The 102,859-nt window shown below is 50.7% G+C and carries 90 protein-coding genes, 1 tRNA gene and 2 pseudogenes; 38 read left to right on the forward strand and 55 right to left on the reverse strand.

Features of this window, described 5'->3' with window-relative positions:
* Nucleotides 1-276: 276 nt before the first annotated feature.
* Together agp and A9587_RS06230 are read right to left on the reverse strand one after the other, a co-directional pair.
* Nucleotides 277-1,518, reverse strand: a complete 1,242-nt coding sequence (gene agp / locus A9587_RS06225) for a bifunctional glucose-1-phosphatase/inositol phosphatase (protein WP_105263252.1) — start codon at nt 1,516-1,518, stop codon at nt 277-279.
* 149 nt (nt 1,519-1,667) lie between these two features.
* Entirely contained in the window at nt 1,668-3,101 is a 1,434-nt protein-coding gene (locus tag A9587_RS06230; RefSeq protein WP_001285182.1) for a hypothetical protein, read from the reverse strand.
* Nucleotides 3,102-3,374: 273 nt separating this feature from the next.
* Between A9587_RS06230 and A9587_RS06235 the strand changes: the two genes are divergently transcribed.
* From A9587_RS06235 to cbpM, 5 genes are all read left to right on the forward strand, one after another.
* Nucleotides 3,375-4,289 carry a LysR family transcriptional regulator gene (locus tag A9587_RS06235; RefSeq protein ID WP_000776564.1) on the forward strand — a complete coding sequence of 305 codons (915 nt, stop codon included), beginning with the start codon at nt 3,375-3,377 and terminating at the stop codon, nt 4,287-4,289.
* Between the two features lie 50 nt (nt 4,290-4,339).
* Nucleotides 4,340-5,593 (forward strand): D-amino acid dehydrogenase, encoded by a 1,254-nt coding sequence (locus A9587_RS06240; protein ID WP_001516153.1) that lies wholly within the window; start codon nt 4,340-4,342, stop codon nt 5,591-5,593.
* Complete coding sequence (locus A9587_RS06245) at nt 5,590-5,946, forward strand: RidA family protein (RefSeq protein WP_024191856.1); 357 nt, start codon at nt 5,590-5,592, stop codon at nt 5,944-5,946. Before A9587_RS06240 ends, A9587_RS06245 begins: the two co-directional genes overlap by 4 nt.
* Before the next feature lie 213 nt (nt 5,947-6,159).
* The gene (gene cbpA, locus A9587_RS06250) at nt 6,160-7,080 is read left to right on the forward strand and encodes a curved DNA-binding protein (protein ID WP_105263251.1); all 921 of its coding nucleotides are present in this window, start codon (nt 6,160-6,162) and stop codon (nt 7,078-7,080) included.
* Nucleotides 7,080-7,385, forward strand: a complete 306-nt coding sequence (cbpM, locus tag A9587_RS06255; RefSeq protein WP_000024563.1) for a chaperone modulator CbpM — start codon at nt 7,080-7,082, stop codon at nt 7,383-7,385. Before cbpA ends, cbpM begins: the two co-directional genes overlap by 1 nt.
* A gap of 352 nt (nt 7,386-7,737) precedes the next feature.
* Here the strand turns inward: cbpM and torD are convergent, their stop codons facing one another.
* Genes torD through torC form a run of 3 tightly spaced genes read right to left on the reverse strand, consistent with a single transcriptional unit; the run spans nt 7,738 to nt 12,037 of the window.
* Nucleotides 7,738-8,337 (reverse strand): molecular chaperone TorD, encoded by a 600-nt coding sequence (gene torD, locus A9587_RS06260; protein ID WP_016248573.1) that lies wholly within the window; start codon nt 8,335-8,337, stop codon nt 7,738-7,740.
* On the reverse strand, nt 8,334-10,868 hold the full coding sequence (gene torA / locus A9587_RS06265; RefSeq protein ID WP_105263250.1) for a trimethylamine-N-oxide reductase TorA: 2,535 nt from the start codon (nt 10,866-10,868) through the stop codon (nt 8,334-8,336). Before torA ends, torD begins: the two co-directional genes overlap by 4 nt.
* Nucleotides 10,868-12,037: a pentaheme c-type cytochrome TorC gene (gene torC / locus A9587_RS06270; RefSeq protein ID WP_105263249.1), complete on the reverse strand. Its 1,170-nt coding sequence runs from the start codon at nt 12,035-12,037 to the stop codon at nt 10,868-10,870. Before torC ends, torA begins: the two co-directional genes overlap by 1 nt.
* Nucleotides 12,038-12,167: 130 nt before the next feature.
* On the opposite strand from torC, the gene torR reads away from it, so the two are divergent.
* The 3 genes from torR to A9587_RS06285 all read left to right on the forward strand — a co-directional run bounded on the left by torR (nt 12,168) and on the right by A9587_RS06285 (nt 16,782).
* The gene (gene torR, locus A9587_RS06275; protein ID WP_038355268.1) at nt 12,168-12,860 is read left to right on the forward strand and encodes a two-component system response regulator TorR; all 693 of its coding nucleotides are present in this window, start codon (nt 12,168-12,170) and stop codon (nt 12,858-12,860) included.
* Nucleotides 12,861-12,892: 32 nt separating this feature from the next.
* Nucleotides 12,893-15,637, forward strand: coding sequence for a TMAO reductase system sensor histidine kinase/response regulator TorS (gene torS / locus A9587_RS06280; RefSeq protein WP_105263248.1), 2,745 nt, complete (start codon nt 12,893-12,895; stop codon nt 15,635-15,637).
* Nucleotides 15,638-15,708: 71 nt separating this feature from the next.
* Nucleotides 15,709-16,782 (forward strand): 4Fe-4S binding protein, encoded by a 1,074-nt coding sequence (locus A9587_RS06285; RefSeq protein ID WP_061091112.1) that lies wholly within the window; start codon nt 15,709-15,711, stop codon nt 16,780-16,782.
* Between the two features lie 49 nt (nt 16,783-16,831).
* Here the strand turns inward: A9587_RS06285 and A9587_RS06290 are convergent, their stop codons facing one another.
* From A9587_RS06290 to cspG, 4 genes and pseudogenes are all read right to left on the reverse strand, one after another.
* Nucleotides 16,832-17,005 carry a GnsA/GnsB family addiction module toxin gene (locus tag A9587_RS06290; RefSeq protein ID WP_001019201.1) on the reverse strand — a complete coding sequence of 58 codons (174 nt, stop codon included), beginning with the start codon at nt 17,003-17,005 and terminating at the stop codon, nt 16,832-16,834.
* Between the two features lie 18 nt (nt 17,006-17,023).
* Nucleotides 17,024-17,216: pseudogene (locus A9587_RS24835) on the reverse strand (protein YmcE).
* On the reverse strand, nt 17,191-17,379 hold the full coding sequence (gene ymcF / locus A9587_RS06295) for a cold shock small protein YmcF (RefSeq protein WP_071524879.1): 189 nt from the start codon (nt 17,377-17,379) through the stop codon (nt 17,191-17,193). The pseudogene A9587_RS24835 and the gene ymcF overlap by 26 nt, the downstream one beginning before the upstream one ends.
* 10 nt (nt 17,380-17,389) lie before the next feature.
* Nucleotides 17,390-17,602, reverse strand: a complete 213-nt coding sequence (gene cspG, locus A9587_RS06300; protein ID WP_000066492.1) for a cold shock protein CspG — start codon at nt 17,600-17,602, stop codon at nt 17,390-17,392.
* Nucleotides 17,603-17,886: 284 nt separating this feature from the next.
* On the opposite strand from cspG, the gene cspH reads away from it, so the two are divergent.
* Nucleotides 17,887-18,099 (forward strand): cold shock-like protein CspH, encoded by a 213-nt coding sequence (cspH, locus tag A9587_RS06305; protein ID WP_000087760.1) that lies wholly within the window; start codon nt 17,887-17,889, stop codon nt 18,097-18,099.
* Here the strand turns inward: cspH and A9587_RS06310 are convergent.
* The 10 genes from A9587_RS06310 to hyaA form a co-directional block, all read right to left on the reverse strand.
* Nucleotides 18,087-19,397 carry an AppA family phytase/histidine-type acid phosphatase gene (locus A9587_RS06310; protein ID WP_105263284.1) on the reverse strand — a complete coding sequence of 437 codons (1,311 nt, stop codon included), beginning with the start codon at nt 19,395-19,397 and terminating at the stop codon, nt 18,087-18,089. The genes cspH and A9587_RS06310 overlap by 13 nt on opposite strands.
* A gap of 87 nt (nt 19,398-19,484) precedes the next feature.
* Nucleotides 19,485-19,577 (reverse strand): cytochrome bd-II oxidase subunit CbdX, encoded by a 93-nt coding sequence (gene cbdX, locus A9587_RS06315; RefSeq protein WP_000270307.1) that lies wholly within the window; start codon nt 19,575-19,577, stop codon nt 19,485-19,487.
* A gap of 13 nt (nt 19,578-19,590) precedes the next feature.
* Nucleotides 19,591-20,727 (reverse strand): cytochrome d ubiquinol oxidase subunit II, encoded by a 1,137-nt coding sequence (appB, locus tag A9587_RS06320; protein ID WP_016261889.1) that lies wholly within the window; start codon nt 20,725-20,727, stop codon nt 19,591-19,593.
* 11 nt (nt 20,728-20,738) lie between these two features.
* Nucleotides 20,739-22,283 (reverse strand): cytochrome bd-II oxidase subunit 1, encoded by a 1,545-nt coding sequence (appC, locus tag A9587_RS06325; RefSeq protein WP_038355278.1) that lies wholly within the window; start codon nt 22,281-22,283, stop codon nt 20,739-20,741.
* A 134-nt stretch (nt 22,284-22,417) separates the two neighbouring features.
* Entirely contained in the window at nt 22,418-23,275 is an 858-nt protein-coding gene (locus tag A9587_RS06330) for a hydrogenase expression/formation protein (RefSeq protein ID WP_000004881.1), read from the reverse strand.
* Entirely contained in the window at nt 23,272-23,670 is a 399-nt protein-coding gene (hyaE, locus tag A9587_RS06335; protein WP_001516141.1) for a hydrogenase-1 operon protein HyaE, read from the reverse strand. Before hyaE ends, A9587_RS06330 begins: the two co-directional genes overlap by 4 nt.
* Nucleotides 23,667-24,254, reverse strand: coding sequence for a hydrogenase 1 maturation protease (gene hyaD, locus A9587_RS06340; protein ID WP_000003648.1), 588 nt, complete (start codon nt 24,252-24,254; stop codon nt 23,667-23,669). Before hyaD ends, hyaE begins: the two co-directional genes overlap by 4 nt.
* Nucleotides 24,251-24,961, reverse strand: coding sequence for a Ni/Fe-hydrogenase b-type cytochrome subunit (gene hyaC / locus A9587_RS06345; protein WP_001156752.1), 711 nt, complete (start codon nt 24,959-24,961; stop codon nt 24,251-24,253). The genes hyaD and hyaC overlap by 4 nt, the downstream gene beginning before the upstream one ends.
* Before the next feature lie 18 nt (nt 24,962-24,979).
* Nucleotides 24,980-26,773 (reverse strand): Ni/Fe-hydrogenase large subunit, encoded by a 1,794-nt coding sequence (hyaB, locus tag A9587_RS06350; protein WP_001516140.1) that lies wholly within the window; start codon nt 26,771-26,773, stop codon nt 24,980-24,982.
* Nucleotides 26,770-27,888, reverse strand: coding sequence for a hydrogenase 1 small subunit (gene hyaA, locus A9587_RS06355; RefSeq protein WP_001516139.1), 1,119 nt, complete (start codon nt 27,886-27,888; stop codon nt 26,770-26,772). The genes hyaB and hyaA overlap by 4 nt, the downstream gene beginning before the upstream one ends.
* Before the next feature lie 153 nt (nt 27,889-28,041).
* Between hyaA and A9587_RS24630 the strand changes: the two genes are divergently transcribed.
* The 4 genes from A9587_RS24630 (at nt 28,042) to tusE (ending at nt 29,668) form a co-directional block, all read left to right on the forward strand.
* Nucleotides 28,042-28,314: a hypothetical protein gene (locus A9587_RS24630; RefSeq protein WP_105263247.1), complete on the forward strand. Its 273-nt coding sequence runs from the start codon at nt 28,042-28,044 to the stop codon at nt 28,312-28,314.
* Nucleotides 28,293-28,380, forward strand: a tRNA-Ser gene (locus A9587_RS06365). Before A9587_RS24630 ends, A9587_RS06365 begins: the two co-directional genes overlap by 22 nt.
* A 207-nt stretch (nt 28,381-28,587) precedes the next feature.
* Nucleotides 28,588-29,247: an FtsH protease modulator YccA gene (gene yccA / locus A9587_RS06370; RefSeq protein ID WP_000375136.1), complete on the forward strand. Its 660-nt coding sequence runs from the start codon at nt 28,588-28,590 to the stop codon at nt 29,245-29,247.
* 91 nt (nt 29,248-29,338) lie between these two features.
* A complete protein-coding gene (tusE, locus tag A9587_RS06375; RefSeq protein WP_010376933.1) occupies nt 29,339-29,668 on the forward strand; it encodes a sulfurtransferase TusE in 330 nt (109 codons plus the stop codon).
* Here the strand turns inward: tusE and yccX are convergent.
* Entirely contained in the window at nt 29,665-29,943 is a 279-nt protein-coding gene (gene yccX / locus A9587_RS06380) for an acylphosphatase (RefSeq protein WP_016248563.1), read from the reverse strand. The genes tusE and yccX overlap by 4 nt on opposite strands.
* Nucleotides 29,944-30,037: 94 nt before the next feature.
* Between yccX and rlmI the strand changes: the two genes are divergently transcribed.
* Together rlmI and hspQ are read left to right on the forward strand one after the other, a co-directional pair.
* Complete coding sequence (rlmI, locus tag A9587_RS06385; protein ID WP_000116311.1) at nt 30,038-31,228, forward strand: 23S rRNA (cytosine(1962)-C(5))-methyltransferase RlmI; 1,191 nt, start codon at nt 30,038-30,040, stop codon at nt 31,226-31,228.
* A gap of 57 nt (nt 31,229-31,285) precedes the next feature.
* Nucleotides 31,286-31,603 (forward strand): heat shock protein HspQ, encoded by a 318-nt coding sequence (gene hspQ, locus A9587_RS06390; RefSeq protein WP_001295356.1) that lies wholly within the window; start codon nt 31,286-31,288, stop codon nt 31,601-31,603.
* 44 nt (nt 31,604-31,647) lie between these two features.
* Here hspQ and A9587_RS06395 read toward each other — a convergent pair whose 3' ends face one another.
* On the reverse strand, nt 31,648-32,061 hold the full coding sequence (locus tag A9587_RS06395) for a CoA-binding protein (protein WP_001516136.1): 414 nt from the start codon (nt 32,059-32,061) through the stop codon (nt 31,648-31,650).
* A 172-nt stretch (nt 32,062-32,233) separates the two neighbouring features.
* Here A9587_RS06395 and A9587_RS06400 point away from each other — a divergent pair, with 172 nt between their 5' ends.
* The gene (locus A9587_RS06400; RefSeq protein ID WP_000847778.1) at nt 32,234-32,896 is read left to right on the forward strand and encodes a DUF2057 family protein; all 663 of its coding nucleotides are present in this window, start codon (nt 32,234-32,236) and stop codon (nt 32,894-32,896) included.
* A 95-nt stretch (nt 32,897-32,991) separates the two neighbouring features.
* On the forward strand, nt 32,992-33,450 hold the full coding sequence (gene mgsA, locus A9587_RS06405) for a methylglyoxal synthase (RefSeq protein ID WP_105263246.1): 459 nt from the start codon (nt 32,992-32,994) through the stop codon (nt 33,448-33,450).
* A 31-nt stretch (nt 33,451-33,481) separates the two neighbouring features.
* Here the strand turns inward: mgsA and helD are convergent, their stop codons facing one another.
* Nucleotides 33,482-35,536 (reverse strand): DNA helicase IV, encoded by a 2,055-nt coding sequence (helD, locus tag A9587_RS06410; RefSeq protein WP_105263245.1) that lies wholly within the window; start codon nt 35,534-35,536, stop codon nt 33,482-33,484.
* Between the two features lie 122 nt (nt 35,537-35,658).
* Here helD and A9587_RS06415 point away from each other — a divergent pair, with 122 nt between their 5' ends.
* Both A9587_RS06415 and yccS read left to right on the forward strand, forming a co-directional pair.
* Entirely contained in the window at nt 35,659-36,105 is a 447-nt protein-coding gene (locus tag A9587_RS06415; RefSeq protein ID WP_001261229.1) for a YccF domain-containing protein, read from the forward strand.
* A 9-nt stretch (nt 36,106-36,114) separates the two neighbouring features.
* On the forward strand, nt 36,115-38,277 hold the full coding sequence (gene yccS / locus A9587_RS06420; protein WP_123057470.1) for a YccS family putative transporter: 2,163 nt from the start codon (nt 36,115-36,117) through the stop codon (nt 38,275-38,277).
* Here yccS and sxy read toward each other — a convergent pair.
* On the reverse strand, nt 38,240-38,869 hold the full coding sequence (gene sxy, locus A9587_RS06425) for a CRP-S regulon transcriptional coactivator Sxy (protein WP_105263244.1): 630 nt from the start codon (nt 38,867-38,869) through the stop codon (nt 38,240-38,242). The two genes, yccS and sxy, sit on opposite strands and share 38 nt — an antisense overlap.
* A 217-nt stretch (nt 38,870-39,086) precedes the next feature.
* Here sxy and sulA point away from each other — a divergent pair, with 217 nt between their 5' ends.
* Complete coding sequence (gene sulA, locus A9587_RS06430; RefSeq protein WP_000288698.1) at nt 39,087-39,596, forward strand: SOS-induced cell division inhibitor SulA; 510 nt, start codon at nt 39,087-39,089, stop codon at nt 39,594-39,596.
* A gap of 355 nt (nt 39,597-39,951) precedes the next feature.
* Nucleotides 39,952-41,004: a porin OmpA gene (ompA, locus tag A9587_RS06435; protein ID WP_001516132.1), complete on the forward strand. Its 1,053-nt coding sequence runs from the start codon at nt 39,952-39,954 to the stop codon at nt 41,002-41,004.
* 74 nt (nt 41,005-41,078) lie between these two features.
* Here ompA and matP read toward each other — a convergent pair whose 3' ends face one another.
* Nucleotides 41,079-41,531: a macrodomain Ter protein MatP gene (gene matP, locus A9587_RS06440; protein ID WP_001516131.1), complete on the reverse strand. Its 453-nt coding sequence runs from the start codon at nt 41,529-41,531 to the stop codon at nt 41,079-41,081.
* 187 nt (nt 41,532-41,718) lie between these two features.
* Here matP and A9587_RS06445 point away from each other — a divergent pair, with 187 nt between their 5' ends.
* Nucleotides 41,719-43,479, forward strand: a complete 1,761-nt coding sequence (locus A9587_RS06445) for an AAA family ATPase (protein ID WP_000156540.1) — start codon at nt 41,719-41,721, stop codon at nt 43,477-43,479.
* A 68-nt stretch (nt 43,480-43,547) separates the two neighbouring features.
* On the forward strand, nt 43,548-44,066 hold the full coding sequence (fabA, locus tag A9587_RS06450) for a bifunctional 3-hydroxydecanoyl-ACP dehydratase/trans-2-decenoyl-ACP isomerase (protein WP_000227927.1): 519 nt from the start codon (nt 43,548-43,550) through the stop codon (nt 44,064-44,066).
* 69 nt (nt 44,067-44,135) lie between these two features.
* Here the strand turns inward: fabA and rmf are convergent, their stop codons facing one another.
* The 6 genes from rmf to rlmKL all read right to left on the reverse strand — a co-directional run bounded on the left by rmf (nt 44,136) and on the right by rlmKL (nt 52,246).
* The gene (gene rmf / locus A9587_RS06455) at nt 44,136-44,303 is read right to left on the reverse strand and encodes a ribosome modulation factor (RefSeq protein ID WP_000828647.1); all 168 of its coding nucleotides are present in this window, start codon (nt 44,301-44,303) and stop codon (nt 44,136-44,138) included.
* 255 nt (nt 44,304-44,558) lie between these two features.
* On the reverse strand, nt 44,559-45,122 hold the full coding sequence (pqiC, locus tag A9587_RS06460) for a membrane integrity-associated transporter subunit PqiC (RefSeq protein WP_001516130.1): 564 nt from the start codon (nt 45,120-45,122) through the stop codon (nt 44,559-44,561).
* On the reverse strand, nt 45,119-46,759 hold the full coding sequence (pqiB, locus tag A9587_RS06465; protein WP_000445524.1) for an intermembrane transport protein PqiB: 1,641 nt from the start codon (nt 46,757-46,759) through the stop codon (nt 45,119-45,121). The genes pqiC and pqiB overlap by 4 nt, the downstream gene beginning before the upstream one ends.
* A gap of 4 nt (nt 46,760-46,763) precedes the next feature.
* Nucleotides 46,764-48,017 (reverse strand): membrane integrity-associated transporter subunit PqiA, encoded by a 1,254-nt coding sequence (pqiA, locus tag A9587_RS06470; RefSeq protein WP_000333137.1) that lies wholly within the window; start codon nt 48,015-48,017, stop codon nt 46,764-46,766.
* A gap of 201 nt (nt 48,018-48,218) precedes the next feature.
* Complete coding sequence (locus tag A9587_RS06475; RefSeq protein ID WP_000053064.1) at nt 48,219-50,126, reverse strand: ABC transporter ATP-binding protein; 1,908 nt, start codon at nt 50,124-50,126, stop codon at nt 48,219-48,221.
* Between the two features lie 11 nt (nt 50,127-50,137).
* Nucleotides 50,138-52,246 (reverse strand): bifunctional 23S rRNA (guanine(2069)-N(7))-methyltransferase RlmK/23S rRNA (guanine(2445)-N(2))-methyltransferase RlmL, encoded by a 2,109-nt coding sequence (rlmKL, locus tag A9587_RS06480; RefSeq protein WP_105263243.1) that lies wholly within the window; start codon nt 52,244-52,246, stop codon nt 50,138-50,140.
* A 244-nt stretch (nt 52,247-52,490) separates the two neighbouring features.
* Between rlmKL and ycbX the strand changes: the two genes are divergently transcribed.
* On the forward strand, nt 52,491-53,600 hold the full coding sequence (gene ycbX / locus A9587_RS06485) for a 6-N-hydroxylaminopurine resistance protein YcbX (protein WP_038355285.1): 1,110 nt from the start codon (nt 52,491-52,493) through the stop codon (nt 53,598-53,600).
* Here the strand turns inward: ycbX and zapC are convergent.
* Nucleotides 53,597-54,139, reverse strand: coding sequence for a cell division protein ZapC (gene zapC, locus A9587_RS06490; RefSeq protein ID WP_001220666.1), 543 nt, complete (start codon nt 54,137-54,139; stop codon nt 53,597-53,599). The genes ycbX and zapC overlap by 4 nt on opposite strands.
* 173 nt (nt 54,140-54,312) lie before the next feature.
* A complete protein-coding gene (gene pyrD / locus A9587_RS06495; RefSeq protein ID WP_001516127.1) occupies nt 54,313-55,323 on the reverse strand; it encodes a quinone-dependent dihydroorotate dehydrogenase in 1,011 nt (336 codons plus the stop codon).
* Nucleotides 55,324-55,559: 236 nt separating this feature from the next.
* On the opposite strand from pyrD, the gene ssuE reads away from it, so the two are divergent.
* Genes ssuE through ssuB form a run of 5 tightly spaced genes read left to right on the forward strand, consistent with a single transcriptional unit; the run spans nt 55,560 to nt 59,796 of the window.
* Nucleotides 55,560-56,135 (forward strand): NADPH-dependent FMN reductase, encoded by a 576-nt coding sequence (gene ssuE, locus A9587_RS06505; RefSeq protein ID WP_001516126.1) that lies wholly within the window; start codon nt 55,560-55,562, stop codon nt 56,133-56,135.
* A complete protein-coding gene (locus tag A9587_RS06510; RefSeq protein ID WP_105263241.1) occupies nt 56,128-57,087 on the forward strand; it encodes a sulfonate ABC transporter substrate-binding protein in 960 nt (319 codons plus the stop codon). The genes ssuE and A9587_RS06510 overlap by 8 nt, the downstream gene beginning before the upstream one ends.
* Nucleotides 57,084-58,229: an FMNH2-dependent alkanesulfonate monooxygenase gene (gene ssuD, locus A9587_RS06515; RefSeq protein WP_000055823.1), complete on the forward strand. Its 1,146-nt coding sequence runs from the start codon at nt 57,084-57,086 to the stop codon at nt 58,227-58,229. Before A9587_RS06510 ends, ssuD begins: the two co-directional genes overlap by 4 nt.
* An 11-nt stretch (nt 58,230-58,240) precedes the next feature.
* Nucleotides 58,241-59,032 carry an aliphatic sulfonate ABC transporter permease SsuC gene (ssuC, locus tag A9587_RS06520; RefSeq protein ID WP_000235185.1) on the forward strand — a complete coding sequence of 264 codons (792 nt, stop codon included), beginning with the start codon at nt 58,241-58,243 and terminating at the stop codon, nt 59,030-59,032.
* Entirely contained in the window at nt 59,029-59,796 is a 768-nt protein-coding gene (gene ssuB, locus A9587_RS06525) for an aliphatic sulfonates ABC transporter ATP-binding protein (RefSeq protein ID WP_001090478.1), read from the forward strand. Before ssuC ends, ssuB begins: the two co-directional genes overlap by 4 nt.
* Nucleotides 59,797-59,901: 105 nt before the next feature.
* Here ssuB and pepN read toward each other — a convergent pair whose 3' ends face one another.
* Nucleotides 59,902-62,514, reverse strand: coding sequence for an aminopeptidase N (pepN, locus tag A9587_RS06530; RefSeq protein WP_105224795.1), 2,613 nt, complete (start codon nt 62,512-62,514; stop codon nt 59,902-59,904).
* A gap of 265 nt (nt 62,515-62,779) precedes the next feature.
* On the opposite strand from pepN, the gene pncB reads away from it, so the two are divergent.
* The 4 genes from pncB (at nt 62,780) to aspC (ending at nt 68,603) form a co-directional block, all read left to right on the forward strand.
* Entirely contained in the window at nt 62,780-63,982 is a 1,203-nt protein-coding gene (pncB, locus tag A9587_RS06535; RefSeq protein ID WP_105263240.1) for a nicotinate phosphoribosyltransferase, read from the forward strand.
* Between the two features lie 169 nt (nt 63,983-64,151).
* A complete protein-coding gene (gene asnS / locus A9587_RS06540) occupies nt 64,152-65,552 on the forward strand; it encodes an asparagine--tRNA ligase (protein ID WP_000117892.1) in 1,401 nt (466 codons plus the stop codon).
* A gap of 602 nt (nt 65,553-66,154) precedes the next feature.
* A complete protein-coding gene (ompF, locus tag A9587_RS06545) occupies nt 66,155-67,228 on the forward strand; it encodes a porin OmpF (RefSeq protein WP_000977929.1) in 1,074 nt (357 codons plus the stop codon).
* A gap of 184 nt (nt 67,229-67,412) precedes the next feature.
* The gene (aspC, locus tag A9587_RS06555; RefSeq protein WP_000462674.1) at nt 67,413-68,603 is read left to right on the forward strand and encodes an aspartate transaminase; all 1,191 of its coding nucleotides are present in this window, start codon (nt 67,413-67,415) and stop codon (nt 68,601-68,603) included.
* Nucleotides 68,604-68,653: 50 nt separating this feature from the next.
* On the opposite strand, the gene gloC is transcribed toward aspC, so the two are convergent.
* The 7 genes from gloC to cmoM form a co-directional block, all read right to left on the reverse strand.
* Complete coding sequence (gloC, locus tag A9587_RS06560) at nt 68,654-69,301, reverse strand: hydroxyacylglutathione hydrolase GloC (RefSeq protein WP_001109447.1); 648 nt, start codon at nt 69,299-69,301, stop codon at nt 68,654-68,656.
* Nucleotides 69,302-69,327: 26 nt separating this feature from the next.
* The gene (locus A9587_RS06565) at nt 69,328-69,876 is read right to left on the reverse strand and encodes a YcbK family protein (protein WP_001516120.1); all 549 of its coding nucleotides are present in this window, start codon (nt 69,874-69,876) and stop codon (nt 69,328-69,330) included.
* Between the two features lie 181 nt (nt 69,877-70,057).
* Nucleotides 70,058-71,890 (reverse strand): L,D-transpeptidase, encoded by a 1,833-nt coding sequence (gene ldtD / locus A9587_RS06570; RefSeq protein ID WP_000925970.1) that lies wholly within the window; start codon nt 71,888-71,890, stop codon nt 70,058-70,060.
* A 256-nt stretch (nt 71,891-72,146) separates the two neighbouring features.
* Nucleotides 72,147-76,607: a chromosome partition protein MukB gene (gene mukB, locus A9587_RS06575; protein WP_000572625.1), complete on the reverse strand. Its 4,461-nt coding sequence runs from the start codon at nt 76,605-76,607 to the stop codon at nt 72,147-72,149.
* Nucleotides 76,607-77,311: a chromosome partition protein MukE gene (mukE, locus tag A9587_RS06580; RefSeq protein WP_010329756.1), complete on the reverse strand. Its 705-nt coding sequence runs from the start codon at nt 77,309-77,311 to the stop codon at nt 76,607-76,609. Before mukE ends, mukB begins: the two co-directional genes overlap by 1 nt.
* The gene (mukF, locus tag A9587_RS06585) at nt 77,292-78,614 is read right to left on the reverse strand and encodes a chromosome partition protein MukF (RefSeq protein WP_001288861.1); all 1,323 of its coding nucleotides are present in this window, start codon (nt 78,612-78,614) and stop codon (nt 77,292-77,294) included. The genes mukE and mukF overlap by 20 nt, the downstream gene beginning before the upstream one ends.
* Nucleotides 78,611-79,396 (reverse strand): tRNA uridine 5-oxyacetic acid(34) methyltransferase CmoM, encoded by a 786-nt coding sequence (cmoM, locus tag A9587_RS06590; RefSeq protein ID WP_001516118.1) that lies wholly within the window; start codon nt 79,394-79,396, stop codon nt 78,611-78,613. The genes mukF and cmoM overlap by 4 nt, the downstream gene beginning before the upstream one ends.
* A 135-nt stretch (nt 79,397-79,531) precedes the next feature.
* Between cmoM and elyC the strand changes: the two genes are divergently transcribed.
* Nucleotides 79,532-80,311, forward strand: coding sequence for an envelope biogenesis factor ElyC (elyC, locus tag A9587_RS06595; RefSeq protein WP_105224798.1), 780 nt, complete (start codon nt 79,532-79,534; stop codon nt 80,309-80,311).
* On the opposite strand, the gene A9587_RS06600 is transcribed toward elyC, so the two are convergent.
* The 14 genes from A9587_RS06600 to A9587_RS06665 all read right to left on the reverse strand — a co-directional run bounded on the left by A9587_RS06600 (nt 80,288) and on the right by A9587_RS06665 (nt 96,167).
* Nucleotides 80,288-81,181: a YcbJ family phosphotransferase gene (locus A9587_RS06600; RefSeq protein WP_000436936.1), complete on the reverse strand. Its 894-nt coding sequence runs from the start codon at nt 81,179-81,181 to the stop codon at nt 80,288-80,290. The genes elyC and A9587_RS06600 overlap by 24 nt on opposite strands.
* 152 nt (nt 81,182-81,333) lie before the next feature.
* Nucleotides 81,334-82,080: a 3-deoxy-manno-octulosonate cytidylyltransferase gene (gene kdsB / locus A9587_RS06605; RefSeq protein ID WP_000011587.1), complete on the reverse strand. Its 747-nt coding sequence runs from the start codon at nt 82,078-82,080 to the stop codon at nt 81,334-81,336.
* Nucleotides 82,077-82,259, reverse strand: a complete 183-nt coding sequence (gene ycaR, locus A9587_RS06610; RefSeq protein ID WP_000350069.1) for a protein YcaR — start codon at nt 82,257-82,259, stop codon at nt 82,077-82,079. Before ycaR ends, kdsB begins: the two co-directional genes overlap by 4 nt.
* A gap of 51 nt (nt 82,260-82,310) precedes the next feature.
* Nucleotides 82,311-83,543, reverse strand: a complete 1,233-nt coding sequence (ycaQ, locus tag A9587_RS06615) for a crosslink repair DNA glycosylase YcaQ (RefSeq protein ID WP_001516116.1) — start codon at nt 83,541-83,543, stop codon at nt 82,311-82,313.
* Between the two features lie 35 nt (nt 83,544-83,578).
* A complete protein-coding gene (gene lpxK / locus A9587_RS06620) occupies nt 83,579-84,565 on the reverse strand; it encodes a tetraacyldisaccharide 4'-kinase (protein WP_016261878.1) in 987 nt (328 codons plus the stop codon).
* The gene (gene msbA, locus A9587_RS06625) at nt 84,562-86,310 is read right to left on the reverse strand and encodes a lipid A ABC transporter ATP-binding protein/permease MsbA (RefSeq protein WP_000551252.1); all 1,749 of its coding nucleotides are present in this window, start codon (nt 86,308-86,310) and stop codon (nt 84,562-84,564) included. Before msbA ends, lpxK begins: the two co-directional genes overlap by 4 nt.
* 36 nt (nt 86,311-86,346) lie before the next feature.
* A complete protein-coding gene (locus A9587_RS06630) occupies nt 86,347-88,611 on the reverse strand; it encodes a ComEC family protein (protein WP_105263239.1) in 2,265 nt (754 codons plus the stop codon).
* A 205-nt stretch (nt 88,612-88,816) separates the two neighbouring features.
* Nucleotides 88,817-89,101, reverse strand: coding sequence for an integration host factor subunit beta (gene ihfB / locus A9587_RS06635; protein WP_000167336.1), 285 nt, complete (start codon nt 89,099-89,101; stop codon nt 88,817-88,819).
* Nucleotides 89,102-89,260: 159 nt separating this feature from the next.
* Nucleotides 89,261-90,934: a 30S ribosomal protein S1 gene (rpsA, locus tag A9587_RS06640; RefSeq protein WP_000140327.1), complete on the reverse strand. Its 1,674-nt coding sequence runs from the start codon at nt 90,932-90,934 to the stop codon at nt 89,261-89,263.
* A gap of 110 nt (nt 90,935-91,044) precedes the next feature.
* On the reverse strand, nt 91,045-91,728 hold the full coding sequence (gene cmk, locus A9587_RS06645) for a (d)CMP kinase (protein WP_001516113.1): 684 nt from the start codon (nt 91,726-91,728) through the stop codon (nt 91,045-91,047).
* Between the two features lie 172 nt (nt 91,729-91,900).
* A complete protein-coding gene (ycaL, locus tag A9587_RS06650) occupies nt 91,901-92,665 on the reverse strand; it encodes a metallopeptidase YcaL (protein ID WP_016248550.1) in 765 nt (254 codons plus the stop codon).
* Between the two features lie 168 nt (nt 92,666-92,833).
* Entirely contained in the window at nt 92,834-94,117 is a 1,284-nt protein-coding gene (gene aroA, locus A9587_RS06655) for a 3-phosphoshikimate 1-carboxyvinyltransferase (RefSeq protein ID WP_105263238.1), read from the reverse strand.
* 71 nt (nt 94,118-94,188) lie between these two features.
* The gene (gene serC / locus A9587_RS06660; protein ID WP_000057146.1) at nt 94,189-95,277 is read right to left on the reverse strand and encodes a 3-phosphoserine/phosphohydroxythreonine transaminase; all 1,089 of its coding nucleotides are present in this window, start codon (nt 95,275-95,277) and stop codon (nt 94,189-94,191) included.
* Between the two features lie 197 nt (nt 95,278-95,474).
* A complete protein-coding gene (locus A9587_RS06665) occupies nt 95,475-96,167 on the reverse strand; it encodes a DUF421 domain-containing protein (protein WP_000642842.1) in 693 nt (230 codons plus the stop codon).
* Nucleotides 96,168-96,296: 129 nt separating this feature from the next.
* On the opposite strand from A9587_RS06665, the gene ycaO reads away from it, so the two are divergent.
* From ycaO to pflA, 4 genes are all read left to right on the forward strand, one after another.
* Complete coding sequence (gene ycaO / locus A9587_RS06670; protein WP_001516111.1) at nt 96,297-98,057, forward strand: 30S ribosomal protein S12 methylthiotransferase accessory factor YcaO; 1,761 nt, start codon at nt 96,297-96,299, stop codon at nt 98,055-98,057.
* Nucleotides 98,058-98,463: 406 nt separating this feature from the next.
* Nucleotides 98,464-99,321 (forward strand): formate transporter FocA, encoded by an 858-nt coding sequence (focA, locus tag A9587_RS06675; protein ID WP_000642551.1) that lies wholly within the window; start codon nt 98,464-98,466, stop codon nt 99,319-99,321.
* A gap of 54 nt (nt 99,322-99,375) precedes the next feature.
* Nucleotides 99,376-101,658 carry a formate C-acetyltransferase gene (gene pflB, locus A9587_RS06680; RefSeq protein ID WP_001292821.1) on the forward strand — a complete coding sequence of 761 codons (2,283 nt, stop codon included), beginning with the start codon at nt 99,376-99,378 and terminating at the stop codon, nt 101,656-101,658.
* Between the two features lie 191 nt (nt 101,659-101,849).
* Entirely contained in the window at nt 101,850-102,590 is a 741-nt protein-coding gene (gene pflA, locus A9587_RS06685; RefSeq protein ID WP_000111043.1) for a pyruvate formate lyase 1-activating protein, read from the forward strand.
* Between the two features lie 142 nt (nt 102,591-102,732).
* On the opposite strand, the pseudogene A9587_RS25515 reads toward pflA, so the two are convergent.
* Nucleotides 102,733-102,859: pseudogene (locus A9587_RS25515) on the reverse strand (hypothetical protein); the annotation flags it as partial.

A 102,859-nucleotide genomic window follows, 5' to 3' on the forward strand; every position in this document is an offset into this window, starting at 1 on the left:
TCTCATACTCCCCCGCTTCTCGCGGGGGAATTTTCAAATTGTTGACAAAGTGCGCTTTGTTCATGTCGGATGCGGCGTGAACGCCTTATCCGACCTACATGATCGTGCAAATTCGATATAGTGCAATTCTCGGGTAGACCTGATAAACGTAGCGCATCAGGCAATCTAACAGATATAGTGCAATTCTCAGGTAGGCCTGATAAGCGTAGCGCATCAGGCAATCTAACATTTGTCATCTGTCCCATACTCCCCCGCTTCTCGCGGGGGAGTTTTCTGTTATTTCACTGCCTCATTCAACACGCTATCAAACTTATCCATCGGGCAAAATCCGTTGGCATCTATCGGGCAGCCGGTAAGTTCCAGCGTCACGCGCTGAGCAGGTGCTTGCAGGGTTAAGGCGTCGGCATTACGCAACTGCTGCGAACTCTGGTACACATACTCGATTTTCATCAAATCACGATTGGCTTTGCTGTCATGCCAACGCTGGAAGACAATCTTGCCACCAATGGGCGTACGTTCATTCTGGTCATGCAGTTGATACGGTTTGAAATCCAGCGCAGTGAGTAGCGAGGCAATGTTAGAGTCGTGTCCTACCAACACCGTAATCTTCGGCGCACTGGCGCGATCGGTGACCAGGGCTTTGTCGATGTAGCTCACCAGCGGTTTCGCGACATTGCGCGCCACTTCCGGTGAAGTAAACAGGCTATCCTGGTAACCGTTTTTCAGTTTCGACAACACCTTCCACTGTTGATCTGATTTGATCTCTCCCCAGGCCACCTGATCCATCGGGAAACCTTCGTAGTATTGCAAAGTAAACGCATCCACCAGCGAGTTGCCCACCTTCAACGGCCCGGAAACGCCCGGCTCTTGTTGATATTTCGCGCTAAAAGTATTTTTGCCATCCACCAGTGAACACTGCTGTTTTTCTTTACAGGCCGGAGAATCTTTATAGTTAACGATTTTTTCCAGTAGCTGGTAGCTGTCGGTAAGCTGGAGTTTACTCAACTCTTTTTCCATTGCTGCCACTGCCTGCTCGCTGAATGCAGCGGAATCATCGGTGATTACCGGGTTAAAGGTTGGGTCCATCATGCCCATTTTTTCCTGATGATGAACAGGAATATCACACCCCGGGAATGCGCCAGTAATAAAGAACTGCGCAGTGGCGACGGTACGTTGCAGGCTGTTCGCGTAGGCGTAAACGGTGTCCGGTGGCGGACATTCGCCCGATTTCACCATCCCCTGCTCTGCCAGCCATTCACGCATGTAATGGCCCATATACACTTCCAGCACGCCGCCTTTGGTGGTGAGTTGCCCTCCGGGGACATCCCATTGCGGCCATTTATTCGGCGTGGACTGCTCAAGCACGCTGCCATTATTTGCCAGCGGCGCACGTAAGTTATGACGGCTCATGAGTAGCACTTGCTGTAGCTGATAGCCTTCCGGCACTGTCTGTGCCTGAGCATTCGAAGAGAGTAAAACCATTCCAGCCACGGCCGCAGCGATTAGCGTTTTTTTCATTCCCATCACCTCTTTAGTTATCAATCAATTAAGAGTGTGACAGAAATATGGCATTTTTCCGGGAACCGGTTCGCAATTTAGCAGATGACGAGGCGGGAAACCGTCAGGCGATAACGGACAGTAGCTGCACTATCGCCTGGTTTGTATCGTTAAACTAATATCTGAAACAGCACGGCAAAAAGAATGATATTGGCAATGACAATGGCCCAACCGTTATAAAGCATATATTTCAGGTGAGTAGATTGTGCCAGCCCCATTTGGCCAAACATATCCGATGAAGGGAAAGGCCCAAACCAGTCCACTTGCGATGAAGCTAACAATACCGCCGTTGTACCCTGTGGCGGTACACCTGCAGCCATCAACATCGGGCCAAATATTTTGTGCGTAAAAGTCATCTGAGCCACTGCGGCACCAGGCACATGACCGATAATGTTAAAGGCAAAAATACAGAAGCAAAGCCATGCCGGAGATATCCCGGTTAACAGGGGTTGGGTATATTCGAGCAACCCCTGATACGCCTGTAGGCTATCCATAAGTTCCAGAATCGGGTTATACAGCCAGTAGAGCAGAAACATCCACACCAGCCTGCCACACCCTTTATACAGCGCCTGCAAGATCCCGGTTGGACTTAACCCTCCCACCAGCCCGGTGACCAGAGCCACCAACAACATAACGATAATGGCAAAACTAAAACCTGCTTTTATCACTACGCCAATAACCGCCATAACAATAATGGTTGCTGCAAATGCCAGGGCGCTGAGCTTGCGACGGCGATCGCGTGCGGGATCTTCTTCTTCCTGCGTTTTCTCTGAAAGATCGACGTCGTAATGCAATTTTCCTTCCGTCATCTTCTGAATTCGCCCGGCCATGATCCAGCCTGCGAATAACGTCACGGCGCTCATTGGTAACCCGACGTACATCAGATATTGCGGATAAGTCAGGCCGCCGAGTTGTAAAATCGTCACTGTGCTGGGGGTAAAAGGCCCGGTAAACAATCCCACTGACCCCGCCGTCATCATCAGTGCCGCCACCGTGGGAGGTGTAAGCCGTACTGCTGCTGCCACAGGAATAATCACCGCAACAATAATGGCATTGCCACCCGCCATAGTGCCCAGCGCGCCACAGATGAGAATGGAAGAGATGACGATGCCAAATTTGACCCGTGTCTGGCTGGAAAGCCCGATCCGATGTACCACAAATTTGACCAGTTCAACGGCCGCTCCGGTACGTGTTGCCACTTCACCGACGCCTGCGCCAAGCATAATGATCAGTCCAACAGTGGCGATAAACGATCCTGTCGATTTTGCCAGCATGGTGCCCATTTCTGGTAAACCGGTGGAAGTCATTATCATCGCAATAATAATGGATGAAATAACCGCCAGAACAATATCGACGCCTATCAACGAGAGCACCGCTAACGCCACCAACGGTGTGAAACCCAGCAGTCCGAGTTCATTACCTGGACGCCCCTGACACCAGAACGCTGTCAATAAAAAAATAACCAACAGTAAGCCAATAATGACATTCTTTTTGGTGATATTTTGTCTGGTTAGCAAACCACCAGCGAGCATTGAGTCACTCATATAACTCCTTAACCCCATCGAATCGACCGTCAATATCAGCCGATGTATTTGGACAGCTCAGAAAATATCCCCCCTCGTTATTATTGTTGGCAAAATGCACTGAGGGTTTGTCCGGGTACTACAGGTATTATTCTGAGTTCGTAATTAACCCCTTTTAGGTGGGCAAATAACGCATTGTTACCAGAACAGGCGTTACAGATTAAATTTATGTTAACTTAGTGTTACCATGAAATGACTTTTTATCTATCGTCTATAACTCTGGGTTAACTCTTAATGAAACTGCGCCACCTGGAAATCTTCTATGCCGTGATGACATGCGGAACACTTTCACGTGCAGCGGAATCGCTGAATATTTCCCAACCGGCCGCCAGTAAAGCGTTAAAAAACGCTGAACAAAAACTCGGTTTTCAGCTCTTTCAGCGAGTTCGTGGCAAGCTTCTTCCAACCAGCGAAGCGATCACACTTTTTGAAAAAGCGCAGTCGATTTATCACGAACTCGATAACCTGCGACTGCTGGCCGATAACCTGACGCGAGATCCCCGAGCCAGAATAGCCCTGGGATGCCTGCCAAGCCTGGGATTAAGCCTGGTGCCCGAAATAGTCACTGCGTTTTACCAGCAGAATGCAAATCTGGTAATGACACTGACGACAGAGCACACTGAAACGTTGGTTAAAAAACTTGATCTGCGTGAGATTGATCTGGCCCTGACGCTACAGCCGATTCAACAGGGGGAGATTATGACGACACTGATAGCCGAAGTTCCGCTGGTTTATATCGACCGGGACTATCGCCAGGGCGCGGTAGAAATAGACAAGATTGACCAACAACGCTGGATTTCTCCTGGCCCACATTCCCTTTCCAATGCCATAGCCAAACGGCGTGATTTTTTGACAACGCGCCTGAATGTCCAGACCTATTACATGGCGACTGAATTTGTAAAACGAGGAATGGGATGCAGTATTACCGATATTTTCTCTGCCCGTCATAACCTCCCGGCAGAAACAATTCACCCCATCGAACCACCAATGAAAATTGATCTTTGTTTGCTACGTCGTGCCGACGTGTCACTTAGCCCCATTACACAAAAATTTGTTGATTTCCTCTGCCAGCAATTACGTCAGCAACTGCGAGCCATTAACCTTGAGTTATACCCTGAAAATAAAAAGTCAATTGCTCCTCAGGCCTAAATGTTTTGACATAACCCCAACGCATTTATTAGCGGTGGATATCTCAGGTGATGAAAAAACGCATTGTAGTTATTGGCGGCGGGGTCATTGGTCTGGCGACAGCATGGGTTCTGGTAAAACAGGGCCATCAGGTACAATTGTTAGAACGCAACAGCCAGGCAGGCGTCGCCACCAGTTTCGCTAACGGTGGGCAACTCAGTTATCGTTACGTTGCCCCTCTGGCGGATAAAGGCGTACCGATGCAGGGGCTTAAATGGATGGGGAAAAGTGACTCTCCACTGAATATGCGTTTGCGCATGTCATTAAGTCAGTGGCGCTGGTTGCTGGCGTTTTTACTGGCCTGCAATAACCGGACAAATAAACTCAATGGCGATCATATTTTACGCTTATCACTATTAAGTCGTCAGGTAATGGAAGCATGGTTGCTGGAGGATAATCTTGATGATTTCCACTGGCGCCGTTCTGGCAAACTGATTATTCATCGCCGCCAGCAAGATTTAGCCAAAGCGGCAAAAGGCATTAATCCGCATTTTCAACAGACTCTATTACGCGAAGAGTGCGTTCATCTTGAACCCGCACTAAAACATATTGGTAATTCCCTGTGCGGTGGTATTTATTCTCCCGGCGATGAAACGGCGGACTGCTATAAGTTCTGCCAGGCATTACTTGCCAAACTTAATGCCAGCGCGAATTTTTCGCTACAGACCGATTGTGAAGTTTTGCAGTTGAATAAAAAAGGTGAGCGCATAGTCTCCATTACCACCAGTACAGGAACGCTGATTGCTGATGATTATGTCGTTGCCGCCGGAAATGGCAGCACACATTTACTTACCGAAACCGGGATTCACGTACCGCTTTGCGGTCTGAAAGGTTACAGTCTGACACTCCCTTTCCCACAAAAAATGGGGATCGCACCGCAAATCAGTGTCACCGACTATGGTCATAAAATTGTCTATGCCCGACTCGGTGACCGGTTGCGTATCGCCGCCATGGTCGATATTGGCTATGACGGTAATGAACTGCGCCCTGAACGCATTGATGCCTTAAAACAGATCGTAGCCTCCAGTTTTCCGCAACTGCAAGGTATCGATGATGCCGAATTATGGACAGGTATGCGTCCATCCACTCCTGCGGGTCCGCCACTATTAGGACGGGCGAAGTATCAAAATCTCTGGATGAATCTTGGTCAGGGCAGTCTGGGCTTCACGCTGGCGGCAGGTAGTGCTGTGGTGTTAGGCGCTCTGCTGTCGGGCGAAGATCCTGCAATTTCACTTGATGGACTGACATGGAGCCAATCAGCTTGAATATCAAACGTAATAACCCACAGCCGCGTCTGGCCGCCAGCGTGGAATATAGCAACCTTGTTTTTCTCTCCGGCCAGACACCGAAAAGCAATACCCCAGACATCGCGCAACAAACGCGCGAAGTGCTGGAAAAAATCGACGAATTACTTGCAGCGGCTGGCAGTGATAAATTTCATATCTTATCCGCGCAGGTATGGATAAAAGATATCACCCGCGATTTTGCCGATTTCAACGACGTATGGGTTAGTTGGATACCAGAAGGATATAGCCCAGCCCGTGCTGCCGTACAAGCTGAGATGGCTCGCCCGGAGATTCTGGTTGAAGTGATGGTCACGGCAGTAAAAGCAAGATAAGTTCCCCGTTTTCAGCCCCCTGGCAACGTAGTCATGGGGCATCCATGAAGGGTAAACGCCCCCTCTTTTACCTGCCAACATTCAGGCTGAAAATATCATTTTTAGTTATGTTTCGTCACAGACCTACGATTTTTTCTGATTTCCCCTACACTTAACACTGATACCTTGTCAGGGGTTTCCCTTTGTCTGTATTGATTTACGCGAGATAACGCTATGGAATTAAAGGATTATTACGCCATCATGGGCGTGAAACCGACGGACGATCTCAAGACAATCAAGACCGCCTATCGTCGACTGGCCCGCAAATACCATCCTGATGTCAGCAAAGAACCCGATGCCGAAGCCCGCTTCAAAGAGGTCGCTGAAGCCTGGGAAGTATTGAGTGATGAACAACGTCGCGCTGAATATGATCAGATGTGGCAACATCGCAACGATCCGCAATTTAACCGTCAGTTCCAGCATGGTGACGGCCAGAGTTTCAACGCCGAAGATTTTGACGATATCTTCTCATCAATTTTCGGTCAGCATGCCCGTCAGAGCCGCCAGCGCCCGGCCACACGTGGCCACGACATTGAAATCGAAGTGGCGGTATTCCTTGAAGAAACGCTTACTGAGCATAAGCGTACCATCAGCTATAACCTGCCGGTTTATAACGCCTTTGGCATGATCGAACAGGAAATCCCGAAAACGCTGAATGTGAAGATCCCGGCGGGTGTCGGCAATGGTCAACGTATCCGCCTGAAAGGCCAGGGGACGCCGGGCGAAAACGGCGGTCCGAATGGCGATCTGTGGCTGGTGATTCATATTGCGCCACATCCGTTGTTTGATATTGTCGGTCAGGCTCTGGAAATTGTGGTGCCGGTTAGTCCGTGGGAAGCGGCACTGGGAGCTAAAGTCACCGTTCCAACACTGAAAGAAAGCATTTTGCTGACCATCCCACCAGGCAGTCAGGCCGGACAACGATTGCGCGTTAAAGGTAAAGGTCTGGTCGGTAAAAAACAGACCGGCGACCTGTATGCGGTGCTGAAAATCGTCATGCCGCCGAAACCTGATGAAAACACTGCTGCGCTGTGGCAACAACTGGCAGACGCCCAGTCGTCTTTTGATCCACGTAAAGATTGGGGGAAAGCATAATGGCTAACGTTACGGTGACTTTTACCATTACTGAATTTTGCCTGCATACCGGCATTTCTGAAGAGGAGTTGAATGAAATTGTCGGTTTAGGCGTAGTTGAACCGCGTGAGATTCAGGAAACGACCTGGGTGTTTGACGACCATGCCGCCATTGTGGTGCAACGCGCGGTACGTCTGCGTCAGGAACTGGCGCTTGACTGGCCGGGGATCGCGGTGGCGCTAACGTTAATGGATGATATCGCACATCTGAAACAGGAAAACCGCCTGCTGCGCCAACGGCTTTCCCGGTTTGTGGCTCATCCGTGAGTTTGTTGCCTGATGCGACGCTTAACGCGTCTTATCAGGCCTACAAAGATCACTGTTCCGTAGGCCGGATAAGGCGTTCACGCCGCATCCGGCGGCTGTGCCATAATGCCTGATGCGACGCTTAACGCGTCTTACCAGGCCTACAAAGATCACTGTTCCATAGGCCGGATAAGGCGTTCACGCCGCATCCGGCGGCTGTGCCATAATGCCTGATGCGACGCTTAACGCGTCTTATCAGGCCTACAAAGATCACTGTCCCGTAGGCCGGATAAGGCGTTCACGCCGCATCCGGCGGCTGTGCCATAATGCCTGATGCGACGCTTAACGCGTCTTATCAGGCCTACAAACGGCATTATCTGTTTTGGTTGTCGCACTCCACCAGCACCAGCAATAACTGGCTTAGTGTCGCGTAAAAACCAAAGCTGTCATACTGACGGCAACGCGTTACAAATTCCGGTAGCCATGATCGCAGCGCCGCCAGCGTTTTTTGCCGTAAGCTGTTGATTTTTTGTGTGGTAACTTTCCCTTCCCCCAGTGAAAAATGCAGATAGCTCAACAACTCAAGATAAATCGCCAGATGATCTGCCGGTTCGTTGAAGTTGCTACTGGTTTCCATGCCCGCCTCAACCAACAAGTGTTTAATCTCTTGCTCGTCCTGTTTGTAGGCCGATGCATACGGCAGCGCCGCTTGCTTGTCGGTCATCAAAAACAGGCCGCAAAAATCAGCGGCCAGTTCCAGACGGGCGTCGTTACGTACCACCAGGGCAGCAATGCTTTTCTCCAGCTCGTCCACCGCCGCAGCCAGCGGCGGTTCGCTTTTCAGCAAAGAAAACCATTCAGCCATCTCCGCACTGGCGATTTGCGTCAGTTGTTCATCGTCCAGTTCACGGGAAAACAACTGCGCCAGCCAGGCGTAGACGCAGGCAGTCTGTTGTGCCGTCAAGGAAGTCATGATTTCACCTGCGACGCCGGAACATATTCGCACTGCGCCACCATTTCGATGGGGCCGCTAAACGCCGTCACTTTCTCAACCTGACCGCTGAATTTTTCAATTTCCACTATGGTCGTGTGTGAGCTGGTAGCCTGCGCTAGCTGCGAGGTGCCAATGTCAGGCGTTAATACGTTGGGGTTACCGTATTTACACAGCGCATTAATCTCGCCGCCTTTGTCCGGATCATACCAGGCACCTTCATGGATCCGTATCACGCCTGGCGCATAGAAATCAGACACCACTGCTCCCGCCAGCACCTGGCCACGATCGTTAAAAACACGCACCACATCGCCGTTAGCAATTCCATACGCACTGGCATCCTGTGGGCTTATATATACCGGCTCTTTGCCCGCTACGCTGTAATGCTGACGTAAGGTTTCGGATTCGCACAGTTGCGAGTGGACGCGATAATCCGGGTGTACTGATTGCAGATGCAGCGGATACTTCTGCGAACCAGGCCCACCGTGAGAGCGTTCGATTTTCTCAAACCACATCGGATGCCCCTGACAATCGTCATAGTTCATGTCGGCAATGGTCTTCGAGTAGATCTCAATCAGACCGCTCGGCGTCCCCAGCGGTTCAAGATCAGGATCTTCGCGGAACGCCTGATGACGCACGAACATCTGCGGATGGTCATATACCACGTACTCTTTACTGTTCCACAACTCATCAAAGGTAGGTAAATGGATGCCGAGCCCTTTGGCCTGCTGGAGCGCGTCATACCAGATGCGCCGGAGCCAGCCCATCTCATCCAGTCCTTCGGTAAAGGCTTCCTCACGGTCAAAGCGTCGGCACAGCTCGCGGAAAATATCAAAGTCGTTGCGCGCCTCAAACTGTGGCGGCACCACCTGTTTAGTGGTGATCAGCCCGTGGCTGGCATAGTCACCAAACTGGTCGAGATCGTTGCGCTCAAACTGTGTGGTTGCGGGTAATACAATATCGGAAAAGCGGCAACTGGAGGTCCACTGGTTATCAATGGAAATCACCGTCTCCAGCTTGCGCCAGCCTTCGATAATGCGGTTAATCTGCTGATGGCGGTGGAACGGGTTGGTCCCGGCAAAAACACACATTTTCAGCGGCGGCAACTTGACTGTTTTTCCGTCCCAGTTGATCTCTTTCCCCGGTTCCAGAATGGCGTCGATATAACGGGCCGTTGGGATAGTGCTGCTGTAACCTTTGTAATCGTTGTTGTTATGAACTGGCGGAATTTTCGTGGCACCAAGAAAACCGCTCAGGATAATCCCTTTACGGCCTGGCACGCCTGAGCCGCTGCTGTGCCAACTAAAACCAAAACCGCCACCCGGCAGGCCAATCTGCCCGAGCATTGCCGCCAGCACCACAATCATCCATGACCATTGCTCGCCGTGCTGCATACGTTGGGCGCACCAGCCAGCCATAATTTGCGTTCTTGTGCCCGCCATTTTCCGCGCCAGCATGCGGATCGTTTCGGCGTCAATGCCACACAGCTTTTCTGCCCAGACGGCATCCTTCGGCTGGCCGTCTTTCTCACCCAGCAAATACGGCAGAAATTGCTCGAAACCGACGCAATAATCAGCAATGAATTGTTTGTCGTACAGATTTTCGCTGTACAGGGTATGGGCCATCGCCAGTTGTAGCGGCACATCGGTTTGCGGGTTAACAACAATATGTTTAACGTGCTCGCGCCCCAGATATTCATGCGTTGAACTGACCACCGGGTCGATGCTGATGACTTCGATTTCGCCCGCCGCCACCTTTTCTTTCAGTTGCTCGTAATATTCATAAACATCGTGAGACGGGCAGCGGAAATTGACCTGCTGATTCTTCACCAGATCGGTGCCCCACATAATGATGACTTTGCTGTTTTGCAACACCAGCGGCCAGGACGTTTGCTGTTCGTAAACTTCCATTGATCCCACCACCCGCGGCAGGATCACCTGTGCAGCCCCGGTGGAATAGTCACCGCCGGTACTCACTTTATTGCCATGTAGGGCGATGGCTTTCGACAACATTCCCCCGGCGCTATGAAACTTACCGGATGATTGCCCACCGCTGGCGGTCAGTAACGCACTGGGGCCATAGGTTTTTTGCACCCGTTCCAGTTCTTCATAGAACATGTCCAGGGCTTCATCCCAACTGACGCGGACAAAACGGTTATCGCCGCGCTGGGTTGTGTCGCTCAGATGGCGTTTGCGCAGCCAGTCAACGCGCACCATTGGGTAACGAATGCGCGCCGAATTGTGGACGTGATCCGGCAACCCGGCGATGATTTTCGTCGGATATTTATCCAGTTCAAAGGGCTTTACGGCGACAAAACGGCCATCTTTTACCGTGGCACGGATTGCCCCAAAGCGCGACCCGGTCAGAATCCCCTCTTTAACCGTAACAGCCTGTGCTGCGTTAGCACGGCGTGGAGTTAACAGCGATGGCCCCAGCATCCCGACCAGCGTTAAGCCGCCAAGCTGGGTAAGAAAACGCCGACGTGATGCCTGAAAAATGTCTTTATTTTTCATTATTTTCCTTCCTTATCGCTGTGAGACTTCCCTGCGGTATCCGACGCATGCATTTGCAGATATTTCAGCATGGTGCGTTCTTCTCGTTTATCGAGGCTGGTAAAACCAATCATGCCGTTGATCTGACCAATCCAACCGTTGGCGTCGTAATGGGTGGTTGCTGACGCGCCGTGGCACTGTTTACAGGCGTTGCTGTACAACGTATCGCCATAGGCCCAGATCGGTTTGATGTCGCCAACCATATCGCCCTTCTTCAGCCATGCGATAGCCTGCATCTTACTCCACTCGGTTTTGGTGTCAGCAACAGTCGTTTTCTCCAGCATTTTCGCCTGCTGCTGGATATCGCCACGAATGGAGGCGACAAAAATCCGTTTGCCTGGTAACTCGGTCAGAACTCGTTGACTTCCAGAGTTTTCCGTCCAGCCAGTGATAGCCACCTGCAACCAATCGCCGTCACGTTTAAGCACTTTCACTTCAGAGGCCGGCAACAGAGAACCTGCCGCGTCTTTATCGTCTTTTGCTGCGTAAAGAGGTTTTATATCAATCGAATAGAGGATTTCTTTATCATCTCTGGCGCTGGCGCGTAGTTCTTCGAACTGTTTACGCGAGCCGCTGCTCATATCCGGTAACTGGTGGGCAATACCCTTGTGGCAGTCGATGCAGGACTGATTTTCTTTCGCTGCGGCGGCCATTTGACGCGCGGCTTCCGGATGCTGCTTCGCATGATCCATCGCATCGTAGTTATGGCAGGAACGGCAGGTCGCTGAATTGTTCTCTTTCATCCGCGCCCATTCACGCTCGGCAAGTTCTGCGCGTTTGGCGTTGAATTTCTCAGGGGTATCAATGGAGTGACCAATAACAGTCTGATAAACCTCATTACTCGCTTCCAGTTTCCGCTTCAACATTCCCGGTAAATCTGACGGAACATGGCAGTCATGGCACTCGGCGCGTACGCCGGAGGCATTCTGGAAATGCGCCGACTGTTTATATTCTTCATACACCGGCGTCATACTGTGGCAACTGACACAAAACTCAGTATTGCTGGTGGCCTTGATCCCGAAATGAGGTAATACAATCAATACAATACCGATCATAATCCCCATCAGCACCAGCGTTAACACCGACCAACGCGCACTTGGTCGACGAAGCGCACTCCATAGTCGTCTCATAATAACTCCTGTAAAAATATAATTTGGCAACTGTGATCTTAATAAGCAAATATGAATAGCGGCACTCGTCAGGATGAATGGCTTATGACAGCATATGAATGGATATGAACAGGAAGCTCGAGAAGGCAGGATGTCACACCATATTGTCATTGTTGAAGATGAGCCTGTGACGCAGGCACGTTTACAAAGCTACTTCACCCAGGAAGGGTATCTCGTGTCGATCACAGCAAGCGGCGACGGGTTACGGGAAATTATGGAAAACCAGCCAGTTGATCTCATTCTGCTGGATATCAACCTGCCAGATGAAAACGGCTTGATGCTTACCCGGGCACTGCGCGAACGCTCAACGGTAGGGATTATTCTGGTGACCGGGCGCAGCGATCCCATTGATCGAATTGTCGGGCTGGAGATGGGTGCCGATGATTATGTCATCAAACCGCTGGAGCTGCGTGAACTCGTGGTACGGGTAAAAAATCTGCTCTGGCGTATCGATCTGGCCCGCCAGGCCAACGCTCTCACTCAGGATAACTGCTATCGTTTTGCGGGATATTGTCTGAATATCTCACGCCACACGTTGGACCAGGACAGTAGGCAGATCAAACTCACCCGTGCGGAATATGAAATGCTGGTGGCCTTTGTCACTAATCCTGGCGAGATCCTCAGCCGCGAACGACTGCTGCGTATGCTCTCCGCCCGGCGGGTGGAAAACCCCGATTTGCGCACCGTGGACGTGCTGATCCGCCGTTTGCGTCATAAACTCAGCGCCAACCTGTTAGTCACGCAGCATGGCGAAGGATATTTCTTAGCCGCTGAAGTCTATTAATCCACCGGTTCAGGTAATGTGGTGCACCAACGATGATTTTCACCCTGGCCAAAAGATTGTGGATGGCGTTTGCCCTGATGGCATTGCTGACTCTGGTGAGTATCTTTGTAGGTTGGTATAACCTGCGCGTTTTCACCCAAAGCGCCCAGACCAATACTCTGGCTCTGATCCCGACCATGAATATGGCTCGTCAGTTGAGTGAGGCCAGCGCGTGGGAGCTCTTTACCGCCCAAAATTTGAACAATACGGATAGCGCAGAGATGTGGCAATTCCAGGGGAGGATGTTATCGGCGCAGAAGCTGAAAATTGACAGCCTGTTACAGGGCCTGCGTGAGAAAGGGTTTGACACGATAGCCATTGAACGGCAAGCCAATGAGACTGACCGCTCACTACGCCAGCAGGGTGAACTGGTCGGCCAGCGGCTGAAACTACACGCTCAACAGCAACAACTCAGCCAGCAAATCGTCGCCGCTGCCGGAGAAATCGCCAATATCGCACAATCCCAGACCCATTACATAGCAATCGCCACCGCAACGCCCCAGTCTGGCCCGGAAAGTGTGTTTGGCCACAATCATGGCAGGCCGGCGGAGAGCGCCGTCGAGCAATGGATTTCTGGCGATCGTGAGTACGTCAGGCAGATGCACGAAATGCGCTTTAGCGCTCTGCAAATACAGCATTTCGTTATGAAACTGGAGCTGGAGAAGAGTGAAAAAAATAACAACAGACTACCTGTTCAACTGAAAAACGCCCTTAACAGGGTGCAACTTCAACAACGACGCATTAAAGCTCCCCCGATTCGCGCGCAGGCTGAAAAGGCGCTGGAGACAGTACAGCGATATGTCGAATTACTGGCGCTGTACCAACGGGAAAATACGCTTAATACTCACCTGCAGACGCTGACGCAAAATAATATTGTGCAGTTTACGCAGTTCAGCAACGAGGTTAATCAGTTAGTCGCAACCATTGAACAACGTAATCGGGTCGGACTGACACATCTGGAAAGCGCCAGTGAACATGTGCGGTTTAATCTGCTACTCCTGGGCGTTGTTTCCCTTTGCTCTTTGATTCTGATCCTCTGGCGCGTGGTTTATCGTTCAGTCACGCGCCCACTTGCCGAACAAACGCAGGCACTGCAACGCCTGCTGGACGGCGATATCGACTCCCCTTTCCCGGAAACCGCTGGCGTGCGGGAGCTGGATACCATCGGGCGGCTGATGGATGCTTTTCGCAGTAGTGTTCATGCGCTTAATCGCCACCGCGAACAACTGGCAGCGCAGGTCAAAGCGCGCACTGCCGAATTGCAGGAACTGGTAGTAGAACACCGGCTGGCACGGGCGGAAGCAGAAAAAGCCAGTCAGGCAAAATCGGCGTTTCTGGCGGCAATGAGCCATGAGATCCGCACTCCGCTGTACGGCATTCTCGGCACCGCTCAACTGCTGGCGGATAACCCGGCGCTTAACGCCCAGCGTGATGACTTGCGGGCAATTACCGATTCTGGCGAATCATTGCTGACCATCCTTAACGATATTCTCGATTATTCGGCTATCGAAGCAGGTGGCAAGAATGTCTCGGTCAGCGATGAACCGTATGAACCACGCCCGCTGCTGGAAAGTACCCTGCAATTAATGAGCGGGCGGGTGAAAGGTCGTCCGATTCGACTGGCAACGGAAATTGCCGACGATGTACCGACCGCGTTAATGGGTGATCCGCGACGTATTCGCCAGGTTATTACCAATTTGTTGAGTAATGCCCTGCGTTTCACTGACGAGGGGCAGATTGTCCTGCGTAGCCGCACTGACGGCGAACAATGGCTGGTCGAAGTGGAAGACAGCGGCTGTGGTATTGATCCCGCGAAACTGGCTGATATCTTCCAGCCATTTGTTCAGGTGAGTGGTAAACGCGGCGGCAGTGGACTGGGGTTGACGATCAGTACCAGCCTGGCCCAGGCGATGGGCGGCGAACTGATCGCCACAAGCACGCCGGGGGTTGGAAGCTGTTTTTGCTTACGGTTACCGTTACGCGTTGCCACCGCGCCAGCACCTAAAATAGTCAATCAGGCGGTGCATCTGGATGGTTTACGCTTGCTGTTAATTGAAGATAACCCGCTAACGCAGCGTATTACCATCGAGATACTGAACGCCAGTGGTGCTCAGGTCACTGCCGTTGGAAATGCCACGCAGGCTTTAGAGACGCTGCAAAATAGTGAATCGTTTGCTGCCGCGCTGGTGGATTTTGATCTGCCGGATATCGACGACATTACACTTGCCAGGCAACTTTCGCTGCAATATCCGTCGCTGGTTTTGATTGGCTTTAGCGCCCATGTCATCGACGAAACGTTGCGCCAGCGTACCAGTTCGCTATTTCGCGGAATTATCCCTAAACCGGTGCCGCGTGAAGTGCTCGGTCAGTTACTGGCGCACTATCTCCACCAGCAAAAAAATAACGATCAGCCGCTGGATGTATCGCAACTCAATGAAGATGCACAGTTAATGGGAGCGGATAAGATCCACGAATGGCTGACATTATTTAAACAACATACCCTGCCGCTTCTTGATGAAATAGACACTGCTCGCGCCAGACACGACAGCGAGAAAATCAAACGCGCTGCGCACCAGCTAAAAAGTAGTTGCGCCAGTCTGGGAATGCGCAGTGCCAGCCAGTTGTGCGGGCAACTTGAGCGGGAACCATTAGCCGCTCTCCTGCCGCGCGAAGAAATTACACGCAGTATCGCGGCTCTGGAAGAGTGGTTGAATAAGAAAGACCTGAACGCGATTTGAATCAATATCAGCCAGATAAGAAGACTTAGAATAGTAGCATTTAGCATGCAACTTAATGGACTGGCAAAATCATGGCTGAGAAAAAAAGAATCCGCTGGCAGCGGCGGCCAGGCACAACGGGCGGTAAATTACCGTGGAATGACTGGCGCAATGCCACGACCTGGCGTAAAGCGACGCAATTATTACTGCTGGCAATCAATATTTATATTGCCATCACCTTCTGGTATTGGGTGCGCTATTACGAAACGGCAGGTAGTACGCCTTTTATCGCAAGGCCAGGTGGTATTGAAGGCTGGCTCCCTATTGCCGGTCTGATGAATCTGAAATACAGCCTTGAAACAGGCCAGTTACCTTCCGTGCACGCCGCCGCGATGCTGTTGCTGGTCGCTTTTATCATTATCAGCTTGCTGCTGAAAAAAGCCTTTTGTTCGTGGCTATGCCCGGTTGGTACGCTATCTGAGTTAATTGGCGATCTGGGGAAAAAACTGTTTGGTCGGCAATTTACCCTTCCTCTCTGGCTGGATATTCCTCTGCGTGCGGCGAAATATCTGCTGTTGAGTTTTTTTCTCTATATCGCGTTATTCATGCCCGCTCAGGCGATTCACTATTTTATGCTATCGCCCTACAGCGTGGTGATGGATGTTAAAATGCTCGATTTCTTTCGTCATATGGGGACAGCGACGTTAATCAGCGTGATCGTTTTGCTGATTGCCAGCCTGTTTATTCGCCATGCCTGGTGTCGTTATCTCTGCCCGTATGGCGCGTTAATGGGACTGGTTTCGCTATTATCGCCGTTTAAGATTCGTCGCAATGCCGAAAGTTGTATCGACTGCGGCAAATGCGCAAATAATTGTCCGTCACGGATCCCTGTCGATAAATTAATCCAGGTTAGAACGGTGGAATGTACCGGCTGTATGACCTGCATCGAGTCATGCCCGGTCGCCTCAACATTAACTTTTTCGCTGCGAAACCCCGCGATAAATAAAAAAGCTTTTGCGTTATCTGGCTGGCTAATAACACTACTGATATTGGGAATTATGTTCGCGGTGATTGGTTACGCGATGTATGCAGGTGTATGGCAAAGCCCGGTGCCAGAGGAATTGTACCGACGCTTAATTCCACGGGCGGCAATGATTGGTCATTAACAGAGTGACAAGCGGAACATCACCTCGTGCTGGGGTGATGTCCACAAAATCACATTATTTGGATTTTGACGTCATAGCCTTCAAGCCCGGTCATTTTCTCCCGCGCGGTGAAGCGAATTTCAGAGACTTCTTTCCCTGTGCTCTTGTTTAACTCGGTGATTTTTTGCGCAATAAAGTCGGAGATTTCTGTTTCGGCTTGTTTTTTTAGCTCTTCAATATTCACTGTTAACCTCTTCTGGTCTTAAAAGGCAGCAACACGCCAGTAAGGTGTTGGTTCCCTGTTCAGGTAACAAAAGTTATAAGCTATCTGCCTGAAAGATTCAATAATCAGTAGGTTATCGCTCAATATGCATACAGGGATGAGTGCAAACAGAAGATATAAAAAAGGCTCCGCGAGGGAGCCTGATATTATTTTGTGAAATCCAGTGGCGCATGGTCTGTGCGTATTTGTAAAGCAACGTTATCAAAGGTGATCATCGTCGATTTACAGAAAATACACTTAGCTCCCAAAGGATTTCGCTCCGTCACATCGAATGCCGATGTGCGGTACTGTGAACCATGACAACATGGACAGCGGAAATGGAGATGTTGAGTAATAACGGCAACCTTAGAGCGCAACAACGTTCGCTGCCGAGGGACCACGTTGCCCCTGCTCAATAGAAAATTCAACTTTCTGATTTTCATTCAGAGTGCGGAATTCATTGCTCTGGATGGCGGTGAAATGAACGAAGACGTCCTTGCTGCCATCATCAGGAGTGATAAAGCCAAAACCTTTATCTGCGTTAAACCATTTTACTAAACCAGTCATTTTATTAGACATATTTTACTTCCTTCATTTTGGGCCTTTCGGCAAACAGGGCTTTAATACAGAAACTACTTAGTGTTCAGGAGAGAGACTCAAAAGAAGGGGATAATGCCTGATAATGAGAACTGCTTTAGTAAACTACTTTGTATGCTGTCTGTCTTTCAAACCGACGCAGCTATTAACGCATGATACACATAATTAAGCAAATTTATTTTAGCCGTCCGGCGGTCTTAAATATCGCTGGCTTTATTTTTTTAAAACCGTATAGTGCAGCGCAGTATTTTTAGTAAGGAATTTGTTTGTCCCGTAAAATGACAGGAATTGTCAAAACCTTTGATCGCAAAAGCGGCAAAGGATTCATCATCCCCTCCGACGGTCGTAAAGAAGTCCAGGTCCATATTTCCGCATTCAGCCCCCGCGACGCAGAAGTACTTATACCAGGGTTACGCGTAGAGTTTTGCCGCGTTAATGGCCTGCGTGGACCAACAGCGGCAAATGTTTATTTATCCTGATATAAACTGCAGGCCGGAATACGCGCGTCATTCACGATTTGCGTAAAATCCGCCAGTGAACACATGCCCTGCGCGTTTCTTTCTTCACACTCGGCCAACGTCAACTTCACTTCCCCTGGCGGCGTATCAAGCGACAGACGGGCTTTATCACGCATCTGCTGCAAGGTCTGGAATACCAGCGAAACCTGAATCCACTGACTGTTATCACTTAGCCGCCGCCAGCGTTCAAATACCAGTTCACCTCCCGGCGGGGTGTTATCCGGTTGGCCCGGCAGCGTCCAGTTAAGTCCCAGTGCCCCACCTAAATTCGCCAGGTTAGTATCATGCCCGGCAATAAACAGCAGCGAAGTCGGTAGCGTAACACCATAGCTCTGCCTTTGCGGATTATGTGGCGTCAGCGCCGTCAGGAGCAAATCCAACAGGGGCGTGGCACGGCTACGGGCCACTTCTGGGGTACGTTGCAGCAGATAAAACTGCGCATTATGCAGACTCAGCAAGGTGTTCCACTGGTGTGAATCAGTAATTCGTCCCCAACCAGGCTCCGGCATTCCCTGTGCCTGCTGCAGGAGAAATATCTCCGTCAGCATTGATGCCAGACTCACCGCACCGGTTAATGAAACGTTATCGGTACTTACTTTCAGTTCAGACGGCAATACTTGCGTCAATGAACAACTTTCGTCTTGTTTCTCTCGTTTGAGGCACAGACTTGATTGCGGGAAATTAAGCACCCGCTCCAGTTCGTGAAATGCCGTTTGCCGATGATCAGTAAAGTTAGTGATCGAGCCGCCTGCCCTGTTAAGAATAGCTTCTGTCACGTTCGCTTTATCCAGTTGGCAGACACCGGTTTTCAGCGGGTTAAATAGCGGATCGGGACTGGCGGTGTCTGACCGGGTATGTACGGTTATTGCACAATTGGGAGCCAGCCCGGCGGCAAAGGCTTCGCCTGTTTTACGGGTGCGTTCGTCGACATCAGCAATAATCGCCACCTGACCTGGTTTCGGACAGCCATTTTTTGCCAGCAAACCGTCAGTCACCAGACGCTGGCGTTGGTAATGTCCGAGATAAGAGATCAGCTCACCGCCTCGTGGTGTCAGCCAACCCAGTTTCACCGGCCAGCCTGGCCATGTGTCTGGAGTAATTTCCTGCATGAGTTGCGTAGATTTAGTGGGGGCACGCACGCCATGACGGCTGACAATCACCACACTCTCCAATTTCAGTTCCGGCTCACTCTGAGCGTATGCAGGTAGTGGTGTTAACGGAAGCAGAAGAGAAAAAAAGGGGAGCAATATCGCTTTCATCGCCAGGTTTCCGTTTTTCATGTTTCGCATTATTGCCGGATACGACGCTGACGCGTCTTCTCCGGCCTATGTTCGTTGTGCGTCAAATCAACCTTTTAGACGCGGTTCCAGCCACACCAACACCACGGTGGAGAGTGAACACATCAACAAAATGCCGACGAACCACAATAAATACCACATTGTTCATCCCTCCTTAGTACAGCTCATGATCGTGATGGCGGAGAGTTTCAGTTGTCATACGCCCCCACATTTTGTAGTAGCTCCACACAGTGTAGAGCAACACAATAGGCAAAAATATCAGCACAATTACTAACATAATGCTCAACGTCAGTTGACTGGAGGTGCTATCCCACAGCGTCAGGCTGGAGATCGGGCTGATGTTCGAAGGCATAACAAATGGAAACAGCGTGATGCCTGCCGTGAAAATCACGCCAAATTGCATCAATGACGCCAGCAGAAATCCCCAACCGGGGCGACCACGATAAATCGCCATCACCGTCAGCAACGGGCAGAAGAAACCCAGCAGCGGGAAGATCCACAATACCGGCGATTCAACAAAATTATTCATCCAGGCACCAGGCAATACCGCAACCAGTTTCATTAACGGATTGGATGGACCGTTAACATCCTGAGCGAGCAATACGAAGCCATCAATACCAACCCACAGCCAGTACCCCGCCAGCAAAAAGCAGAGCATCACCAGCAGAGCCGCGCGTTTGGTCGCCAGTTGCGAACGCAGGTGAATAGCACCGACTGTTTTTAGTTGCAGCCAGACGCCCCCCTGCAAAATCACCATTCCAAGACTGAGCAAACCGCACAGTAGAGGGAATGGCGTCAGTAATTGCCAGAAGCTACCGAGGTACTCCACGCGTAATTGCGGCGTGAAAGCAAACGGCACGCCGAGTAACAAATTGCCAAACGCGATACCGAAGACGACCGGCGGTATCAGACTACCGATGACCAGCCCGGCATCCCACATTTTACGCCAGCGTGCATCCGCGATTTTTCCGCGATAATCAAAGGCCAGCGGGCGGAAGAACAGCGAGCACAGCACCAGGATCATCGCCACATAAAATCCAGAAAACGCAGCGGCGTAAACTCTGGGCCAGGCGGCAAATAATGCCCCTCCCGCGAGGATTAACCAGACCTGGTTGCCTTCCCAGTGTGCGCCAACACTGTTAATCACTATCCGGCGTTCATCATCATCACGCGCCACCAGCGGCAGCAGGCAACCGATCCCCATGTCAAATCCGTCGGAGATCATAAAGACCACCAGAATCACGCCAATCAGTAGCCACCAGATGAAGCGCAATGTTTCATAATCAAACATGATTCTCTCCTTTACCCCTGCTGCTGCGTCGGTTGTTCACTCTGCATCGCGCTTGGCCCCAGACGGGCATATTTCTGCATCAGGTAGACTTCAGCGATTAAGAACAGGGTGTAAAGCCCTACTATCATGATCAGTGAAAAAGCCAGTTGTCCTGTGGTTAAGGCAGAGTGCGCGGAGTATGTTGGCAAAATGTCCTGAATCGCCCACGGCTGACGGCCAAACTCGGTCATAAACCACCCTGCTTCAATGGCAATCCACGGCAGCGGCAAACTCCAGAGCATCATTTTCAGCACCCAACGATGCTGGTCGATTTTGCCGCGCAGCGTCTGAACGAGCGCAATCAGCATTACCAGTAACAACAGCGAACCGCAGCCCACCATGATGCGGAAACTCCAGAACACCGGCGCAACTTGTGGAATAGCACCGCGCATAGCCGCCTGATACTGCGCAGGTGTGACATGATTCATATCCGGCGCATAGCGGGAGAGCAACATGCCATAACCGAGATCGTTTTCCAGCTCATGAAATGCTTGCAGTACATGCGGCTCGCGGTTGCCTTGCGAAATCTCCTGCATCAGCAGCCAGGCCATACGCCCGCGTTGCAATCGTGGATAAGTTTCAGCCATCAAATTTTTCAACCCTGGTACAGGCTTATCTAATGAGTGAGTGGCGAGGATCCCTAACAGCGCAGGGATTTTGATGGCAAAAGCGTTACGCTCTTGATCCTGTTCCGGCCAGGCAATGAGATGGAACGGCGCAGGTGCCGGTTCGGTTTGCCACTCCCCTTCCATTGCCGCCAGTTTTACCGGCTGAACGCGTGCGACTTCATAAGCAGAACTGTCTCCAAGTTGCAGCGCGCCGATTATCGCCAGTGTGCCAAAGACCGAACCGATAGCAAACGAACGTAAAGCGACATCACGCTCCCGTCCGCGCAGTAAGTACCAGGCGCTGATCGCCATAATGAACATCGCCCCGGTCACATAACCAGCCATCACCGTATGGACAAATTTCACCTGGCTGACGGGGTTAAAGACCAGATCGCTGAAACTGGTCATCTCCATACGCAAGGTGTCGATATCGAAATGCGCGCCGGTCGGAAACTGCATCCACCCATTGGCATTCAAAATCCACAATGCGGAGATATTGGAACCAAATGCCACCAGCCAGGTGACCAGCAGGTGCTGGTATTTATTCAGCCGTTGCCAGCCAAAGAAGAACAGACCGACAAAGGTGGATTCGAGGAAGAAGGCCATTAATGCTTCCATCGCCAACGGTGCGCCAAAAATGTCGCCCACATAGTTGGAATAGAATGACCAGTTAGTACCAAACTGAAACTCCATGGTGAGACCAGTAGCCACGCCGAGAGCGAAGTTGATACCGAAGAGCTTACCCCAGAAGCGCGTCATATCGCGGTAGACTGTTTTGCCGGTGACCACGTAAATGGTTTCCATGATAGCCAGCAAAAAAATCAGCCCCAGGGTAAGGGGCACGAACAAAAAGTGGTATAGCGCGGTCAGTGCAAACTGCCAGCGCGACAAATCAATAACATCCCACATGCGAACTCCTGTAGGCGAAGAGAGGGAAATAACCCTTTAATAGTAGATCTCCCTTTTTATCCTTACAGTTTGTAGGTGGTTGTATTCGCTGATTGCGATATTCATAGGACTGAAAGCGATATTTGCCGCCATTTTCACTGTTGCGCGCTTTCTATAAGCCACTGACACACCTCGCCCAACCGCTGCGCGGAGTCCGCCAAATCTTCCGGCGCTGCCAGCACAACTTCCGGTATCGGGCAGATTTCATAACTCTCAAGTAATGGGCCTTTTAACGTATCCATACAGCGTAAATGCCAGACATGTCGCAAACCGGTGGCGTTGATATAGCTCTCGCCATAGCCAATAGTGCGAATCTGGATATTACCCGGCCCGCACAGCCGCGAGAGAAATAACCTGTCAGCCTCGCTGACAGGCAACTGCGTCAGGTTAATACTATGTGGCTGCGCCTCAGGATTACGCACATGCGCCAGCAATTCATGAGCCAGCGGCAGTCCGTTCATCAGACCATCAATGGGCGGTGGTAGCAGCGAATCTGTCGGCAGCGTATTATGCGTTGCCGCCTGCCATAACGGCAGCGGCGCGCAGCCTGTCTCCAGCCTGTCTTCCAGCAACAGCTCACCGCTACGCCTGCGTACTCGCCACAATCCGCAGAAGATCGCCTCCTGAATTTCACTTTCACTGCCGTCAATATGTTGGATGCGCACTGACACTTCCCCTTCTCCGAGAAGCGTATTGATAAAGTGGCGATCATCAGCATTGAGATTTAACAGATCGACGGCCAGCACCTCGCCTAATGGCGGTACGCGTTGCGTTAGTTGATGCTGTAGATCGTTTAACAACGTAATCACCCGTGGACTATGAGCACACTGCTCCAGTGCCGCCATGCTCGGTTCATCATTCACCTGACAGGTAATTGGCAGCGGATTCATGCTGAAACTGTCATCATCAGGTTGCGTTCCTGGCCCCAGCAGATGGAAAAAAGTCTCACTCATGAATCACATTCCTGTTTTGATTCGACAAGGCCGCGCATCAGGTTTATCAGCTCTGCCCACGGGTGAATGCCATTCAATACGCCGCGATAATGACCATCAGTAAACACTAATGTGGCTGGAAAACGAAAAACACTAAATCTGTCTCCGATGGCTTCACTTTGCTCAAGATCGGCAATTGCCACCTGCCATGCATAATCTGGAAACTCACGCAGTAGCTCTGCGACCATCACCGGATTATCACTGACTTCAGGAGTACGTTTCGGATCGCTGCTTAACAGCACCACACTATCCGGCGCTTGCATAAGCCACTGATCGAGACGAGGCTCAGTGATCGGCGTCCAGCCACGCGCCAGCATACGTTGCCACAACGCACTAAAAGGTGAGTCGTTAATCATCCCTGCTCCTCCAGCGTCATCCGATACTGACGCAAGCGAACACCTTCGTAATTTTCCATCGACAGACAGTCATAATTGAGACAACGCGATTCCTCCGCCCGTTGCGGCACAACTCCCCACGCCGACAGTTGCACCAGCGCCGCCTGTTCCGCTGCAGGCAGTTGCTCCCGCGCAAGCTCGCTAAGGCTACCGCCGTAGTCGTCGAGCATTGCCGGTTGTAACCCGACGAGGGCAATATGTGTTGGCAGATGTCCGCGGATATCTGCCAGCGCTAATACTTCGGAGAAACTGTTCTGGTGCAGGCTCATTTTCTTCGCACTGAGATATGCCGGAATGCGCTCTCCGGCATATGTTCGTAGTGTTCCGGGTTCCAGCCCGTAATCAATAGCATCGAGAATCAACAGATGGCTGGCGTTTTCAACATACCCCAGCAGGTTCAGCCCCTGAGTACCACCATCGACAATCTCCACGTTTTCGGGCCAGTGATAATGGGCATACAGCCGTTCCGCCACCCGCACACCGAAACCTTCATCGGCCCACAGCAGGTTGCCCAACCCCATTACCACTACACGTTGCTCGCTCATGAACGCTCCTTGTCGCTGCTCATTTTTCCAAATTTGTGGCTACGGTAGCCGTTCACCATCGTGGAGATCACCGTGTCGTCGGACATGATGTCTTCACGCAGCGCCATATAAACATGACCAATCACAAATGCGCCAATCAACCACATGCCCAGCCGATGCCAGCTATGAATGTCCAGCGAGTTGCCGCCCGTCCAGTAGAAAAATTCCACTACATAACGAAACGGCGCAAAAATGGCGTACTGGCTGTGTTCGCTATACAGCGCAAAACCGGTGACGATCATAAAAACAGACATCAGGAAATAGCCGAACATCGCAGCCTGCGCGATGGGGTTATGGCCAATGTCAGCGCTCGGGCGTTTTGCCAGAAACAGATACCAGCGGATTTCGTACCACACGCCCAGCCACCAGCTTTTGCGCCATACCGGCACGATGAAAAGCTCGCGTGAGTAGCGATTGCCGACAAACGCCCAGTAGATCCGCATCAGCAAGACGACGGTAAAAATCATCCCGGCGCTGAAGTGTATTAGCCTGATGTAGCCCATATAGAACAGATACGTCGCCTCACCACTGACTGAAGGCAGCGGCTTGCCGATAAAGTAGCCGGTGACCATCAATACCGCCATGCACAGCACCGTCAGCCAGTGCCATATCCGCACGGGCGCTTCAAAGACATAGTGGCTGATAACGTTGTCGCTTTTCTCTTGCATGATGATTCTCCTTCGCTGTTAGCGCACCTGCACGGAGATCAGTTCGCTACCGTCGTCGCCCAGCACATGCGTTGAACAGGCGAGGCACGGGTCGAAGCTGTGCAGGGTACGCAGGATCTCCAGCGGTTGCTCGGGGATCGCCATTTTGGTGTTCATCAGTGCGGCTTCATAAGCACCAATTTGCCCTTTGGGATCGCGCGGGCTGGCGTTCCAGGTGGTCGGCACCACACACTGGTAGAGATCGATTTTGCCATCGCGAATAGCGGCCCAGTGACCTAAAGCCCCACGCGGTGCTTCAGTAAAGCCGACGCCACGGCACACTTTCGGCCAGGTCGCAGGCTCCCATTTTTCGGTGGAGGCGGTGGCAAGATTGCCGTTTTTCAGGTTGGTCATTAACTTGTTGAAAAAGTACTGTAGCTTACTTGCAGCCCACTGAGCTTCATGGGCGCGGCACAGAATGCGGCCTAACGTCGACTGGATGCCAGAAAGCGGCAGGTTCAGCGCCGACATCATCCGATCAACCGACTCAACGGTCGCAGCATCGCCTTTGTGGTAAGCGATTAACGTGCGAGCCAGCGGCCCTACTTCCATCGCGTGACCGCGCCAGCGTGGCGCTTTGATCCACGAGTAGCGCTCCTGTTCATTCAGTTGCTGAATGTTTGTATCGCTACCTTTAACGTCGCCGGGGTTGTACCACGGGTCGGTGATACCATCGAACGGATGACGCCCGACCTGATCGTCGGGATAACGATACCAGGCGTGATCGACAAATTCCTGCACCTGCTGCGGATCAACTAAATCCACTGGCAGTACGTTTTTGAAATCGCCATTGATCACCGCACCGCCAGGCATCAGCAGACTTTTCTCGCCAAAGTCGTTAGCGATATCCGGGAACGCACCGTAGCTGAGGACGCATTTATCAGAAAGGCCAGTGCCGATTTCACTCCACGGTTTGTTGAACTGGCCGATGGCTAAGGCGTCGGGGATCATCACGTTATTAATGAAGTCCGCCGTGCGGGTAATGATCGACTGCACCAGGTTCAGGCGCTCCATATTAACCGCCCCGACCGCACCGCTTTCGTCGATATTTATGGCACAAGGCATCCCGCCGACAATCCAGTTGGGATGCGGGTTTTTACCGCCAAAGACCGCGTGGATTTTGACAATCTCACGCTGGAAATCGAGAGCTTCGAGATAGTGAGCAAAGCCCATCAGGTTGGCTTCTGGTGGCAGTTTGTACTGCGGGTGCCCCCAGTAGCCGTTGCGGAAGATCCCTAACTGCCCGCCTTCGACAAATTTCTTCAGTCGATTTTGCACATCAAAGAAGTAACCTGGAGAAGACTTCGGCCACGAGGAGAGGCTTTGCGCCAGTTCGGAAGTTTTACGCGGGTCGGCTTGCAGCGCGTTAAGTACGTCGATCCAGTCCATTCCGGCGAGCTGATAAAAGTGCACCAGATGGTCGTGGCACCAGAGCGTCGCCAGCATAATGTTGCGAATGATATTGGCGTTATCCGGCACTTTGATGCCAATAGCATCTTCAATGGCGTAAACCGAAGCCAGGGCGTGTACGCCGGTGCAGACGCCGCAGATACGTTCAACGAACGCCCACGCATCACGCGGATCACGGCCTTGCAAAATGATCTCCAGCCCGCGAAACATCGTGCCGCAGGAGACAGCATTGGTGATCACATTCTGATCGTTAATATTCACTTCACAGCGCATATGACCTTCGATACGCGTGATCGGGTCGACCACCAGGCGACGTCCGGCATTATTGATGGTGTATCCCTGAGTTTCGTACTGAGTGCTCATGCCTGTTTATCCTCGTTGCCTGGCTGTTGTTCGGTCTCTGCTGGTTGCTGGTTATGACGTCTGCGCTGGTCAATCGCGCTGGCGACTGCATGTACGCCAACAGCCGCAGCCACGACGCCAAGCGCGGTTAAGCCCACGGTATCGGCGGTAGAGTGCGTTCCCATCTGCGGAATATCGACCACACGGCTGTAGAATGAGCCGCGATCCCAGAAACCATTTTCAGAACAGCCCAGGCAACCGTGACCGGACTGGATCGGGAAGGAGACGCCATCATTCCAACGGGTTGAGGAGCAGGCGTTATAGGTGGTTGGCCCTTTACAACCCATTTTGTACAGGCAGTAACCTTTGCGAGCGGCGTCATCGTCCCAACTCTGGACAAACTCACCAGCGTCAAAGTGGGCGCGGCGATAGCATTTATCGTGGATACGTTGACCGTAGAACATCAGTGGACGCCCCATTCTGTCGACATCTGGCAGGCGATCAAACGTCACCATATAAGTAATGATGGCGCTCATCACATCCGGGATCGGCGGGCAACCAGGGACTTTAATGATTGGTTTGTCGGTAATGACTTTATCGATAGGCGTTGCCTGCGTCGGATTGGGGCGAGCGGCTTGTACGCAGCCCCAGGACGCGCAGGTTCCCCAGGCAATAATTGCGCTGGCCCCCGCGGCGGCACGTTTGAGTTTCTCAATAAACGGCCGACCGCTGCTGATACAAAACATCCCCTGCTCGCCCAGCGGCGGGTTACCTTCTACTGCAAGGATATATTTGCCGTTGTATTGCGTGATGATATCTTCAAAGACTTCCTCCGCCTGAGTACCAGCGGCAGCCATTAAGGTATCGTCGTAGTCGAGAGAAATAAGGGAAAGAATGACATCCTTCGCCAGCGGATGAGCAGAACGGATAAAAGATTCGGTGCAGCAGGTACATTCCAGACCGTGGATCCACACTACCGGAATGCGCGGTTTATTCTCCAGCGCCCAGGCAATCTTCGGTGCCATCCCCGCGCCTAATCCCAGCGAGGTGGCAGCCAGACTGCAATATTTAAGAAAACTCCGCCGGGTAACCCCCTGACGTCGCATAGCCTGGTAAAAGGTTTCCTCATTATTCATATCGCACGTCTCTTCTCCTTGCGACACCGACTGAAGTGCCGGGCGCTTTTGGTCGGCAAGCGACGTCCCTGTAGCAAGGTAAACTATCGCTTCACGAGAGAGACAGAAAACGAAAGCTCATCCTTCTGCACTGGCGCACGTCGCCAGAAAGTATTGTTAATAAAGCGTAGTGAACGTTTTGCACAAAACAATACAAAGTATGTGGATTTATCTTTTAGCGATAAAAATGGATCTTATTTTCCTAAAAGCCTGGCGCAGGAAGATTACGAGTGGTTTTTATGGCGACGAAACACCCAAATTGCTGTTATTTCACGCAAACAACACCGTTTTGGCTGTTTTTCAGGCAAACAAACAAATTGGGGGTTTACACGACGCATCGGGATGTTTATAGTTCGCGTCATTCCGGAAGTGTGGCCGAGCGGTTGAAGGCACCGGTCTTGAAAACCGGCGACCCGAAAGGGTTCCAGAGTTCGAATCTCTGCGCTTCCGCCAAATAAGATAAGGGGTTAGCTAAATGCTAACCCCTTTTTCTTTTACCTGTCAAAATCACCATGCCGTTATACCATTCCCAATGGTTAAACTCGTCTTTGCTAAATCTGTTCCAGATCAAATGCGTAAAGATGGGTAAAACCTCTGGGTAGCTTTCGGCAATATCATTATGCTGCTTTATTAATTACACCTGTCATAGAGAGTGACTCCATGGATCGTATAGTTAGTTCTTCACATGACCGTACATCACTACTTAGCACCCATAAGGTGCTGCGTAATACCTATTTTCTGCTGAGCCTGACGCTGGCCTTTTCGGCTATTACCGCGACGGCCAGTACGGTTCTGATGCTGCCATCTCCGGGCCTGATTCTGACGTTGGTAGGGATGTATGGTCTGATGTTCCTGACCTATAAAACTGCCAACAAACCAACCGGGATTATCTCCGCGTTCGCCTTTACCGGTTTTCTCGGTTATATCCTCGGCCCGATTCTGAACACTTACCTGTCTGCCGGAATGGGCGACGTAATCGCTATGGCGCTGGGCGGCACAGCATTAGTGTTCTTCTGCTGCTCTGCGTATGTGCTTACCACCCGCAAAGACATGTCTTTCCTCGGCGGTATGCTGATGGCCGGTATTGTGGTGGTGTTGATTGGAATGGTAGCGAATATCTTCCTGCAACTGCCTGCCCTGCATCTGGCAATCAGTGCGGTATTTATTCTGATCTCCTCTGGCGCGATTCTGTTTGAAACCAGCAACATCATTCATGGCGGTGAAACGAACTACATTCGTGCCACGGTGAGTCTGTATGTGTCGCTGTACAACATCTTCGTGAGCCTGTTGAGCATTCTTGGCTTCGCCAGCCGCGATTAATCTCGCCCGATACCACTTACAGAGCCTCGCTTTATGCGGGGCTTTGTTTTTTGCTACACTGCAGCCAGTCTGACTAAGGTAGTAAATGAATATGTTGATCTTCGAAGGTAAAGAGATAGAGACCGATACCGAAGGCTATCTCAAAGAGAGTAGCCTGTGGAGCGAACCTCTGGCAGCCGTGATTGCCGAAAAGGAAGGGATTACGCTGTCGCCTGAACACTGGGAAGTAGTGCGCTTTGTGCGTGACTTCTACCTGGAATTTAATACGTCTCCGGCGATTCGTATGCTGGTAAAAGCGATGGCGAATAAGTTTGGCGAAGAAAAAGGTAACAGCCGCTATCTGTACCGACTGTTCCCGAAAGGCCCGGCAAAGCAAGCCACCAAAATTGCCGGCCTGCCGAAACCCGTGAAATGCATTTAACGGATGCGAAAATCCGTTAATTCGCCAGAAGGATGATGCGGTTCGCTAAGCACCCGTTCCACGCGGGCTGAACGCGGACCGCCGCTCTTTAACCACTGCATTAATTTTTCCACCTGCCCTTCATCACCACAGGCAACCACTTCCACGCTGCCATCATCAAGATTTTTTGCGTAGCCGGTTAACCCTAGCCTTTTCGCTTCGTACTGAGTGGTATAACGAAACCCTACCCCCTGAACTCGCCCGTAAACCCAGGCAATTATGCATACTTTCGACATCACCGCTCTCCTTATCCTTAATGGACGCGTTGCAAATCCATGGAAAACTCCGGACAATGACGCCCATTTCTTTGCATCGACAGAATAGTAAATTATGAGTGTACGTTTAGTGTTAGCCAAAGGGCGCGAAAAATCATTACTTCGTCGCCATCCGTGGGTCTTTTCCGGTGCCGTCGCACGTATGGAAGGTAAAGCCAGCCTCGGTGAAACCATCGATATTGTTGATCATCAGGGAAAATGGTTAGCACGCGGCGCTTATTCGCCAGCGTCGCAAATCCGCGCTCGTGTCTGGACGTTTGATCCGTCAGAATCCATCGACATTGCCTTTTTCACCCGCCGCTTACAACAGGCGCAAAAGTGGCGCGACTGGCTGGCGAAAAAAGATGGTCTCGATAGCTATCGTTTAATCGCCGGTGAGTCTGACGGCCTGCCGGGTATTACTATTGATCGTTTCGGCAATTTTCTGGTGCTGCAACTGCTGAGTGCAGGCGCGGAGTATCAGCGCGCAGCATTAATCAGCGCCCTACAAACGCTCTATCCGGAATGCGCGATTTACGATCGTAGCGACGTGGCAGTACGTAAAAAAGAGGGGATGGAGCTGACCCAGGGGCCAGTAACCGGCGAGCTGCCACCTGCCCTGCTGCCTATTGAAGAACATGGCATGAAGCTACTGGTGGACATTCAACACGGGCACAAAACGGGCTACTACCTGGACCAGCGTGACAGTCGCCTGGCAACACGCCGCTATGTAGAAAATAAACGCGTGCTGAACTGCTTCTCTTATACCGGTGGATTCGCAGTATCGGCATTGATGGGCGGTTGTAGCCAGGTGGTCAGTGTCGATACTTCACAGGAAGCACTGGATATCGCACGGAAAAACGTTGAGCTAAACAAACTCGATTTGAGCAAAGCTGAGTTTGTGCGCGATGACGTCTTTAAATTACTGCGCACCTACCGCGATCGCGGTGAAAAATTTGACGTTATCGTGATGGACCCGCCGAAGTTTGTTGAGAACAAAAGTCAGCTAATGGGCGCGTGCCGCGGCTATAAAGACATCAACATGCTGGCAATTCAGTTATTGAATGAGGGCGGTGTTCTTCTGACTTTCTCCTGTTCTGGCCTGATGACCAGCGATTTATTTCAGAAAATCATCGCTGATGCCGCAATTGATGCCGGTCGTGATATACAATTTATAGAGCAGTTCCGTCAGGCAGCCGATCATCCGGTGATCGCTACCTACCCGGAAGGGCTATATCTGAAAGGGTTTGCCTGTCGCGTCATGTAACTTGAAATGTGGAATTCTGTCCTTATATCAAAGGTGAAGATTTCCCGGGAGGTGACTATGATTGCCAGCAAATTCGGTATCGGCCAGCAGGTCCGCCATTCCCTGTTAGGTTATCTCGGAGTGGTCGTGGATATCGACCCGGTTTATTCGCTCTCTGAACCGTCGCCTGATGAGCTGGCGGTGAACGATGAGCTTCGCGCCGCTCCGTGGTATCACGTGGTGATGGAGGATGACAACGGCCTACCGGTTCATACCTACCTGGCTGAAGCCCAGCTAAGTAGCGAATTGCAGGATGAACATCCAGAGCAGCCGTCAATGGATGAGCTGGCGCAGACGATCCGCAAGCAACTCCAGGCACCGCGTCTGCGTAACTAATCCCCATAAAATCCCCGGAAGGTTTTTGCCTTCCGGGGATTTTTTTATTTAGCCAGCCCCAGACGAGGGATCTCAATGGCCGGGCAACGATCCATTACCACATTTAACCCAGCTTCCCGCGCCAGTACCGCAGCTTGCTCATTAATCACCCCTAGCTGCATCCATAAGGTTTTCGCACCGATGGCGATAGCTTCCTGCGCTACATCCCACGCAGCTTCTGAATTACGGAAGACATCTACCATATCTACTTTTTCCGGAACTTCCGCCAGCGTACCGTAACCCTGCTGGCCCAGCAGCGTTTTACCGGCGACTTTTGGTGAGACAGGAATGACGTGATAGCCCTGATCAAGCAGATATTTCATTACGCGATAACTTGGACGGTCAGGTTTATCACTTGCCCCTACCAGCGCAATGGTGTGAGTGGACGTTAAAATGGCTGCAATATCGGTTTCTTTCATCATTTCCTCCAGACTATTTACCAAAGTGTACGACAATACCGACATACCAACCATGCAGCTAATACGAATGTATGAGAGCAAAAGATGGAAATATGTCTATATGTTAGTAAGTATGATTAAAGAAAAATTTTGATACATTATTATTCGGGCGGTCATTAGACAGGAGCTATCTATGAAAACCGGCATTTTGACCACCTTGATTGTATTATGTTTGCCGGTGACCGTTTTTGCCACCACGCTGCGGCTGTCCAGCGACGTTGACCTTCTGGTGCTCGACGGCAAGAAAGTTTCCAGTTCTCTGCTGCGCGGCGCTGACAGCATTGAACTGGATAACGGCCCGCATCAATTAGTGTTTCGCGTCGAGAAAACCATCAACCTTTCTGGTAATGAAGAACGTCTGTATATCTCCCCACCTCTGGTCGTCAGTTTTAATACCCAACTTATCAGCCAGGTGAATTTTCGCCTGCCCCGTCTGGAGAATGAACGGGAAGCGACCCATTTTGATGCCACTCCGCGCCTTGAATTGTTAGATGGCGATGCGACGCCGATCCCGGTAAAGCTGGATATTCTGGCGATTACCTCAACCGCAAAAACGATTGATTATGAAGGAGAGGTTGAACGCTATAACAAATCTGCGAAGCGCGCCTCGCTTCCGCAATTTGCCACCATGATGGCAGATGACAGCACACTGCTTTCTGGCGTTTCCGAACTGGATGCGATTCCACCGCAATCTCAGGTGCTCACTGAACAACGGCTGAAGTATTGGTTTAAGCTGGCTGATCCACAAACGCGAAATACCTTCCTGCAATGGGCGGAAAAACAACCATCTTCCTGATATTTTTGTGCCTGCGCGCAGGCTTTTTCGGTCTTTATCTTGCAGCGGTAAGTGCTTACAGTAATCTGTAGGAAAGCTAACTACGGATATAAATTATGGAACTGACGACTCGCACTTTACCTGCGCGGAAACATATTGCGCTGGTGGCACACGATCACTGCAAACAAACGCTGATGAGCTGGGTGGAGCGGCATCAACCGCTTCTGGAGCAGCACGAGCTTTATGCAACGGGCACCACGGGTAACTTAATTTCCCGCGCAACAGGAATGAACGTTAATGCCATGCTAAGTGGCCCAATGGGCGGTGACCAGCAGGTCGGCGCATTAATTTCTGAAGGGAAAATTGATGTGCTGATTTTCTTCTGGGACCCGTTAAACGCCGTGCCGCACGATCCCGATGTGAAAGCATTGCTACGTCTGGCGACAGTGTGGAACATTCCGGTCGCTACCAACGTAGCAACGGCAGATTTCATCATCCAGTCGCCGCATTTCAACGACGCCGTGGATATTCTGATCCCGGATTATCAGCGTTATCTCGCGGAACGCCTGAAATAATATTGCACAGGTGGCAAATGCCACCTGTTTCTTACGGTTTTCTCGCCACCGGTACATCCAGTTTTTTCAGGACTTCGACAAAGGGAGAAGGATTCTCTTTGTTGAACAATGCCCATACCCGATACCTTGCACGAGTCAGCGCAACGTACATTAACCGCCGTTCTTCGGCGTCAGGGAAATCTTCCACTGGCGGCAATAGCGCCTCTTCCATAATCGACTCACGCGCCGCAGCCGGGAAGCCATCACTCCCCTCCTGCAAACCAACAATGATGACGTAATCCGCCTGTTGCCCTTTGCTGGCATGAATCGTCATAAAGTCAATTTGCAACTTCGGCCAGCGCGTCGCCGCTTTTTCCAGACTGACGGGTTTCAAATGATGGTAACGCGCCAGCACCAGAATGCGCTCTTCCGGTTTGGCATAACCAGACAGTTTATCCAGCAAAGCATCAAGCTGGCTCTCTTCCAGCAGAGTAACGGCTTTTTTGTCGCCATTGGTTAAACTGTTTAGCGGCTTTTTCAGTTGACTGGGGTTTTGCTGGATAAAGCGATTCGCCACCTCCCCGATACGGCTGTTGAAACGATAAGTAGTATCTAAATCACAGCGATCGCCTTCACCGAAGTTTTCATGGAAAGCCGTGGTGAGCGACATTTGCGCCCCGCTGAAGCGGTAAATGGCCTGCCAATCATCGCCAACGGCGAACAACGTCGTCTGACTGTTTTGCTTGCGTAATGCCGCTAACAAAGCGGCGCGCTGCGGTGAGATATCCTGAAACTCATCGACCAGAATATGTTTCCACGGGCTGATAAAGCGACCTTTCTCAAGGATTACAATGGCCTGATGAATCAAACCGGAAAAATCAACGGCATTTTCTGCCTTCAGTGCGCTTTTCCACGCTTTCAACAAGGGAGCCATCAACTTGATGCGTTTACTGAACAAGTCACGAATTTCCTCGGGCGCGCTGGCAATCATTTCAGCCTGTGCACCACCGTGCATCCGCATCAGGTTTACCCAGCGATCGAGGCGAGATGCGAGACGACGCTGCAATTTTTCATCATCCCAGAAGTCACCTTCTGGCACTGACCACTGCATTTCTTCCGTCAGCCATTGCCGCCAGCCCTTCGCCTGCGCTTTCTTCTCGCTGCATTGCTTGCGCCACTCAGCAATAAAGAGTTCATGACGGGCAGTAGTATCATTTTCCAGGTTGCTGACTGTCGGTACTTTTTTGCTACCTTGCTGAATAATATGCAGCGCCAGTGAATGAAACGTGCGTGCGGTAATGTCTTCAGTATGGAGCCGTTCGCGAATACGCTCATCCATCTCTTCAGCCGCTTTTCGGCCAAACGCCAGCAATAAGATTTGCTCAGGAGACGCTTCGCCGCGCGCCAGCAACCAGCCGGCTCGCGCTACCAGCACGGACGTTTTTCCGCTTCCTGCGCCAGCAAGTACTAATAACGAATGCTCGCCATTGACAACTGCACGAGCCTGCGCCGGATTAAGTGGTGAAGACTCAACCTGACGGAAAAAATCCGCATACTTATTGAGCATGATTTCGGTGTACGCCTGATTATGCTGCAACCGACTGCCTTCAATATCTTTCAGCCAGGCCTGACATTTGTGCCACGCTTCACGACAGTTATCGAATTCGTCTAGCCGGTTGACCGGCAACGGTAACGCCGACAAAGCCTGGCGAATTTGTTGCTGTACGCCAGAAGTTTGCTCCCGCGTCAGCCATTTATTGTCGCCGGTGCGCGTGGCAATCAAATCGAGTTGCTGCTGTAAGACGCCGGCCGCAATTTCGCTCATCTCCTCGCTCCACCGCCGCCAGTGAGCATCAAGATGATGGTGAAAACGCTGTGTCTCAGCCCATTCGGTGCCGTGCAGACGCACTACTTTTTCATCAGGCAACACAAATTCCAGCTCGCCCCACACCAGACCGCGCTTACAGTGAATCGCCAGTAATTGATTGAAAGGAATGAGATATTCGTGACGATCGCCGGAAACTTTTATCCCGGCATTGAGGATCACCGCCCGATCGTAAGGGTGCTGTGCCAGACGCTTGCCAAGAGTTGTCGCTTTCAGTTCCATGTCTCTGTAGATCCACACGATGTTATTTCTTATCAGTGTAACCGTCAGAGAAAACGTGCTCCAGCCCAAAAAAACGTTACAATTGCCGCCCATTACTGAAAACCACAGTAAAGCGAGGTTTTATGCGTACCGTTTTGAACATTCTGAACTTTGTCCTGGGCGGATTCGCCACTACCCTGGCCTGGTTGTTAGCGACCCTTGTCAGTATTGTGCTGATTTTTACCTTACCGCTGACTCGTTCCTGCTGGGAAATCACTAAACTTTCGTTGTTGCCCTACGGCAATGAAGCTATTCATGTCGATGAACTGAATCCGGCGGGTAAAAATGTGTTGCTCAACACGGGCGGCACCGTACTGAATATTTTCTGGCTGATTTTCTTCGGCTGGTGGTTATGCTTAATGCATATTGCTTCTGGTATTGCGCAATGCCTCACCATCATCGGTATTCCTGTCGGCATTGCGAACTTTAAAATTGCCGCTATTGCACTGTGGCCGGTAGGTCGCCGCGTAGTTTCTGTGGAAACAGCTCAAGCTGCGCGTGAAGCGAATGCGCGCCGCCGTTTCGAATAATCTAATTTTATGGCCTTTATGCTAAGCCCTTTGCTCAAACGCTATACCTGGAACAGCGCCTGGCTGTATTACGCCCGCATTTTTATCGCACTTTGCGGTACTACTGCGTTTCCGTGGTGGCTGGGTGATGTAAAACTGACGATTCCGCTGACACTCGGAATGGTTGCGGCGGCATTGACCGATCTCGATGACCGGCTGGCGGGACGTCTGCGTAACCTCATCATTACGCTGTTCTGCTTTTTTATCGCTTCGGTCTCGGTAGAACTGTTGTTCCCGTGGCCCTGGTTGTTTGCCATTGGCTTAACGCTCTCCACCAGCGGCTTCATTTTGCTCGGCGGACTGGGGCAACGCTACGCGACTATCGCTTTTGGCGCGTTGTTGATAGCCATTTACACCATGCTGGGAACATCTCTGTATGAGCACTGGTATCAACAGCCTATGTATCTGCTTGCAGGAGCCGTCTGGTACAACATCCTGACGCTTATCGGCCATCTGCTGTTCCCTGTCCGCCCATTGCAGGACAATCTGGCGCGTTGCTATGAACAACTGGCACGTTATCTGGAACTGAAATCACGCATGTTCGATCCCGATATAGAAGACGAAAGCCAGGCGCCGCTCTACGAACTGGCTCTCGCCAACGGGCAACTAATGGCGACGCTGAACCAGACGAAGCTCTCATTGCTGACTCGCTTACGCGGCGATCGTGGTCAACGGGGAACGCGTCGCACATTACATTACTACTTTGTGGCGCAAGATATCCACGAGCGTGCCAGCTCTTCTCATATTCAATATCAAACGTTGCGGGAACATTTTCGCCACAGCGACGTGCTGTTCCGTTTCCAGCGGCTGATGTCAATGCAGGGACAAGCTTGCCAGCAACTGTCACGCTGTATTTTGCTGCGTCAGCCTTACCAACACGACCCGCATTTTGAACGCGCCTTCACTCACATTGACGCAGCGCTTGAGCGGATGCGCGATAACGGTGCGCCGATTGATTTGCTAAAAACGTTGGGATTTCTGCTGACAAACTTACGCGCCATTGATGCTCAACTGGCGACGATTGAATCAGAGCAAGCTCAGGCGATGCCGCATAACGATACTGAAAGCCAACTTGCCGACGACAGCCCACACGGATTAAGTGATATCTGGCTGCGCCTTAGCCGTAACTTTACGCCGGAATCCGCCCTCTTCCGCCACGCGGTAAGGATGTCACTGGTGTTGTGCGTCGGCTACGCCATCATTCAGATAACCGGGATGCATCACGGTTACTGGATCTTGCTGACCAGCCTGTTTGTTTGCCAGCCAAACTATAACGCCACGCGCCACCGCCTGAAGTTAAGGATTATTGGTACGTTGGTGGGTATTGCGATTGGTATTCCAGTGCTGTGGTTTGTTCCATCACTGGAAGGGCAATTGGTGCTCCTGGTCATTACCGGCGTGCTCTTTTTCGCCTTCCGTAACGTGCAATACGCTCATGCAACGATGTTCATTACGCTGTTGGTGCTGCTGTGCTTCAATCTGCTGGGTGAGGGTTTTGAAGTGGCGCTGCCACGCGTAATCGATACGCTAATCGGGTGTGCCATAGCATGGGCAGCGGTAAGTTACATCTGGCCAGACTGGCGTTTCCGCAATCTGCCCAGGATGCTTGAACGCGCGACCGAGGCCAACTGCCGCTATCTCGATGCCATTCTCGAGCAATATCATCAGGGACGTGATAACCGTCTGGCGTATCGTATTGCCCGCCGCGATGCCCACAACCGCGATGCAGAGCTGGCTTCAGTAGTGTCGAATATGTCCAGCGAACCGAACGTTACACCGCAAATTCGCGAAGACGCGTTCCGGTTACTGTGTCTCAACCATACATTCACCAGCTACATCTCAGCCCTCGGCGCACACCGTGAGCAGTTAACTAATCCTGAAATTCTGGCGTTTCTTGATGATGCTGTTTGCTACGTTGATGACGCGCTACATCATCAACCTGCCGATGAAGAACGCGTCAATCAGGCATTAGCAGACCTGAAACAACGGATGCAGCAACTTGAGCCGCGAGCAGACAGCAAGGAACCTCTGGTTGTACAACAAATCGGGTTATTGATTGCATTACTGCCAGAAATTGGCCGCCTGCAGCACAGGATTACTCAAGTTCCGCAGGAAACTCCTGCTTTGGCGTAATAGAATCAGCCCATTCAGCAAGCTCCTGGCGGCGTGCCACCGGGAGCGCTGCTTCATGAATACCGATAATTGCGCCTTCAAGCATAAACAAGATCTTTTCTGTCACCAGACTATTTTGCTGCCGCAGCCGCAACCAACACATTTTCGCCCCAAGTATACGTAACGCCCGTACATCCTTAATCCCCACTTCCCCGAGAATCGCTTCCAGATGAAAAGACATATTGGGCAAATCTTTCAGTCTTTCCCGGGTATTACGTGTAGTTTTCTCTTTAAGCGCTGCGTCGAGAGAATATTTTGACAGACGTACCAGCTTCAGTTGATTTCGCCATAAACTTTCATCAACCCGATAGTAATTGAGGGTAACGAACCGTCCACACTTTTTATATGTCAGCCAGACTGGCGGATGTTTTACACAGTATTGTGCGCTTTGCTCACAAGCCCGAAGATACAACTCACCATCAGAAACTACCGCAAATACCGTGTCGTCAACGGTCAGACTGTAACTACCAAACAATGATCGGTATTCAATTGTGCCCAACGTTGCCAGGTATTTCTGTGACTTATAGATCCGCTTATAGGAGAGGCTTTTCATAAAATTCCTTTTAAAATCATAATATAAAAGAATGATTCACATTAACGGATCCGTTAAATACGAAAATAGGCAACTTATTCTCAAGGGGCAAGATTAATTTATGTTTTCCAGCCACCAACGACAAAATTTGCGAGGCACTTTCCGAAAATAGGGTTGATCTTTGTTGTCACCGGATGTACTGTATATCCATACAGTAACTCACAGGGCTGGATTGATTATGTACACTTCAGGCTATGCACATCGTTCTTCGTTGTTCTCATCCGCAACAAGCAAAATCGCGCGTGTCTCTACGGAAAACACTACAGCTGGGCTAATTAGTGAAGTTGTCTATCGCGAAGATCAGCCCATGATGACGCAACTCTTGCTTTTGCCATTATTACAACAACTCGGCCAACAATCGCGTTGGCAGTTATGGTTAACGCCACAACAAAAATTGAGTCGTGAATGGGTTCAGGCTGCTGGACTACCTTTAACGAAAGTGATGCAGATCAACCAGCTTTCCCCTTGCCACACAGTGGAATCAATGGTTCGCGCATTACGCACAGGAAATTACAGCGTGGTGATCGGTTGGTTAGCAGATGATCTGACAGAAGAAGAACATGCTGAACTTGTGGATGCCGCCAATGAAGGTAACGCAATGGGGTTCATTATGCGTCCAGTAAGCGCATCCTCTCACGCCACGAGACAACTTTCCGGGTTAAAAATTCACTCTAATTTGTATCATTAAGTAAATTTAGGATTAATCCTGGAACTTTTTTTACCGTCCGGCTGATGATTTCACTCATGGCTCATTTTCCCTGCGGAGGCTTGTCTGAAGCGGTTTCCGCGATTTTATGCTGTAAATTATCGTTAACAAAAAAGGTTAAACGTACCTTATACAAATCTTTTTTTTCATATGCCTGACGGAGTTCACACTTGTAAGTTTTCAACTACGTTGTAGACTTTACATCGCCAGGGGTGCTCGGCATAAGCCGAAGATATCGGTAGAGTTAATATTGAGCAGATCCCCGGTGAAGGATTTAACCGTGTTATCTCGTTGGAGATATTCATGGCGTATTTTGGATGATAACGAGGCGCAAAAAATGAAAAAGACAGCTATCGCGATTGCAGTGGCACTGGCTGGTTTCGCTACCGTAGCGCAGGCCGCTCCGAAAGATAACACCTGGTACACTGGTGCTAAACTGGGCTGGTCCCAGTACCATGACACTGGTTTCATTCCTAACAATGGTCCGACCCACGAAAACCAACTGGGTGCAGGTGCTTTTGGTGGTTACCAGGTTAACCCGTATGTTGGCTTTGAAATGGGTTACGACTGGTTAGGTCGTATGCCGTACAAAGGCGACAACATCAATGGCGCATACAAAGCTCAGGGCGTTCAACTGACCGCTAAACTGGGTTACCCAATCACTGACGATCTGGACATCTACACTCGTCTGGGTGGTATGGTATGGCGTGCGGACACCAAGGCTAACGTACCTGGTGGCGCATCCTATAAAGACCACGACACCGGCGTTTCCCCGGTATTCGCAGGTGGTGTTGAGTACGCGATCACTCCTGAAATCGCTACCCGTCTGGAATACCAGTGGACCAACAACATCGGTGACGCACACACCATCGGCACTCGTCCGGACAACGGCCTGCTGAGCCTGGGTGTTTCCTACCGTTTCGGTCAGGGCGAAGCAGCTCCAGTAGTTGCTCCGGCTCCAGCTCCGGCACCGGAAGTACAGACCAAGCACTTCACTCTGAAGTCTGACGTTCTGTTCAACTTCAACAAAGCAACCCTGAAACCGGAAGGTCAGGCTGCTCTGGATCAGCTGTACAGCCAACTGAGCAACCTGGATCCGAAAGACGGTTCCGTAGTTGTTCTGGGTTACACTGACCGCATCGGTTCTGACGCTTACAACCAGGCTCTGTCCGAGCGTCGTGCTCAGTCCGTCGTTGATTACCTGATCTCTAAAGGTATCCCGTCTGACAAAATCTCTGCACGTGGTATGGGCGAATCCAACCCGGTTACCGGCAACACCTGTGACAACGTGAAACAGCGCGCTGCACTGATCGACTGCCTGGCTCCGGATCGTCGCGTAGAGATCGAAGTTAAAGGTATCAAAGACGTTGTAACTCAGCCGCAGGCTTAAGTTCTCGTCTGATAAAAAACCCCGCTTCACGCGGGGTTTTTTTCGTCTTCAGTAAAGTAAATAATCTTTGCAAGTTATTCCTTACCCAGCAAGGCCTGCAAATCCTGCTTCAAAGAAGACATTTTATTCGCATATTTTTCTTTGTTTTCTGCATCTTCAATTAGCTGGACAATCGTTTCGGAAAGCGTTTTACCGCGACGCTGCGCAAGACCTGCCAGCCGTTGCCAGACAATAAATTCCAGATCAATTGATTTCTTACGTGTGTACTGATGTTCCGCATTAAAATGGCGTTTCCGTCTGGCCCGAATGGTCTGCTTCATGCGATTGACCAGCTCCGGATTCATATGCTTTTCAATCCAGCCATTAACATGCACGGGTTCATTTTCCAGCGATAGCAACACGTCAACGGCTTCCTGGGCGGCACTGGCTTCCAGGTAACGGGTGATTAACTCCCCTTCACGGTGTTTCTTCACCAGATACTTCCATTTCCAACCGCTTTCCAGATTTTCAAGTTGTTGATATTTCATAGCGATCTCAATGTTACCCTGTAACTCTTTACAGAATATCAGTTTTTTAACTGTGTGATGAAAAGAATCTCGCATCCTGTGATGCTTTAGCGTGAATGCCTGGTCTTTTGTCAGCGCTTTCCACGTGTGCTGAAGTGTCGGTTACGGTATAATCGCATCTTTGACAACAGACTAAAAAACATCAACTTTGACCATTACGAAACTTGCATGGCGTGACTTAGTCCCTGATACCGAAAGCTATCAGGAAGTATTTGCACAGCCACATTTGATTGACGAAAACGAGCCTTTATTCAGTGACATTCAACCGCGGCTGCAATTTGCGCTGGAACAGTTACTGCACGCCCGAGCATCATCCTCTTTTATGCTGGCGAAAGCCCCGGAAGAGTCCGAGTATCTGAATTTCATTGCCGATGCCGCAAGCACGCTACAAAGCGATGCAGGCCAACTGATGGGCGGTCACTATGAGATTTCCGGCCACACCATTCGCTTACGTAACGCCGTTAGCGCAAATGATAATTTCGCAACACTAACGCAAGTCGTCATTGCTGACTGGGTGGAAGCGGAACAACTCTTTGGCTGCCTTCGCCAGTTTAATGGCGACATTACCTTGCAACCAGGGCTGGTGCATCAGGCAAATGGCGGTATTTTAATCATCTCCTTGCGTACACTGCTGGCACAACCTCTGCTGTGGATGCGGCTGAAAAATATCGTCAAGCGCGAACGTTTTGACTGGGTAGCGTTTGATGAGTCGCGCCCCCTCCCTGTCTCTGTTCCTTCAATACCGCTGAAGCTTAAAGTCATTCTGGTCGGTGAACGCGAGTCATTGGCTGATTTTCAGGAGATGGAGCCGGAACTGTCTGAGCAGGCTATTTATAGTGAATTTGAAGATACCCTCCAGATTGTCGATGCGGGATCAGTAAGCCAGTGGTGTCGGTGGGTTACGTTTATCGCCCGACATAACCAGTTACCTGCGCCTGGTGCCGATGCCTGGCCTGTGCTTATCCGCGAAGCCACCCGCTACACAGGTGATCAAGAAACTCTGCCGCTTGGACCGCAGTGGATCCTGCGCCAGTGTAAAGAAGTCGCATCCTTATGCGAAGGCGATAGCTTTACCGGCGAGCAGCTAAACTTGATGCTACAACAGCGGGAATGGCGCGAAGGATTCCTTGCCGAACGGATGCAGGATGAGATCCTTCAGGAGCAGATCCTGATCGAAACCGAAGGTGAACGCGTTGGGCAGATTAACGCTCTTTCGGTTATCGAATTTCCGGGCCATCCGCGCGCTTTTGGCGAACCTTCTCGTATTAGCTGTGTTGTGCATATAGGCGACGGCGAATTTACCGATATCGAACGCAAAGCCGAGCTTGGCGGCAACATACACGCTAAAGGGATGATGATCATGCAGGCGTTCCTGATGTCGGAACTGCAGCTCGAGCAACAGATCCCTTTCTCGGCATCACTGACTTTTGAGCAGTCATATAGCGAAGTGGATGGCGATAGCGCCTCAATGGCTGAACTCTGCGCCCTGATAAGCGCCCTTGCCGATGTACCGGTGAATCAGAGTATCGCTATCACAGGTTCGGTGGATCAATTCGGTCGCGCCCAGCCAGTCGGCGGTTTAAATGAGAAAATTGAAGGTTTCTTCGCTATCTGCCAACAGCGTGAGTTAAGTGGTAAACAAGGCGTGATTATCCCTACGGCTAACGTTCGCCATTTGAGTCTTCACAGCGAACTGGTGAAGGCGGTTGAGGAAGGCAAATTCACAATCTGGGCAGTGGACGATGTCACTGATGCACTGCCTTTATTATTAAATCTGATGTGGGATGGCGAAGGCCAGACGACGTTGATGCAGACCATACAGGAGCGTATTGCGCAAGCATCGCAACAGGAAGGTCGTCACCGTTTTCCGTGGCCATTACGTTGGCTGAACTGGTTTATTCCGAACTGATCGGACTTGTTCAGCGTACACGTGTTAGCTATCCTGCGTGCTTCAATAAAATAAGGCTTACAGAGAACATGGTAGATAAACGCGAATCCTATACAAAAGAAGACCTTCTTGCCTCTGGTCGCGGTGAACTGTTTGGCGCAAAAGGCCCACAATTGCCAGCGCCGAACATGCTAATGATGGATCGGGTGGTCAAAATGACCGAAACCGGTGGCAACTTCGACAAAGGGTATGTTGAAGCAGAACTGGATATTAACCCGGATCTGTGGTTCTTCGGTTGTCACTTCATCGGTGATCCGGTAATGCCGGGATGTCTGGGCCTGGATGCCATGTGGCAGTTGGTAGGGTTCTACCTGGGCTGGCTGGGCGGCGAAGGTAAAGGCCGCGCACTGGGCGTAGGCGAAGTGAAATTCACTGGTCAGGTTCTACCTACGGCAAAAAAAGTGACCTATCGTATTCACTTTAAACGCATTGTTAACCGTCGCTTGATCATGGGTCTGGCAGACGGCGAAGTACTGGTTGATGGTCGTCTGATCTACACCGCCAGCGATCTGAAAGTTGGTCTGTTCCAGGATACTTCTGCATTCTGATTTAAATCAGGCTGCATATTAAAAGGCGAAACCTCCGCATTGCGGAGGTTTCTTTTTAAAGAGACAGAATCAGGCCATAACTACCCTGTCCGCCATGGCTTCTCGCCAGCCTCCCAGCCATTCTGACCTTTGATTCAGCGTCTGATAGGGACACATTTCTTTTGAGCGTCCGGCGATGCCGGCCTGATAACCACGTTGATGTGCCCGTTCCAGGCGATCTCGTTTTTGTCTCTTCATGCCTCGTTTCCCTCATACTGGTTTCTGGTGGAAAAGAAAACAGTGATTACTAAATGTGCAATCACAGTTAAGCAATACCGCGAATCATAACTGCCGTCAATGCGCAAAATTCACGCCACTGTCATATTTGTGAGCCACACGGACATGTTGGTTGTACAAAAAATGTGAAGAGGAACAAGTTTTTTACTGCGAATTGCACAAAAAAACCGCCTCTGGCAACATGCCGGAGACGGTTATATTTACAAATATTTATAATTAAGGTAGACGCTTTATCTCTTGCGCAATAGCAGCGGCTTCCTGACTCCAGACATTAGCCAGCACTTTGACCATTTCATCGTAACCATCCTGATTTTGTACCCCTTCCAGACGGAACGGCCGTTTGATCAGTTGTCCCTGGTGATTCAATAGCCACTCGCCACTGACAATAACCTTGCCATCATAGCGGCCGTTAAACTCAGTTACGGTTACGTTGAGCGTGTCCTGGGCGCTTCCCAAAGGCTGGGAGGCAACCACCCAACCGGGCAGTTGCGTACTCAGGTTGGCGACCAGGGTGTTGCGCAACTGTTGATCTAGTGGGCTGGCCCACAGGTTGTTGTTGGCAATCACATACTTCACATCGCTGGTTTGATAAACCACGCCATTCCCCGCCAGATAGTCAGGAACTGCGACCTGCTCTACCCATAACAGGCGATTACCCTGGCTGGCGGTACTTTGCGTACCGCTCTGCATAACAGGTAACTGGTAATAGTTTTTATTGATTTCGCCGGAGCTGCATCCGGCCAGCCACAGTGCCGCGATCGTCACTAGCCACTTTTTCATTGTTTCGCCCTCTTCGGCTCTGGATCTTTTTTGTCCTTCGCTTCAAATACCAGCGCGTTGCTCTTCTCATTGAGCGTTTTCAGCACTGGTTGCAATTCACGCAAGACCTGATCAAGACGCTGCATATCCGCCACCATCTTGTTGTAAGCTGCGGAGCCAGGCTGGAAGCCCTGCATACTGCGATTCAGCTCACGCAACGTTGACTGCATATCCGTCGGCAACTGCTGCATCGACTGGCTGGCCAGAATCTTGTTCATACTATCCAGCGTAGTTTGCAGGTTTTTCATCGTGCGCTGGCTTTCCGACAGCGTGCTGGTCGCCTGCTCAATCATCGGATTCAACGGAAGTTTGTTGATCTTATCCAACGCCTCCATCAGTCGCTGCTGGATTTGCGCCAGGCCGCCGCTAACGGTCGGGATAATCTGATAACCATTAAACTCTCGGATCCCAGTTATCGCTGGCGTATTCGGGTAGAAATCGAGATCAACATAGAGTGCGCCAGTAACCAGATTTCCGGTTTTCAGCGATCCACGTAAACCACGCTTCAACAACTCTCCGAGATGCTTAACGACATCCGCATTTTCGCCAAGCTGCATTTTCAGTCGTTCCGGTTCAATGCGAATGAGTACCGGAATACGGTAATCATCATTAAATGTCTGACGCATATTCGGCGCAAAGAAAGGCACCTTACTTACTGTACCCAGGCGAATACCACGGAATTCCACTGGTGCGCCAGGCTGCAGGCCGCGTACCGAATCTTTAAAGAACATCAGATAATCAATGTGATCGGTGTACAGCGAATCCTGAATGCTCTTCTGATCGTCATACAAAACGAATGCTGTTTTCGGTGCAACAGGCTGCCCTAAATCCAGCCCTTCAGGCACGTCAAAGCTGACGCCGCCGCTGAGTAGCGTTGTCAACGAACCCATCTCCACGCGCATTCCCGCTGACGTGAGATCAACCGCAATGCCACTGTCCTTCCAGAAGCGAACATTGCTGGTCACCAGTCGGTCGTAAGGCGCGTTAACAAAGAGCTGGTAACTAATATTACGTTTTTGGGTATCAAACGTGCTGGTTTCCACCGAGCCAACCCGAAAGCCGCGGAATAACACCGGATCCCCCGGAGAAAGTTGCCCGGCTTTTTTACTGTCGAGTATCACCCGAATCCCTTTCGCATCCGGCGGAGCCAGCGGTGGTGAATCAAGCAAATCGTATCTCGTCTGCTTGCCCCCTTTCGCCCCAGGCTGCAGCTCAATATAAACCCCTGACAGCAGAGTCCCCAGGCCGCTAATGCCCTCGCGACCAATCTGCGGTTTTACTACCCAAAAAACGGTATCTTTATGCAGCAGTTTTTCCATACCTGCGTTCAAACGCGCTTTGATTTCAACGTGCGTCAAATCATCAGCCAGTGTGGCGCTTTCAACCACGCCGACATCAACACTACGGCTTTTAATAGTGGTCTTGCCACCTTCTATCCCTTCCGCATTCGCGGTGATCAGGGTCACTTCCGGCCCCTGATGGCTGTAATGATAAAAAAGAACCCACGCTCCTATAAGCGCCGTGACGATAGGAAATATCCACACGGGAGACCAGTTCTTCACTTTCTGGATTTTGGCTTCCCCATTATTAGATTCCATACTGTCAGGACTCCTCATGCTCTGGTTCAGGTTGACGATCCCACGACAAACGCGGGTCAAACGTCATCGCAGAAAACATTGTCATAATGACGACTAAAGCAAACATTAATGCACCCATTGCCGGATAAATACTCATTAAACCTCCCATACGCACCAGCGCCGAGAGCACCGCAATCACGAAAACGTCAATCATTGACCAGCGGCCTACAAACTCAACAACTTCGTAAATCAAATGCATTCTTTCGCTGTCACGCTTGCCGTGTCCTTTGGCATCCCAGCACAACCAGCCAATGGCGATCATTTTTAAGGTCGGAACCATGATACTGGCCAAAAAGATAACCGCAGCGACCGGATAAGAACCTTCGCTCCACAGCAAGATCACCCCGGCGAGAATAGTCGACGGCATCTTTGAACCTAAAAAATCGGTCACCATGATGGGCAAGATATTGGCAGGGAGATACAGCATGATCGACGTAACGAGCAACGCCAGCGTCCATTGCAGACTGTTTTTACGTCGAACATACCCTTTGGTGCTACAGCGTGGGCACACCGGTTCATCGGCAGGAAGGATTGCTGTGCAACAAGAACAGGAGCGCAGCCCCTGGTTAATACCTGTCACCCCCGGTTTCAGCGGCTGATTCAGCGCAGGCATAGGAGCAATATCATCCCATAACCAACGGCGATCGACACACTGAAAGGCACGCAACTGAAGCACGCAGAACAAACACCAGGGAATAAAACTGCTGCCTACGCCAATGCTGCCATAAGCCATCAGTTTAACGAAACTCACCAGTACACCAGCGAGGAAAATCTCCGCCATTCCCCAGGTTTTAAGTTGAAAAAGCACCCGTCCTAAGTGCTCTTTCAGGCGAACTGGCAATTCCGCGCGGTTGACCAATAACAAAATAGTTATCAGGCAAAACGCAGGAACCAGTTGCACAAATAACAGAAAGAAAGTGCCAAGGCTGGCATAGTTTTCGGAAAACAACACGCCAGGAATTTCCAGCAACGTAATTTCGCTGGTTACCCCGGCGACGTTCATTTTCACAAAAGGAAACAGGTTGGACAGCAACAGCATAAACAGTGCAGCCAACGCGTATGCTGTGGGGCGCTGACGTGGGGCATCCCACGCAACAGTTAACGTCGTGCCACACCGGGGACATGCCGCTTTCTGACCATGCTCAAGGTGGGGTAACGCCACCAGCATGTCACACTGCGGGCACAAAATATGCTTCGCGGCATGATGATGTTCGCACATTGGTACTCCTTAATGATGCGCTATTTTACAGATTGCTGACAAAGTATTCGTTTATCATGCCGGATGCGGCGCGAGCGCCTTTTCCGACATGATAAATTGTACAAATCCAATAAATTGAGGTTTCCCTCATGCCTGATAAGCGTAGCGCATCAGGCAATTTATCTTTGTCATCAGCCTCTATATCAAACAACTGTTTTGCGATCAGCCACCATTTTTCAACGCTTCAAGATACTCCCAACGCTCAAAAGCTTGTTCCAGCTCCTGCTCAGCAGCAGCCAGATCGGCAAGCACTTTTTGCGTATGTTCATGAGACTGACTGAAGAAGGAGGCATCTGCCACCTGTGCCTGTAAGGCTTCCAGCTTTGCTTCCAGCTCTTCAAGTAATTGCGGGAGCTGTTCCAGTTCGCGCTGCAGTTTATAGCTTAGTTTGCTCGTGCTGCGTTTTACAGTTTCTGCTTTTGGCACAGGCACTTCTTCGGTTTTCTTCACCGCTGGTTGCTTAAGCGCCACATACTGTTCTTGCTGACCGCGAGCGTCGTGATAACCGCCAACATAACGACCGATTTTACCTTCACCTTCAAAGATCCAGCATTCTGTTACGGTGTTATCGACAAACTGACGATCGTGGCTCACCAGCAACACCGTGCCCTGGTAGCTGTCGATGAGTTCTTCAAGCAGTTCCAGCGTTTCGACGTCAAGGTCGTTGGTCGGTTCATCAAGGATCAGTAAGTTACTTGGTTTGAGGAACAGACGCGCCAGCAGCAGACGGTTACGCTCCCCACCAGAAAGTGCACGTACTGGCGTCATCGCCCGTTTCGGATGGAACAGGAAGTCCTGCAAATAGCCCAGCACGTGGCGTGGTTTACCGTTAACCATCACCTCTTGCTTACCTTCTGCCAGGTTATCCATCACCGTTTTATCGGGATCGAGTTCCGCACGATGCTGATCGAAATAAGCCACCTCCAGTTTCGTCCCGACATGGATGCGCCCGCTGTCTGGCTGAAGTTGCCCCAGCATCAGTTTTAACAACGTGGTTTTTCCGCAACCATTCGGGCCAATCAACGCAATTTTGTCGCCACGTTGCACCTGAGCGGAAAAATCTTTCACCAGTTGTTTGCCCTCAACCTGATAGCAAACATCTTCTATTTCAAAGACGATTTTACCGGAGCGGCTGGCCTCTTCGACCTGCATCTTCGCTGTGCCCATTACCTCGCGGCGCTGGCTACGTTCACGACGCATCGCTTTCAGGGCACGTACACGACCTTCATTACGGGTACGACGCGCTTTGATCCCCTGACGGATCCACACCTCTTCCTGTGCCAGCTTGCGATCGAACTCAGCATTTTGTAGTTCTTCCACGCGCAGAGCTTCTTCTTTTTCCAGTAAATACTGGTCGTAATTCCCAGGATAGGTCACCAGCTTACCGCGATCGAGGTCGACAATACGCGTCGCCATATTGCGAATAAATGAACGATCGTGGGAGATGAAAATTATCGTCCCGTTGAATGTTTTGAGGAAACCTTCCAACCAGTCGATAGTTTCGATATCCAGATGGTTGGTTGGTTCGTCGAGCAGTAATACGCGCGGATTGCTAACCAGCGCACGTCCTAATGCCGCTTTACGCAACCAACCGCCAGAAAGAGACGACAGCGCAGCATTGGGATCTAATCCCAATTGTGCCAGTACTTCGTTGATGCGGTTTTCCAGTTGCCACAGGTTATGGTGATCAAGCTGTTCCTGAACTTTCGCCAGTTCGTTAAGATTTTTCTCGCTCGGGTCATTCATCACCAGGCGTGAAATATCGTGGTAGCGTTTCAGGTATTCCGCTTGTTCTTCAATACCTTCAGCGACGAAATCATAAACGCTTCCCTCAACGTTACGCGGCGGATCTTGTTGCAGACGAGCAACGATTAAATCTTGCTCGTAAATAATGCGACCGTCATCCAGCCCCTGTTCACGGTTGAGGATCTTCATTAACGTCGATTTGCCCGCGCCATTACGGCCCACCAGACAAACACGTTCGTTATCTTCGATATGCAGCTCTGCATTATCGAGAAGTGGCGCGTCGCTGAACGACAGCCATGCGCCATGCATACTGATTAATGACATTACTATTCCTTTCAGGCTGCGGTAATCAGCCAGCAGTTGTGGATCTGGCGGTTACGGGCAAAATCCTGGGAAAGTGTTTTTTGCGTAATTTCTTGTGCTTTCAGCCCCAGTTTTGCCAGTCCGTCGAGATCCATACGAAAACCGCGTTTGTTGTTTGAGAACATAATCGTCCCCCCTGCGCGCAGCAGACGCTTCAGATCTTTCATCAGCGCCAGATGATCGCGCTGAACATCAAACGCATCTTCCATTCGTTTTGAGTTAGAGAAGGTTGGCGGATCGATAAAGATTAGATCGAACTGCTCATTAGCCTCACGCAGCCACGCCAGGCAATCGGCCTGAATCAGTCGATGCGCACGGCCAGTTAAGCCATTCAGACGCAGGTTGCGTTCTGCCCACTCCAGATACGTACGCGACATATCCACCGTAGTGGTGCTGCGTGCGCCGCCTAATCCCGCATGCACGGTGGCGCTACCGGTATAGGAGAAGAGGTTGAGGAAATCTTTGCCTTTGCTCATTTGACCGAGCATACGGCGTGCGATGCGGTGATCGAGGAACAGACCAGTATCGAGGTAATCCGTCAGATTCACCCATAAGTGAGCGTTGTATTCAGTGACTTCAAGAAACTCGCCTTTTTCGCCCAGTTTCTGATACTGATTTTTACCCTTCTGCCGTTCACGGGTTTTCAGCACCAGTTTGTTTGGCGCAATCCCCAATACCGAAATGGTCGCGGCGATAATATCGAACAGGCGCTGACGCGCTTTGTGCGCATCAATCGTTTTCGGCGGCGCATACTCCTGCACCACCACCCAGTCAGCATAGCGGTCAACGGCAACGTTGTATTCCGGCAAATCGGCGTCATACAGGCGATAACATTCAATCCCTTCCTGGCGTGTCCACTTCTCGAACTTTTTCAGGTTTTTACGCAGACGGTTAGCGTAATCTTCCGCCACCATCGCTGGTTTGCTGTCCGGAGTACTTTCGGCAACGTGGTAATTTTTCTGCACGCAGTCCAGCGGTCCGTTTTTCGCTTTGTACTGTTTGTCTGCGCGCAGTTGCAGGCAACTTAACAGATCCGGCGAAGCGCTGAATAAAGAGAGATTCCAGCCACCAAACTGGTTTTTCATGGTTCGACCCAGCAGGCTATGTAGCGCAATCAGCGCCGGTTCGCTGTCCAGACGTTCACCATATGGCGGGTTGCTCAGTACTGTACCGTACGGCCCTTTTGGCAGCGGATTGGTCAGTTGCGCGACATCTTTCACTTCAAAAGTAATCAGTTCGCCAATACCGGCGAGGCGGGCGTTAGTGCGTGCGCGTTGAATCACCCGCGCATCGCTGTCGGAACCGTAAAAATGAGAGCTGTATTCCGCCAGACCTTTACGGGCACGGGTCTGTGCTTCAGCTTTTACTTCCTGCCAGATGGCTTCGTCGTGCTGAGCCCAGCCGCTAAATCCCCAACGCCCACGGTGCAAGCCCGGTGCGCGGTCGGTCGCCAGCATCGCCGCTTCAATCAGCAACGTACCGGAACCACACATCGGATCGAGCAGTGGTGTTCCCGGCTGCCAGCCGGAACGCATTACAATAGCCGCCGCCAGGGTTTCTTTGATTGGCGCAATACCCGCACGATCGCGATAGCCACGCAGATGTAAACCGTCACCGCTTAAGTCGAGAGCAATGCTGGCGGTTTCTTTATTCAGCCAGACGTTAACGCGGATATCCGGCGTATCGCGATCAACATTCGGACGCGGCAGATTCTTACGCGTGAAAGCATCAACGATGGCATCTTTCACTTTCATCGCGCCATACTGGCTGTTACGGATGGTGTCATTCAAGCCGCTGAAGTGAACAGCGAAGGTCGCGCCTGGATTAAACATCTCTGTCCAGTTGATCGCCTGAACACCGAGATAGAGGTCTAAATCGCTGTAAACCTTGCACTCGCTCAGCGGCAACATAATACGCGAGGCCAGGCGGCTCCACATCAGGCTCTGGTAAACAAGCCGCGTGTCGCCCTTGAAATGGACCCCACCCTGAACCACCTGGCATTCAACGGCCCCCAGGTTTTCCAGTTCAGTTTTTAACAGCTCTTCCAGCCCACGGGCCGTACTGGCAAACAGAGAATTCATATCGTCACTTTTACTCTAAGAGCCTACCGCAGTAGGCGTAATTGTTGCAGTCAGTCAGGAGATGGGCAGCGCGGAGAAACCGGTGCGTACACGTAGTACCTAATGATTTCGGGCGCAGCCCAGGGCCGAACTGACAAATAAAATAGCCTATTGGTATAGGCTCTAAGAAAATTGTTGCGCATTATAGCTAATAAGTGCGTCATGTCATAAAGTTGAGGGCTTATTTTCATTTGAGGACCGCTCCGTGGCGACATTAACCCGGCTTTTTATTCATCCTGTTAAATCCATGCGCGGCATTGGTCTGACACACGCTCTTGCAGATATCAGCGGGCTGGCCTTCGATCGAATTTTTATGCTGACAGAACCCGACGGCACATTTATTACCGCCCGTCAGTTTCCACAGATGGTGCGCTTTACCCCCTCTCCCGTTCATGACGGTCTGCATCTCACTGCGCCCGATGGCAGCAGCGCGTGGGTACGCTTTGCCGATTTCGCCGTACAGGACGCACCAACGGAAGTGTGGGGCAACCATTTTACTGCACGTATTGCTCCAGCCACGATCAACACATGGTTAAGTGGATTTTTCTCCCGCGAAGTGCAGTTGCGCTGGGTGGGGCCGCAGATGACGCGGCGCGTAAAACGCCACAACACTGTACCCCTGTCATTCGCTGATGGCTATCCGTATCTACTCGCGAATGAATCCTCATTACGTGATGTACAGCAACGCTGTCCGGCAAGCGTCAAAATGGAACAATTCCGCCCCAATCTGGTTGTTTCTGGCGTGCCTGCGTGGGAAGAAGACACCTGGAAAGTGATTCGTATTGGCGATGTGGTGTTCGATGTGGTGAAGCCATGTAGCCGTTGTATTTTCACCACCGTTAGCCCGGAAAAAGGGCAAAAGCATCCGGCTGGCGAACCATTAAAAACGTTGCAATCTTTCCGTACTGCCCAGGATAACGGCGATGTCGATTTCGGTCAGAACCTGATTGCCCGCAACAGCGGTGTTATTCGTGTTGGCGATGAAGTGGAAATTCTGGCAACGGCACCGGCAAAAGCCTACGGCGCAGCCGCAGCGGACGACACTTTCCCAGCGACACAACAAGCGGACGCAAATGTAGATATCGACTGGCAAGGGCAGGCATTTCGCGGTAATAACCAACAGGTATTACTGGAACAATTAGAAAATCAAGGGATTCGTATTCCCTATTCTTGCCGTGCTGGCATCTGCGGAAGTTGTCGTATCCAGCTTCTGGAAGGCGAAGTCACCCCGCTGAAAAAATCAGCTATGAGCGACGACGGAACAATTCTTTGCTGTAGTTGTGTGCCGAAGAGTGCATTGAAACTGAAAGGTTAAACGGCTTGTTCAAGGCTGACGCTGTCATAACTCACGTGCGGTCTCAGCCTGTCATTCATAATTTTGATAGCGTCACCCAGTTGCATGGCGCGCCCGGCGATGACGACGCAAGGCTGTGCCAGCAGGCACAGTGCAGCATTTTCGCCAGATTCAATAACCAGTAAATTGACTTGCTCATTGGTGTCGCTTAACCAGACACAGGCTGCATCACCCGATACTGGTGCCCACATTTCGCCATGAGAAACAAAATGCCAGCTTTTCGGCATTTGCGGTTTGAGGTAACGAATCGCCACCAGCGCATTAAGCACCAGTTCGGCTTTTTGTTCTTTTGATAAGTTAAGGTCGCGGCATTTTTCTTCAAACGTGAAATAGAGCGCGGCGTCATCAACGCAAAATCCCGCAGGAGAAAAAGCATCCGGTGTCAGCATTTTACGAGCAAAACGTGAGCGAAATAGCATACCATTGGCTAAATCAAGCATCATTCGATCATGCTCTTCATCGTAATACCAACGCCAGTTATCATCTGGTTTAATTCGCATATGCCTCTCCTCTACCCTATAAATCTACCGCAACACATTCCATTGTCGCTTTGCTTAATAACCTCAACAAGAAAAGTACAAAATATCTAAATAAGTAACAGGAATGAATATAAAACAACCAGGGCTGAAAATAAAGCCCTGATTATCTTATAAAGAGAAAATGAAAGAAATAATTAGATATGGGTAATGATTTCTTTAATCAGCGGCGGGCCTTTAAAAATAAAACCAGAATAAATTTGCACCAGTGATGCACCCGCAGCAATCTTCTCACGGGCGGCGATGACCGAGTCAATACCACCAACACCAATGATTGGTAAACGGCCGTTTAATTCCTGCGACAAGCGGCGAATAATTTCTGTACTCTTTAATTGTAACGGGCGACCACTTAAACCACCGGTTTGCTCGCAATTTTTCATTCCCTGAACTAAAGAACGATCGAGGGTGGTATTAGTCGCAATAACACCATCAATATTATGGCGAACCAAACTATCGGCCACCTGGATCAACTCCTCTTCAGAAAGATCCGGCGCGATCTTCACTGCAATTGGCACATATTTATGGTGGATCGCCTGTAAATCATTTTGCTTATTTTTAATTGCAGTTAATAAATCATCCAGTGCTTCGCCATATTGTAAAGTGCGTAATCCTGGGGTGTTTGGCGATGAAATATTGATGGCAATATATCCCGCATAGGCGTAGATTTTTTCCATACAAATCAGATAGTCATCTTTACCCTGCTCTACCGGCGTATCTTTATTTTTGCCGATGTTAATTCCCAGAACACCGTCATAATGGGCTTTTTTAACGTTCTCAACGAGATTATCAACGCCGAGGTTATTAAAGCCCATACGGTTGATCAAACCTTCCGCATCCACCAGGCGAAAGAGACGAGGCTTATCGTTTCCTGGCTGTGGACGCGGGGTGACAGTACCGATCTCGATCGATCCAAATCCCATTGCACCTAAAGCGTCAATACACTCCCCGTCTTTATCAAGACCGGCAGCCAGACCAAGCGGGTTTTTAAAGGTCAGTCCCATGCAGTTAACCGGTTTCGCTGGAACGTTCTGCCGAACAAGTGCTTCAAACGGCGTTCCGGTAATGCGGCGTAATTGCTGAAAAGTAAATTCATGAGCGCGCTCAGGATCGAGCTGGAAAAGGGCTTTACGAACGAAGGGGTAGTACATGAACTCTCCTGGATTCCCGGTGTGCAAACCGGGGGCGTATTATGTGCGAGTTCAGCCAAAAAGGGAATTGACCTGCGGCAATAAATAGCAAACGTTTTCTTATTGCGCCTTTTTTATGCTTTTTTTGGCTTTCCTTCACCAGATAAATCATTTCGACTCACCAGCTCCCTCTGTCAGACTGACCCAATTGTTATCAATGTTAACGAAATAAGAACAATTAGTTATAAGGAGAGAGTATGCGTGTCATTACCCTGGCTGGAAGTCCTCGCTTTCCTTCTCGCTCCAGTTCATTACTGGAATATGCGCGAGAAAAGCTGAATAGCCTGGATGTGGAGGTTTATCACTGGAATCTGCAAAACTTCGCCCCGGAAGATTTGCTCTATGCACGTTTCGACAGCCCGGCCCTGAAAACTTTCACTGCACAACTGCAAGAGGCTGACGGGCTGATTGTCGCGACCCCCGTCTACAAAGCGGCTTATTCCGGGGCGTTAAAAACCCTTCTCGACCTGCTACCTGAACGCGCACTGCAAGGCAAAGTGGTTTTACCACTGGCAACAGGCGGCACAGTGGCTCATCTATTGGCGGTCGATTACGCACTCAAACCGGTACTAAGCGCTTTAAAAGCGCAGGAGATCCTGCACGGTGTGTTTGCCGATGACTCGCAGGTGATTGATTTCCAGCATAAGCCGCAATTCACGCCGAATCTGCAATCCCGTCTTGATGTCGCACTCGAAGCCTTCTGGCAGGCGTTGCACCGTCGTGATGTCCAGGTTCCTGATCTTTTCTCTCTACGAGGAAACGCCCATGCGTAACATATTTAAACTGGCGCTGGCGGGATTACTTAGCGTCACTACGCTCGCGGTTGCTGCGGAGTCTTCGCCTGAAGCGTTACGGATAGGTTATCAGAAAGGCAGCATCAGCATGGTGCTGGCAAAAAGCCATCAACTCCTGGAAAAACGCTATCCGCAAACAAAAATTTCATGGGTGGAATTTCCTGCGGGTCCACAGATGCTGGAAGCACTCAACATCGGCAGTATTGATCTTGGCAGCACGGGCGACATTCCACCTATTTTTGCCCAAGTTGCTGGTGCGGATTTGGTATACGTCGGTGTCGAGCCGCCAAAACCAAAAGCCGAAGTCATTCTGGTGCCAGAAAACAGTCCCATAAAAACCGTGGCTGAACTGAAGGGCCACAAAGTCGCATTTCAGAAAGGTTCCAGTTCGCACAACCTGTTACTACGCGCACTGCAACAGGCCGGGCTTAAATTCACCGATATCCAGCCCACTTACCTGACACCTGCTGATGCCCGCGCGGCCTTCCAGCAAGGTAACGTAGATGCCTGGGCCATCTGGGATCCTTACTACTCTGCTGCATTATTACAGGGTGGTGTGCGGGTATTAAAAGATGGTACTGGTCTGAATCAGACCGGGTCGTTTTATCTGGCGGCCCGCCCCTATGCAGAAAAAAACGGTGCCTTTATTCAGGGCGTACTGGAGACCTTTAGCCAGGCCGATGCGTTAACCCACAGCCAGCGCGAGCAAAGTATCACCTTGCTGGCAAAAACGATGAGCTTACCGGCACCGGTAATAGCCTCTTATCTTGGCCACCGTCCTCCCACCACCATCAAACCAGTGAGTGCCGAGGTTGCCGCTTTACAGCAACATACTGCCGACCTGTTTTATGAAAATCATCTGCTGCCGAAAAAAGTCGATATTCGCCAGCGCATCTGGCACCCCACTCAACTGGAAGGAAAACAATTATGAGTCTGAATATATTCTGGTTTTTACCTACGCACGGTGACGGTCATTATCTGGGAACGGAAACAGAGTCTCGTCCGGTTGATCACGGTTATCTGCAACAGATCGCGCAAGCGGCGGATCGTCTTGGCTATACCGGCGTGCTGATCCCTACGGGCCGTTCCTGCGAAGATGCGTGGCTGGTGGCGGCGTCGATGATCCCGGTTACGCAAAGGCTGAAGTTTCTTGTCGCCCTGCGCCCTGGTGTAACGTCACCTACCGTTGCCGCCCGCCAGGCCGCCACGCTCGACCGTCTGTCGAATGGCCGTGCGTTGTTTAACCTGGTAACAGGCAGCGATCCACAAGAACTGGCGGGAGACGGCGTGTTCCTCGACCACAGCGAGCGTTACGAAGCCTCGGCGGAATTTACTCAGGTCTGGCGACGTTTATTGCAGGGAGAAACTGTCGATTTCAACGGTAAGCATATTCATGTGCGCGGGGCAAAACTACTCTTTGCACCGATTCAACAACCTTATCCTCCGCTTTACTTTGGCGGATCGTCAGACGTCGCCCAGGATCTGGCCGCAGAACAAGTTGATCTTTATCTCACCTGGGGCGAACCGCCAGCACTGGTAAAAGAGAAGATCGAGCAAGTGCGGGCAAAAGCGGCCGCACATGGTCGCAAAATTCGTTTCGGTATTCGCCTCCATGTGATTGTCCGCGAAACCAACGACGAAGCGTGGCAGGCCGCAGAACGGTTAATCTCCCATCTTGATGATGACACCATCGCCAGAGCACAGGCTGCATTTGCCCGCACGGATTCCGTGGGGCAACAGCGAATGGCTGCGTTACATAACGGCAAGCGCGACAACCTGGAGATCAGCCCCAATTTATGGGCAGGCGTTGGTCTGGTACGCGGCGGTGCGGGGACGGCGCTGGTAGGCGATGGTCCGACAGTCGCCGCACGAATCAACGAATACGCCGCGCTTGGCATCGACAGTTTTGTCCTCTCAGGATATCCACATCTGGAAGAAGCGTATCGGGTTGGCGAATTACTGTTCCCACATCTGGATGTTGCCATTCCACAGATTCCCCAACCACAGCCATTGAACCTGCAAGGCGAAGCGGTAGCGAATGAGTTCATCCCACGTAATGTCGCGCAAAGCTAAGGAAGAAAATGATGGCAACGCCAGTGAAGAAGTGGTTATTGCGCGTTGCCCCCTGGTTTTTACCGGTGGGCATCGTGGCGGTGTGGCAACTGGCCTCCTCGGTTGGCTGGCTGTCGACGCGTATTTTGCCCTCTCCGGAAGGAGTGGTGGCCGCGTTCTGGACGCTCTCGGCCAGCGGTGAGCTTTGGCAGCATCTGGCGATCAGCTCCTGGCGGGCGCTGATTGGTTTTTCGATTGGCGGATCGCTGGGGTTGATTCTGGGATTGATTAGCGGCCTGTCGCGCTGGGGAGAACGGTTGCTGGACAGCTCAATTCAAATGTTGCGCAACGTGCCGCATCTGGCGCTGATCCCGCTGGTGATTTTGTGGTTTGGCATTGATGAGTCTGCAAAAATTTTCCTGGTAGCGCTCGGCACGCTGTTCCCCATTTATATCAATACCTGGCACGGCATCCGTAATATCGATCGCGGGCTGGTGGAGATGGCGCGTAGCTATGGCTTATCCGGCTTGCCGCTGTTTGTGCATGTGATCCTGCCTGGTGCCCTGCCCTCAATTATGGTCGGCGTGCGTTTTGCGTTGGGCCTGATGTGGCTGACGCTGATTGTTGCCGAAACCATCTCTGCCAATTCTGGCATTGGTTATCTGGCGATGAATGCGCGGGAGTTTCTGCAAACGGATGTCGTCGTCGTCGCCATTATTCTCTACGCCCTGCTCGGCAAACTTGCTGACATTAGCGCCCAATTGCTAGAGCGTCTCTGGTTGCGCTGGAACCCGGCTTATCATCTGAAGGAGGCCACGGCATGAATACTGCCCGTCTGAACCAGGGTACACCACTGCTACTTAATGCGGTGAGCAAACATTACGCAGAAAATATCGTGCTGAATCAACTGGATTTGCATATTCCGGCAGGTCAGTTTGTGGCTGTTGTTGGTCGTAGCGGCGGCGGTAAAAGTACTCTGCTGCGTCTGCTGGCGGGGCTGGAAACACCAACCGCAGGTGATGTACTGGCGGGTATAACACCGCTGGCCGAGATTCAGGATGATACGCGGATGATGTTTCAGGATGCGCGTCTGCTGCCATGGAAATCGGTGATTGATAACGTTGGGTTAGGTCTTAAAGGCCAATGGCGCGATGCGGCGCATCAGGCACTGGCTGCGGTAGGGCTGGAAAATCGTGCCGGGGAATGGCCTGCCGCACTTTCTGGCGGGCAGAAACAGCGTGTGGCGCTGGCAAGAGCGTTGATTCATCGTCCGGGTTTATTGTTGCTCGATGAACCGCTGGGCGCACTGGACGCCTTAACGCGACTGGAGATGCAGGATTTAATTGTGTCACTTTGGCAGGAGCACGGCTTTACCGTCTTGCTGGTGACGCATGATGTGAGCGAAGCGGTAGCGATGGCTGACCGGGTGCTGTTGATTGAAGAGGGAAAGATTGGCCTGGATTTGACGGTGGATATTCCTCGCCCGCGCCGATTAGGGTCAGTACGGTTAGCGGAACTGGAAGCGGAAGTGTTACAGCGGGTGATGCAGCGAGGGCATTCTGAACAACCAATTCGGCGTCATGGTTAACATGCCAGATGCGGCGTGAACGCCTTATCAGCCTACAAAACCAACAATTCCAACGGGTTTGTAGGCCTGATAAGACGCGCCAGCGTCGCATCAGGCACTTTTGTATTAAGCCAGTGCTTTGGTGATCTTCTCGTAAAGATCGCCAGAGAGATTATCCAACCCTTTCAATTGTTCCAGCGCCGCACGCATTTTCTCCTGACGTTTGACATCGTAACGTTTCAGGCGAATCAGCGGCTCAATCAAACGTGAAGCCACCTGCGGATTACGGCGGTTCAGATCGGTGAGCATTTCCACCAGGAACTGGTAACCACTGCCATCTTCAGCATGGAACGCTGCCAGGTTGCTGCCTGCAAACGCACCAATCAACGAACGAATACGGTTCGGGTTGCTCATGGTGAATGAGCGATGCTGTAACAGACCACGCACCGTCTCCAGCACATTCGCCGCTGGACTGGTGGCTTGCAGGATAAACCATTTATCCATCACCAGACCGTCCTGATGCCACCTGTCGTCGTACTCCTGCATCAACGCGTCACGGCACGGTAACTGCGCAGCAACCGCCGCCGAAAGTGCCGCCAGCGAATCGGTCATATTGTTCGCTTTATGGAACTGCTTACTCACTAACACGTCAGCCAGATGCGTTTCACCAAAGGCGAGGAAGCGCAGGCAGGCATTACGCAGAGTACGTTTCGCAATGTCTTCATGTTCAACACGATACTCACTCTGGTGATTGGCGTTATAGATAGCCAACAATTCATCCGCCAGTTCAGTCGCCAGTGTACGGGTGAGTGCTTCGCGAACTTCGGCAATGGCAATCGGATCGATGATATCGAATAGTTCCGCCATTTCATTGACAGAAGGCAGTGTCAGGATTTCTGCCGCCAGCGCCGGGTCGATCTTCTCATCGAGCAGCACAGCGCGGAAAGCATCTGCAACATGTGCTGGCAGCGATAACGGCTGCCCTTGTTGATGACGGGCGACATTCAGTTTGATGTACGTTGCCAGCAGACTTTGCGCCGCATCCCAGCGGGAAAAATCATTGCGCGCATGACGCATCAGGAAGGTCAGTTGCTGATCGCTCCATTTATATTCCAGTTTCACCGGCGCGGAAAATTCACACAGCAGTGCAGGCACCGGCTGGAAGTAGACGTTATCAAAAACAAAAGTCTGTTCCGCCTGGGTGACATTCAGCACTGAATTGACCGGATGACCGTCCTTCTGCAACGGGATTACTTTGCCCTCGTTGTCATACAACTCAATAGCAAACGGAATATGCAGCGGCAGTTTTTCTGCCTGATCTGGCGTAGCTGGCGTGCGCTGACTGATGGTCAGGGTGTACTGCTCAGTTTCTGGATCGTAGTCGTCTTTAACAGTCACAATCGGCGTGCCGGACTGGCTGTACCAACGGCGGAAATGAGAGAGATCGACATTTGACGCATCTTCCATCGCCTGGACGAAATCGTCACAGGTTGCCGCACTGCCATCATGACGCTCGAAATAGAGCTGCATCCCTTTCTGGAAATTTTCTTCGCCCAGCAGGGTGTGGATCATTCGAATCACTTCTGCGCCCTTCTCGTAAACGGTCAGGGTATAGAAGTTGTTCATCTCAATGACCATGTCCGGGCGGATTGGGTGAGCCATTGGGCTGGCGTCTTCCGCAAACTGCAACCCGCGCATGGTGCGCACATTGTTGATGCGATTAACGGCACGGGAACCCAGGTCAGAGCTGAACTCCTGATCGCGGAACACGGTTAAACCTTCTTTCAGGCTAAGCTGGAACCAGTCGCGGCAAGTCACACGGTTACCGGTCCAGTTGTGGAAATATTCATGGCCAATAACGCGTTCAATGTCGAGATAATCTTTGTCGGTAGCGGTGTCGGTGCGCGCCAGTACATATTTGGAGTTAAAGATGTTAAGACCTTTATTCTCCATTGCGCCCATGTTGAAGAAGTCCACGGCAACGATCATATAAATATCAAGGTCATACTCCAGACCAAAGCGCTCTTCATCCCACTTCATGGAATTTTTCAGCGAGGTCATCGCCCACGGCGCGCGGTCAAGGTTGCCGCGATCGACATACAACTCCAGCGCCACTTCGCGGCCAGAACGCGTGGTGAAGGTGTCGCGTAGCACATCAAAATCGCCTGCCACCAGCGCAAACAGATAGCACGGTTTCGGGAACGGGTCCTGCCACTGTACCCAGTGACGTCCGTTTTCCAACTCACCTTGCGCAACGCGGTTACCGTTGGAAAGCAGGAACGGGTATTTGGTTTTATCGGCAATAATTTTAGTCGTAAAACGCGCCAGCACGTCCGGGCGATCGAGATAGTACGTAATGTGGCGGAAACCTTCGGCTTCACACTGGGTGCAAAGCGCATCGCCTGACTGGTAAAGCCCTTCCAGTGCAGTGTTGGACGCAGGGCTAATTTCATTAACGATCTTGAGCGTAAAACGCTCCGGTAAATTACTGATGACCAGTGCGCCCTCTTCTTCTTTCCAGGCGGACCACGGCTCATCATTAATATGAATAGAGACCAGTTTAAGATCTTCGCCGTCAAGACGAAGTGGAGCATCTGATGCACCATGACGGACAGCCTGGCTGATCGCGGTAACCACCGTCTTTTGCGCGTCCAGGTCAAAGGTCAAGTCAATATCAGTAATCTGGTAATCCGGCGCACGATAATCGTGACGGTATTTGGCTTGTGGCTGTTGAGTCATAAATAACCTTTAGCATCTTTTATAGAGTCAGGTGTTCAGTCTATTCCTGTTGTATAAATCTCGCTACGCAGAATCTTCATCTTTTCAGGTACAAACGCTTTTATTGCTACATTTTTATAACATACAGAGCGCAACGCCATCGACCATAAACGTGGCATATGGTGTGATCGGGGTTCAATAAATTGCGAAACAAGGTATACTCCAGCAGTTCCTGAAGATGTTTATTGTACTAAACGCTCCCGTACGAGGACGCTACTGCGCACCTATGACACAATTCGCTTCTCCTGTTCTGCACTCGCTGCTGGATACAGATGCTTATAAGTTGCATATGCAGCAAGCCGTGTTTCATCACTATTATGATGTGCATGTCGCGGCGGAGTTTCGTTGCCGAGGTGACGATCTGCTGGGTATTTATGCCGATGCTATTCGTGAACAGGTCCAGGCGATGCAGCGTCTGCGCCTGCAGGATGATGAATATCAATGGCTCTCTGCCCTGCCTTTTTTTAAGGCCGACTACCTCAACTGGTTGCGCGAGTTCCGCTTTAACCCGGAACAGGTCACCGTCACCAACGATAACGGCAAGCTGGATATTCGTTTAAGCGGTCCGTGGCGTGAAGTCATCCTCTGGGAAGTTCCTTTGCTGGCGGTCATCAGTGAACTGGTACATCGCTACCGCTCACCGCAGGCCGACGTTGCGCAAGCCCTTGATACGCTGGAAAGCAAATTAGTCGACTTCTCGGCGTTAACTGCCGATCTCGATATGTCGCGCTTCCATCTGATGGATTTCGGCACCCGCCGACGTTTTTCCCGCGAAGTCCAGGAAACCATCGTTCAACGTTTGCAACAAGAATCCTGGTTCGTTGGCACCAGTAACTACGATCTGGCGCGTCAGCTTTCCCTCACGCCAATGGGAACTCAGGCTCACGAATGGTTCCAGGCGCATCAACAAATCAGCCCGGATCTTGCCAACAGCCAACGTGCCGCACTTGCCGCATGGCTCAATGAATATCCCGATCAACTGGGAATTGCGTTAACCGATTGCATTACTATGGACGCATTCTTGCGTGATTTCGGCGTGGAATTTGCCAGCCGCTATCAGGGGCTGCGTCATGACTCTGGCGACCCGGTAGAATGGGGCGAAAAAGCCATTGCGCATTATGAGACGCTGGGAATCAACCCTCAGAGCAAAACGCTGGTTTTCTCTGACAATCTGGATTTACGCAAAGCGGTCGAGCTTTATCGCCACTTCTCTTCCCGTGTGCAATTAAGTTTTGGTATAGGTACACGCCTGACCTGCGATATCCCCCAAGTCAAGCCACTGAATATTGTGATTAAGCTGGTGGAGTGTAACGGTAAACCTGTGGCGAAACTTTCTGACAGTCCTGGCAAAACAATCTGCCACGACAAGGCGTTTGTTCGCGCACTTCGTAAAGCGTTCGACCTTCCGCACATTAAAAAAGCCAGTTAATATCATCAGGGAGCCATAACGGCTCCCTTTTTTACCTTTAATTCCGAAATCTTTCGCTGCATCTGCGAATTCTGCTTGTCTGATTGCGGATGCCAGGTAACATAGGTATCCCCCCATTTCACGGGTGGACAAGTGTTTATTTTTTCCGACTATTAACAGAGAGAATATTATGAGCGTTGTGCCTGTAGCCGACGTACTCCAGGGCCGCGTAGCCGTTGACAGCGAAGTCACCGTGCGCGGATGGGTACGTACCCGCCGAGATTCAAAAGCTGGCATCTCCTTCCTCGCCGTTTATGACGGTTCCTGCTTTGATCCTGTACAGGCTGTCATCAATAATTCTCTGCCCAATTACAATGAAGACGTACTGCGTCTGACCACCGGTTGCTCGGTCATTGTGACGGGTAAAGTCGTGGCGTCGCCGGGCCAGGGGCAACAATTTGAAATTCAGGCCAGCAATGTTGAAGTCGCTGGTTGGGTTGAAGATCCAGACACTTACCCGATGGCAGCAAAACGCCACAGCATTGAGTATCTGCGTGAAGTCGCTCACCTGCGTCCACGTACCAACCTGATTGGTGCCGTTGCGCGCGTTCGCCACACGCTGGCGCAGGCACTGCATCGATTCTTTAACGAACAAGGTTTCTTCTGGGTTTCTACACCGCTGATCACCGCGTCCGATACCGAAGGCGCTGGCGAAATGTTCCGTGTTTCAACACTGGATCTGGAAAACCTGCCACGTAACGATCAGGGCAAAGTTGATTTCGACAAAGATTTCTTCGGTAAAGAGTCGTTCCTGACCGTATCAGGCCAGTTAAACGGCGAGACTTATGCCTGTGCGCTGTCTAAAATTTATACCTTCGGCCCGACTTTCCGTGCAGAAAACTCCAACACCAGCCGTCACTTGGCGGAATTCTGGATGCTGGAGCCGGAAGTCGCGTTTGCTAACCTGAACGATATCGCCGGCCTGGCAGAAGCCATGCTGAAATACGTCTTTAAAGCGGTTCTCGAAGAACGTGCTGACGATATGAAATTCTTCGCTGAACGCGTGGATAAAGATGCAGTTTCACGTCTGGAGCGTTTCATTGAGGCAGACTTCGCGCAGGTGGATTATACCGACGCGGTAACCATCCTCGAAAACTGCGGTAAGAAATTTGAAAACCCGGTTTACTGGGGTGTGGATCTCTCTTCCGAGCATGAACGTTACCTGGCAGAAGAACACTTTAAAGCGCCGGTAGTCGTGAAAAACTATCCGAAAGACATTAAAGCGTTCTACATGCGCCTTAACGAAGACGGTAAAACCGTTGCAGCAATGGACGTTCTGGCTCCGGGTATCGGTGAGATCATTGGTGGTTCCCAGCGTGAAGAGCGTCTGGACGTTCTGGACGAACGTATGCTGGAGATGGGCCTGAATAAAGAAGATTACTGGTGGTATCGCGATCTGCGTCGCTACGGTACTGTTCCACATTCCGGTTTCGGTCTTGGTTTTGAACGCCTGATCGCCTACGTGACTGGCGTTCAAAACGTGCGTGACGTAATTCCGTTCCCACGCACTCCACGTAACGCCAGTTTCTAATTTAACTTTTCCGAGAGCCAGCACCCGCTGGCTCTTTTTTATCCCCTTCTGTCAAGTTATCTGTTTGTTAAGTCAATCAATCTAATTGCAACCCTGCCAAAGCAATCTTCCTGTTACGGAATGTTTCTTTGCAACATTTGCGAACAAAAAATAACCCATAGCCTTATTGCGGATTAGTCATTTCTTATCTGATAGCACAATTTTTATACTTATTATTGGCTTTCTGGATGGCTGAAAGTGTATTAGAGAGAAGTCACAGAGAGAAATCATCAGAAAGAAAATTTCTGTTTAGTTAGATTTAATATAAGTAAATCATATACATATATAAGATCCGCCATAAATATCATTAAATCCTGGTGGAAATATGACGGTGTTCACAAAGTTCCTTAAAATTAATATTTAGTTACGCATTTTTTCTTTTTGTAACTATATCTTTATCTTTGTAGCACTTTCACGGTAGCGAAACGTTAGTTTGAATGGAAAGATGCCTGCAGATACATAAAGACACCAAACTTTCATCAATAGCTCCGTAAATATTTATTGACGAAACTTATTGACGGCAGTGGCAGGTGTCATAAAAAAAACCATGAGGGTAATAAATAATGATGAAGCGCAACATTCTGGCAGTGATCGTCCCTGCTCTGTTAGTAGCAGGAACTGCAAACGCTGCAGAAATCTATAACAAAGATGGCAACAAAGTAGATCTGTACGGTAAAGCTGTCGGTCTGCACTATTTTTCCAAGGGTAACGGTGAAAACAGTTACGGTGGCAATGGCGATATGACCTATGCCCGTCTTGGTTTTAAAGGGGAAACTCAAATCAATTCTGATCTGACCGGTTACGGTCAGTGGGAATACAACTTCCAGGGTAACAACTCTGAGGGTTCTGATGCCCAAAATGGCAACAAAACCCGTCTGGCGTTCGCTGGTCTGAAATTTGCTGATGCTGGCTCAATCGATTACGGTCGTAACTATGGTGTTGTTTATGACGCACTGGGTTACACCGATATGCTGCCGGAATTTGGTGGTGACACTGCATACAGCGATGACTTCTTCGTTGGTCGTGTTGGCGGCGTTGCAACTTACCGTAACTCCAACTTCTTTGGTCTGGTTGACGGCCTGAACTTCGCTGTTCAGTACCTGGGTAAAAACGAACGCGACACCGCACGTCGTTCTAACGGCGACGGTGTTGGCGGCTCCATCAGCTACGAATTCGAAGGCTTTGGTATCGTTGGTGCTTATGGTGCTGCTGACCGTACAAACTTGCAGGAAGCCCAACCTCTCGGCCAGGGTAAAAAAGCTGAACAGTGGGCTACTGGCCTGAAGTACGATGCGAACAACATCTACCTGGCAGCAAACTACGGTGAAACCCGTAACGCTACGCCGATCACCGGCGGCTTTGCTAACAAAACGCAAGATATCCTGTTAGTTGCACAATACCAGTTTGACTTCGGTCTGCGTCCGTCCATCGCTTACACCAAATCTAAAGCGAAAGACGTAGAAGGTGGTATCGGTGATGTTGATCTGGTGAACTATGTTGAAGTGGGCGCAACCTACTACTTCAACAAAAACATGTCTACCTATGTTGACTACATCATCAACCAGATCGATTCTGACAACAAACTGGGCGTAGGTTCTGACGACACAGTTGCTGTGGGTATCGTTTACCAGTTCTAATAGCAGACCTCTTTGTTAAATGCCGAAAAAACAGGACTTTGGTCCTGTTTTTTTTATGCCTTCCAGAGCAATCTCACGTCTTGCAAAAACAGCCGGCGTTTTCATCAGTAATAGTTGGAATTTTGTAAATCTCCCGTTACCCTGATAGCGGACTTCCCTTCTGTAACCATAATGGAACCTCGTCATGTTTGAGAACATTACCGCCGCTCCTGCCGACCCGATTCTGGGCCTGGCCGATCTGTTTCGTGCCGATGAACGTCCCGGCAAAATTAACCTCGGGATTGGTGTCTATAAAGATGAGACGGGCAAAACCCCGGTACTGACCAGCGTTAAAAAGGCTGAACAGTATCTGCTCGAAAATGAAACCACCAAAAACTACCTCGGCATTGACGGTATTCCTGAATTTGGTCGTTGCACCCAGGAACTGCTGTTTGGTAAAGGTAGCGCCCTAATCAACGACAAACGCGCCCGCACAGCTCAGACCCCTGGTGGTACTGGTGCGTTACGCGTGGCTGCCGATTTCCTGGCAAAAAATACCGACGTTAAGCGTGTGTGGGTGAGCAACCCTAGCTGGCCGAACCATAAGAGCGTCTTTAACTCTGCAGGTCTGGAAGTACGTGAATACGCTTATTACGACGCGGAAAAACATACTCTGGACTTCGACGCCCTGATTAACAGTCTGAACGAAGCCCAGGCTGGCGACGTGGTGCTGTTCCACGGTTGCTGCCATAACCCAACCGGCATTGATCCTACACTGGAGCAATGGCAAACGCTGGCGCAGCTTTCCGTTGAGAAAGGCTGGTTACCGCTGTTTGACTTTGCTTACCAGGGTTTTGCTCGCGGTCTGGAAGAAGATGCTGAAGGTCTGCGCGTTTTCGCAGCTCTGCATAAAGAACTGATCGTCGCCAGTTCCTACTCTAAAAACTTTGGTCTGTACAACGAGCGTGTAGGCGCATGTACGCTGGTTGCTGCGGACAGTGAAACCGTGGATCGCGCATTCAGCCAGATGAAAGCGGCGATTCGTGCGAACTATTCTAACCCACCCGCGCACGGAGCTTCGGTTGTTGCCACTATCCTGAGTAATGATGCGTTACGTGCTATCTGGGAACAAGAGCTGACTGATATGCGTCAGCGTATTCAGCGTATGCGTCAATTGTTCGTTAATACGCTGCAGGAAAAAGGCGCAAACCGCGACTTCAGTTTCATTATCAAACAAAACGGCATGTTCTCTTTTAGCGGTCTGACTAAAGAACAGGTACTGCGTCTGCGTGAAGAGTTTGGCGTGTATGCTGTGGCTTCCGGTCGTGTGAACGTAGCCGGGATGACGCCAGACAACATGGCTCCGCTGTGCGAAGCGATTGTGGCTGTGCTGTAAGCATTAAAACCAATGAAGCCCGCTGTGAAAGCGGGCTTTTTTATGCGCCTTTACCAGACGGGAATTTCGTCTTGCAGGAAGGGGTTATGCAACCGTTCATAGCCGAGGGTGGATAACGGCCCGTGCCCTGGAATAAACGTCACATCATCGCCAAGCGGCAGCAGTTTATCTTTGATAGAGGAGATCAGTTGATTATGGTCGCCACGTGGGAAGTCACTGCGCCCTACTCCACCTTTGAAAATGACGTCGCCAGAAATCAGCAGTTTTGACTGATTATCAAAAAAGACCACATGACCCGGTGTATGCCCTGGGCAATGTAACACCTGTAAAGTCACATTCCCTATGCTGATCGTGTCGCCTTCATTCAGCCAACGATCCGGCGTCAGTGGCTGACACTCATCCAGGCCAAACATGCGGCTTTGCGCAGGCAAGCCTTGCAGCCAGAACTCATCTTCCTTTTCCGGACCAAGTACTGGCACGCCGTAATGTTTTGCCAGTTCCGCCGCTGCACCAACGTGATCCAGATGGCCATGTGTCAGTAGGATCTGCATCAGCGTCAGGCCGCTGGCATCAACTTCCTGTTTAATTTTTTCCGCATCACCGCCAGGATCAACCAGTGCTGCCAGGCGAGTTTGTTCACACCAGATCAATGAGCAGTTCTGGGAGAATGCAGTGACCGGAATAATACGATAATTCATACTGCCCCTGTTTCGTTAAGCGATTGCTACCAGTGCCGTGCAGGTCCGGTATCAATATGCACAAAGTTACTACGTGGGTAATATCCTACACCACCTGCGCGCATAGATAACGCGGCTTTGCGAATATTGCTTAACGCGACGCCTTCAATATGGAAATCCATCGCCTGGCCTTTGGTGTGATAGCTTTTCTTCGCTACTCCACGGCTGTGTGCGCGTAATTCATTATTGGTGTCGATAGAACGGTAACCAGAAATTAACTGTACCGGCTTGCGAGTACCTAACAGGCCTTGCAGGCGATACAACTGGTCGAATAATCCTGGATCGATGGACTTTATTTTGTTCGCGCGGAAATCGCGGAAAAAATGGTTTAGTTTTGCCAATTCTTCCTGAATATAGCCTCTGCCATCGAAAAACTCCGCTTTAATTGACTCTCCAGTATGGAGATTGTTGAGTGTCAAAATACGCGGGCGTGGGGTGGAGAGTGTCGCAAACGCAGGGGTCGGCAAGATGGCAGCACCAAGTGCAACACCACCAAGCGCCAGTAGTTTGCGGCGATTAGCGTCGAATTTGTCCATGGTAATCAAGTCTACAGGTCAATGTTATCGTTTATATGCACTTCTGGCGCACAAGAGTGCACCTTAACCGCCCATAAAGCTAACGTCAAGGTGACTCAACCCCAGCAGTGATGGGGGCTACCAGGAATAGCCCCCAATCATGCCAATTATTACGACAACTGATTTCCCCGAACTACTTCATTTACCTGATTAATTGTTCCGCTTTCGATACAATTTGCGAGCTGGATCGCGCAGGCAGATCATAATTGTAAATATCTGTACGATATTGAGTACGCCCATCTGCGCCGACAAATGCTGTCAGGTAGTAGAGATTAACCGGGATAGACTGACGGATATTGACGTAACGGGTATCTCCCTGCTTCAGAGCATCGGAAATACGCTTGTCATTCCAGCCTGCATCCTGCAACAGCATGTTTGCCAGATCGGATGCCTTATTCACCCTCACACAGCCAGAGCTCAACGCACGCGTATCACGCTTGAACAGATTGTGATTAGGCGTGTCATGTAAGTAGATAGCGTCTGAACTCGGCATATTAAATTTATACCGTCCTAGCGAATTTCGTGGGCCTGGAGCTTGCTGAAAGCGGAACGGTAAATTCGACGCGGTAATCGTCGACCAGTCAACCTGCCACGGGTCAATTGCTTCTTTGCTGTTCCAGCCACGCATCACCGTATAGCCATGGCTTTCCAGATAGCCCGGATCATTACGCACTTTCGGCAGAATATCTTTGCGTGCCAGCGTCGGCGGTACGTTCCACGGCGGATTCACTACCACATTGTTTAAGGCACTGCTCATCATTGGTGTTTTGCGGTCAGGACGGCCGACAATCACCCGCGAGTCCAGCACCTGATTACCGTTCTGGTAATAGACCAAAGAATAGGCCGGTATATTGACCATGATGCCGGTAGAAAGCTCCGCAGGCAGCAAACGTAAACGCTGGATGTTGAGCGCCAACACACCTGCACGCTGTGCAGGTGTCACATTGAGCCAATCACGTGTGGCTGGACCAATAGCACCATCTGCCCCCAATCCTTGCCATGCCTGAAAACGTTTAACCGCTTCAACAAGCTCATTATCGTAGGCGGCACGTACAGTTGGCTTAGGTTTACTAAGAAACTTTGTTTGCTTTTCCGCAGTTTCGACGGCAACGGCAGATGGGCTAACGACTGCATCAGCGGGTGTTTCATCGCCAGGCAGCGTAATTTTCGGCCCACCATCGAGCATACCTGTGCGCTGCAATATTTCGCGCAGTGCTGGTACGTCATTACTCCACTGGCCAGGACGCAACGTTGCTTTACCGGTCAGTTGTGGCCACGGTTTGGTATCACTGAGCAAGGTCAGTAAAGATTCATGCATCGCGGCATATTGCGGATGCTGCGGTGCCAGTCCTGCAACAAACGTTGGCAATTGGCCATTATTTAGCGCCACCTGCCATTGGTTAATGACCGAGAGCGGTGGTGTTGAGAGTGCATAAGGTTTACTGCTGTATAGCCAGCGCGTGCCTTTGACCGGAATGTTAGCAACGAAATGAAGGTAACCCAGCATTGCATCCGACAACACTACGTCACGTGCCAGACCGTTAACGCCTGGGTCAGTCAGTAACTCTACCCATTTATTAAACTGCGGCTGAAAACCGGCAATCGCCACTTCCGCCAGTTGCTGCTGGAAAGCTTTAACCGCATCACGGTTTTCCCACATCGGCTGCATATCACGTGCGGCATACAGCAGTTGAAGCTGGTTAAGATAAACCGGCTTATAACCTGCGGGTAATTGAGATTCGATTTGTGTGCGAGCGTTTTCCGCCGCACCCTCTGGTAGCGGTTGGATCCCCGCCATAATTGCCGTCGCTTGCGCTTGCGGCAGTACATCTCCCTGTTCGCTGACAGCCACCGGGCTGTCGCCAGGGATTACTTCAGGCTCATCAGCCTGCACACTGAACAGTGGAGCGAATGTTACGGCCAGACAAAAACTTATTGCCGAAAGCCGACGACCACACATCATGTTAAGCAACATCCCTTGCCCCCTGTTTTTATCATACTTTGAATAGCCAGGCTGCTTTTCTCTACTTGCCTGTACAACGCCAATACTCACGAAAGTATGACGAGCAAGCCTGTTACTTATCAGGCTTACCTTCAGTATATAAACGTCGATACGTTTTTACACAACCTAATGTAAAGAAGTTTAAAGAAAAGCGCACCGTAATGCGGAATTTTTTTAGTGCAGAAACGGAGTTTTCGAAAAAAAAGGCGACATCGCTGCCGCCTTAATCTTAACTTGCCTGGGAAGACGCTTCGTCAGTTCCTGGAAGCGTTTCAGGAAGCTGCGGCGCAAAGCCACGCAAACCAACCACATGTACGTGTTCGGTATTCTGGAATACCTTACGCACCAGTTTGTAGGTGGTGCCTTTTTCCGGACTAATATTTTCTGGTGCCGCGATGATGAGCTGCATTTGCAAACGCTCACACAATTCAAACAACGTGGCGATAGAACGGGCATCCAGGCGCGCTGCTTCATCGAGGAACAGCAGACGACAAGGAGAAATATCTTTACCGCGCAGACGACGGGATTCATCTTCCCAGCTCTGTACCACCATCACCAGAATCGACATCCCTGTACCGATGGCCTCACCCGTTGACAACGCGCCTGACTCCGCACGCAGCCATCCATCGGAACCACGGTTAACTTCAACTTCCATCTCCAGGTAGTTGCGATAATCCAACAGCTCTTCACCAATGGTCTGCGGCGTGCGCTGCCCCATATCAATTTGCGGGTTAAGGCGCTGATACAGTTTCGCCAGCGCTTCCGAGAAGGTCAGACGGTTGCTGTTAAACAAATCCTGATGTTGTTCATGCTGTTCAGAAAGCACATCCAGCAACATGGCGTGCGTTTCACGCACATTCACGTTCAGACGTACGCTGTTCACCTGGCCGAACGACACGTTCTGCAAGCCCTGGTTAAGCATACGGATACGGTTCTGTTCGCGCTGAATGGTTTTGCGAATAATGTTCGACACACTGCGGGAACTGATCGCCAGTTTCTGCTCACGGGAGGTTAATTCTTCGGTCAGACGGCTAAGTTCGATCTCCATCTGCTCGATAGCTTCTACCGGATCATCGGTACGAATAATATCCTGGCGGATTCGTTCGCGCAGATGCTGGTAAACCGCCACGAAGAACTGGATTTTACGTTCCGGACGTTTTGGATCTTCCGACATACGCAGCACGTCGCGTAGATGTTCGTTATCCGCTACCGCCAGACGCAGCGCACCTAACGCCTTATCCGACATGGAACGCAAATCATCAGCAGAAAGATAAGCCAGCTCGCGACGGTGCAAGCGGCGTTCGACGCCGTTGTCTTTCACCATGCGCATTACCGCGCACCAGCCCGCTTTGGCGGTCACCACCTGCTCGCGCATCTCGTGATAATCACGCTCCAGCTTGCGCAGTTTACGGGTCAGGTTGTCCATCTCCGCTTCGCAGAAGGTGAGCGCTTTTTCCAGTTGGTTGCGACGGGAACGGTTATTACTGAGTTGCGCATGTAGCTCGTCACGGCGAATACGCGCGCGCTCTTCTGCGCCGCTATCGGCACGCACACCGATATCCTGCAATTCGCGTTGCAGATCGTTAAGCAGTTCTTTTTTAGTGTCATAAGAACTTTTCAGCGATGCCAGCACCTGATTGTACTGGTTCAACTGTGTAGCATGACCACGCAGTGCTTCACGAGCACGGGTACGCTCTGCTTCCGCATGTTCCAGACGTTCACGCAATTTTTCGTTGAGATCGCTGTTACCACTGAGCATTTCTGCCGAGTCGGAGTAGCTAAAGTGTGCGCGACGCTGCACCACTTCCGTCAGGGCAAATGCCTGCTGACGGGCATCGCGCTGCATCTGCTGGGAGTATGCGTAATCTTCTTTTAACTGTTCAAACTGTTCCGGATCGCTTTGCAACACTGAAACGATCGGCTCCAGTTTCGCCAGTTGATTACCGAACTGCTGAACAAAACGCGCCGCTTCCTGGGCTTCATCCAGACGTTCGCGGATTTCATCGACGCGATCTGCCAGCGTATCGTCAGCCAACAGGTTAAGGCGCGGCAGGATGCGGTTAAGCGCTGTCACGCCCTCTTTCGCCTGCTCAAACTGAATGCGTTGCTGCTGGTTATCATTTTCATGATTACTCAACGCCCGCTCCAGTTCGACGCGGCGGCTGTTCAGTTGACGGATTTCAGCCTCCGGATCGGACTCAAATGCCACCGCCAGATGGCTGCCGATAAAGCGACTGAAAGCCTGATGCAGGCGCTGAGTTTTCTGTACATCAAAGGAGAGCGTGGCGAAGCGTTCGGAAAGCACTTCACGTTCGGCATGAAGGCTTTCAATACGGCTTTCGCGCGCCGCACGACCAAACAACGGCACTTCAGGGAAGCGCGAATAACGCCACTGACGGTCGGCAATTTTCACCACCACCGCTTTTTCCAGTTCATCAACGCTGAACACGCTGTCATCGAATGACTGCGGATCACCTTCGATCAGATAGAGATCTTCCGGGCAATCGGTTAAACCTTCCAGTTGTTCGGCAATCTGCGACAGATCGGGCACTACGATGGCGTGACGAGAGGGGCCATACAGCGCCGAGAAGTACGGCGCATCTTCCAGGCTAACGTCGTCATAAATTTCTGACAACAGCACGCCGCCAAAACGTTCCGCCAGCGCATTCAGGCGCTGATCTTCAGAGCCCCCCGGCTGACTTAAACGCTCGATCTCTTCGTCAACGGCGTTTTTGCGCGCGCCCACTTCGTCACGTTCAACAATCGCCTCGCGCTCGCGCTCCAGCAACTGTTGCATGTATTCAGTGACATCCTGACTGGAGGTGAACTCTTCACCGCACTGCTCGCTCAACTGATTGAGGCTGTTTTGCGCAGCCAACCAAACCGGCGCACGCTGCATCAGACTCTGAATGCGTGATTGCAGTTGTTCCTGTTCCTGACGCAGCGCCATGCGCTCTTCACGGGCATTAGACACGCTGTCAGAAAGGGAGGCAATGCGTGCTTCCAGTTCCTGATGCAGGGCTTCCAGTTCATCGATATCAAAGTTCTTGCCCTGGCGTTTGCAGAAATCCGCCAGCAGGCGCTCGGCTTCCTGTTGCTCACGCAGGCGCTGTTCCAGTTCGCTTAAGCGCATCCGCAGCGGCTGAACCTGTTCTGCAAGGTGACGTTGTTCGACCCCTTCGCGCAGCAGTTCACGAGCAACATCCCACGCTTCGTTACGCGCCAGCGGACCGTTAATGGCTGCGACTAACTGATAAGCCTGCTCAAACTGGCTATGCGCGGTTTGTGCCATGCTCATTTTCTGCTCAAGAGAGAGCATTTTTTCGGTGGCTTCCAGCTCTTTCGCCTGGAAGGTTTCCAGCCACTCGGCGGCGCTGTCGGCAGTTAAGTCCGGCAGATGACACAGTTCTTTAGCGCGGTTAAGTGCAGTAATCGCCTGGTTGTACTGGATCGCGCGCGTTTGCTGGACGTCCAGTGCCTGCTGGTAGTCAGCAAGCTGGTTTTTCAGCTCGTCCACTTCCAGTTCGGCGGCTTCCGCGCGCGCTTCATTCTCTTCCTGACGTTCGATGGCTTCTGCCACCACTTCGTTTTGCTCTTCGAGACGGATCTGCAATTCATCGAGATCCGCTTCGTAACGTTCGATCTTTTCCTGCTGACGCAGTGCGGTTTGCACGAGGTTCAGGTGATCGCTGGCTGCCTGATAATCTGCTTCCAGATCGCCTTCCGCACCGTTGTGCTCTGCCAGTTCACGCGCCATATCGACGTGTTTGTACTGCTCCGCCGCTAGTTGCTGACGAGAAGTGTGTAGCTCACGACGAAACTCTAGTGCCTTATCCAGATGAACGCGACGTTCGTTGGCGTGACGCATATAGTCCGCCGCCACATAGTTGGTGGCTTCACTGATCAAATGCTTAAACAGGTCGCGATCGGACTGCGTTACACGAATCGCTTCCAGCGTCATGCGGTTTTCACGCAGCGCTGCTTCCATATCCTGGAACGCTTTACGCACGCCGCTGTTTTCTGGCAGCAGATAGTCACGCAGAGAACGGGTAATGGCACTGGAAATACCGCCGTACAGTGAGGCTTCGATCAGACGATAGAATTTACTACGATCAGACGCCGAGCGCAGACGACGCGCAATGATGCCCAGATCGAACATCAGTGAATGGTAATCGGTGATGGAATTGAACTGCTTAAACTGCACGCCTTCCATCGCTTCGAGCTTCTCTTTCAGCTCATTAAGCGGCAGCACGCGCGCCTGGCGTTCGTTCAGGGTTTCTGTCACCAGTTGCGTCGGCAGCACCGACATCGGTAGCCCCTGAATCGCAAACGGTTTGATATCCACTTTACGATCGCGCCCGGCAACCTGTTGCAGACGCACACCGACCACCACGCGCTGATGGCGCGAGTTGATGGTGTCGAGCATCGAATAACAGACGCCCGCTTTTAGCTTACCGTGCAAACCTTTATCGCGCGAACCACTGGTGGCCCCGGCTTCCGTGGTGTTACGGAAGTGCAGCAGGGTCAGGTCAGGAATAAGCGCCGTAACAAACGCCGCCATAGTGGTGGATTTACCTGCACCGTTACCGCCGGAAAGCGTTGTGACCAGCTCATCGAGGTCAAAGGTACGGGCAAAAAAGCCGTTCCAGTTAATCAGCGTCAGTGAGCGAAATTTACCGCGTTCAATCATTATTCTTCCTCTCCGCTATCTGGCTGATTCTCTTCGGTTTCGTCGTTGAGTTGCAGGTGATTTTCCAGCGACATTGCTTCACCATCGCGAATCAGGCGACGTTGGGCTTCGCGCGGATCGTCACCAGCACGCACATCCGCACCAAAACGGAACACCGATTCTGTAATGCGGAACTTGCTGCTGTCGTGGCCCATAAACCACACCATGCCCAAACGACGCAGACGATTTAGCGAAGAACGTACTTTTTCCTGCAACTTCTGGCGGTCAACGTCTGAACCGGTAGAACGGTTGTTTACCAGTTTCAGCAGTTTCGCTTCGTCAGCCAGGGTGAGCAGTTCGTCATACAGTTCCTGCTGAGTAAAGATCCCCTCGTTCGCCAGCCGTTCCGGGCTGAGATAGAGATAACAGAGGATTTTCCCAACCATCATATCCAGTTCGGACAACACGGAACGAGGGATCAACGTGGTGGAACGTGGACGCAAATAGAAGAAACCTTCCGGCGCGCGAATAAGCTCAACGTTATAACGCGCGTAAAACTCTTCCAGGTATTCCTGAAAATCCATCAGGAATGCATGGTTGTCCAGTTCGTCAAGACCGATATGGCGACCTGAACGTAAGGCGCTATCCAGCGCCGGAAATAACGGATTCGCCAGCGCTTGCGCCAGCTTAACCGGCATCACTTGTTCAATATTTGTCGATGACATGCGCCTGTACCTTGGCTCCGTAATCATTAATCGGCTGCCATTTCGCTGGCAGTCCGGTGAAGTCTGCTTGCGCTACGCCGAGGCGTACCGCCTGATCAATAACAATGCGCGCAACATCAAAGTGACGCGCACGCGGATACTGCGCCAGATATTCGCGTACCACCAGACCAAGATCCAGCGGCACTTGTCTGGTTTTATAAACGGCGAGCTGCTCTTCGATGATTGCCGCCAGTTGTTCGCGGATCTCGTTAAACTCTTCGTACTCTAAATCTGGCGGAAGTTCCCCGGTCACTTCTTCGTCACGCAGTGCCATCTCTTCGTCACGCATATCCAGCAGACGATCGGCATTGGCGTAAGTCAGCGCCCACGGGTCATCAAAATAGGTTTGTACCGACTGACGTAATCGCTGGGCAAAGACACGGTTTTTATCCATATCGATCGCGGTACGGATAAATTTATGTACGTGGCGGTCATAACCGATCCATAAATCGATGGATTGCTGACCCCAACTGATAATACGGTCGAGTTTGCTTTGCAGGTCGTACACCAGACGATCGACAAAATGCAGATCGTCATGGGTCATGGTCGCATCCTGGATGCGCAACAGGTTAGCCTGTAATTTGTCGCCCGCCGCTTCCAGCGTATCTTGCAATTCACGCAGCGTACCAGAGGTTTCCGAAAGCAACATTTCACAGCTTGAGATCGCCGCCCGCCAGTCTTTATTCAGTAACTGGGCGATATCGTCTTTCACCTGTTGCTGCTGTTCGTCCATCAGACGTTGCGTCAGGTCGATACTGTCGAAAATTTCTGCTACCGAGTATTTCAGCGGCGCATAGACGTTACGGTGCCAGTGAAACTCATCGCCGCCCTCTTCTGCCGCATCCGCCGCACGCTTCAGTTCGCCTGCTACGATCGACAATTGCATAGAAAGACGCAGCGTAGAAAACTCGCGCTGACGGATGTAGTAATCAGTAATGCCGATGCCGAGCGGCGTCAGACGGTAAATGGCGTTCCCTTCCGCCTGTTCGCTTGTAAAGCGGTTCAGCAGACGTTGACGCACCATATCGTTGATCGCGTTGTTGGCGCGCACGCCGATGGTTTCGCTGGTTTGCTCAAACGCATCACTCACGTGGCGGAATGCATCCACCAGCTCACCTTCACTCATCTCGCCGTCCAGACGCTCGCCGTTCAGCGTGGCCACCGCCAGCAGAAAAGAGAGACGGTCTACCGGCAGCGAGATGGAGAAGTCATTTTTTCTGGCCCAGGCAACCAGTTCGGGGACTGTCTGGGAAAATTCACTCATACTTTATCCTTGCTCTGCGGTTTGCGCGCGGTGACATGAATATAACGCCCCAGGCTAATGTAAGGTTCCTGACGGCAATAACGCGTTTCTAATTCAAGTAATGCTTCGTAGCAATCGCGCTGTTGGTGCTTTTCACGCAGATAATCATGAAACACGCGAACGCCGGTCTTGCCGGTAATTTGCCAGCCAGCTTCTTCCAGCCACTGATATACCTGCGCCGGATCGCGCGGAGAGTCTGGCGAAAGCGTCCGTTTTTTCTTTTTCGGCATTCCCGCCTGCACGTAATCAAAATTCCCTGCAACCATGTTGTGCATCAGCAAACCGTGCGCATTGTAGAACATTAACGACAACATGCCTCCTGGGCGCAACACTGACCACAGAGTCTGTAACACGCTACGGGGGTCAGCGACCCACTCCAGCACCGCATGGAACAATATCAGATCAACGGGCGTTTCCAAATGCGAAGCAACATCCTGAGCAGCGCAATGTATAAATTGCATGTTGCCGCTCACACCTTTTGCTTCTGCCGCCTGCTTTGCGCGGTCGATCATCTGCGCAGAAAGATCGCATAAAATGACCTGATGCCCACGCCCGGCCATTTTGATCGCCGTCTGCCCTTCACCACCGCCAGCATCCAGCACTCGCAATTTTTGCGAGCCTATTTCCGCCAGCACACGATCGAGATCCTGCCACAGAATAGCCTGTCGAAGCTGTCCTTTGGTGGTGCCGTAAATGTTACGGGAAAACTTTTCCGCAATATCATCAAAATTGCGATCCTGCATTGCTTTCTCCACCGGTTGGCTAAGACGTTTTCTGATAAAGGCGCTATTTTGTCACAGCCGAGGCGAGAATGAACCCGTCTGGTGTAATATCACTGCCGATCCCTCGCTATATGGTTAAAAAAGGAACCAGAAAGGATGCTTTTTACACTGAAAAAAGTGATTGGCGGTATGCTGCTGCCACTTCCGCTGATGTTGCTGATTATTGGTGCTGGCCTGGTGCTGCTGTGGTTTAGTCGTTTTCAAAAAACCGGGAAGATATTTATTAGCGTAGGATGGCTGGCACTTTTGTTATTAAGTTTGCAACCGGTAGCAGATCGTCTGCTGCGTCCCATCGAAAGCACCTATCCGACATGGAACAATGTACAAAAAGTGGACTATATAGTGGTGCTGGGCGGCGGCTATACCTGGAACCCGCAGTGGGCGCCAAGTTCAAATTTAATCAATAACAGTCTGCCACGCCTGAATGAAGGCGTGCGTTTGTGGCGTGAAAATCCGGGATCAAAGTTAATCTTCACGGGTGGTGTGGCAAAAACCAATACGGTGAGTACAGCAGAAGTGGGGGCCAGAGTGGCGCAATCGCTGGGTGTCCCACGCGAGCAGATTATTACGCTGGATTTACCGAAAGATACCGAAGAAGAAGCCGCAGCAGTGAAACAGGCAATTGGTGACGCCCCTTTCCTGTTGGTGACCTCTGCGTCTCATTTGCCGCGCGCGATGATCTTTTTTCAACATGCAGGGTTAAATCCGCTACCTGCCCCCGCCAATCAACTGGCAATCGATTCACCGCTTAACCCGTGGGAGCGGGCAATTCCGTCTCCGGTCTGGTTGATGCATAGCGACCGGGCCGGTTATGAAACGCTTGGCCGCATCTGGCAGTGGTTAAAAGGTTCATCAGGCGAGCCACGGCAAGAGTGATTTTGATGCCAGATCGAAGTTGCTCCGACTAAACCGTCCGGTATTGACCAGTTGCGCAACTTCATCCCATAACACATATAGCCAACGTCGCCAGATGAACGACTCCGCCACTGGCGCGCGTTGCAGGTAACTCCAGAGTAAATCTTCTGCCAGCGTATTATCCATTAGTCGGAACAGTTCATACTCTCGCGGTGCCCAAAGCATTAATCCCGGCCCGACCATCGCCAGTAGTTGATCGCTGCGCGAATCTTTCAACATGCTACGCAAACAGAAATTGCCGTGAATCAGCACACAATTGTCGTTAAATCCTTCAAATAATGCAGGAAGACATTCGCGGGTGCGGAACAGAATCCGCTTATCCTGCATGGTTAAACCGGTGTTATTGAACTGATTGAGCGTGGTCCATAACACTTCAATATGTTGCCGATACCAGGAGGGCCAGAAATTTTCCTGGGTATTATCCACTGCGCCAACGCAACCGCGACTGTCCTGTCGGTGCCAGGCCAACAGAGCTTCAACAATTTGCTCTTTCAGATGCTCCCAACGTTCCGGTGTACGTGCAGGTGCTTCCACAGAAACACCACGCATCCGCTCCAGTAACAGGACATCGGGGCCTGGGTGTTCTTCATGTGTCATCACACCATAAATAGTTGGCATACGGATAGTCCCGCTGCGCGCCAGCATGGTGGTTTTCCATGCCAACTGTCGTGCTTGCCCTGGCGTACTAAAGCTTCTTGCCAACAGCGGCATTGGGTTTCCCTGGCTGTCATACAAAGCCCACAACGCCGTATTCGCTTTTTCATTGACACACTCAATACGACTGAGTTTTTCACCCAGTAAATGGCTTAATTCGGCACGCAGCTGTTCCATTCAGATTACCCTCATAAAAGCTACTGCCTTCATAATGAGCGCCAATGTAAAAGATGTCACCTGAATGAGATCAATTGTTGAAAAGAAAAATGAGGAAAATCGTAACGGTACGACACTCCCCCGAAAATCGGGTGGAGTGTCGTGAAATTAACTTAGCGCATTTCAGCGCGAACGCGCTCGAGATCTTCAGGGGTATCCACACCTGTACCAGGAACTTCCCGGGCGACAGCAACATGGATTTTTTCGCCGTACCACAGTACGCGAAGCTGCTCTAACATTTCGATGTGTTCTAACGGGCTTGGCTGCCAGTTAACATAACGGCGGATAAAACCTGCACGGTAGCCATAAATACCGAGATGCCGCAGGAAATTATCACCAACGGTTTCCAGACTTTTTGCAAAACGGTCACGATCCCACGGAATGGTGGCACGTGAAAAGTAAAGCGCATAACCTTCAGCATCAAGAACCACTTTAACCGCATTCGGATTAAAGACTTCTTCCGCATTGTGGATAGGTACAGCCAGGGTAGCCATTCCCACTTCACGCTGGGCGAGATTATCGGCAACCTGACGAATGATTGTTGCAGGGATCATGGGTTCATCACCCTGCACATTAACAATCACCGTATCGTCACTGAACGCGCATTTTTCGACAACTTCCGCCAGACGCTCAGTGCCTGATTGATGATCGGCGCGCGTCATGCATACTTCACCACCCGCAGCTTCAACGACGCGGGCGACATCGTCATGATCGGTTGCCACGATGATGCGATCGGCACCTGATTCGCGGGCGCGCTCAAGGACATGAACGATCATGGGCTTGCCGTTAATATCGACCAGCGGTTTACCGGGCAGACGCGTAGAAGCGTAGCGCGCGGGAATAATGACCACAAAACTCATGATTTACTCTCATCGGCAGTCAGTACACGGGCTTCCGTTTCCAGCAGAACTGGAATGCCATCGCGCAGCGGGAAAGCCAGGTTATCCAGTTTGCAAATCAGTTCTTGTTTTTCCTGGTTATACCAAAGTTTGCCGTTGCAAACCGGGCAGGCAACGATTTCAAGCAGACGATGATCCATAGTTCCTCCAGATGGATCGGGTTATGAATGCATAAATCTTATCATAATCATTTATGCGTAGGGGGCTATTTCCCAGCCAGTGCGGCAATCGGTAAAAAGATCGGGTGGGCAGCGCCCTAATGTCACTCGCGTCGCCTGCTGCCAGCTAGCAAAATCGGTAATCGCCTGGCGCAACCCTTTTTGAAGAGAAGCTGTCGGTTTGATGCCATCCTGTAACCAGAGGGAGATAACTTCAAGAATGCCCGCCTGGCGATGTATTTTGGCATCCATTCGCCCGACTAATTGCCCACGATGTAGTAACGGCAGAACGAAATAGCCATACTGGCGTTTCGGCGCTGGCGTGTAGCATTCCAGCCGGTAGCTAAAATCAAAAAGTTGCTCTGCACGTTTACGATCCCAGACGACAGGGTCAAAAGGTGACAGTACAGTGCTATGCGTCGCGGTTAGTTTCCCCGCGAGAGCTGTTTCGAGAAGAGGCAACAAGTCAGCATGCAGCCAGAGTTGTCCTAATCTCTCCACATTTATGGGGATAATTTGTTGCTGTTCAGCACATAGATCACGCCAGGCCGACAGTGCAGGACGTTTCAAACGATAATAATCCGCCAGCCACTGTTCGCGGAATATTCCCAGGCAACGCGCGCTGTTATCCAGCATGGCGATTTCTGCTTCTGTTTGCGAAACGAGATCACGCTCATCATCCCAGTGAGGCATGACGCGATGGGTTAGATCATAAACTCGCTGGAAGTTGCGCCGTTCAACTACCATGACTTTTCCGGCAGTAAATAAGCCTTCCAGATGCCGTTTATGGGGCTTCCACTCCCACCAACCGCTTGCCCCTTTTCGGGGATGTTCAAAATCGGCTGAACGTACCGGTCCGTTATCTTGTATGTGCTGAATTAACTGTTCAATTTCTGCTACATGTTCCTGCATCCAGGCGTCTTTGTATTTCCAGCCCATTTTTTCAGGTGCCAGCATTCGGTGGCGAATAAGACGAAAATCGCTACGCGGCATAAAGCAGGCTTCATGCGCCCAGTACTCCATTAATTCGCCACGTGTCAGTGACTCATCCAGCCACTGCGGAGAATAATTACCAAGGCGACTAAAAAGTACCAGATAAGGGCTGCGGGCAACGATATTGATAGTGTCGATTTGTAGCAGGGAGATACGGGAGATAGTTGACAGGATATCTTCTGGCGACGCACGACGGCGGGATTTGTTTAACAGGCCTTGCGCGGCAAGGTGAAGATTACGCGCATCGGCAAGGGAAATATACGGCAGCGTCATCATGGCTCCATCTATTGAACGCTGCCGCGGCGGAATTAGTTGCCAGAAGCCAGCGAGGAAAGTTGCGCGAGCAGTTTCTCTGGTTCATCGCCCGAAAGCTGTGCGTCAACGGGCAAATACCACCAATTTTCTTCTGCAAAGGCCCGGCATTTCACCGCATCTTTTTCAGTCATGATCAGCGTTTGCCCGGCACTTAACAGTGCGCTGACATCCGCATGATTCAAAGACTGATGATCGGCCAGCGGAACACATTTTTCTGGTTGAACACCGCACATCTTCAGCGTGGCAAAAAAGCGCGGCGGGTGACCAATCCCCGCCATTGCTACCACATGTTCAAGTTGTGCAACATCACAACGCGTACCAGTACGCAAATTCACAGCCTGACCCGGCAGCAGATGCATTGGGATTTCACCATTGTGCGGTACACCGCCGTTGACGATTACCGCATCAACCGATTTTAAGCGCCCCGCTCGCTCACGCATTGGCCCCGCGGGCAACCACCAGCCATTACCAAAGCGACGCACACCATCGATGACGACAATTTCTACATCTCGCGCCAGGCGATAATGCTGTAGACCGTCGTCAGTCACGATGAGTTGTACATCAGGATGCTGCGCCAGAATCACTTTTACTGCATCAGAACGTTCGGGAGAAACCGCAACAGGCGCACCAGTGCGCTGATAAATAAGCACCGGTTCATCACCCGCCTGTGCCGTGGTGGTATCTGCCGACAGTAACAACGGATACGATTCGGCCTTACCGCCATACCCTCTTGACACCACACCAACGCGAACACCGCATTTTTGCAGTTGTTCCACCAGCCAGACAACGACCGGGGTTTTTCCATTGCCACCTGCGGTGAGGTTACCGACCACCACAACTGGCACTGGCGCGCGCCATGCGCGTTTCAATTTTAATTTGTAGCAAAGACGGATTGCACCACTCACCAGGCCATACAGCCAGGAGAGTGGCAGCAACAGCCGCCACAAAGGCGATTCACCAGACCAGATTTTTTCAATCATTGGCCAAACTGCATTTTGTGAAGTTGCGCGTAGACACCACGGTGTTCAAGCAAATCGTTGTGCGTACCGCGTTCCACAATGACCCCGTCCTCGACGACCACAATTTCGTCTGCCTTTTCAATGGTAGACAAACGGTGGGCTATCACCAGTGAAGTACGGTTTTTCTGCAACTCATCCAGCGCCGCCTGAATTGCACGTTCAGATTCAGTATCCAGTGCCGAGGTGGCTTCGTCCAGAATCAGAATCGGGCTGTCACGCAACAAAGCACGAGCAATAGCAATACGCTGACGCTGACCGCCAGAAAGCAGTACACCGTTTTCGCCAATTACCGTATCGAGACCGTTATCCATCTTATTGATAAAGTCCATGGCATAAGCCATACGCGCCGCTTCTTCAATTTGCTCACGGCTGTACTGGTCAGTACGTGCGTAAGCAATGTTGTTGGCAACCGTATCGTTAAACAGATGGACATTCTGCGACACCAGCGCAACCTGATTACGCAATGACGCCAGGGTATACTCGCGTAGATCGTGACCATCCATCAGGATCTCGCCTTCATCGATATCGTAGAAGCGAGTGATTAAACTCGCGATGGTCGATTTACCCGAACCAGAACGTCCAACCAGAGCAACTGTTTTCCCTGCCGGGATTTTCAGGTTGATGTTACGCAAAGCGGGAACTTCACGCCCTGGATAGGTGAAGGTAACATTACGGAATTCCACATCGCCGGTAGCACGCTCAATCTCACGCTTACCTTCGTCTTTCTCCTGTTCACTATCCAGAATGGTGAACAGCGTCTGACAGGCCGCCATACCACGTTGGAACTGGGCGTTAACGTTGGTCAGCGATTTCAGCGGACGCATCAGTGCAATCATTGAAGAGAAAACAACGGTAATCGTACCGGCTGTCAGGCTATCCATCACACTTGGGAAGCTCGCCGCATACAGAACAAACGCCAGCGCCAAAGAAGCGATCAATTGAATGATCGGGTCAGAGATGGACGAGGCGGACACCATCTTCATCCCCTGCAAACGCATTTTGTTGCTGACCTTATCAAAACGCTTCGTTTCCACTTCCTGGCCACCAAAAATCAGCACTTCTTTGTGGCCTTTCAGCATCTGTTCCGCACTGGTGGTCACCTGCCCCATCGTGTTTTGCATGTTTTTACTGATGCTGCGAAAACGCTTCGATACGATACGAATTGCAATCGAGACAATGGGTGCCAGCACAATTAAAATGATCGATAACTGCCAACTGTAATAGAACATCATGGCGAACAAACCAATGATGGACGCACCTTCACGTACAACAGTAATCAGTGCGCCGGAAGATGACGAAGCAACCTGTTCAGAATCGTAAGTAATACGTGAAAGCAGAGTCCCGGTTGACTGTTTATCAAAAAATGAAACCGGCATTCCCATCATATGACCAAACAGGCGACGACGCATGGTCATTACCACTTTGCCAGATACCCAGGAGATACAGTAGCTGGAGATATAACTGGTGATACCACGTAAAATCATCAGCCCAATAACCACCAGCGGCATCCACATCAGCACGGAGCGATCTGTTTTACCAAAGCCATCATCAAGAAGTGGCTTAAGGAGCGATAACATGAAGGTATCGCTGGCCGCGTTGAGGATTAACGCTATGCCCGCCACGATCAGACCCGCTTTAAAAGGCGCAATGGTTGGCCACAGTCGGCGGAATGTCTGCCACGTAGAGAGATCTTTGTCGTTATGCATTCAAAAAACCAGCATTTGTTGAAATAGCCGCATATTCTACCCGTTATCCACTGGCACGCCAAACCACTGATGATACCAACGAGGTAAAATTTGCTCCCTTAGGCTGCGTACCTGCCAACCTTGCGCTGAAAAATCGACGGTTATTTGCCCCTGATGAGGGGTGTCAACCCATTGATATCCCTGAAGTTGATAGCGTCTTTTAACTTTACTGGAGGGTAGTCGCCACGCGTTATAGCGCGATGCCGATGCCAGTGCCACTTTTCCATTCACACGCTGAATTAATGGCAATGATGATGAGGTATTACTACCGTGATGGGGCACCTGAAGTAATGTCGCCTGCACATGCTGCCAGTAACGACTTAGCATTTTTTGTTCAGCTAGTGCTTCAATATCACCAGTTAAAAGAATGCTATACATTCCGTCATCAACCTTAACCACACAGGAATGGTTATTTCCTTTATCGTTGCTACCTTGTAAAGGCCAGTGCACACTAAAACGTAATCCTTGCCACTGCCACGCTTCGCCACGCACACAGGGCTGATGATGCTCCCCATTTAAAGGACTTCTGACCCATAACGTCGGCCAGGTACGTAATATCGAGTCCAGTCCTCCCCGATGATCCAGATGTTCATGGCTAAGAATGACGCCTTCCGGTTCAAGGTTATGCCAGCGTAGCCAGGGGATAATAATTTGTTGCCCGCTGTCGCCCTCCGGCCAGGCAAGTCCCGTATCATAGAGAATCGCTTTGCCATTTCTCGCAATCACCATTGCCAGTCCCTGGCCGACATCAAGCATATACACCTGCCACTCGTCGGGCTGTGGTTTTTGCCACAGCGGCCAGCACATCATAATGCCTCCAGCCACACACACCACTGGCAGTGTTCGCCATACGTTTAGTCGCCATACTATCAACAATAACCAGGGAGAAAATGATAGCCATTGCCAACGTTCAGCAATGTTGATCCATCCTTCCGGCAAACTCTTTAACCCCCAGAAAAGTAAAGCCAAAGACCTGTCGACAAGCAACCATAATCCTTGCTCCACAATTAATGGTCCGCTTAAATGCACGATCATCGCGGCAAGCGTCAACGGAACAGTAATAAATGTCACTAAAGGAATGGCAAATAGATTTGCTATAAACGAGGTCAGGCTAATGCCATGAAATATGACGATTTGTACAGGCATTAACAGGAGCGTTATTCCCAGTTGCAGATGGATGAGAGAAACCATCGCACGCACTGCAGGTGGCAGCGACCATACCGGACAGGGAAACCACTGATACCAAAAAATAAGCGCCGCCACCGCGGCGGCAGAGAGCCACAAGCTTTGCGAGAGAATGGCAACAGGGTCCATCAGCAATATTACTGCAAGGCAGCATATCCACACATCCCAGCCACTCCATTGTCGACCACTTAACTTAAGCATTCCCCACGTTGCAAGCGCCACTACGGTACGCAATGCGGGAGGTTGCATACCAGTCAACCATGCATAAAAAGCAGCACAGCAAATTCCGCCAATTAATGGTATCTGCCAATGGATCCAACGCCCAGGAAGGAAAATTTGCCCACTGCGAATAAGCCCTGCCGCCAGTAATGCCACAAAAGCAATGTGTAATCCCGATATCGCCATTAAATGCGCTGTACCGGTATTGCGCATAATATTTTTGATTTCTCTGGGTACAGATAACCGTTCACCCATACCTAAACCAAGAATGACCGTTTTCCACGGATAGGGTTGCAGAGACGTTTGTAAAGAGGCCAGATATTGCGCTCGCAGACTACAACTCGCTTCAATGACGCTTGCCTGCAGAAAGCGCCCGGTGAGCGGCTGATGCTGGGCAATGGCATAACGCTGGCTGTCAAAGCCGCCATCATTAAGCTGGCCGTGAACCGCACGAGCGTTGAGTTTCATTGACCATTGTTGTCCGGCACAAACTGCTTGCGGCAGATATTCGCCATACAGCACGATGCCTGGCGCAGGGAAAAGACGTCGGCCTTGTAAGTGGGTAATTTGAGCGTAATGAGTGGTCATGCCATCAGTGGCAGTAATCTCGACGATTGCATCCTGCGTCGCACCAGCTAAGGCTTCTCCTACCCACATAACTTGCTTCGCCGCCAGTACGCCCCAAAGAAAAAACAGCAATATCAGCGTGAAATAACGAACAGCTTTAACAGGAATAAATGCCAGTACGCAGGCGAAAGTTGTAAGAACTGCAGTGGCTAACGTCCCGGGTAGTTGCGGTAATACCAGCAGTGGAAAAATCCCACAAATTACGCATACGCTGATCGTCGTTACTTTCATGCACCCCTCCCTGTTTTGGAAAGTGTGCAACTTTGTTCGGCAGTTGTCTGGTGGGTGTTTTGCTTTACCCGAGGCGCGTTCAGAAGAATTTAACAGGAAGATGAAAACTGTACACAACTCTGCGAGGCATCTTCCAGATTCAGATTACAGAAATGAAAAAAGCACCCGGCAGGTGCTTTTTTCGCGTTCAAGTCTGTGTAAAAACTCAACCGTAAATATTGGCGCGATCGCGCAGTTCTTTACCTGGTTTAAAGTGAGGAACGTATTTTCCTTCCAGTTCTACTTTATCGCCAGTTTTCGGATTACGTCCGGTACGAGGTGCGCGGTAGTGCAAAGAGAAACTGCCGAAACCGCGGATTTCAATACGCTCGCCCTGCGCAAGAGTCGAGGCCATATGCTCCAGCATCTCTTTTACTGCATCTTCAACCGTCTTGGCGGGAATGTGCGATTGCTGGGTGGCAAGTCTTTCTATCAATTCTGACTTGGTCATGATTCCTCCGGTTCCTTAAAGGCAAATTTAGCGGCTGCTGTTGCTGCATTGATTAAGGGCGGCCGTAGCCGCCCTTAGTGCTTGATTACAGGACGAAACCTGCAATCTGTCAAGTAAACTCAACAAACTTCGGAATAAAAATCCCGAAGAGTCAGAGAATTACTCGCCTTTAGCTGCTTTGAAAGCTTCAGCCATTGCGTTGTTGGAGAAGTTTGCATCTTCCTGTTTGTTAACAGTTGCGATTGCATCTTTCTCGTCAGCTTCGTCTTTCGCACGAACAGACAGGCTGATTGCGCGGTTTTTACGATCAACGCCAGTGAATTTAGCTTCAACTTCGTCGCCAACGCTCAGAACCAGGGTAGCATCTTCAACGCGGTCACGGGATGCTTCAGAAGCACGCAGGTAACCTTCAACGCCGTCAGCCAGTTCTACGGTTGCGCCTTTAGCGTCAACTGCAGTTACTTTACCGGTTACGATAGCGCCTTTCTTGTTCAGAGCAACCCAGTTGTTGAACGGATCTTCTGCGAGCTGCTTAACGCCCAGGGAGATACGTTCACGTTCTGCGTCAACCTGCAGAACAACTGCAGCGATTTCGTCGCCTTTTTTGTATTCACGAACTGCTTCTTCGCCTGCAACGTTCCAGGAGATGTCAGACAGGTGAACCAAGCCATCGATGCCGCCGTCCAGGCCGATGAAGATACCGAAGTCAGTGATAGACTTGATTTTACCTTCAACACGGTCACCCTTGTTGTGGGTTTCCGCGAACTGCTGCCACGGGTTAGCTTTGCACTGTTTCAGACCCAGGGAGATACGACGACGTTCTTCGTCGATATCCAGAACCATAACTTCCACTACATCGCCAACGTTAACAACTTTGGACGGGTGGATGTTTTTGTTGGTCCAATCCATTTCGGAAACGTGTACCAGGCCTTCAACGCCTTCTTCGATTTCAACGAAGCAGCCGTAGTCGGTCAGGTTGGTTACGCGACCAGTCAGTTTAGTACCTTCCGGATAACGTTTAGCGATAGCTACCCACGGATCTTCGCCCAGTTGTTTCAGGCCCAGGGATACACGGGTACGTTCGCGGTCGAACTTCAGCACTTTAACAGTGATTTCGTCGCCCACGTTGACGATTTCGCTCGGATGCTTAACGCGTTTCCAGGCCATGTCAGTGATGTGCAGCAGGCCGTCAACGCCGCCCAGATCAACGAATGCACCGTAGTCAGTGAGGTTCTTAACGATACCTTTAACTTCCATGCCTTCCTGCAGGTTTTCCAGCAGTTGATCGCGCTCTGCGCTGTTTTCGGATTCGATAACGGCACGACGAGAAACAACAACGTTGTTGCGCTTCTGATCCAGCTTGATTACTTTGAATTCAAGCTCTTTGCCTTCCAGGTGCAGAGTGTCACGCACCGGACGAACATCTACCAGAGAACCTGGCAGGAACGCACGAATACCGTTCAGCTCAACAGTGAAGCCGCCCTTAACTTTGCCGTTGATAACACCGGTAACAGTTTCAGCATCTTCGTAAGCTTTTTCCAGCGTGATCCAGGCTTCGTGACGTTTAGCTTTCTCACGGGACAGCAGAGTTTCACCGAAGCCGTCTTCTACTGCGTCCAGAGCAACGTCAACTTCGTCACCTACCTGGATTTCCAGCTCGCCCTGGGCGTTTTTGAACTGCTCAGCCGGGATGGCAGACTCAGATTTCAGACCAGCGTCAACCAGTACTACATCTTTGTCGATAGCAACAACAACGCCACGAACGATAGAACCCGGGCGGGTTTCGATTTCTTTTAAGGACTCTTCAAAGAGTTGAGCAAAAGATTCAGTCATGTTTAATCTTCAGGTTTATATTTAACGTCCACCTGGCTCCGTGCCGGATGGGGTTGTTTAACATACCCGCTGTCATTCCATTGCAGCGGGGGTACTGCAAATTCGGTCGCTTATGCGAGAGCCAATTTTTGGCGCGCGTAGTGTAACGCTTTTTCAATCACTTGCTCAATGCTTAAGGAGGTGGAATCCAACACTAAAGCATCGGCTGCCGGAACCAACGGCGCTACCGCGCGATTACGATCGCGGTCGTCGCGTTCTTTGATCTCGGCCAAAAGGCGCTCAAAGTTAACACTAAAGCCCTTCTCCTGCAACTGTAGCATGCGGCGATGTGCACGTTCTTCTGAGGAGGCGTCAAGGAAAATTTTCACTGGTGCATCAGGGAATACCACCGTTCCCATATCGCGGCCATCGGCAATCAGGCCAGGTAATTCGCGAAATGCGCGTTGGCGACGCAATAATGCTTCGCGAACACGGGGAAATGCCGCGACTTGTGAAGCGGCATTCGCCACTTCCTGGGTGCGAATTTCACCACTGACATCTTCCCCTTCGAGGATCACTTCCAGATTGCCATTGGTCGATACAAAACGTACATCCAGGTGGGATGCCAGTGGCACCAGAGCATCTTCCGACGCCACATCAACATGGTGATGTAATGCCGCCAGTGCCAGTACGCGATAAATTGCACCCGAGTCCAGCAGATGCCATTGCAACGCTTCCGCCATAGCCTTACACAAAGTGCCTTTCCCTGCACCGCTTGGGCCATCAATGGTAATAACCGGGGCAATTGCCGTCATCTTTATCTCCTTAAAACAGGCGTACCGTTAACATAACCGCGCGCATTATACGCGCCAGCGCCACAAATCGTTAACGTTGTGTGCAAAAACCAGTTTTGTCTGTATTCAGATGGGGATTTATTGCGCAATTATAGCGGGCTGGCGAAAGACCAGCCCGAAAGATGACAATGATTTACTTACCAGAGGCGATACGGTCACGGATGTGTTGTGCACGCTCTGTTGATGGTGGATGAGAGTCAAACATAGACTGGGTACGACCGCCATCCAGGCTGGCCAGTTTTTCAAAGCTACCGACCAGTCCCTGGGTGTTGATGCCACGTTTCTTCAGCAGATCAAAGGAGAAATCATCTGCTTCGGACTCTTTATCGCGGGAGTACTTAGCATTGATAGCGCCTTCTGCGATATCGCCTAATTGTGAACGGGAAAGCTGAGAAGCCACACCGCTGGTTGCGGAAATCGCATCACGTGCGGCAACAATCGCATAAGAGGCTTTCATTTCAGCCAGCGAGTGACCCAATGCAACGTGCCCCAATTCATGGCCCAGAACGCCTTCAATTTCATTGTCGTTCATCATGTCCATCAGGCCACTGTAGACACGAACACAGCCGTTTGCCATCGCCCATGCGTTAACGTCGCTGGTCATATATACCTTATAGTTGACCGGCGTACCGTTAATATTGCTACCCAATGCTTTGGCGATTTTTGCCAGACGTTTACCGTACTTGCTGGATTTGCTAGCGACTTTGTTGCCGCTGTCCATTTCGACACAACCCTGATTGGCAATCGCTTTTGCATCGGCATCGCTTAACGTTACAGCTTTATAGGCATTTAAACCGGAGCTGATAGCCAGATCGGTATTAATACCGTGCGTATTCTGACACCCTGTCAGTAATGCTGCAGAGGCCGCAATCGCCAGCAGTAATTTAGTATTCTTCATGTGAATCATCCGTTGATTAATCATACATAAATATTATGTATCAACAACTTACATTGACAACTAACGCTACCATTAATACGAATGGCTCACAATGTCCGAAAAAAAACACCGACAATAAACCGACGTTTTGATAAAGAAAGATCTGTCTATTTATTGCCTGATATTCGTTCAGGCTGGTTGGCTAATACGTTCCAGTTGCTCGAAGTAATCCGGGAATGTTTTAGCCGTACATTTAGGATCAAGAATCGTCACCGGCGTATCTGACAATGCTACCAGCGAGAAACACATTGCCATTCGGTGATCGTTATAAGTGGCGATCCCGGCAAATTTCAGTTTTTCTGGCGGCGTAATGCGAATGAAATCATATCCCTCTTCCACTTCTGCGCCGACCTTACGTAATTCGGTCGCCATCGCAAACAGACGATCCGTCTCTTTAACGCGCCAGTTATAAATATTGCGCAGCGTGGTAGTGCCTTTAGCAAATAGCGCCGTCGTAGCGATAGTCATCGCCGCATCGGGAATATGGTTCATATCCATGTCGATAGCGTTCAGTTCACCACGCGTGCAGGCAATATAATCATCGCCCCAGCTAATGGTCGCCCCCATTTTTTCCAGTACGTCAGCAAAGCGAATATCACCCTGCATACTGTTGCGTCCAATGCCAGTCACTTTTACCGTACCGCCTTTAATCGCTGCTGCAGCGAGAAAGTAAGACGCCGAGGATGCATCCCCTTCCACTAAATAGTGGCCCGGTGACTGATAAGATTGACCGCCTTTTACTACAAATTGTTGATATTGCTTATTTTCAATCTCAACACCAAACGTCTTCATCAGGTTGAGCGTGATATCGATATAAGGTTTAGAAACCAGATCACCTTTAATCCGAATAACCGTATCTTCCGGCGCAAGCGGTGCGGTCATTAATAGTGCGGTGAGGAACTGACTGGAAACAGAGCCATCAACTTCGACATTGCCACCAGTAAAACCACCCTGTAAACGCAACGGTGGATAATTTTCTTGTTCCAGGAAAGCGATTTTTGCCCCGCCCTGGCGCAGCGCATCGACCAGATGACCGATCGGGCGTTCTTTCATACGCGGTTCACCGGTCAGGACAATATTATTGCTTCCCAGACAAAGTGCCGCCGCCAGAGGACGCATCGCTGTCCCCGCATTACCGAGAAATAACTCCAGCGCACTTTCTGCGTGTAATGGACCGCCGTTACCGATAATTTCGCAACGCGTACGATCAGCAGAAAGCGTATAGCTCACCCCCAACGCCTGCAGTGCATTCAGCATATGGCGAACATCGTCGCTATCCAGCAGATTGGTTAATACGGTTTTGCCGTGTGCTAATGCCGCCAGCAATAAAGCGCGGTTAGAAACGCTCTTGGAACCGGGCAGATTAATGGTGCCATCAACTCGGGCGATGGGTTGTAACGTCAGGGATTCCATGAACTCAACTCTCTACAACAGAAATAAAAACCCCACAGTCTGGCTGTGGGGGATTAAGCAAAATTTCGGCATTAGCCGTGACGGCGTTCGAACTCAACCATGAAGTCTGTCAGCGCTTTAACACCTTCCAGCGGCATGGCATTATAAATAGACGCGCGCATTCCGCCGACCACACGGTGACCTTTCAACGCATGAAGGCCCGCAGCGAAAGACTCTTCGAGGAACAACTTGTCAAGCGCACTGTCCGCCAACTGGAACGGCACATTCATCCGCGAACGGTTATCTTTTGCGACATCATTACGATAGAAATCGCTGTTATCTATTACGCCATACAGCAGTTCTGCTTTTTGCTGATTGATGTTGTCCATTGCAGCCACACCGCCGTTCGCTTTCAGCCATTTGAAGACCAGGCCAGATAAGTACCAGGCAAAGGTCGGCGGCGTATTAAACATGGAATCGTTATCGTTAAGGATGGAGTAATCCAGAATCGACGGGCATGCGATATTCGCTTTACCCAGTAAGTCTTCGCGAACGATGACGATCGTCAGGCCAGCCGGGCCGATATTTTTCTGCGCGCCAGCGTAAATCACGCCGTAGCGGCTGACATCAATCGGGCGGGAAAGAATCGTTGAAGAGAAATCGGCAGCGACTACCACATCTTTACCAAAGTCTGGCGTTTCATCGATGGCAATACCATCGATAGTTTCATTCGGGCAATAATGCATATAAGCAGCATTATCAGAGAGTTGCCATTCACGCATTGGCTTAACCGCGCGCAAACCATCAACAGTCACTTTGGCGTCAAACACATTTGGCGTGCAGTATTTTTTCGCTTCTTTGATGGCGCTTGCCGCCCAGTAGCCGGCATCAACATAATCTGCAGTGGTTTTATCACCGAGAATATTCAGCGGTACAGCCGCAAACTGACCCCGACCGCCACCATGGCAGAACAATACTTTATAGTTGGAGGGGACGTTAAGAAGATCGCGAAAATCCTTCTCGGCTTCCTCTGCAACCTGAATGAATTCTTTGCCGCGGTGGCTCACTTCCATCACCGACGTACCAAGACCGTTCCAGTCGCGCAGTTCCTGTTGAGCCTGTTTAAGCACCTCTGCCGGTAGCATTGCCGGACCAGAACTAAAATTGAAGATTTGAGCCATTTCCCCTCACCACGTTGCGTTGTCATTGACCCACGGTAATCGATTGCGACCCTGGGTAATACGTTATGCCTGTGACTATCGGTTTTATCATTCAGTGACGCGCGTCGCAATGGGTAAAACTGTTGCGGGTAAAAATGTGGTCCACGTCACACAACAGAATATCTCGGATTCTAGTCAAAAAGCCGCTGTTTTTGCTGTCAGGTCACCCGTTTTACCCGACTTGCCTTCGTCCATTCTGGATTTGCACAGCGGGGACATAATTGTTTTTCACCTGCTTCCATATGAATGATTTCACTGCAACGGATACAGGCGTAGTCCGCCGACTCCGGCACCACTTTATAACGCTGAGTACAATCACTGGGTAAAATAAGTAATCCCGGTTTCACCTTTTCATCTTCAAAGAAATAGACGCTGATTTGCCCGTTGGTTTCAAGAATAGCCAGACGAACCTGTCCCAGTTGTTCCACACCACGCAACCGTAGCTCCATAAAAAACTCAAATTCCGTCATGTTGGAGTTATTAAGTTTCGACCAGGCCAGCTCACCATCTTCAATAATGACAACCGGCTTACCCTCCAACAGATCTTCCAGTTTTTCACTGTGCGCCATCGACCACATCACCAAGCGATATAACAACGCCAGAGTAATAAAGACAATAAGTACCGGGATCATCGGCACATCGTCATAAAATGCCACATCCCCAGCCGCCGATCCTAGTGTCAAAATGATTAACACTTCAAACAGCGACATTTGCCGCACGCCGCGTCTTCCGGTCATTTTGAGGAACAGAAAGACCAACACAAAGGTATAGAGACTGCGTAGGGCAACTTCGCCAAGGAAATCAAAAGGCACTTTATCGAATGCCATACGGTGGAGATCGAACGCCTTCATTTTTATGCTCTTATCGTGGTTTATCCACTAAAAGCATAGTCAACAGTTCATTGGCATGGCGGCGGTGATAGCGCCTTTGAGATAAAACCCGTATTATTGCGCGCTTTCCGTACGACTAAAGTGATTTTCATGACACAAACATTTATCCCCGGCAAAGATGCCGCTCTGGAAGATTCCATCGCTCGCTTCCAGCAAAAACTCTCCGACCTCGGTTTTCAAATTGAAGAAGCTTCCTGGCTGAATCCGGTGCCTAACGTCTGGTCTGTACACATCCGCGATAAAGAGTGCGCGCTATGTTTTACCAACGGTAAAGGCGCAACCAAAAAGGCGGCGCTGGCTTCTGCCCTCGGTGAATATTTCGAGCGTCTCTCTACTAACTACTTTTTTGCTGATTTCTGGCTGGGCGAAACCATCGCCAACGGCCCGTTCGTGCATTATCCCAACGAAAAATGGTTCCCACTGACCGAAAACGACGATGTGCCGGAAGGCCTGCTTGATGACCGTCTGAGGGCATTTTACGACCCGGAGAATGAACTGACCGGCAGTATGCTGATTGATCTGCAATCCGGTAATGAAGATCGCGGTATTTGCGGCCTGCCGTTTACTCGCCAGTCCGACAATCAAACCGTTTATATTCCGATGAATATTATCGGTAACCTGTATGTTTCCAACGGTATGTCCGCTGGTAATACCCGCAACGAAGCGCGCGTCCAGGGATTATCCGAAGTTTTTGAACGCTATGTGAAAAACCGCATCATCGCTGAAAGCATCAGCCTGCCAGAGATCCCGGCTGATGTGCTGGCACGTTATCCGGCGGTGGTTGAAGCCATCGAAACGCTGGAAGCGGAAGGTTTCCCAATCTTTGCTTATGATGGTTCGCTTGGCGGTCAGTATCCGGTGATCTGCGTGGTACTGTTCAACCCGGCTAACGGCACTTGCTTTGCCTCTTTCGGCGCACATCCTGATTTTGGCGTTGCACTGGAACGTACCGTGACTGAACTGCTGCAGGGCCGCAGTTTGAAGGACCTGGATGTATTTACTCCGCCAACCTTCGACGATGAAGAAGTAGCTGAACATACCAACCTCGAAACGCACTTTATTGATTCCAGCGGTTTGATCTCCTGGGATCTGTTCAAGCAGGATGCCGATTATCCGTTTGTCGACTGGAATTTCTCCGGCACCACTGAAGAAGAGTTCGCCACGCTAATGGCTATCTTCAATAAGGAAGGTAAAGACGTTTATATTGCTGATTATGAGCATCTGGGTGTCTACGCTTGCCGTATTATCGTGCCGGGCATGTCCGATATTTATCCGGCAGAAGATTTGTGGATGGCGAATAACAGTATGGGCAGCCATTTACGAGAAACGATTCTGTCGCTGCCAGGCAGTGAATGGGAAAAAGAAGATTACCTGAACCTCATCGAGCAACTGGATGAAGAAGGTTTTGACGATTTTACCCGCGTACGTGAGCTGCTGGGTCTGGCAACGGGGTCGGACAACGGCTGGTATACCCTGCGTATCGGTGAACTGAAAGCCATGCTGGCGCTGGCTGGTGGCGACCTGGAACAGGCTCTGGTCTGGACCGAATGGACGATGGAGTTTAACTCATCGGTGTTCAGCCCGGAGCGCGCGAACTATTATCGCTGCCTGCAAACCTTACTGCTGCTTGCTCAGGAAGAAGATCGTCAGCCACTGCAATATCTGAACGCGTTTGTTCGCATGTACGGTGCTGATGCGGTAGAAGCTGCCAGCGCAGCCATGAGTGGCGAAGCCGCGTTTTATGGCCTGCAACCGGTAGACAACGATCTACATGCGTTTGCCGCACATCAGTCACTGCTGAAAGCTTACGAAAAACTGCAACACGCCAAAGCGGCATTCTGGACAAAATAAAATCAAATAGCCTACGCAATGTAGGCTTAATGATTAGTCTGAGTTATATTACGGGGCGTTTTTTTAATGCCCCGCTTTACATATATTTGCATTAATAAAATAATTGTAATTATAAAGTTAAATATCGGTAATTTATATTTAATAAATACGATCGATATTGTTACTTTATTTGCCTGATGCCCCCCTTTTAATTAACTGTTTTAGCGGAGGATGCGGAAAAAATTCAACTCATTTGTTAATTTTTAAAATTTATTTTTATTTGGATAATCAAATACTTACTCCGTATTTGCATAAAAACCATGCGACTTACGGGCCTATAAGCCAGGCGAGATATGATCTATATCAATTTCTCATCTATAATGCTTTGTTAGTATCTCGTCGCCGACTTAATAAAGAGAGAGTTAGTGTGAAAGCTGACAACCCTTTTGATCTTTTACTTCCTGCAGCAATGGCCAAAGTGGCCGAAGAGGCAGGTGTCTATAAAGCAACGAAACATCCGCTTAAGACTTTCTATCTGGCGATTACCGCCGGTGTTTTCATCTCAATCGCATTCGTCTTCTATATCACAGCAACCACTGGCACAGGCACAATGCCCTTCGGCATGGCAAAACTGGTTGGCGGCATTTGCTTCTCTCTGGGGCTGATTCTTTGTGTTGTCTGCGGTGCCGATCTCTTTACTTCTACCGTGTTGATTGTTGTTGCCAAGGCGAGTGGGCGTATCACCTGGGGCCAGTTGGCGAAAAACTGGCTGAATGTCTATTTTGGCAACCTGGTCGGCGCGTTGTTATTTGTACTTTTAATGTGGCTTTCCGGCGAGTATATGACCGCCAATGGTCAATGGGGGCTGAACGTCCTACAAACCGCCGACCACAAAGTGCACCATACTTTTATTGAGGCCGTCTGCCTCGGCATCCTGGCTAACCTGATGGTATGCCTGGCGGTATGGATGAGCTATTCTGGCCGCAGCCTGATGGACAAAGCGTTTATCATGGTGCTGCCGGTCGCGATGTTTGTTGCCAGCGGTTTTGAGCACAGTATCGCAAACATGTTTATGATCCCGATGGGTATTGTAATCCGCGACTTCGCTACACCGGAATTCTGGACCGCTGTCGGTTCAGCACCGGAAAATTTTTCTCACCTGACCGTGATGAACTTCATCACTGATAACCTGATTCCGGTTACGATCGGCAATATTATCGGCGGTGGTTTGTTGGTTGGGTTGACATACTGGGTCATTTACCTGCGTGAAAACGACAACCATTAATGGCTGTCGAAGTACGCAGTAAATAAAAAATCCACTTAAGAAGGTAGGTGTTACATGTCCGAGCTTAATGAAAAGTTAGCCACAGCCTGGGAAGGTTTTACCAAAGGTGACTGGCAGAATGAAGTAAACGTCCGTGACTTCATTCAGAAAAACTACACTCCGTACGAGGGTGACGAGTCCTTCCTGGCTGGCGCTACTGAAGCGACCACTACCCTGTGGGACAAAGTAATGGAAGGCGTTAAACTGGAAAACCGCACTCACGCGCCAGTTGACTTTGACACCGCTGTTGCTTCCACCATCACCTCTCACGACGCTGGCTACATCAACAAGCAGCTTGAGAAAATCGTTGGTCTGCAGACTGAAGCTCCGCTGAAACGTGCTCTTATCCCGTTCGGTGGTATCAAAATGATCGAAGGTTCCTGCAAAGCGTACAACCGCGAACTGGATCCGATGATCAAAAAAATCTTCACTGAATACCGTAAAACTCACAACCAGGGCGTGTTCGACGTTTACACTCCGGACATCCTGCGTTGCCGTAAATCCGGTGTTCTGACCGGTCTGCCAGATGCTTATGGCCGTGGTCGTATCATCGGTGACTACCGTCGCGTTGCGCTGTACGGTATCGACTACCTGATGAAAGATAAACTGGCACAGTTCACCTCTCTGCAGGCTGATCTGGAAAACGGCGTAAACCTGGAACAGACCATTCGTCTGCGCGAAGAAATCGCTGAACAGCACCGCGCTCTGGGTCAGATGAAAGAAATGGCTGCTAAATACGGCTACGACATCTCTGGTCCGGCTACCAATGCTCAGGAAGCTATCCAGTGGACTTACTTCGGCTACCTGGCTGCTGTTAAGTCTCAGAACGGTGCTGCAATGTCCTTCGGTCGTACCTCCACCTTCCTGGACGTGTACATCGAACGTGACCTGAAAGCTGGTAAAATCACCGAACAAGAAGCGCAGGAAATGGTTGACCACCTGGTCATGAAACTGCGTATGGTTCGCTTCCTGCGTACTCCGGAGTACGATGAACTGTTCTCTGGTGACCCGATTTGGGCAACCGAATCTATCGGTGGTATGGGTCTCGACGGTCGTACGCTGGTTACCAAAAACAGCTTCCGTTTCCTGAACACCCTGTACACCATGGGTCCGTCTCCGGAACCGAACATGACCATTCTGTGGTCTGAAAAACTGCCGCTGAACTTCAAGAAATTCGCCGCTAAAGTGTCCATCGACACCTCTTCTCTGCAGTATGAGAACGATGACCTGATGCGTCCGGACTTCAACAACGATGACTATGCTATCGCTTGCTGCGTAAGCCCGATGATCGTTGGTAAACAAATGCAGTTCTTCGGTGCGCGTGCAAACCTGGCGAAAACCATGCTGTACGCAATCAACGGCGGCGTTGACGAAAAACTGAAAATGCAGGTTGGTCCGAAATCTGAACCGATCAAAGGCGACGTCCTGAACTACGATGAAGTGATGGAGCGCATGGATCACTTCATGGACTGGCTGGCTAAACAGTACATCACTGCACTGAACATCATCCACTACATGCACGACAAGTACAGCTACGAAGCCGCTCTGATGGCGCTGCACGACCGTGACGTTATCCGCACCATGGCGTGTGGTATCGCTGGTCTGTCCGTTGCTGCTGACTCCCTGTCTGCAATCAAATATGCGAAAGTTAAACCGATTCGTGACGAAGACGGTCTGGCTATCGACTTCGAAATCGAAGGCGAATACCCGCAGTTTGGTAACAACGATCCGCGTGTAGATGACCTGGCTGTTGATCTGGTAGAACGTTTCATGAAGAAAATTCAGAAACTGCACACCTACCGTGACGCTATCCCGACTCAGTCTGTTCTGACCATCACTTCTAACGTTGTGTATGGTAAGAAAACCGGTAACACCCCAGACGGTCGTCGTGCTGGCGCACCGTTCGGACCGGGTGCTAACCCGATGCACGGTCGTGACCAGAAAGGTGCTGTAGCTTCTCTGACTTCCGTTGCTAAACTGCCGTTCGCTTACGCTAAAGATGGTATCTCTTACACCTTCTCTATCGTTCCGAACGCACTGGGTAAAGACGACGAAGTTCGTAAGACCAACCTGGCTGGTCTGATGGATGGTTACTTCCACCACGAAGCGTCCATCGAAGGTGGTCAGCACCTGAACGTAAACGTGATGAACCGTGAAATGCTGCTCGACGCAATGGAAAACCCGGAAAAATATCCGCAGTTGACCATCCGTGTATCTGGCTACGCAGTACGTTTCAACTCGCTGACTAAAGAACAGCAGCAGGACGTTATTACTCGTACCTTCACTCAATCTATGTAATTAGATTTGACTGAAATCGTACTGTAAAAAGCGTACAATAAAGGCTCCACGAAAGTGGGGCCTTTTTTAGCAAGAGAGCCTTTTTTGTCAGCTATCTATACTTTAAGGTGACTGCCAAAACAGACTCGACGTAGCCTTCGAGCTGCGCACCAACACGGCCTCAGATGGGCCACATCTGGAGAAACACCGCAATGTCAGTTATTGGTCGCATTCACTCCTTTGAATCCTGTGGAACCGTAGACGGCCCGGGTATTCGCTTTATCACCTTTTTCCAGGGCTGCCTGATGCGCTGCCTGTATTGTCATAACCGCGACACCTGGGACACGCATGGCGGTAAAGAAGTTACCGTTGAAGATTTAATGAAAGAGGTGGTGACCTATCGCCACTTTATGAACGCTTCAGGTGGCGGCGTTACCGCATCTGGCGGCGAAGCAATTCTGCAAGCTGAGTTTGTTCGTGACTGGTTCCGCGCCTGCAAAAAAGAAGGCATTCATACCTGTCTGGACACCAACGGTTTTGTTCGTCGTTACGATCCGGTGATTGATGAACTGCTGGAAGTAACCGACCTGGTAATGCTTGATCTCAAACAAATGAACGACGAGATCCACCAAAATCTGGTAGGCGTTTCCAACCACCGAACGCTGGAGTTTGCCAAATATCTGGCGAACAAAAATGTGAAAGTCTGGATCCGTTATGTCGTAGTACCTGGCTGGTCTGACGACGACGATTCCGCCCACCGTCTTGGTGAATTTACCCGTGATATGGGTAACGTCGAAAAAATCGAACTCCTCCCCTACCATGAGCTGGGCAAACACAAATGGGTGGCGATGGGCGAAGAGTACAAACTCGATGGCGTGAAACCACCGAAGAAAGAGACCATGGAGCGCGTGAAAGGCATTCTTGAGCAGTATGGTCATAAAGTGATGTTCTAAAACATCACGTGCAGGTTGAATTTCGCCCTGCAATTTTGGCTCCCCTCCTGTTAGTGATAATCAGTAAGCCAGCGTTAGGAGCATTCTCAACGCTGGCTTGCTCGACTTAATTTCCGCGTCGTAATCTTCTGATTCTAGCTCGTTACCAGTCGGCGTAAGGTATCAGCGGCTGCGGCGGTAAATCCATGTCGCCCTGCCATCCGGCGGCGGAATACCGTACATAGAGCAGGAAATGGCTGGGCGCATAATCTTTCGCCTGCTGGATATCG

Source organism: Escherichia sp. MOD1-EC6162 (assembly GCF_002965125.1).
In the GTDB taxonomy this organism is placed as follows: Bacteria; Pseudomonadota; Gammaproteobacteria; order Enterobacterales; family Enterobacteriaceae; genus Escherichia; species Escherichia marmotae.

Bases quoted from the DNA above. Each gene is read 5' to 3' on its own strand.
- appC (WP_038355278.1), bottom strand. From the start codon at position 22,283: ATGTGGGATGTTATTGATTTGTCGCGCTGGCAGTTTGCACTGACCGCG.
- lpxK (WP_016261878.1), bottom strand. From the start codon at position 84,565: ATGATTGAAAAAATCTGGTCTGGTGAATCGCCTTTGTGGCGGCTGTTG.
- hyaD (WP_000003648.1), bottom strand. From the start codon at position 24,254: ATGAGCGAGCAACGTGTAGTGGTAATGGGGTTGGGCAACCTGCTGTGG.
- torS (WP_105263248.1), top strand. From the start codon at position 12,893: ATGATTTTCACCCTGGCCAAAAGATTGTGGATGGCGTTTGCCCTGATG.
- rlmI (WP_000116311.1), top strand. From the start codon at position 30,038: ATGAGTGTACGTTTAGTGTTAGCCAAAGGGCGCGAAAAATCATTACTT.
- pqiA (WP_000333137.1), bottom strand. From the start codon at position 48,017: ATGTGCGAACATCATCATGCCGCGAAGCATATTTTGTGCCCGCAGTGT.
- ycaO (WP_001516111.1), top strand. From the start codon at position 96,297: ATGACACAAACATTTATCCCCGGCAAAGATGCCGCTCTGGAAGATTCC.
- pncB (WP_105263240.1), top strand. From the start codon at position 62,780: ATGACACAATTCGCTTCTCCTGTTCTGCACTCGCTGCTGGATACAGAT.
- A9587_RS06400 (WP_000847778.1), top strand. From the start codon at position 32,234: ATGAAAACCGGCATTTTGACCACCTTGATTGTATTATGTTTGCCGGTG.
- yccS (WP_123057470.1), top strand. From the start codon at position 36,115: ATGGCCTTTATGCTAAGCCCTTTGCTCAAACGCTATACCTGGAACAGC.
- ompF (WP_000977929.1), top strand. From the start codon at position 66,155: ATGATGAAGCGCAACATTCTGGCAGTGATCGTCCCTGCTCTGTTAGTA.
- A9587_RS06240 (WP_001516153.1), top strand. From the start codon at position 4,340: ATGAAAAAACGCATTGTAGTTATTGGCGGCGGGGTCATTGGTCTGGCG.
- mukF (WP_001288861.1), bottom strand. From the start codon at position 78,614: ATGAGTGAATTTTCCCAGACAGTCCCCGAACTGGTTGCCTGGGCCAGA.
- torA (WP_105263250.1), bottom strand. From the start codon at position 10,868: ATGAAAAATAAAGACATTTTTCAGGCATCACGTCGGCGTTTTCTTACC.
- ssuB (WP_001090478.1), top strand. From the start codon at position 59,029: ATGAATACTGCCCGTCTGAACCAGGGTACACCACTGCTACTTAATGCG.
- ompA (WP_001516132.1), top strand. From the start codon at position 39,952: ATGAAAAAGACAGCTATCGCGATTGCAGTGGCACTGGCTGGTTTCGCT.
- A9587_RS06510 (WP_105263241.1), top strand. From the start codon at position 56,128: ATGCGTAACATATTTAAACTGGCGCTGGCGGGATTACTTAGCGTCACT.
- pflB (WP_001292821.1), top strand. From the start codon at position 99,376: ATGTCCGAGCTTAATGAAAAGTTAGCCACAGCCTGGGAAGGTTTTACC.
- cbpM (WP_000024563.1), top strand. From the start codon at position 7,080: ATGGCTAACGTTACGGTGACTTTTACCATTACTGAATTTTGCCTGCAT.
- A9587_RS06235 (WP_000776564.1), top strand. From the start codon at position 3,375: ATGAAACTGCGCCACCTGGAAATCTTCTATGCCGTGATGACATGCGGA.
- ycaL (WP_016248550.1), bottom strand. From the start codon at position 92,665: ATGAAGAATACTAAATTACTGCTGGCGATTGCGGCCTCTGCAGCATTA.
- zapC (WP_001220666.1), bottom strand. From the start codon at position 54,139: ATGCGAATTAAACCAGATGATAACTGGCGTTGGTATTACGATGAAGAG.
- A9587_RS06665 (WP_000642842.1), bottom strand. From the start codon at position 96,167: ATGAAGGCGTTCGATCTCCACCGTATGGCATTCGATAAAGTGCCTTTT.
- ssuE (WP_001516126.1), top strand. From the start codon at position 55,560: ATGCGTGTCATTACCCTGGCTGGAAGTCCTCGCTTTCCTTCTCGCTCC.
- A9587_RS06230 (WP_001285182.1), bottom strand. From the start codon at position 3,101: ATGAGTGACTCAATGCTCGCTGGTGGTTTGCTAACCAGACAAAATATC.
- cspG (WP_000066492.1), bottom strand. From the start codon at position 17,602: ATGTCTAATAAAATGACTGGTTTAGTAAAATGGTTTAACGCAGATAAA.
- A9587_RS06310 (WP_105263284.1), bottom strand. From the start codon at position 19,397: ATGAAAGCGATATTGCTCCCCTTTTTTTCTCTTCTGCTTCCGTTAACA.
- pqiB (WP_000445524.1), bottom strand. From the start codon at position 46,759: ATGGAATCTAATAATGGGGAAGCCAAAATCCAGAAAGTGAAGAACTGG.
- torR (WP_038355268.1), top strand. From the start codon at position 12,168: ATGTCACACCATATTGTCATTGTTGAAGATGAGCCTGTGACGCAGGCA.
- A9587_RS06475 (WP_000053064.1), bottom strand. From the start codon at position 50,126: ATGTCATTAATCAGTATGCATGGCGCATGGCTGTCGTTCAGCGACGCG.
- torD (WP_016248573.1), bottom strand. From the start codon at position 8,337: ATGACTTCCTTGACGGCACAACAGACTGCCTGCGTCTACGCCTGGCTG.
- hyaE (WP_001516141.1), bottom strand. From the start codon at position 23,670: ATGATTAACGACTCACCTTTTAGTGCGTTGTGGCAACGTATGCTGGCG.
- matP (WP_001516131.1), bottom strand. From the start codon at position 41,531: ATGAAATATCAACAACTTGAAAATCTGGAAAGCGGTTGGAAATGGAAG.
- ssuC (WP_000235185.1), top strand. From the start codon at position 58,241: ATGGCAACGCCAGTGAAGAAGTGGTTATTGCGCGTTGCCCCCTGGTTT.
- cmk (WP_001516113.1), bottom strand. From the start codon at position 91,728: ATGACGGCAATTGCCCCGGTTATTACCATTGATGGCCCAAGCGGTGCA.
- hyaA (WP_001516139.1), bottom strand. From the start codon at position 27,888: ATGAATAATGAGGAAACCTTTTACCAGGCTATGCGACGTCAGGGGGTT.
- tusE (WP_010376933.1), top strand. From the start codon at position 29,339: ATGTTGATCTTCGAAGGTAAAGAGATAGAGACCGATACCGAAGGCTAT.
- A9587_RS06600 (WP_000436936.1), bottom strand. From the start codon at position 81,181: ATGGAACAGCTGCGTGCCGAATTAAGCCATTTACTGGGTGAAAAACTC.
- ihfB (WP_000167336.1), bottom strand. From the start codon at position 89,101: ATGACCAAGTCAGAATTGATAGAAAGACTTGCCACCCAGCAATCGCAC.
- yccX (WP_016248563.1), bottom strand. From the start codon at position 29,943: ATGTCGAAAGTATGCATAATTGCCTGGGTTTACGGGCGAGTTCAGGGG.
- pqiC (WP_001516130.1), bottom strand. From the start codon at position 45,122: ATGAAAAAGTGGCTAGTGACGATCGCGGCACTGTGGCTGGCCGGATGC.
- torC (WP_105263249.1), bottom strand. From the start codon at position 12,037: ATGAGACGACTATGGAGTGCGCTTCGTCGACCAAGTGCGCGTTGGTCG.
- ldtD (WP_000925970.1), bottom strand. From the start codon at position 71,890: ATGTTGCTTAACATGATGTGTGGTCGTCGGCTTTCGGCAATAAGTTTT.
- ycaQ (WP_001516116.1), bottom strand. From the start codon at position 83,543: ATGACGCTGCCGTATATTTCCCTTGCCGATGCGCGTAATCTTCACCTT.
- hyaB (WP_001516140.1), bottom strand. From the start codon at position 26,773: ATGAGCACTCAGTACGAAACTCAGGGATACACCATCAATAATGCCGGA.
- cmoM (WP_001516118.1), bottom strand. From the start codon at position 79,396: ATGCAGGATCGCAATTTTGATGATATTGCGGAAAAGTTTTCCCGTAAC.
- sulA (WP_000288698.1), top strand. From the start codon at position 39,087: ATGTACACTTCAGGCTATGCACATCGTTCTTCGTTGTTCTCATCCGCA.
- hspQ (WP_001295356.1), top strand. From the start codon at position 31,286: ATGATTGCCAGCAAATTCGGTATCGGCCAGCAGGTCCGCCATTCCCTG.
- cbdX (WP_000270307.1), bottom strand. From the start codon at position 19,577: ATGTGGTATTTATTGTGGTTCGTCGGCATTTTGTTGATGTGTTCACTC.
- elyC (WP_105224798.1), top strand. From the start codon at position 79,532: ATGCTTTTTACACTGAAAAAAGTGATTGGCGGTATGCTGCTGCCACTT.
- hyaC (WP_001156752.1), bottom strand. From the start codon at position 24,961: ATGCAAGAGAAAAGCGACAACGTTATCAGCCACTATGTCTTTGAAGCG.
- mukE (WP_010329756.1), bottom strand. From the start codon at position 77,311: ATGTCATCGACAAATATTGAACAAGTGATGCCGGTTAAGCTGGCGCAA.
- rlmKL (WP_105263243.1), bottom strand. From the start codon at position 52,246: ATGAATTCTCTGTTTGCCAGTACGGCCCGTGGGCTGGAAGAGCTGTTA.
- pflA (WP_000111043.1), top strand. From the start codon at position 101,850: ATGTCAGTTATTGGTCGCATTCACTCCTTTGAATCCTGTGGAACCGTA.
- pepN (WP_105224795.1), bottom strand. From the start codon at position 62,514: ATGACTCAACAGCCACAAGCCAAATACCGTCACGATTATCGTGCGCCG.
- sxy (WP_105263244.1), bottom strand. From the start codon at position 38,869: ATGAAAAGCCTCTCCTATAAGCGGATCTATAAGTCACAGAAATACCTG.
- mgsA (WP_105263246.1), top strand. From the start codon at position 32,992: ATGGAACTGACGACTCGCACTTTACCTGCGCGGAAACATATTGCGCTG.
- A9587_RS06395 (WP_001516136.1), bottom strand. From the start codon at position 32,061: ATGAAAGAAACCGATATTGCAGCCATTTTAACGTCCACTCACACCATT.
- helD (WP_105263245.1), bottom strand. From the start codon at position 35,536: ATGGAACTGAAAGCGACAACTCTTGGCAAGCGTCTGGCACAGCACCCT.
- mukB (WP_000572625.1), bottom strand. From the start codon at position 76,607: ATGATTGAACGCGGTAAATTTCGCTCACTGACGCTGATTAACTGGAAC.
- serC (WP_000057146.1), bottom strand. From the start codon at position 95,277: ATGGCTCAAATCTTCAATTTTAGTTCTGGTCCGGCAATGCTACCGGCA.
- rpsA (WP_000140327.1), bottom strand. From the start codon at position 90,934: ATGACTGAATCTTTTGCTCAACTCTTTGAAGAGTCCTTAAAAGAAATC.
- kdsB (WP_000011587.1), bottom strand. From the start codon at position 82,080: ATGAGTTTTGTGGTCATTATTCCCGCGCGCTACGCTTCTACGCGTCTG.
- A9587_RS06330 (WP_000004881.1), bottom strand. From the start codon at position 23,275: ATGAGTGAGACTTTTTTCCATCTGCTGGGGCCAGGAACGCAACCTGAT.
- A9587_RS06630 (WP_105263239.1), bottom strand. From the start codon at position 88,611: ATGAAAGTAACGACGATCAGCGTATGCGTAATTTGTGGGATTTTTCCA.
- ssuD (WP_000055823.1), top strand. From the start codon at position 57,084: ATGAGTCTGAATATATTCTGGTTTTTACCTACGCACGGTGACGGTCAT.
- pyrD (WP_001516127.1), bottom strand. From the start codon at position 55,323: ATGTACTACCCCTTCGTTCGTAAAGCCCTTTTCCAGCTCGATCCTGAG.
- agp (WP_105263252.1), bottom strand. From the start codon at position 1,518: ATGAAAAAAACGCTAATCGCTGCGGCCGTGGCTGGAATGGTTTTACTC.
- ycaR (WP_000350069.1), bottom strand. From the start codon at position 82,259: ATGGATCATCGTCTGCTTGAAATCGTTGCCTGCCCGGTTTGCAACGGC.
- fabA (WP_000227927.1), top strand. From the start codon at position 43,548: ATGGTAGATAAACGCGAATCCTATACAAAAGAAGACCTTCTTGCCTCT.
- A9587_RS06285 (WP_061091112.1), top strand. From the start codon at position 15,709: ATGGCTGAGAAAAAAAGAATCCGCTGGCAGCGGCGGCCAGGCACAACG.
- asnS (WP_000117892.1), top strand. From the start codon at position 64,152: ATGAGCGTTGTGCCTGTAGCCGACGTACTCCAGGGCCGCGTAGCCGTT.
- A9587_RS06415 (WP_001261229.1), top strand. From the start codon at position 35,659: ATGCGTACCGTTTTGAACATTCTGAACTTTGTCCTGGGCGGATTCGCC.
- cbpA (WP_105263251.1), top strand. From the start codon at position 6,160: ATGGAATTAAAGGATTATTACGCCATCATGGGCGTGAAACCGACGGAC.
- gloC (WP_001109447.1), bottom strand. From the start codon at position 69,301: ATGAATTATCGTATTATTCCGGTCACTGCATTCTCCCAGAACTGCTCA.
- A9587_RS06565 (WP_001516120.1), bottom strand. From the start codon at position 69,876: ATGGACAAATTCGACGCTAATCGCCGCAAACTACTGGCGCTTGGTGGT.
- yccA (WP_000375136.1), top strand. From the start codon at position 28,588: ATGGATCGTATAGTTAGTTCTTCACATGACCGTACATCACTACTTAGC.
- appB (WP_016261889.1), bottom strand. From the start codon at position 20,727: ATGTTTGATTATGAAACATTGCGCTTCATCTGGTGGCTACTGATTGGC.
- aspC (WP_000462674.1), top strand. From the start codon at position 67,413: ATGTTTGAGAACATTACCGCCGCTCCTGCCGACCCGATTCTGGGCCTG.
- aroA (WP_105263238.1), bottom strand. From the start codon at position 94,117: ATGGAATCCCTGACGTTACAACCCATCGCCCGAGTTGATGGCACCATT.
- rmf (WP_000828647.1), bottom strand. From the start codon at position 44,303: ATGAAGAGACAAAAACGAGATCGCCTGGAACGGGCACATCAACGTGGT.
- msbA (WP_000551252.1), bottom strand. From the start codon at position 86,310: ATGCATAACGACAAAGATCTCTCTACGTGGCAGACATTCCGCCGACTG.